We start from the raw sequence: 115,343 nt of genomic DNA on the forward strand, positions 1-115,343 counted from the left end.
GCTGGTGTGCAGCATGGTTTCGGGATTGTCCTCCAGTGAAAACTGGAAGCGCGTTCCGTACTTGGCGGCCATCCGCAGGAAGTAGCGCGCCACGTCGTAGCCGATGTAGGCCTCGTCGCGCGGCAGGGTGGAGAACCGGTCGTAGAACTTGTGCCGGAATTCCCGAACGCGGGGGTCGAGCGGATCGATGAAGATGCTGCTGCTGATGTGTACGTTGGTACCCTGCACGTAGGCCGGATTCAGTCTTTCGAAATCGGCCCACTGCGGCAGACCGTAGACCGCTACGTTATCGCCACGCTCCGCCACGGTCGCCTGGTAGGTTTGCCGGAGGAAGTTGGAAACGAAGGATTCGTCCTGGTAGACCGGCACCATGAACACCGTGCGCCGTCCGCGCAGGTAGGGGGTAAGGTCCGGAAACGTGCTGCCGATGATCAGTTCTTCCAGCGGCTCCACCTCGTTGTCGCCGGTGAGGAGGCGGTATTCATCCTGAAAGTAAGCCAGCCTGCCCTGGTCCCCCTCCTTGGCCACCAGCACGATACGGTCGGCCCCCTGGGTGCGGAAGGCATGACCTAGTAACTGCCGTAGGTGGGTCTCCAGGGTAGGATTCACCTGGATGTAGTTGGTATTTTTTTCGCTGACGCCGGTGGCGGCGCTGTAGGGCGAGATCAACACTTTCTCCTGTCCGCGGACGGCCTCGGCCACCAGCGTGACGTTTTCCTTCAGGTAGGGTCCGATGATGAGTTGCGAGCGCTGGTATTCCGGGGATTGCAGAATGGACTGCACCTTGCGCGGATTGGCGCGGCTGTCCTGGACGCGGGCGTCAAAGGCGATTTTGCCCTTCTGGATCTCCTCCAGGGCCAGTTCGGCACCACTGTAAAAGTGCAGGGCCCAGAGGCTGTTGGGGTCAATCTTGTTGGCCTCCTCGCCGTAGCGGTCCGACAGGAACGGCAGTACGAAATCAACGCCATAGCCGGTCAGCAGACGGGAACCGTTGCGGCCGGTGCCGGTCTGGGTGACGGGCGGCAGGCCCGGGGCGGCCGGGGCAGCGGCGGCCGGTGGCACGTAGGCGTGGCTACCGTCTTCGGCAATCGGGGGCGTGGTTTGGCGGTCCGCCCACTGAATGGTGTCCATGGGCTGGGTGGGGGCGTTCACCTCGATGTAGGTGCCCGTTTCCTCGTCGAAGACCCGGCGACTCTGCACGGGATCCAGCACTTCTCCGTCGCGCGGCGGACGGGTGTCCGTAGTAGGACGCGTAGAGTCTACCGGGCGGAAGAGTTCGCAGGAAGAGGTGACCGTCGTCAGCAGTAGCGCCAGAAGGCAGTAATACAGGGGGCTACTCCCACTCGATGGTAGCCGGCGGCTTGGTACTGATGTCATAAACGACGCGGTTAATTCCTTTTACATTATTGATGATGGAACTGGAGACGGCGGCCAGAAAATCGTAGGGCAGGTGGCTCCATTCGGCCGTCATTCCATCGGTAGAGGTTACGGCCCGTAACGCGACAGCCTGCTCATAAGTGCGCTCGTCGCCCATTACGCCGACGGATTGCACGGGCAGTAAAATAGTGCCGGCTTGCCATACCTGATCGTAAAGCCCGTACTCGCGCATTTTGTTGATGTAGATCGCGTCGGCCTCCTGTAGCAGGCGCACCTTTTCGGGGGTGATATCGCCGAGGATGCGAATGGCCAGCCCCGGCCCGGGAAAGGGGTGGCGGCCGATCAGGTGGCGGGGCATGCCCAATTCCGAACCTACGCGGCGTACCTCGTCCTTGAACAGGTTGCGGAGCGGCTCGACAATCTTGAGGCCCATTTTCTCGGGCAGCCCCCCTACGTTGTGATGGCTTTTGATGGTGACCGAGGGCCCGTGTACGCTGACGCTCTCAATGACGTCCGGGTAAATGGTACCCTGCGCCAAATACTTGATGTTGGTAAGCTTCTTGGCCTCGCGCTCGAAGACCTCGATGAACACCCGTCCGATGGCCTTGCGCTTTTTCTCGGGGTCCGACTCTCCGGCCAGGGCCGTGTAGAATTCCTGCTTGGCATCGATGGCCGTCACATTCAGGCCCATCCCTTCGTAGCTGCGTTCGACCTCCTCAAATTCCCCCTTGCGGAGCAATCCGTTGTCGATGAAGAAGCAGAACAGCCGGTTGCCAATGGCCCGGTGGAGCAGCATCGCCGCTACCGAGCTGTCGACGCCTCCACTCAGTCCCAGCAGCACGCGGTCGTCGCCGATTTTTTCCTGCAGTTCCTCCACCGTTTGCTCGATGAAGTGGGCCGGCGTCCAATCTCCGGTACAACCGGCGATGTTGATGACGAAGTTCTCCAGCAGCTGCTTGCCATCGAGGCTGTGGTACACCTCCGGGTGAAACTGAATGCAGTATACCGGATGGGCGAAGCGGTCGCCGCTGCCGAAGGCGGCTACTTCCACGTCGGCCGTGGAGGCCAGCAGTTCAAAGCCTCCCGGGAGGTCCTGGATCGTATCCCCGTGGGACATCCAGACCTGGGACCCCGTTTCAATGCCTTCGAAGAGGGCACTGGACCCGCGCACGCGCCCAAGATTAGCCTTGCCGTACTCCCGCTTCAGGCTCCGGCTCACGGTGCCCCCGTAGTGGTTGGCGATGTACTGGGCACCGTAGCAGATTCCCAGGACGGGCAGTTTGCCGACGATCTTTTCGAGTTCCGGATGCAGGGCCCGTTCCTCGCGGACGCTGAACGGACTGCCGCTCAGGATGACGGCGCGGTAGCTGTCGTCGAGGTCGGGAATCTTGTTGAAGGGGACGATTTCGCTGTAAACGTTCAACTCCCGAATGCGGCGGGCAATGAGCTGAGTATACTGGCTGCCGAAGTCGAGAATAAGCACCTTTTCCGTCATGGCGCAAATATAGCGCAAAGGGCTTTGGGCGGGGCCGCGGGTGCCGTGAACTTTGGCAGGCGCGGAGAATATCCGGGGCGAGGCCGGCCTACATATTGCACTGGCAGTTTTCCAGGCACTCGATGATGAGGCTTACGTCGCGCTCCTTGAGGGAGTACATGACCGAGCGGCCGTCACGCTTGGCGCTCAGGATGCCCTTGAGTTTCATCGTTTGCAGGTGGTGGCTGACCAGCGACTGCTCGGATTCCAGGGCGTCGGTAATGCTGGTCACGCTGAGGCGGGGGTGCTGTTCGAGCAGATGGACGATCCCCAGTCGCAGGGGGTGGGCTACCGTTTTGAGAATGAAAGCGATGCGCTCCAGTTTCTCGGCTTCCTGTGGATTCAGTACGGTAGGCTTGATCTGTTTCATGCTGGGGCAGTGGTTCTTGCAGTACAATACAAGCCTGGGCCCGATTGGGTTGTATGGCGGGGAAGGGGGCCGCCGTGCACCACCCGCCGGTTCGTGGTATGATGGTGCACGGCAATCCCGGTCACCGGATTACGAGATATCCATGCCTTCAAAGACTTCCATTACCTCGCGGACGTGGTCGGCGCTGGTGTTGAGGAGGTCCATTTCGGCCTCGTTGAGCTTCAGTTCGATGATGTCGACGATGCCTTCCTTACCCAGCTTCACGGGGACGCCGAGGAAAATGTCCGACATACCGTACTCGCCGTTCAGGTTGGCGCAGCAGGGGAAGATGCGGTTCTCGTCGCGGATGATGCTGGCCACCATCTGGGCGGCGGCGGCACCGGGTGCGTACCAGGCCGAGGTACCCATAAGCTTGACCAGCTCTCCCCCACCCTTCTTGGTGCGGTCGACGATGGCGTCGAGTTCTTCCTCGGAGATCATTTCCGTGACGGGAATACCGCTTACGGTGGTGTAGCGGGGCAGCGGCACCATCGTATCGCCGTGGCCGCCGAGCAGCATGGCCTGGATGTCCTTCGGGCTCACGTCGAGGGCGGTAGCCAGGAAGGCGCGGTAGCGTGCCGTATCCAGGATGCCGGCCATGCCGAAGACGCGGTTGCTGGGCAGACCGCTGGCCTTGAAGGCGGCGTGGGTCATTACGTCGAGTGGGTTGGACACGACAATGATGATGGGATTCTTGGAGTGCTCCATGATCGACCGGGTCACCATGGTCACGATCTTGGCGTTGGTCGAGATCAGGTCGTCGCGGCTCATCCCGGGCTTGCGGGGGATGCCGGCCGTGATGACTACAATATCGCTGTCGGCCGTATCGGCGTAGTTCTCGGTACCGGTCAGTCGGGTGCTGTAGTTGTCGATGCTGGCCTGCTGCCAGGAGTCGAGAGCCTTGCCCCGGGCCATGTCGCCCTTGATGTCGAGTACGACTACTTCCCGGACGAGGTCCTGGTGGGCCAGTACGTTGGCTACGGTGGCACCTACATTTCCGGCGCCGACTACGGTTACTTTACTCATTAGTTACTTACGTTTTTTGTTCCGCCCCTGCTCACCAATAGGTTTGGACGGCGAATTATGTTTAAGGCTTGGGCGAAAGTAGCCAAATTTCGCCTTACCGCCCCAAATGGCGTCACAGTGACGGAAAGGCCGGCGTACTCGGGCTACATTTACGTCCAAACCCTTAACGCCCCTCCATGCTTGCACGGTTACTTCCGGTATTTCTTTTCTTCATCGCGGCCCTCGTCTCCGCCCCGGCCACCGCGCAGGAGGTGATACGCGGCTGCGCTACCAATGGTCGCTCCGCCTGGATCGATGCCTACCAGGCCGGTCACATAAAGCCTATTCCCAAGTCTCTGGACGTCAAATTCGTCCCCGTGCACCTTACCCTGGTCGGCGACGACAACGGCGCTGGATACGCCGACCCCCTCACGGTACTGCAGAGCTTTGAGTTGCTCAACGAGGACTTTGCCAAGATCAACGTGCGGTTCTATATCGATAACGATATCGACTACCTCAACAGCACCCTTTACTACGACCACGACTTCTCCACCGGGGCCGACCTGATGTCCAACTTCAACCGGCCAAATACGGTCAACAGCTACATCGTCGGCAACCCCGCCGGGGCCTGCGGGTACTACAGCGGGCGCGGTGACGGCATCGCCCTCGGCATCAACTGCATCAGTCCGGGTGAACGCACCTGGAGCCACGAGGTGGGCCACTTCTTCGGGCTGCCCCACACCTTTTACGGCTGGGAAAGCAAAGACAAGATTTCCAACGTCGACGCTTTCGACAAGCCCGCCCCCACCACCCTCAACTTCAACGGCCGCACCGTGGAAGTGGAACGCGTGGACGGCAGCAACTGCGAGGACGCGGCCGATGGATTCTGCGACACCGCCCCCGACTACCTGCCCGAGCGGTGGCGGTGCAATTCCCTAGGCATCTACCCCGATAGCCTGCTGGACCCCGATTCTACCCGCTTTGCCGTATCGGCCGAGAATATCATGAGCTACGCCTACGATGGCTGCGTGGAGTCCTTCTCCCCCTCCCAGATCACGGCCATGAATACCAATTTGGGCGGGCGCGTCGGTCTGGAAAGCCGCACCACCCCCACCTTCACCGCGGCCCGCGCCGAAGACGTGACCCTCCTGAGCCCCGCGCAGAACGAGACGGTGCAGTTCTCCGACAGCATGCAGCTGGTCTGGAACAGCGTGCCGAACGCCGATTTCTACCTCGTGCAATTGCACATCAGCCAAAACTTCAACGGTTCGGTGTTCACCTCCTTCTTCACTTCCGACACCTCGGCGGTGGTTACCGATATCCTTAACCCCAATACGCGGTACTACTGGCGGGTACGGCCCGTGAACCGCTACGACGTGAGCGGCTCCTTCAGCGACATACAGCGCTTCCGCAACGGGGCTTACACTACCGCTACGGTGGACCCCGAACTGGACGCGGGCATCACCATTTCCCCCAACCCCGCTTCCGCACAGGGACAACTAACCGTCCGGGGCACGGGTATAAAATCGGGTGGAGAACTTACCCTGCAACTCATCGACCCCTCCGGCCGGATCATTGCCGACCAACCCCGCCGCCGGGTGGGCGATCACTTCACCGCGTCATTACCCGTCGCCGGATTGCCGGCAGGCTTGTACTTCGTCCGCCTGCGCCTTGATGACCGACTGGTGACCCGGCGTATCGTCATCACCCCCTAAAGGTGATCAGTATGGTAGTCTGAGAGCTTATCGCCCCACCACCGTCATCTCCTCAATCAGGTGGGGTGCTCCGCCCAGTTTGTCGATCAGGAAGAGTACATACCGGATATCGACCATGATGTTGCGGCAGATGCTGGGATCGTAATACACGTCCGACATCGTACTTTGCCAGGTCCGGTCGAAATTCAGTCCCACCAACTGTCCCTTCGCGTTGAGGGCCGGACTCCCGCTGTTGCCGCCGGTGGTGTGGTTGGAGCCGAGAACGCAGACCGGCATCTTGCCGTCCGCCGTTGCATAAGGGCCATAATCCCGGGCCTCGTACAACTCCAGCAACCGCGCCGGCAAGTCAAACTCGTAATCGCCCGGTTGGTACTTGGCGATCACGCCATCGAGGTAGGTCAGGTAGTCAAAGGTTTCGCCTTCCAGGCCGGTGAACCCTTCGTACTTGCCGTAGCTGACCCGCAGGGTGCTGTTGGCGTCCGGGTACAGGTTGCGCTCGGGGAAGAAGCGCAGCAGGCCGTCCATGTACTGGCGTTGAAGGCCGTTGATCCGTTCAGCATAGGCGTTGTAGGGATCAATAATGTGGGCTTCGTTGTAGCCGTTCATCAAACGGACGAACTGGAAAGCCCGGTCCCCCCGCACGCTCTCCAGAAAGGCATCCGGGTCGGTACGCAGCAGATCGGTGAGCCGCTCGCCGCGCGTCAGGTAACTGTGGTCGAATAAATCGTTGATGAGGGCATCGTATGAGGCGGCAAAGGCCAGCTGGTCCTCTACGAACACCGAGCGGTGATCGGCCGGCACATTGGTATAGTAGGCATTGAGCAGGGCCCTGGCCACCTCCCGGTCCACTTCTGGACTGTACCCCTTGTAGAACCCCTCCAGGTATTCCAATAGCGCGGGCACCCGTTCCCGGAAGGCCTCGGGGCCGTTACTGTCGGCCCGGCGGATTTCTGCGGCCAGTACGTTCGCGATGCGGAAGAGGTCTACGTTGTAGTTGATCTCCCCCAGATACGCCCGCGTCACTTCCAGGGGTTCCCGTTCCCGGTAGAGGGCTTCGAGTTGCGGCAGCAAGTTTCCGTACTGTTGCTGGGCGGTCGGCTTTCCGGCCAGGCGCTGCAGGAATTCCCGTTCAAAGGCCTGTCGTTCGCTTACGGCGCGTACGGCTTCCACGCCCTGGCTTTCCCCCCGCCACTTCTTCCAGGCGTTGGCGATGCGGGCCTGCTTGCTGGCGTAGTCGATTTTGATCTGGGGGTTGGCCCGCATTGCACTATCGATCACCGCCAGACTCCGGTCACGCATCCCGATGCGGATGGGGTTGATGACCTCCGTACGCTGCTGCATGGCCGCCGCGGGAAGATAGCTGTCGGTGGTGCCGGGAAAGCCGAAGATCATGGAAAAGTCTCCGGGCTGGGTGCCGGCCAGACTGATCTCCAGATGCTGCCGGGGCACCAGCGGAACGTTTTCCGGCGCGTACTCGGCCGGGGTGCCGTCCGGGGCCGTGTAGATGCGGAACAGACTGAAATCACCCGTGTGCCGCGGCCATTCCCAGTTGTCGGTATCGGCTCCGAATTTACCAATGGACGATGGGGGTGCCCCCACCAGCCGGATGTCGCGGTAAGTTTTGGTCACGAAGGCAAAGTACCGGTTTCCCTCATAAAAGGGCTTGACAAGCACCTCTTCAAATTCCCCTAGCGAGAGGCCCGATTTGTAATTGGCGGTGTTTTCCTGGACTATCCGCGCCCGCTCCTTTTCGGTGGCGTCTTCCGCCACGCCAGCCAGGATTTGGTCGGTGACGTCTTCGATGCGATCGATAAAGGTTACGAACAGTCCCTTATTGGGCAACTCCTCGGCGAGGTTCATCGCCCAGAAACCGTCTTCGAGGTAGTTGTGCTCCAGGGTAGAGTGGTCCTGAATGGCACCGTACCCGCAGTGGTGATTCGTGAGCACGAGGCCGCGGTCGCTGATTACCTCTCCGGTGCAAAATCCGCCGAAATGCACGATGGCGTCCTTGAGGCTGCCGCGGTTGATGCTGTAAATATCCTCGGCGGTAATTTCCATTCCCATCGCCTGCATTTCCTCCTCGTTGAGGTTTTCCAGCAGGAGGGGGAGCCACATGCCACCCCCGGCGCGGAGGGTGCAGGCAGACAGTACGAGCAGTAAGGCAAAAAGAATTCGGTTGGGCATGGTTGGGGCTTATAAATGGGTAAACGCGGCAGTTATCTTTTGGTATAGGGTACGGGCGTGCCCTTCTTCCGCTTCGTGACTCCAGCCGGCAATGTGGGGCGTAAGCACAGTGCGGTCGCTTCGACGGAGGTACTGGTACGCTTCGGGCAATTCATCCGGGGAGAGTCTGACGAAACTCTGCTCTTCATACTCGTTGACGTCGAGGGCGGCGCCCAGTACGCGTCCTGCTTCCATGGCGTTTACCAGGTCGACGGTATTGACCAGCAGTCCACGGGCGGTATTGATCAGATAGACGGGTTTAGCGAAGGCGGCAAACCACTCGCGGTTGGCATAGTAGTGGTTGCCTTCCAGGAATATGTGCAGGCTAACGACGTCGGCCTCCCGCTGCAGGGTTTCCAGGCTCACGGCCTCGGCGAACTCATCACCGTAGTCGGTCCGGTATTTGTCGTGCGTGATTACCCGGCATCCGAATCCGCTCAGCCGGCGCGCCGTCATCTGCCCCATGTTGCCGTAGCCCACCAGGCCTACCGTCAGAAACTGGAGTTCCGTACCGACGTTACCGCGGCGTACCCACTCTCCGGCCCGCACCTGTCGGTCGGCCCGACCCAGGTGGTTGAGCAGCATCAGCAGCATCCCTACGGTGTGTTCCGCGACCGTGTGTTTGCTGCCTTCAGGACTGTTGAATACCTGAATGCCCTTCTTCCTGGCGTACTCTAGATCGATGTGATCGGTGCCCACGCCCCAGCGCGCCACGAATTTGAGGCGGGGTCCGGCGGCGTCCAGCAGTTCCCGGTCGATATTGAAGCGCGACCGGATCATCAGTCCGTCGTAATCCGGCAACAATTGCAGCACGCGGGCGCGGTCGCAGGCGCTGTGAACGGCAACGGTGTGTCCGTCCGCCTCCAGTTGCTCGCGCAGAAAGGGATGCGCGTCGGGGTCCAAAAAGATAACGTTCATGGTCGCAAGGTACTATGGCTCCCCAGCCCCGACCAACTACTCACCGACGTAGATGCGGTGTACCCGACTGCCGATGTTGGTCAGTATCTCGTAGGGGATGGTCTGTGCGGCCCGGGCCAGTAACTCGATGGGGTGGTCCGGGGAAAAGATCTCGACTTCGCTGCCTACGGTAACTCCGGGAATGTCCGTAACATCCACGGTACACATGTCCATGCAGATGCTGCCGATAGTGGGGGCCAGCAGTTGGTTGATGCGGACGGCGAACCTCCCCTCCCCCGCCAAACGCGGCAGCCCGTCGGCGTACCCGATGCTGATCACCGCGATGCGCCGGTCATCCTCGATGTGGCCGCGCCGACCGTACCCGATGGTTTGTCCGGCGGGCCGGTCGCACAGGGCGGTCACGGTGGTGGTCAGCGAAAGGGCGGGTTGGAGGTGCATACGCAGGCTGTCGTCGCCCAGGCCGTAAAGACCGATGCCCAGCCTGACCATATCGTAGGCCGCTTCGGGGAAGCGGGAAATACCATTGCTGTTCAGGGCATGTCGTTGCACCGGCGCGCCGCCGCCCTCGAGGTATGATTCATACAGGCGGTCAAAGGTTGCCAGTTGCTGCCGCGTAAACGAATCGTGGAGCGGATCCTCGCTGGCCGCGAGGTGGGTAAAAATGCTCGCCACGGCGGCCGCGGCCATTCCCTTGTCTGCGGCATACAGATCGTGAAACTCCTCGGGCTGAAAGCCCAGACGGCCCATACCCGTGTCCAACTCAATGTGAACGCGCAAATTCAGATTGTTCGCCCAGCGCAACTGTTCCGCGCGGTGCACGACTGGCTCCAGGTCATACTGCACGAGCAACGGGAAGCTATAGGCCTCGGCGTTGAGCACCATGATCGGGAGCTTTATGCCGCCGAGGCGCAACTCGCGCCCTTCCTCGGGATAGGCCACCGCGAGGTAGTCGGCACCCAGGTCCTCCAGGGTACGCGCCACCGGCAGGGCACCACTGCCGTAGGCCGATGCCTTAGCCATCACTACCACGCGACAGTGGTCGGGCAACTTGCCCCGGTAGGTCCGGTAGTTGTGCCGCAGGGCCGTCAGGTCAATCTTCAGCGTAGTGCGGTGGAGTTGCCGGCTGAGCATGGTGGCTACCTGATCCAGGCCTTCGTAACTGGCGCCCTTTACCAGTACGGTCTGCCCGCTAAAATCAAGTTCTCCAATGGCTTCAACCAGACTGGTGAGGTCCTCGTAGAATACCGCTCCGGGGAAGTCGGAGAAAATCCGGCGGTTGGCGGTTCCTACCAGTAGCAGTCGCTTTATGCGGTCCCGCAACAATGAGTTCAGTTTGATGTCCAGATCGGGCATGTCCTGCACCGTGCCCAGGATCAGGGTGAGGGAGTCGAAGGGATCGAGTGTCTCGGCAAAGGATATTGCCGCGGCCAGCGCTCCGTAGTCGTTGCTGTAACTGTCGTTAATGACCGGTCCGCCGTCTCTGCCCTGCCGCTGTTCCAGCCGGTTGGTCAGGGGTACGAACCCACCCGCAATTCCGTTTATCGTCGGCGTATCGATGCCGAGCAGGTGGGCGGCGGCGGCGGCGGAGCGGGCGTTTTCCAGATAGACCGCCGGCAGATCCGGAAACCGGACATTCAGGGCCTCATTCCCTACTACCATATCCGCACCGCCCTCACCCTGCCAGGGGATTACCTTGCCCTGCTCAACGATATCGGCGGCGCGGTGCGGCAGCTCTCCCCTGCCCGGCAATATCAACCAGTCAACTTCCCGAAACAAGCTGAGCTTTTCCCGTTCCAACTCGGCCTGGGAAGAGAAATTACCCAGGTGAGCGGTCCCGATATTGGTCAGGATGCCATGGGTAGGCAGTAGAATGTGCCGCAGTTGCTCCATATCCCCGGGCCGGCTAATGCCTACCTCAAATACGCCGATCTCGTGGTGATCCCGCAATTGCCATACGGATAGCGGTACCCCCAGCAGGGAGTTGTATGACCTTGGACTGCTACAAACCTTGTACCGCGTAGCCAGCAATTCAGCGAGCCAATTCTTGACGATCGTCTTTCCGTTGCTGCCCGTGATGGCAATCAGGGGCAGGTCGAATTGGCGGCGGTGCAGGGCAGCAAGTTGTCGTAGGGTTGCCGCCGGATCGTCGACCAGGTTGACCGTCGGCGGGGATTGTCTGATGGCCCCAACAGCCCGCGCGATCGCCTCCCGGTGGCGGAAGAACTGCTGGCGTTGGGCAACAAAATGCCGCACCCCCAGGCGGATCAGGGCCGGTATGAACTCGTGGCCGTCCCGCCGCTGTCCGGGTAGCGCGAAGAACAGCACCTTCTCGGGATCGCCTACCAACCGGCTGTCGATCACCAAATCATAGGAGTGATACTGTCGGTAGAGCCTGGCAATCGGGTAAGGAAAGTCAGCTTCGTGGTTCATCAGTCGCTAAAGATCGTAATTTTGCCGCTATGCAGGTTCCCAAGATTCGCCAGTCCGTCGAGCAATTCAAGGTATGGATGCCCACGGACGAGGCCCAGGAATACCTCCCCCTCTGGGAGACCCAACAAAACTGGCAGACCCACTTCGACGTCGAAGCCCGTGATTTGGCGGACAGCTACGACGCCGCCCTGGATAGCAAGACCAACCGCCGGCACTACCGTCGCGGGGGTTACGATCCAAAACGGAGTATGCTGGCCATCATGGAATGGGAGCCGGATTTCGTCCGCGACGCTTTCCGCGACCTTTTCAGCGAAGATCGCGACCTGGAGGGGCGTATCCAGCGCTTCGTCTTCTACGTCAATGAGTTGTTTAACCGCTACCGCGACGCCAAACCGAAGGCCCGGATCCCGACGCATTATCACGACGACGATTACAATATGGCCTCTATTTACCTGATGGGCCAGTACCCCGCCACCTACGCCCCTTACAGCACTCCCCTGTTGCAGCAAGTGTGTCAGAAGCTGGGCGCCAAAGACGTACCGCCCGCGGCCGACTTCCCCCGGTACACCAAATTGCTGAGCACACTTCGTCCGTTTCTGGAGAAGGACGAGGAACTGATGGCGACTTACGCGGATACCCTCCGCCCCGTAGATTATACGGGGGAAAGCGCCTTGCTGATGTATTGGTTCTTCAAATTCGTGACGGAGCACCAGTCTGCTGAATAGCGTCCGATACCGAAAGGTGTTATCATCCCATTCGGCGACCGATGATAGTGCCCAAGGCGGAACTTATCCAAGGGTGCCTAGGCGGCGGCCCGTTGCAGTTTGCGGACGAGATCAATATCGGCCGGTGTAGTGAACAGCCCTTCGCCCTGACGGTCGTCGGTCACCTCCAACTGCATGGTAGCGGCAAGTTCGCGGGCCAGTTTGCCCAGCTCCAGGGCGTAAGGGATACTGTATCCCTGGGCGGCGTAATGATCTACGATGCCCACCCGGATACACTCGAGCGGATCGTGACGGAGCAGCAGTTCCCGCACCCGGTGGTTTCGATTGAAGGGTATATTCCGGTCGGTGAGCTGCTCACGTAGCTCCTCCATCGTGATTTTGACGACGTTCTCCACGCGGTAGTGGTTCCAGTAGTCGCCGGAACCCGTACGGCGTACGTAAGCATTGTAGTGACGCTCTTCAGCGGCCATTTGGCAGCTCAGGCGGGTCATGGCGCGGGTTTGCTCCAGCAGCTGCAGGGTCTGATCGGCAGTGAGCTGGACGTGGTCCGGGTACACTTCGGCTTCCTTGCTCAGCTTCGTCGCGATGGCTTGCTTGACCTTTGATTTAGTGTTCAGGGCTACCAGGCGGGCCAGTTCCAGGTTGAAGTAGTACTCGTGCACTACGTCCGTTTTGGTGTTGGTGGAGCGGGCATAATCCTGCATACCCACCGGTTTCCGGATCCCGTCGGCGAATTGGTATACGTCACGGATCCAGCTGCGGACATTGGCCTGATAGTGATGATCGGCCAGCCCTAGCGCGCGGTGCAATTCGCTCGCTTTGACTACCCGGGTGCCCTTCTTGCTGATTCTGATGGTAAGGTCCATGTTTGAAACCTGCTGATGATGCAACAAATCTAAGACCTGTTGGAATAAGAAACAAGTTTAAAACAAAATATTTGTAATTAATTTGTGCACTGGAATGCGTAAACCGGATTTTATCAACGCCTTAGCTATAAATATCAACAATTTGATTCCATTTCCCAGGTTGTGCCACCTCCAATCCGGGGATTACCCAACAAATACATCAGGCGAAAGCGCCCTATCTTTGTAAAAAACACAGTGACATGTTGCGATCCGGATTAAAACTGCTCATCGTGCTGGTAATCGGTCTGGTAGCCTACAACTACTTCTACGGCACGCCGCAGGAGCGCAGGCAGAGCCGGGAACTGGTGGGCAAAGCACGTGATTTGGGTCAGGATGCTTGGGACTTGCTGCAAGGCGAGCGGGAAAAGATGCGCGCGGGTAAATACGACGATGCGCTGGATAAGCTTGAACGGCTGTACACTGACTTAAGCCAGGTGGCCCGGGATGGCAACGATTCCCGTTTGCTCGACCGCCTTTCGGAACTCACCGAGCGCCGGGAGTCCCTGGAATCGCTGGTAGATCGCAAGGAAGAACTCAGCGCCGCCGATCGCCGGAAACTGGATGAGCTTACCGCCGACACGGAAGTCCTGATGAATGAAATGGAAGCGAAAAGCGGATCGCGCGCCCCTTACTAGGGACCGTAAGATCATTCACATCGACATGGACGCCTTTTTCGCGAGCGTGGAGCAGCGCGATAATCCGGATCTGCGCGGCAAACCGATCGCGGTGGGCGGCAGTAAGCTTCGGGGCGTGGTAGCCGCGGCCAGCTATGAGGCACGGGTATTTGGCGTCCGCTCAGCCATGCCCAGCGTGACCGCCCGAAGGCTGTGCCCGCAGTTGATCTTTGTAAAATCGAATTTCGATAAGTACCGGGAAGTCTCGGATCAGATACGGGATATCTTCTATTCCTACACCGACCTGGTGGAACCCCTCAGTCTGGACGAAGCCTACCTTGACGTTACGGAATCCAAGCGCGGTCCGGTATCAGCTACCCTCATCGCGCAGGCGATCCGGCAGGAGATCTACGCGACCACCCAATTGACGGCCTCGGCGGGGGTGAGTTTCAACAAATTCCTGGCGAAGGTGGCCAGCGACATCAATAAACCCAACGGCATGAAGGTCATCATGCCCGAAGAAGCCCCCGCCTTCCTGGCGGATCTTCCCGTGGAAGATTTTCACGGCATCGGGAAGGTGACGGCCGCCCGAATGCATAAAATGGGCTACCGCACCGGTGGTGACCTGCGGCAACTTTCGGAAATGGAGATGGCCCAGCGCTTCGGCAAAGTCGGCCGACACTACTACCGCATAGTCCGCGCGCTGGACGACCGCCCCGTGAACCCGAACCGCAACCGCAAAAGCGTAGGGGCGGAGCGTACCTATGCTGACGACATCAGTTCGCCGGCGGTCATGAAAGAAAAGCTGGACTGGCTGGTGCAAAAGGTATTCAGCTACCTCGTGGAACGCGATAATTTCGGTCGGACAGTCACCCTGAAAATGAAGAGCCCCGAGTTCGTCATCCACACCAGAAGCCGCAGCTTCAGTGGCGAGATCCGGAAACTGCAGGACCTGAAGGAAATCGCCCGCCATTTGCTCGACGAAAACGTGGAGGAGGTCCCGGTAGTCCGCCTGCTCGGCATCAGCGTGAGCAATCTTGAGCGGGAAGCCGGCGATGCAGTGCAGCTACTGTTACCTTTTGAGGAGGAGTAAGGTTGTTGAGTTAATGGGTAACTGAGTTGTTGTTTTTGCTGCCGCGTATTGATTTGCTACCGCGCGTTTTTCGCTGCCCCACTTGCTGTTGCACTTTCTTAGGCTGCCGCGCTTCTCCTTGCTAGCACCGCCGCTCTCTAATTTGGTCATCGCGCCATCCCTTTCTGTATCGATGACGCTGGCTGACGGCCCAGTTCTTGATTGCGGTTGATCTGTTAGGTGGGGTTACCGACAAGCAGTGGCCCGTAGTTGATAACTGTCAGTCAAATCGAACGCCGTGCGAAGCAAGGCGCCATGAGCAACACCTAATAACTCAGTGTCTCAACATCTGCCCACTATCCATTCATCTTCTGAAACATCAAAATGCCCCAGTCCAGACAGCCGTCTTCGGCCAGGCGGATGAAGTTCTTGTAAGTTTTAATACGTTCGTTGACGAAGCGTTCGCTGCTCTGCTCGATCAGCTTTTCCTTATTGGCCTCGAGGGTGTAGAGGACTTTGGTGTAGTGGTGTACCAGTTGATCGGAGAGTTCCACGCTGTATATCTGTTGCAGGAATCCGCGTTTGGCGTCGCTGCCGTACTGTTCTTCCGTGATCAGTTCCTCCAGGGGAAGCTTTTTGATCAGTTTTTCGGAATCCGGGTCGTCGCAGGTTTCGCTGCGCATCAAGGCGCTGATGATGAGGCGTCCTTCGGGTTTTAGTACCCGGTGGATGGCGCGAAAGGTTTCCCGTTTCTTGCCGGTCAGGCTGAAGGCATCCTGGGCGATCACGAAATCAAAGTAATCGGGTTCGTAGGGCATATACTCCACGAAGCCTTTGGCGACTTTCACTTTTTTGCTCAATTCCAGCTCCTCGATCTTCCGCTCGTTGTATTCGTTCTGCTTTTCGTCGTCGTTGAGGCACCAGACCTTGCATTTGTATTTCTCGGCGATGTACCGGGCGGCGCCACCGAATCCGGACTGCACCACCAGGATCTTGGAGGCGCGCTTGATCCGCGGCAGCAGCTTGAGCATTCGCTCCGTGGTCTTCCGGTTCGCCTCGTACAGGCTCAGGCTTTTGGGCCGGTAGATACCAATGTGTAAATCGTCCCCGCCCCAAACATTGTGGTAAATGTGCTGACCTTTCTTTTCTTCGACGAACAGTGGATTGGGGTTGTTGGACATAGGTATCGTTTACCAATTCCAACGTAGCAACACGAGTCTTGTTCGCAATTTGCTTACCATATACGCCGCGGCGTTCGGTCAGTCGCGCCTGGTCAGTTCCTGTTGCCAGCCCCGCACCTCTCCCAGTCGGAAACGAACGGGAAAGCGGGTAGCCTCCTCGATGTCTAGTTCCAGCCGGCAGAAGAACGCCAGATAGGGTCGTGCCGCCGCAAAATCGAAGGCAGCCGGGGCGGCGGGGCGTTCTGCTTGAATATAGGGGGCGCGCCCGCGGGTGCCGCCCAAAGTCACGGGCAGCCAGGCAGGGTGGCTGGGTCGGAATGGCACGTCGGATACCACCTTTAACGGCTGGTATTTGATGAACGTGGCACCTGCGTCCGCGCCCACCCGAAGTTGTGCGGGCAGGGAAATCGTAAACAGGAACAGCAAGGCCGTGAGCGGAATACGCATTACTTTTTCTTGTTCTGCTTGTAGTCGCGGAATACGAAATCGCCGAGCCCCTGGAGGCCGCTGTAGTAGGCCTTGCCACCGTTGGTCTCGGTAAAACTCTGTACGAACTGCACGAGGTAAGGGTCGCGCGCGATCATGAAAGTGGTGACGGGGATGCTGATCTTGCGCAGGCGGGCGGCGAGGTTGAGCGTGCGGTTGACGATGGTACGGTCGAGGCCCATGCTGTTCTTGATGTAGCGTTTGCCGCGCTTGATGCAGGTAGGCTTCCCATCGGTAATCATGAAGATCTGCTTATTGGGGTTACGACGGCGGCGGAGGATATCCATGGCCAGCTCCAGTCCGGCCACCGTGTTGGTGTGGTAGGGCCCCACCTGGAGGTAGGGCAGGTCCTTGATCTCGACGGGCCAGGCGTCGTTGCCGAAGACGATGATGTCAAGGGTGTCTTTCGGGAAGCGGGTGGTTATGTACTCGCTCAGCGCCATGGCCACCTTTTTAGCGGGGGTGATGCGGTCTTCGCCATAGAGGATCATCGAGTGGCTGATGTCGATCATGAGCACGGTCGACATCTGGGCCTGGTAGTGGGTTTCGTATACTTCAAGGTCGCTGGTGGTGAGCTTGAAGTCGTCGATGCCGTTGTTGATCTGCGCGTTGCGGAGGCTTTCGCTGACCGCCATTTTGTCGAGCGGGTCGCCGAACTCAAAGGGCCGCCGCTCGCTGGTGGTTTCATCGCCACGGCCGCTGTAGCGCGTGCTGTGGTTGCCGCGCTTGGTTTTCTTGATCTCGCCGAAAATGTCCTTTAGCGCTTTCTGGCGCAGTTCGCCTTCCATCTTGGCGGTGGGCACGTACCCGGGGGAGCCGGGTCCGTTGCCGGGTTCGATGTAATTCTTGTCGATCAGTTCCTGGATAAAATCGCCGATGCCGTACTGGTCGTCGGTGAGCTCGTACTGCCGGTCCAGGTTCGTGAGCCACTGCAGGGCCTCGCCTACGTTGCCGGAGGTGTGGGTGAGGAGCTCCTGGAAGAGTTTGAGCAGCTTTTCGAAGGGGGTTTCGTCGTTCTGCCCGGGGATGTAGTTTGAGAATTTCCAGCCTATCATATAGGGCAAACAGGTGGTTTGGGGGATGGTTTTGGCGGGGGGTGAGGTAGCGGTTGGACGGTTTAAGCGGTTGGACGGTGGGGGGACCGTCCAACGGACCAAGCGTTGGACGGTGCAAAAATTAACACGACTCCACAAATAGTAGAGTGAAGGGCCCTTGATTGCAGCCATGTATCACTCCAATATCATCTACCACGTCTACAATCAGAGTAACAACTTTGAGCTACTATTTCGAAACGACGAAAACTATCAGTATTTCTTACGAAAGGTAAGACGACACCTGTGCCCCTACGCCGATATATTCTGCTACTGCCTGATGCCGGATCATTTTCATATCCTGCTTAAGCCCAAGGAGATTGGCTGCGCTGAAAGTCGCTCCAGCCGCTATTTCCGCCACGACGAGAATGGTAAAGGCCCTGTGTATCAGCAAAACCTTTCGAATGCTTTCAAAACTTTACTTAGCAGTTATTGCCAGGCTGTAAACAAAAGGTCGGGCCGGCGTGGATCCTTATTCAAAGCAAAAACTAAGGCAAAACCCGGGTACTGCGATTTTTACCCCGACTCACATTCTCTGGAGGGCGACGAGCCATACACACTCTTCATACCCTATTTAAAAACTTGTTTTAACTACATCCACGACAATCCAGCAAAAGCTAAACTGGTTGATTTTCCCGAAGAGTGGCCCTATTCGTCGGCCCTGGACTATTTGGGCCATCGCGATACAGGTATCTGCAATTTTGCCCTGTCAAAAAAGCTATTAGGCATCGAGCGATGTAAGTCAAATCAGGGACCGTCCAACGGGTAGACCGTTGGACGGTGGGCACCCCGTCCAACGCCTTAAACCGTCCAACCGCTAATCCCTACCCCAGCAACCCCACCAGCCCCTCCTCCCCAGCCGTTTCGGGCCAGACGCAAGCCACCCCACGCCGCAGTAGCTCCGCGCCCGTACTCGGGCCCATGGCCAGCACCCTCGCACCCGGCGAAAGGGGATAACTATCCAGGTAGGCGGCTACGTTGAGCGGACTGGTAAAAATGTAGGTCGCGGCCTCAATCGCCGCAGCCGGCGGAGCCGGCTGGTTGTCGTAGCAGACCGCGTCGAGCACCGTCAGCCGATCGGCAAGGGCGCTTTGTACGCTGAGCCGCGATTGCCGGGCACGGGGAAAAAAGACCCGCCGCCCCTCCGCCACCGCCAGGAAATGCTCCGCGGTGCGATCGGGATGGCCGTCACCGCAGAAATCGACGCGCAGGGATCGGCGCAACAGCGCCGCCGCCGTACTGCCACCGATGGCGGCCAGGCGAACCCGCTCCGTCGGAATCGGACCGGCAAACTGCACGGCGCGGGAACTGTAAAAGAACCACCAGTCACAGGGTCCAGGAAGCTCAAACGGTACGGCCGAAAATCGCAGCAGCGACTGGGCGTGAATCGTCTCGCCCACCTCATCGGCCCACTTCCTCAGGGGGCTATCGGGTTTAAGGTCACGACTGATGAATATCATATTTATTCCTGCTCGCTAGCATCATCTTCCTCAAGTTCTCCGAGGAAGTAAACGTCCTGGGCCACCAATTTACCCTTGTCGCTGTGGGCCAGGGTAAATTCCACGGGGTCGCCTTCCAGCAGATCTTCGAAGCGGACGTTCTTTACGTTGGTATGGTGGAAAAAGAGGTTGTTGGGCGGATAGGTTATGAAACCGTACCCCCCCTTCAGGCTGAAGATCTGGCTCTCCATCACCTCACCGATCTCACCGTCGACGGGGTCTTCCAGCACCAGGCTCGCACTCGGCTTTTCCTCCACCCCGTTGCTCTCTTTCTTTTTCTCCGTTACGAACAGACTGTCCACTACCCGGCGCTCGGCATCATTCTTGGGGTGGTCGATCAGTTCCGACATGGCCAAAGGATAGCTGGCCTCGCGCAGCAAATCCTGGCTGGTGCGGGTCACCATGCCGCTGCCGCTATCCGTGGTGAATTCAAAGTCCCAACCGATGACCATGACTCGCGAACCGAGCGAATTCAGCTTGCGCACCAGCGGCACGTAATCGCCGTCGCTGGCGATCAGCACCACCACGTCAAACTTGCGCAGGGCCGTCTGCTCGTAAGCCTCCAATGCAAACCATACATCGATGCCCTTTTCGTGCCGGCGGCCGTGACTGGACCGTAAGGGGGAGTAGTGGGTGGTCACGCCACTCGACATCAGGATGTCGTCGAAGACTCGGTCGTAGTAAAGCGCGCTGCCCCGCTGCTGGGCCTCGGTGGCGTTAAGGCGGCCGCGGAAGTAGTGGCTGTCCACGATCTTGCAGCGGCTGAGCGGCACGCCCTCCTCTTCGGACACACGGGCCTCAATAAAGTGGTGGAGACCGGTTATGCTCAGCCGGCGGCGCTGGGGGTGGTCGTAGTTGTAGTAGTTGCTGACGTGGAGGAAATAGTTTCCGTCGTAAAAGACGCCTATTTTGGTAAGTTCGGGCATATCTATCGTATCGCTTATTTGTCCCCGCGATCCTATGGTGGCCGCGGACGTAAAAACAAAAGCCCCATCCACGGATCGTGAACGGGGCTTGTTGTGTAGTGAGCCCCCAGGGGCTCGAACCCTGGACCCCCTCATTAAAAGTGAGGTGCTCTAGCCAACTGAGCTAGGGGCTCTGGAGGAAGCTTTATTTCTAAAGCGACGCAAAGGTAATAACGCCTGCCTAACTTTACCAAGCAGCGGGCGAAATTCTTCGCGTTTTCCTACTTCCGGATGCCGAGCTTGCCGATGAGCGAGCGGTATCCTTCAAGATCCTTGCGCTTGAGGTAATTGAGCATCTTGCCCCGGCTACCAACGAGCGAGAGCAGCGCCTTGCGGCTGCTGTGATCTTTCGGATGCTCGCGCAGGTGGTCGGAAAGCGCCTTGATGCGGAAAGTGAAAAGGGCGATCTGGCCCTCGGTGGATCCGGTGTTTTGCGCGGAGCCGCCGTATTCGGTGAAGATTTCGTCCATCTTCTCCTGGGTAAGGTAAACTGGCATAGTATTGAGCCTTTAGTAAATAGCCTCCTGAAGCGGCGACTAATCAGTTAAAGCGAAAAATTTCGGCCCGCAAAGGTAAGGATTATTTCCTTGCGGAACTAATCGCGCAACGCTTCCCCTTACTTTAGCGTTGCAAACCCAGCCCGCGTCAACACTACCAACACCCCCATGAAACACCTGAACACCCTGCTCCTTGTTGCCCTGCTTTGCACCTGCGCCCGCGCCCAGACCTACCTCAGCGTGGAGCGGCAGGACTCTGTGACGACCCGCCTGATCGAAATGGTGATCCCCATCGACGCGACGTACGACGTGGTCAATTATAAAGTGCGCTACCGGACCACGGACGCTTTTGGCCGGCCCGACACCGCCAGCGGGCTCCTGAGCATCCCCTACGACCGCGGCCTGCGCTTCCCCATTACCGCATACATGCACGGTACCGCCGCCAGCCGTGAGGCCGTCCCCAGTCGCCCGGGCGTACAGGAACGCCTGGTCGTCAACGCCATTGCTACGAATGGTTACATCACCGTTGCCCCGGACTACATCGGGCTGGGCGACAGCGACGGATTTCACCCTTACGTACACGCGGAAAGCGAGGCGAGCGCCGGCAGGGACCTCCTATTGGCGGCCCGGGAATGGCTGAGCGATAGCGGCATACCCCACAACGATCAGGTGTTCGTGACCGGCTACAGCCAGGGTGGCCACGCGGCGCAGGCCCTCCAGCGCAACCTGCAAGAAATGCCGGCGGGCGACGATCTGACGGTAACCGCGGGGGCCCACCTCTCCGGCCCCTACAGCATCAGCGACGTGATGCGCCGGGCTACGCTGGCCGAAAGTGCTTCCATCTTTCCAGTATTCATCGTGGGCACTTACCTGAGTTATGACAAGATCTATGGGCTGTACCAAAGCCTCGACCAGCTCTTCGTGCCCCCCTATCTCGAGGTCATTCTCAGCTACGAAGAAGAGGAAACCGATTTGGAAACCTTCAATGCCGACCTGGTACAGCTGCTGCAGGAGCGCGGTGAAACGGTGGCGGATGTATTCCAGGACTCCATCCGGACGCAACTGGAAGAAGACGACCCCGACAGCCGCATCATCCAGGCGCTGCGGGCCAACGACACCTACCGCTGGGCTCCGGAAGCCCCTACCCTGCTTTTTTACTGCACGGAAGACGAGCAGGTACCCTTTGAGAATGCCATCCTGGCCGACAGCGTGATGACTGAACTCGGCTCCACCAGCGTGGTGCTGGAAAGTGGCGGCCCGCGCGGCCACGGTCAGTGCGTTTTGCCCTCGGTGGAGGCTACCCTGGCCTTCTTCGAGCAATTCGCCCGCCGGGAACCCGCCACCAGCATCGGACGCCCGGTCGAACTTCCGGCATTTGGCGTGAGCCCGAACCCCGTCCGGCCCGGCGGCCAACTGCAGCTCAGCGGACTGCCGGCAGACGGTTGCACCTATGAGATGTACGACGCCGGCGGTCGGATGCTGCAGCGGGGCAATGTGCCGGTCGATGGCTCCATTCCCTTGCTCGCCTCGGATCGTCGGGGGCTCTTTCTCCTCCGCGTAACGCTGCCGACGGGCGATTTTGCCGTGCGCAGGGTGGTGGTTCGGTAGACATCGCGTTTATTTAGCCTCATGAATATACAGATACGCCAGGGTACCGCCCGTGACCTTCCCGCCGTACACGGACTGGTTGGTGAATTGGCCCGCTTTGAGCGCGCTGCGTCCAGCTTTACCGCCACGATCGAGGAATACGAAGAGGATTTCCGCGAAGGCTTCTTCGAGGTTATCGTAGCCGAGGACATGGCCACGCGTACGGTAGTGGGAATGGCGCTCTACAACTACGTCTACAGCACCTGGAAAGGGCGCATGCTGTACCTGGAGGACTTCGTGGTAACTCCCGACTACCGGCGGTTCGGCATCGGGCAACGCCTGTGGGACGTGCTGAAGGAAAGGGGGCGCGAACGCGGGTGCAAGCTTATGAAATGGCAGGTCCTGGACTGGAACGAGGGCGCTATCCGGTTCTACAAGGCCCAGGAAGCCGAGATCGAGACGGAGTGGTACAATGGCAAGTTGGTACTTTAGTTATCGCGCCGCAGCAGGGTGTCGGCTACTACACGTAGGTTTTCCTTCCACACGGGATCGCCCTTGACGGCATCCAGGTGGGCGTAAGCCTCCGTCTGAAAATTGTCCCGCATCTCACTCACCAACTTGGGGATATCGCGCAGGCGCATGAGTTCGGTCACGCGGGCCACCTTGGGGGCGGGATCCTCCGGGGAGTGGCTGAACCACTCGATCATCTCCTCCCGTTCTGCTGGCGCAAGTCCCTCCACCGCCTTGATGTAGAGGAAGGTTTTTTTGTTGCGGATGATGTCGTTGCCGGTGAGTTTGCCGGTGCGGGCCCCGTCTCCGAAAGTATCCAGGAGGTCGTCGTGCAGTTGAAACGCCAGTCCGGTGAGCCGGCCAAAGGCATAAAGGTGATCCGCATCCGCGCGGTCGGCCCCGGCGGCGAGCGCGCCCATTTCGAGGGCACCGCCCAGCAATACCGCCGTTTTCAGTTCGATCATTTTGAGGTACTCCTCAATCGTAACGTCGTTGCGCCGCTCGAAGTCGACGTCGTACTGCTGGCCTTCGCAGACGCCGGTAGCTACCCGGTTAAATGTTTTCATTAGTTCCGGCAGCCGCTCGGGGAAGGGAAGCCGGGTAAGCAGGTCGTAAGACTTGATCAACATCAGGTCGCCGCTCAGAATAGCCGTATTGACGTCCCACTTCTCGTGGACCGTCGGCTGCCCGCGCCGCAGCGGGCTGTCGTCCATAACGTCATCGTGCAGCAGCGTAAAATTGTGGAACACCTCCACGGCCAGGGCGACCGGCAGACCGGCCGGGCTTTCTGCCCCGTCGCCGAACATCCGTGCGGCCAGCAGGGCCAGCAGGGGGCGTACGCGTTTGCCCCCGATAGCCAGGATATATTCGATGGGTTCGTAGAGTCCGCGCGGCTCCGTGGCCAAGATGCAATGCTCCAGGTTCTTCAGGAAAAGTCGGTTGAGCTCCTGGATTTGGCTCAGTTCGCGAAACGGCATGCAGCGGGGTCATTGGTCACGGGACAAACATACGGATTCGGCCCCACCCCCCGCACTGCGCCACCGCCTGAACTTAGCTGGCCGCCATGCGTCCTATGGAAGAATCCCTGATCCTCTACAACCTACCCCATGCTAGACCTGATCATCATCGGCGGCGGACCGTCCGGTATAAACGTTGGCATCAGCGCCCGGCGCGCCGGGCTCAATTACCGCATCATCGAAAAGGGGGTGATCGCCAACAGCCTCTATCACTTCCCGGTGAATATGACTTTCTTCAGCACCTCGCTGAAACTGGAAATACAGGATACACCCTTCATCAGCCACCAGGACAAACCCACCCGCTCCGAGGCGCTGGAATACTACCGCCGGCTGGTGCAAAGCTTCAACCTCAATTTGAACCTGTACGAAACGGTGGACCGTATGGAACCCACTGAGGGTGGCTACCGCGTATTTACCGACAAAGCCGAATACACCGCCCATAACGTGGTGGTGGCTACCGGTTTCTACGACACGCCCCGGTACATGAACATTCCGGGCGAGGACCTGCCCAAGGTGCGTCACTACTACGACGATCCCCACGTATATATAGGACAGGATGTGCTGGTGGTAGGCGCGGCCAACTCGGCCTGCGACGCGGCGCTGGAGTGCTGGCGAAAAGGTGCCAACGTCACGATGGCGATCCGGGGGGATGGCATCTACGACCGCGTCAAGTACTGGATCAAGCCCGACATCGAGAACCGCATCAAGGAGGGCAGCATCAAAGCGTACTTCAACACCACTACCGAGGAGATACGGGAGCACGAGGTAGTGCTGGGCACCCCGGACGGCCCCCTCACGCTGCCCAACGACTTCGTGCTGGCCATGACCGGCTACCAGCCGAACTACGCCCTGTTCGAGCGGCTCGGACTTCCCATCCAGGAAAACGAAAGCTGCAAGCCGGTTTTCGACCCCAACACCCTCGAAACCAGTTTACCCGGGGTCTACATGGCGGGAGTGGCGTGCGCCGGGTTGGAGACGAGCAAACTATTTATTGAGAATACCCGCGACCACGGTCGGATCATCGTGGACGAAATATTGAAACACGCCGCTGCCGCAGCCAACTGAGTGGTACGGTGAGTTGGAATTAAGCATTACGTATGTCAAACAAGCATTATGAAATCCTGGTCGTCGGGGCCGGGTCGGCCGGGCAGTCCGTAGCCGTCGCCGCCGCCAAGGCCGGGAAGACGGTCGCCATTGCGGAGGGAAGGGCCTACGGAGGCACCTGCCCCCTGCGCGGGTGTGACCCCAAACTCGTCCTGCACGCCGCCGCGGAGACGATGTACCGGCTGCACCGGCTGAGCGGCAAGGGATTCACGCGTGCTCCGGGCTTCGCCTGGGAAGACCTGATGAACTGGAAGCGCAGTTTCACCGAACCCATTCCGGAAAAGAGTCGGCAGCGCATGCGGGAGAGCGGGGTCGAGGTGTACCAGGATTACGCAAGCTTTGTCGACGAGCATACTTTGAAGATCGGAGGCACGACCGTACGGGCGGATACCATCATACTGGCTACAGGCATGCGTCCGGCCCCACTCGACATTCCGGGGAGTGAGCACCTGCTAACGAGCGACGATTTTCTGGACATGCCGGACCTGTCGGCCGAAATGGTGATCGTGGGCGGCGGGTATATCGGCACCGAAATAGCCCACATCAGTCAGGCATTGGGATGCCAGGTCACGGTGGTGGCGACGGGCCCCACGCCCCTGGAGAAGTTTGACGATGACCTCGCCGACCTGCTCCGCCAAGCGGATGAAGACCGTGGTATGCGCTATCACTTAAACAGCCGCGTAGTGGCCGTAAAACAAGCCGAGGACCGTTTTGCCGTAGAGATCGAGGACGCCGGTGGCCAGCGAACTACGGTCAGAACCGACAGGGTAATCCACTGCGCGGGCCGGATCGCCAATACGGAGCGGCTGAACCTGGAGGGGGCCGGTATTGAAACCGATGAAAAGGGGCGCATCAAGGTGGACCGCCGCTTGCGTACCAACTTGTCCCACGTATACGCACTGGGCGATTGCGCCGGCACCGGACTGCCCTTGACTCCGGTGGCCAGTCATGCCTCCGCGGTACTTAACGACAACCTGTTTTTCGAGGGGGATCGCGATCTAGACTACTATCCTATTCCAACGGTGGCGTTCGCCCTTCCCGGTATGGCCGCCGTAGGCATGACGGCCGAAGAAGTGGAAGGTTCCGGCCGCAATATCAGCACCCATTTTAGGGTCAATACCGATTGGTTCCACCCGCGGCACCTCAATGCCTCGGTTTCCGCCTTTAAAGTGTTCGTGGACGACGACAAAGGGGTCGTGGTAGGCGCCCACCTGTTGGGTCCCGACGCAACGGAACTTATTAACCTGCTATACGTAGCTATCCGCCAGAAGATCCTGATCCAGGATTTGCAACATATGATCTTCGCTTATCCGACGGCGGCTTCTATGGTGCAGTCGATGGTCAAGGCGTAGGGGTTAGAATTTGACGGTGGAGATATGTCTTATTGGCAGACGTCGGACGTCTGCCAAAATTACAGGCTTGATAGCTAGCGAAACCAAGCTTTTAAATTATGACAAAGTGGCAGACGTCGGACGTCTGCCACTCTGACACCTCCCGCTTCTCGTCATCTCCCTTTTCCCACCACCCATTACCTTCGCAGCATGACCAATCCCGAGATCGCCAGCCACTTTCGCGAACTGGGCAAGCTCATGGAGCTGCACGGCGACAACCCCTTCAAGATCCGCTCCTACACCAATGCCTACAACAAACTGCGGAAGGTCGAGCGCAACCTGGCTACGATGAGCCCGGAAGAATTGCAGGAGCTCGAAGGGGTGGGCAAAGCGATCGCCGACAAGATCCACGAGTTGGCCACCACCGGCACAATGGAAACCCTCGAAAAGTGGCGCGCCCAGACTCCTGAGGGCGTCCGGGAAATGCTTCACATCAGTGGCTTCGGACCGAAAAAGGTCAAAGCGGTCTGGGACGGCCTAGGCGTCACCACCGTCGGCCAGCTTCTTTACGCGATCAACGAGAACCGGCTAGTCGAACTCAAAGGCTTCGGGCTCAAGACCCAGGAAACCCTCAAGCACAAACTTGAGTTCCTGCAAAAAAGCCGCGGCCGCTTCCTTTACCGCACCATTGCCCTGGCGAGCGAGGCCCTTTTGGAACAACTAAGGGAACTGCACCCCACCGAACGTTTCGAGCCTACCGGGGCCCTGCGGCGCGGCTGCCCTACCCTCTCCGGCATTGAACTGTTGACGACCCTGGCACCCGCGCTTGTCGCCAAAATTCCCGGCCTGAATGTGAACGAAATTGACGAGGAGCGCACGCAGGGCGCGATCGATGACCTCCCCTTTACCTTCTACCACTGTGCGCCGGAGAACTTTGGCAGCAAGCAATTTCGGTACACCGGAAGCAAGGAATTTTTGCGGGCCTTCGTTGAGCGGTTTCCGGAGACTGACTTCTCGGGCTTGCCGACGGAGGACGCCGTTTTTGCGCGGGCGCAGGTGCAGTGGATAGCCCCCGAATTGCGCGAGGAAGCGTGGTTCCTGAATCCAGCCCAGGCCGCATCGCCAAGCAGCGAACTGGTAACCGAACAAGACATCCGCGGGGTGGTCCACGTCCACACCACCTACAGCGACGGCATACATTCCCTGCGGCAAATGGCCGAAGCGGCGCGCGACAAGGGTTACGAATACATCCTCATCACCGACCACTCGCAGGCGGCCTTTTACGCCAACGGACTGAAGCCCGATCGCGTCAGGGAGCAGTGGCGGGAAATCGACGACCTGAACCGGGACCTTGCACCATTCCGAATCATCAAAGGCACCGAATGCGATATCCTATCGGACGGAAGCCTGGACTACGACGAAGAGTTACTGGCTGGCTTTGAGGTAGTTATCGCCTCCATTCACAGCAACCTGAATATGGACAAGGAACGCGCCACCCAGCGACTGCTCACCGCGATCCGCCACCCCAGCACTACCATTCTGGGACACCCTACCGGCCGCCTGCTGCTCAGCCGGGAAGGCTACCCTATCGATCACGCCCGGGTGATTGACGCCTGCGCGGAGCACGGCGTAGCCATCGAACTGAACGCCAACCCTTACCGCCTGGACCTCGACTGGTCCTGGTTGCCCTACGCTCGCGAGCGCGGCGTACCCATCAGCATCAATCCCGACGCTCACAGCACGGGGGGCATCGATGACATCCGGTGGGGCGTGGTAGCGGCGCGCAAGGGGGGTCTTACCCCGGAGCAGTGCCTGAACGCCGGAAGCGCCGAAAATCTCCTGCGTTTTGCCGGCTGCAGTACAACCAAATCTTAGATAAGCGAGTCTCGGCAAATCCCTTTTTATATATTTGCGGCCCGGTAGTTGTCCCGACAATTTCCGATTTCAATCAATCGCTCTGGCAGCGTTAAGTCGCCGGTAAAGGTTATTCGGAGAGCATTAGGCAAACGTGTATTTTTTTCTCTATCCCGGTTCATTTTCCAAACTATGTTTTGGACAAGTACCCGGGACCCAATCAACCAATTCTTACTAATCAAACCACAGTATGAAGTCATTTAAACTAATTGTGTGGGTGCTCCTCCTGGGGAGTGTCAGCGCCCTGCACGCGCAGCAAATCACCGGAACGGTGGTGGATGAGTCCGGAATGGGCCTCATCGGTGCTACCGTGCTGGTCACCGGAACGTCCACCGGTACCGTTACCGACATCGACGGTAACTTCTCGCTCGCCGTGCCCCCGGTCGCCAACTCTCTGACCATCTCCTACACCGGCTTCTCCAGCCAGGTCGTAGACCTGTTGGAAGGACAGACCGACTACCAGATCATCCTTACCGAGGACGGCATCGGCCTCGACGAGGTTCTCGTTATCGGTTACTCCCCCGTTAAGCGGAAGGACCTGGTCGGCTCCGTATCCTCCATCAGCGCTGAGGACATCGACGTGCAGGCCGGATCTACCGTTCAGTCTGCCCTCCGCAACGCCGCCGGCGTAGTGGTCCAGCAGAGCAGCGGTGCCCCCGGTGCCGGCTACAACATCCGCGTCCGGGGTTCTACTTCCATCACCGCCTCCAACGAGCCCCTCTTCGTCGTTGACGGAGTACCGGTCATCTCTGGAGACTTCGCCCAGACGGGCATCGGTGGACAGGGAACCAACGCCCTGGCCGACATCAACCCTTCGGACATCGAATCGATGGAAATCCTGAAGGACGCGTCCACCACGGCCATCTACGGTAGCCGGGCTGCCAACGGTGTTGTCCTGATTACCACCAAGTCGGGTAAGGCCGGCAAGACCAAGTTCGACATCAACAGTTCTTACGGCTTCAACGAGCCCATCAAGCTGATCGAGGTCGTTGACAACAAAGGCTACACCGACTACATCGAGGAGCGTTACGGAACGCGGAACATCAGCGCACTGAGCTCCGGCCTGGATACCAGCGTGTACAACAACTGGCAGGATCTGATCTACGACCGCAACCCCATCGTAAGCACCGACGTATCGATGTCGGGTGGCGACGCCAAGACCAAGTTCTACACGGCCCTCAGCTACGACGACAACCAGGGCGCCCTGAACGGCACCCGGTTCCGCCGCTACAGCACCCGTCTGAACCTGAGCCACAACCCCACCGACAAGATGGTCACCACCTTCAACCTGGGGTACACGAACAGCAACAACAAGCTGATCCAAAACGACAACAACATTTACGGAGCCACCTCTTCGGCCATCCTGCTGCCCCCCACCGTCCCCATCCGCAACGCTGATGGCACCTTCGGATCGGTCTTCGGCCTGGAGAACCCCATCGCGGCTACCACCGAGTACCAGAACCGCCTGATCACCAACCGCCTTATCGGAAACGTTGCGGCTACCTACTACCTGCTCAACGAGCTGTCGTTCACCGCCAAACTCGGTGCCGACATTGCCAGTCTCCGTGAGAAGGTATTCGAGCCCAGCACCCTGCAGTCGAGTGCCAATGGCCAGATCGCCGAAGGTTCGACGACCAACACCCGTCTGATCAACGAATACACCATGAACTACAACGGTTCCTTCGGAACCACCCAGTTCACGGCCGTTGCCGGTGCCATCTTCCAGCGCGACGACATCGTTCGCAACTACTTCGTGACCAACGACGTACCTACCAACAACTTCCCCAGCGCCGACGCCGCCGCCAACCCGGCCTCCGTTACCGGCGACCTGTCCGGCGACGTGCTGCACAGCTACATTGCCAACGTCAACTTCAACTTCGGCAGCAGCCTGTACCTGTCCGGTTCGGTGCGCGCTGACGGATCCAGCCGCTTCATCAACGACCGTTGGGGCATCTTCCCCGGCCTCGCTGCCGGTTACAACTTCGCCAACGGCGGAAACCTCGGCAACATCGACCTGCTGAAACTGCGCGCCAGCTTCGGCCTGACCGGTAACAACAACATCGGCAACTTCACCACCCGCCAGCTCTACGCCGGCGGCGCTACCTACCTCGATGCCCCGGGTATCGTGCCCTCGCAGATCGGTAACCCCGACCTGATCTGGGAAAGCACCGCGCAGTTTGACATCGGCGTTGACGCCGGTTTCCTTAACAACCGCATCGGAGCCACCTTCGACTTCTACGTCAAGAACACCTCCGACCTGATCCTGAACCGCCCCATCCCGACGACCTCCGGTTTCTCGGTAGTCCCCCAGAACATTGGCGACATGCGTAACGTCGGTGTTGAGGCTTCGCTAACCTTCGTGAACGTACAAGAAACGGACTTCGACTGGACCACCACCCTCTTTGGTGCCGTCAACAAGAACGAAGTGCTGTCTCTCTACGAGGACCAGCCGCAGGACTTCGGCTTCGCTACCCGCCTGGCCGTTGGTGAGCCCATCGGCAGCTTCTTTGGCTACGAGACCGACGGTATCTTCCAGAACCAGGCCGAGATCGACGCCGTCAACGCCCTGAACGACGACCGCGACTACCAGACTGGTGTTGCCCCCGGCGACATCCGCTTTGTTGACCAGAACGGCGACGGCATCATCAACGACGACGACCGCACCTTCATCGGTAACGCCCTGCCCGACTTCACCGGCGGTGTAGACAACAAGCTGAACTACAAAAACTTCGGCCTGTCGTTCTTCTTCCAGTTCAACCTGGGCAACGAGGTGTACAACAATAACCTCGCCTTCGCCGAAGGCCTGAACAGCGTTTTCGCCCCCACCGTACGGGCTTACGAAAACGCCTGGCGTGAGGAAGGAGACGGCAACGTCTTCCCCCGCATCACCGGCGGATCCGGCGCCAGCAACAACCGCCAGGACAGCGACCGCTTCGTCGAAGACGGATCGTTCGTGCGCCTGAAGACCGCCACCTTCTCTTACAACCTGCCGAGCAGCGTTCTCGACGCCATCAACTTCCGCGCCCTGCGCCTCTACGTTCGTGGCACGAACCTGATCACTTGGACCGATTACAGCTGGTTTGACCCCGAGGTTAACTCCTTCGGTGACTCCAACGTAGCCCTCGGTACCGACTTCCTGACCTCCCCCGTGGGACGTACGGTAGAATTTGGCATCAACATCGGGCTCTAGTCTTTCACTCCAAGAAACTCAAATTACAATTATGTTAAAGCAATATAACAGCCTCATCTGGCTGGTCTTCCTGGTCGGGTTCACCTCGTGTGACTACTTCGATATGGATGCCATCGACCCCATTGACGCCGTGCCCGCAGAGGCCGCCATCACCGACGCCACTTCGGCCCGTGCCGCCCGCGCCGGTGTATACGACGCCCTGCAGGACAATAGCTTCGACCGCCACCTGGCCGGATACCAGTACTACAGCGACGAAGCCGACTGGACCGGCACCTTCCCTACCCGCGAAGAGTTCGACATCTACAGTGTACAGACCGGCAACTCCACCCTGGCCGGCATGTTCTCCTCCCACTATTACACGATCAACGTAGCGAATAACATCCTCGAGATCCTGCCCAGTGTGGAAGATCCTACCCTGACCGATGAAGCTTTCCGCAACAGCATCCTGGCCGAAGCCCGCTTCGGTCGCGCTTTCGCCTACCTCGAGCTCGTTCTCGGTTGGGGTGATGTACCCCTCATCCTCACCCCCACCCGGGGCGTGGGCGAGGAACTGAACGTCCCCAAGGACCCCGCTTCGGCCGTGTACGCCCAGATCATTTCCGACCTGGAGTTCGCCGCTGCCAACCTGCAGGATGACATTACCCTCGGCATGACCAAGGCCGCCGCCAACGCGCTGCTGGCTCGCGTCGCTCTGTACCAGGAACGCTGGCAGGACGCCATTGACTACGCTACCCTGGCCATCGGTGAAGATTACGACCTGACCAGCATCCCCTACATGGAGGACGAAATCTGGTTCCTGAAGTACAGCTCCACCGACGGCAACAGCCTCGCCTTCTTCTACGCTCCCTCCGCCCTGAATGGCCGCCTCAGCATTTCGCCCTCCAGCGAGCTGATCAACGCCTTTGAGGAAGGTGACCTGCGGAAAGACGCCACGATCGATACCCTTGACGGCACTTTCTATGGTGTCAAGTACGACGATTTCAACGCTTCCTCCGGTTCACAGACCGACCCCATCCGCTTCATCCGCGGAGCGGAGATGGTACTCATCATTTCCGAGGCTTCGGCCCGCCTGGGAGACTTCGAAACCGCCACCGAAATGATCAATATGGTGCGTAACCGTGCCGGTCTGGACGACATCGAACTCAACGCCGAGAACTTCGAGGACGCCATCCTGCAGGAGCGCTTCGTAGAACTGGCCCTGGAAAGCGGCCACCGCCTCTGGGACGTTCGCCGTATGGGTCGCGCCCTGGAGATCTTCGGCCCCGGCGGCTACGATCCCTGCGACGACGTATGGCCCCTGCCCCAGCGGGAAATTGACCGTAACCCTGCCCTGGAGCAAAACGGTTGCTGCAACTGCTAGGCCGTTAAGCCTAATATTGGATCAACGCCCCGCTTCGGTTTCGAAGCGGGGCGTTGTATATTGGATCATACGGTTTACCTTATGCGTCATCTTCACTTGCGACAAGTTTTCTTGGTAGTCATTCTGGTTTGCCTACTGATCGACATCACCGCAGGGATCACCTGTGCCAATATTTCCGGTGGTAGAGGCGGTGGATACACCCTGGGCTTCACGCTTACCCCATGGCTGTGGGCGCCTTCCCTTCTGGGGGTCGTTTGGTTTATCCTTCGCCGGACGGGCAGTCGTTTATAGGGCGCGGACGCGGGTGCCGGGGACTGTGGTAACCCAATGGCCGGCAAAATTGTACTACGTTTGCACTGCCTAACGCCCTTCCCCATGATAACCGTCATTTCCGGAACCAACCGTCCCGAAAGCCGAACACTGCTGTTTGCCGAGTACTTCGTCGAGGTGTTGCGGGAGATGGGGCAGTCGCCACGCTTGCTGGACATGGCCGATATCCACCACGGGTACCTGCAGGAGGAAATGTACCAGGGTAAGCCCGGGGATCCCGACCTGCACAAGCTGCAGCGCGAATACATTCAACCCACCAGAAAATTTGCCGTCTTCGTGCCCGAATACAACGGCAGCTATCCGGGTGTCCTGAAACTTTTCCTGGACGGCATCTCCGTTCTGGACTATGCCGGCAATTTCAGCGGCAAACACGTCGCCCTGATCGGGGTAGCCTCCGGGCGCGCCGGCAACCTGCGGGGTATGGACCACCTGGCCGACGTTTTCGCGCATATGGGGGCCTGGGTATTGCCCAACCGCCTTCCCATCTCCGGGATCGAGAATCTGCTGACGGGGGACGAGCTGACCGACGCCGACACGAAAAACGCACTTCGGCTTCACGCTGAACAACTAATTGCCGCCTAGAACCGTAATCCTAGAGGAAGCACAACATATATGTCAAAGAATTTACTGATTGTCGAGTCTCCCGCGAAAGCGAAGACTATTGAAAAGATCTTAGGAAAGGATTATACCGTAAAATCATCATTCGGCCACGTACGTGATCTGGATAAAGGTGACGGAGCCGTGGACGTTTCCCGCAATTTTGCCACCAAGTACGTTGTCTCCCCGGAGAAGCGTAAAGTGGTCAAGGAACTGAAGGCAGCCGTGAGCAAGGTCGATACCGTTTGGCTCGCGACCGACGAAGACCGCGAAGGAGAGGCCATCAGCTGGCACCTTTGCGAAGTGCTCAAGCTACCGGTCGACTCTACCAAACGGATCGTGTTCCGCGAGATCACCCCGCCGGCCATCAAAGCCGCCATCAACAACCCCCGTACGGTCGACGTGAACCTGGTCAATGCCCAACAGGCGCGCCGCGTGCTCGACCGCCTGGTTGGCTACGAGCTCTCCGGTGTACTGTGGAAGAAAGTGAAATTCGGCCTCAGCGCCGGACGCGTGCAGTCCGTTACCGTAAAGCTCGTCGTAGAACGGGAGCGGGAGATCATGAACTTCGAGTCGACACCCTTCTTCCGGGTCAACGCCATCTTCACCGTGCGCAACGAGCAAGGAAAAGAAGTTGAACTTAAAGCCGATTCTCCCGATCGATTCGACGATCGGGAAAGCGCCGAAGCTTTCCTGAAGCGCTGCGTAGGTGCCGAATTCAGCATCAGCGACATCGAGGTAAAGCCCGCTAAACGGAAACCGGCACCCCCCTTCACCACCTCCACCCTGCAACAGGAAGCCAGCCGCAAGCTCTACATGAACGTGGAGCGGACGATGCGCACCGCGCAGCGACTGTACGAAGCCGGTCTGATCACCTACATGCGTACCGACAGCATCAGCCTTTCGGAAACCGCCCTGCAGGCAATCGAGAGTGAGGTGACCAAGGAGTACGGCGCCAAGTACAGCAAGGTCCGTCGCTTCAAAAGCAAGAAAAAGGACGCCCAGGAAGCGCACGAAGCGATTCGCCCAAGCTACGTCGACCGCCATACCATTCGGCAGGGCGACCGCGACGAGCAGCGGCTCTACGAGCTGATCTGGAAGCGAACCATGGCCTCCCAGATGGCCGACGCCGAGCTGGAAAAGACCACCGTCCACATTGCCATCGACAAGGCCCCCGATGCACGCCTGCGTGCCCAGGGTGAGGTCCTGAAGTTCGACGGATTCCTCAAGCTCTACATCGAAAGCAACGACGACGATGAAGAGGACGAAACCACTGAAGGCATCCTCCCCCCGCTGTCGAAAGGCCAGATACTGCCACTCCGCGAAATGACGGCCACGCAGCGTTTCACCCGGCCGCCCGTCCGCTACACGGAAGCCAGCCTGGTCAAGAAACTTGAAGAACTGGGAATTGGTCGTCCCTCTACCTACGCCCCTACCGTTTCCAAGATCATGGACCCCAAAAGGGGGTACGTCACCCGCGAAAACCGGGACGGTGAGGAACGGTCTTTCGACGTACTTACCCTGAAGGAGGGTAGCATCAGCCACGAACAGAAAACCGAGATCACCGGCACGGTAAAGAACCGTCTTTTCGCCAGCGACATCGGGATGGCAGTCAGCGACTTCCTAGACGAGCATTTTCAGGACGTGATGACCTACCAGTTCACCGCTGAGATCGAGGACAAGTTCGACGAAGTGGCGGAAGGCCTGGTCACCTGGACCCAGATGCTGGAAGATTTCTACCACCCCTTCCACGAGAACGTGGAGGAAACCACCGAAAGCGCGGACCGCGTCACCGGAGAACGGATCCTCGGCAACGACCCCGCCACCGGCAAGACCGTTCTGGTACGCCTCAGTCGCAACGGCCCCGTGGTGCAGTTGGGTGCCCCGGACGAACTGGTACCAGAAGAAAAGCCCCGCTACGCCAACCTGCCCAGCGGCGTGAGCATGGAGGAGATCGAACTAGAGGCCGCCCTGCCCCTCTTTGACCTGCCGAAGGTTCTCGGTGAGATCGATGGTCGGGAAACCGCCGTCGGCATCGGCCGCTTCGGGCCTTACATCCGTTGGGGGGAAGACTTCATCAGTCTGCCCAAAGGCGATGACCCCCACTCGACCACCCTCAGCGACGCCAAGGCGCTGGTGGCGGCAAAGAAAAAGGCCGACGAGCCGGTAATGACTTACAAAGGACTGCCCGTCACCCAGGGCGAAGGCCGCTTCGGTCCCTTCCTGAAATGGAACGGGATGTTCGTCAACATACCCAAGCGCTACGACCCCGACAACCTCAGCACGGAAGATATGACCGAGCTCATCCAGGCCAAGGAAGAAAAGGAAGCCAATCGGTATATTCAGCGGTTCGAGGAAGATAAAATCGACATCGAGCAGGGCCGCTGGGGACCCTTCATCCGCTTCAAGAAGAAGTCACTGAAGCTGCCCACCGTCGACGGCAAGAAGATGAGCCGCGAACAGGCCGCCGAACTTTCGCTCGACGAGGTGAAGAAGATCATCGAGGAGCAAGTGCCGAATGCTTTCAAGAGCAAGGCCAAGAAACCCGCCGCGAAGAAGAAAGCCCCCGCAAAACGGAAAGCGGCCGCGGCCAAAAAGAAGTAACCACCTTATGACCCGGGGGCGCAGGTCCCCGGGCAACAATACCCGCCATGGCAGAGGACAACAAGAAAACACCGCAGAACCAGTTGAGCATCGACCTTCCCGAGGACATCGCCGAAGGCGTATACTCTAACCTGGCCATCATCACCCATTCCAGTTCGGAGTTCGTCGTGGACTTCGTGCGCATCGTGCCCAACGCCCCGAAAGCGAAGGTGAAAAGCAGGGTCATCCTAACGCCTGAGCACGCCAAACGATTGCTGGCCGCCCTGGCGGATAATGTCCAGAAGTACGAACGGCAGTTCGGCGTCATCAACAACAGCAGCGGTGGCAACGGTCCGCAGTTTCCACCTACCTCCTTCACGCCCACCGCACAGGCGTAAATAGGAGAAATTATCGGGTAGAACTTTTTGCGCTCTGTCCGGTAGTTGTATATTTGCAGCCGCTTAGCTTTACAGGGTCGATTAGCTCAGTTGGTTTAGAGCGTTGCATTGACATTGCAGAGGTCACTGGTTCGAATCCAGTATCGACCACCCATAAGAAGAGTTCGGGATGTGGCGCAGCCCGGTAGCGCACACGCCTGGGGGGCGTGGGGCCGCTGGTTCGAATCCAGTCATCCCGACACCACGTGAGAAGGTCAGCTTGCTTAGCAAGTTGGCCTTTTCTCATTTTACCCTGTACGTAATGAGCTGTGGATCAAGCGGCTACCGATATTTCGCTGTCTTCCGTCGTCCCAAGGACTGGAACGGAAGCGGGGAAAGTGTCCTTTTCTGCCCCATCACCCCTACCCTATCTTTGGATTACCAATCACCCAGGATACCGACATATTCCATAACCGCGTCATCGCTTGCTTCGCGCCGGCGCCCTTGCTAATCCCGAAAACCAACGGTACCATGGTAGAAGATGAATTGATTTGAACCACTACCCCCGACTGGTGGCATTAAACCGAGAATTGAAGAAGGTATCGTCGGCCGGTATCTTTTCCGGTGCTTTTTGCCACAAAATGTGTCGTATCTTGTGCGGGTATGAATGAGCATTTGAACCCTACCGCCGCTCACCTATCCCCCGAGGACGGGGCCATGGAGCGTGCCCTTCGGCCCGACAGCCTAAGTGAATTCAGCGGTCAGCCGAAGATCGTCCAGAACCTGAAGGTATTCATCCAGGCAGCCGTGCAGCGGGGCGACTCTCTCGACCACGTCTTGCTGCACGGGCCTCCCGGTCTCGGCAAGACTACCCTCAGCCACATCATCGCCAACGAACTGGGGGCGGAATTGAAGCTCACCAGCGGCCCGGTACTCGAGAAACCCGGCGACCTGGCTGGCTTGCTGACCAACCTGAACGAGGGCGATGTGCTCTTCATTGATGAGATTCACCGCCTGAATAACGTAGTGGAAGAGTATCTCTACTCGGCTATGGAGGATTACCGCATTGACATCATGATCGACAGCGGCCCCAATGCCCGGTCGGTCCAGATATCCCTGAACCCCTTCACGCTGGTGGGCGCCACCACCCGTATGGGCCTGCTCACCGCACCGATGCGCGCCCGTTTCGGCATCAACTGCCTGCTGGATTACTACGACGTGGCTACGCTCGTGTCGATCATCAAGCGATCCTGCGAGATCCTCCACGTCCCCATCACCGACGAAGGGGCCCAGGAGATTGGCCGCCGCAGCCGGGGTACGCCGCGGATCGCCAACGCCCTGCTGCGACGCATCCGCGACTTTGCTCAGGTCAAGGGCAACGGCACCATTGATAAGGAGATCGCCGACTACGGCCTGGCGGCGCTCAACGTCGACGAGGGCGGACTGGACGAAATGGACAACAAGATCCTGGACGCCATCATCCACAAATTCAAGGGCGGCCCGGTAGGACTGTCCACCATCGCTACCGCTGTCGGTGAGGAGACCGGCACCATTGAGGAGGTTCATGAGCCTTTCCTGATTATGGAAGGTTACCTGATGCGCACGCCCCGGGGGCGGCAGGCAACCGAAAAGGCCTACTACCATATCGGAGCTACCCCGCCGGGTACGGCGAATACGCTTTTCGAATTTTAGGGCCCTTCCGGCGCTCTTTATTCTTCCTCTGAAAGTACCTGGGCGGCGGCTTTCACCGTGTCCACTACCTTCTGCACTTCGTGCTCCGCGGTGTCGACCGCCTGATCGATCCGCTCGGTAGCCTTACTAAGCAGCGAAGGTGCGGCGGTACGTTCTTTCCGGGGTACGTGGACCTCGCCGGCCAACACCTGGCTCAAAGCCGCGAAATTGGCGACGTGATCGCCCGGGGGGGCAGACTTCATCGACTTGCGGTCGGCCTTGGCCTGCTTTTTACCCGCTTTGATGGCTTCCGCGGCGGCCTTCAGTTTGGCTTCCTCTTCGGGTGAGAGATTGCGGTCCTGCATGGAGGCGGCAATCTTGGCCTTGGCTGCCGCTTTGGCCTGGCGCTCGGCGGCCTTGCGTGCTTCTTTTTCCGCCCGCTGCTTGTCCTTTTCCATTCGGGCTTCCAGCATGGTCTGGGTCTTGACCATATCGGCGAGCTTCTCATTCTTGCTGGCGATACGGCTCTCGATCATGACAATCTTGGCCTGCCGGATCTGGGCCTCAAGCTGCCCGTCAGTACGCTCGATGCGCCGACGCTCGAATTTCAGGTCTTCCTCATCGCGTCCGATGCTCTTGCGCATCCGTTCCATGGCCTTCATCAGTCCCTGGTAGCGCGCTTCGTTGCGACCGATGGCACCGCCGCCGGCCGCTTTGTCACCGCTTCCCTGGCCGCGTTTCTCCTTCACCGTCTTGAAGGCCGCGTCGATACGTCCGTAGATGGCGTCACGGTCCTCCTTGGTGAATTTGACGCCGTGGAATTTGCGCTGCACGTCCCGCAGTTCCTGGAACACCTTGTTGAGATGGGTTCCTTCTTCGATGCGGGTCTCCAGTCCCTCCAGCAATTTGGCGAATTTCTCCTTTTGCTTGGCGGATTCCGCTTCGTATTGGGCATTGACCGCCTGCCGCAGTTCTTTGAGGCGCGCAAAGACGGCGTCGGAGCGCTTGCGCAGTTCGTTCCCCTGTTCACGCATGAGGGTTTTGTCCTGGAGCTGTCCCTGCACCTTCTGCCAGAAAGCCTTGGCCTGGTTCCAGAGTTCACCGCTGTAGGCACCCGCGCGCTCGATCCGGTCTTCTATTTCGGCCAGTTCGCTGCGGTAGTTCTGGGCGAGTTTTTCGCTCAGAACGTGAAAATGCCATTCGGTCTGGGCGCGCAGGATCATGTCGGTCTGCTCGGCGCGGAGGTCGTCCGGTAGCAGGGACTCGGACACGCTCAGTTCGCGGGCGATCACCCGGTCGGGTTCCGGTAATTCGGCCTCATCCCCCTTTCTCCACTTTTCCATGAAGGCGGTGTACACCTCGTCGGTCACCACTTTTTCGGGGAAGGTTTCGATGCGTACGATGTTATCGGTCACTTGGAGCTCGATGGTGATCAGTACGCGTTTTTCCTGGGCGTCACGCCCCCAGACGGCAATTCGGTTTCGCATGGCGATGGTCTGTCGTAGTCGGCGGGTCCGCGGGTGCGGTGATCCTGAAAGCCGAGCTATCTGCAATGGTTCATGTCAGCAACAACGCTAACTTACAAATTGTGTGGCGGTCAGGCGGTGATGCGCTGACCGATGAGGTTATTCTCGAGAAGGTATTCGGCGATCTGGACGGCGTTGGTCGCGGCCCCTTTGCGGAGGTTATCGGCCACGATCCACAGGTTGAGTCCGTTTTCGATGCTTTCGTCGCGCCGTATGCGGCCAACGAATACTTCGTCGCGGTGCTTAGCCAGCAGGGGCATGGGATAAATGTTGGACCGGGGGTCATCCTGGACCACCACTCCGGGCACCTGGGCAAGCAACTCCCTGACCTTCTCGACGGTGAAGGGGTGCTCGAATTCGACGTTGACGCTTTCGCTGTGGCCACCGTGAACGGGCACGCGAACGGCGGTGGCCGTGACGGCAAGTTTCGGCTCACCGAGGATCTTGCGGGTCTCGTGTACCAGTTTCATTTCCTCTTTCGTGTAGTCGTTATCGAGGAATACGTCGCAGTGCGGAATGCAGTTTTCGTAGATGGGATAGTGGTAGGCGGGATCTTCGCTCTTGCCCCCGTCGCGCTCGGCTTCGTACTGGCGCACGGCCTTTACGCCGGTACCCGTGAAGGATTGGTAGGTGGAGATTACCAAACGCTTGATCTTGAACGCCCGGTGCAGGGGGGCCAGGGCCACGACCATCTGGATGGTCGAGCAGTTGGGGTTGGCGATGATGAGGTCATTGGCGGTGAGCTCGTCGGCGTTCACTTCCGGAACCACGAGCTTTTTATCGGGATCCATCCGCCAGGCGCTGCTGTTGTCGATGACAACCGTACCAACGGCGGCGAATTTGGGGGCCCATTCCAGGCTGGTCGAACCGCCGGCCGAAAAAATGGCCACGTCGCAGCGGGCGTCCACGGCATCCTGCAGGGACACCACCGTATACGACTTGCCGCGGTACTCAATCTGTTTGCCAACGGACCGCTCCGAGGCTACGGGCAGCAGCTCGGTAATCGGGAAGTCGTGCTCCTTCAGCACTTCAAACATCACGCCACCGACGAGGCCGGTGGCACCAACTACGGCAACCTTCATCCTGGATTATTTTGGGGAGGTCGAAGATAAGGTATATAGCCGGGAGCCACGGCTCACCGGGATTGGCACGGCACCTGCGTACGCGCCCTAGAGCTTGTTGCCTTCACCGGGGAAGGCCACCTTGGGTTCGAAGGCGAGGGCCTCCTCCTCGGTCATATAACCGTAGGCGATGATGATGACGGTGTCGCCGACCTGGCAGCGACGGGCCGCAGCGCCGTTGAGGCAAATGATGCCGGAGCCCTCTTCGCCGCGGATGGTGTAGGTTTCGATGCGCTCCCCGTTGTTGTTGTTGACGATCTGCACCTTTTCTCCCTCGATGATGCCGGCTGCGTCGAGCAGTTGACCGTCGATGGTGATGCTGCCTACGTAGTTGAGGTTGGCCTCGGTAACGGTAGCGCGGTGAATCTTTCCTTTAAAGCGTTGAATCAGCATAATCGGTTGGGGTGGTTGGGCTAAAAGCGGTGCCGGCATACAAACGCGCCGGTCGTACTAAGGGTTGGCGGTAATGGCAATGCGGTTGTCTATGAGTCGGACGGCACCGACCCGCACGGCGGTAGCGACCACCAGTTCGCGCACGGGCTCACCGTCCTGATAAGGCAGTAGCGTATCGCCGTCTACCACTTCGACATATTCGGGTTCGAGCAGGGGTACCGCCTGCATTCCTTTTATGGCCAGCCGCTCAAGTTCGCGGGCGGGCCAGTGCGAGCGCAACCCGGCGGCCACGGCCGAAAGGTGGCGGTTGATCTTGGCGGCCGCCCGTCGCTCCTCAACATTGAGGCGCCGATTGCGGGAACTCATGGCCAGTCCGTCGGCTTCCCGAACCGTAGGAACGCCCGTGACGCTCACCTGCAGACCCAGCAGGTCGACCATGCGGCGGACCACGGCGACCTGTTGATAGTCTTTCTGCCCCATGTACAGTACGTGTGGCCGGACGATGTCGAGCAGGCGGCTTACCACCTGGACCACTCCGGCGAAGTGTCCGGGCCGGCTGGCGCCCTCCATGCGCGTGGTCAGGCGACCAAAGTCGAGATGCGCCACGGGATTGTCCTGCAGGCCGGCGGGGTACACGTCATCCACCGTCGGGAGGTAGAGGTAATGGCAGCCATACTCGCGCAGCAGTTGGATATCGGCATCCGGGGTGCGGGGGTAGGCGGCCAGATCCTGACCGTCGTTGAACTGCGTAGGATTTACGAAGATACTGGCCACCGTTACCGCCTGCTCGGCGGCGCTGTGCCGCACCAGGGCGGCGTGTCCCGCGTGGAGTGCTCCCATGGTGGGGACGAAGCCGATGGTCCGGTTGGCGGCGCGTTCGGCGGCGAGCGCGGTGGTCAGCTCGGATGCGGTGGAGAAAATTTTCAAGTACCGTTCGGATTGGGCCGGCGGCGGGGCCGCTAATGGGCGGCGAAGATAGGGGGTGTCGGCAATATTTTGTAACTTTGCCAGCCTTGGGGCCGTGCGAGGGCTCCCGTGCCGGAGCGCAATGGCGGTCGGGCTCGTCAATAACCTGAAACGCGATCATAAGATATGAGCAAAACTAAGGTGCTGATTGTAACCCAGGAAATGGATCCCTACACGGAGCTGACTGAGATAGCCACTACCGTCCGGGCCCTGGCCCCCTACCTCCAGAAAAACCAGATGGAAATCCGCGTGCTGATGCCACGCTACGGCACCATCAACGAACGCCGCCACCGGCTGCACGAGGTCGTCCGCCTTTCCGGCATGAACATCATCGTCGACGATGACGATTACCCCCTGATCATCAAGGTGGCCTCCCTGCCCGACAAGGGCGTGCGGATGCAGGTCTACTTCCTCGACAACGAAGACTTCTTCAAGCGGAAGTTCGTCCACGTCGACAAGGCCGGCAACCCCTTTGAAGACAACGCCGACCGCGCGGTCTTCTTCAGCAAGGGAGTGATCGAGACCGTCCGCAAGTTCGGTTGGCCGCCCGACATCATCCACGTCCACGGCTGGATGACGAGCCTGATCCCCTTCTACCTGCGTACCGCCTACAAGAACGAACCACTGTTCAAGAACAGCAAGATCGTCTACAGCCTCTATCAGAGCGGTCCGGAGAACCACATCACCGACGACTTCGCCATGAAAGCCAGCATCAACGCCCTGAGCGAAGATGACCTGGCACCGTACCTCGAAGACGGCAAGCCTGCCCTCCACCGCGGTGCCATCAAGTACAGCGACGCCGTTATTCGCGGCAGCGAAGAGATTGACGACAGCCTCTCCGAGGCCCTGGCCAAGGCCGACATCCCCGTACTAAACGTGCAGGGCGATGAAGCGCCCAAGGCCAGCATCGAGTTCTACAAGGAACTGCTGGCGGCCGAAGTCGAGAAGTAACCAACCCTTCCGACCCTCGGTGCCTCTCTACTGAAAAACGACGAGTCCTTTTCCTGCATCCGGAAAAGGGCTCGTTTACTTTTCACCGCCCGTTCCCCTGCCGCCCGACGGCTTCCCTTTTCCCCTAGATTACACCAGATGAAAGTTGTTTTCGCCTTAGTTCTTATTTCCCTGTTGTACGCCTGTACGGACCCCATAACGGTCGGTTCCGAACTGCTCGACAGCGACCGGGCCAGCGTAGGTGAGCGTACCGACCTTCCCTTTACTACCCGCGTGGTCCGGGAAGACAGTCTGCTTTCCTATAACGGCACCAGCGTACAGTTCAACGACGAGCGGGCCGTCCCGACACCGGGCGCCTTCACTTTCGGCCAGATCGAGGAACCCACCTTCGGTACCACCCGGCACAGCGTCTACCTGACGCCCCGCCTGCCGCGCAATGCCAGTGGGCTGCCCATCGTGCCGCAATTTGCCAGCTTGCTTAATGTGACTATCGATTCCGTGGTCGTCATCCTACCCATCGATACGGTGCGGGCTTTTTACGGATCGGGGCGCACCTTCCCCTACCAAGCCTTCGAGATCAGCGAGCCGATCGGGTTCCTTTCCGACTACTACACGGACGACTCCTTCCCCACCGAGGGTACAAACCTGGGCTACGACGGATCCTTCACGGCCACGAAGGAGGCCACTCTGGTGCGGGATACCTCGATCACCAGTCCGGCCGTCGAGCGGGCCCACGTACGGGTGCGGCTTTCCGATGACTTCGCCGCCCGCATCGACGCCCTGCCGGCGGAGAGCTACACGACGGATTCCACCTTCCGCGACGACTTCGCGGGCATTTACCTGACGCCCGACGGTCCCAGCCAGGCCCTTGTCACCCTGGCGGCCGCCGAACCCGCGAACCAGACGCCCTACAGTGGCTTCAACTTCTACTTCCAGGACTCCACGGGACAACCGGCCTTCTACCGCATGGGCTTCCTGCTGGCGCTCCCCAATAACGACTACGATTACTCCGGCTCACTCGTGGAACCTTTGCTGGAGCCCGGCCCCGACAACGAGATGGTCGCCGTGGCCGGCCAGGGCGGCGTAATGACCGAGATCAACCTTGAGGATATTGGCTCCCTGGAAAACCGCGTCATCAACCGCGCGGTGCTGGAAATCCCCGTCGCCAATGTAGAGGGGGTTTCCTATTCGGACTATCCCCTGCCCACGCGTCTGGAGCTGTTTTACCGCGCCAGCCAGGATGGGCCGCTGCTCTTTATCGAGGATCGCGTGGAACTGGTCCGTACACGGGCCAGCAACGCCAACGTCAATTTCTTCCTGGGCGGTGGTCTTGAGACCGAGGACAATGTGCGACTGTATTCGCCGGCCTTTTCGATCCATATGCAGCGGATTATCGACGGTGAAGTCCCACCCCGGCTCTATCTTCGCGTTACTCCACTGGAGACCAATGAAATCCGGGCCGCCCGTGCCTTGCTCAACGGTCCCGCCGCCGGCGTAAATCCCGCCCGAATCCGGGTGACCTTCACCGACCTGGATTGAGCCCGGGCAACTTATACCGGCCCGGTTCGTTAGTAAGCATGGAACTTTATTGAGTGTAAGGTCCATTGACATCCGTAACACCCCGGGATTATCCCCTGATATGCGCGCTTTTTTGTTTCCGCTCCTTTGGATGCCGAATGCAATACCACCCACCTACCCCGCGCGCACCCATCCCAAAAACATCTTAAACTGCTTTACCTATGTGTGGAATTGTAGGCTACATCGGCCATCGTCAAGCTGATGCCCTTATAATTAAGGGACTGGAACGTCTGGAATACCGGGGCTACGACAGCGCCGGCATCGCGATCCTGAACGGCGAGCTTTCGATCTGGAAGAAGAAAGGGAAGGTCTCAGCCCTGCGCAAGGAAATAGCCAAGAACAATACTACCGGTACGGTAGGAATCGGACACACCCGCTGGGCCACTCACGGAGAACCCAACGACGTCAATGCCCACCCCCATACCGGCGGCAACCGTCGGCTGGCCCTGGTCCACAACGGAATCATAGAGAACTACGCGGTACTAAAGAACGCCCTCATCGCCGAAGGCCACACCTTCGAGAGCGAGACGGATACGGAAGTATTGGTCCACCTCATTGAAGAGATCCAGGACGAAGGCGATCTGCCGCTGGAAGAAGCCGTCCGCCTCGCCCTCGTGCGCGTGGAAGGCGCCTACGCCATAGCCGTGGTTGACAGCCGCAATCCGGAAGTCCTGGTAGGTGCCCGCAAAGCCAGTCCGCTGGTAGTGGGCATCGGTGAAGGCGAGTTCTTCATCGGCTCCGATGCGTCGCCCTTCCTCGACAGCACCCGCCGGGTGGTCTACCTGGACGACAACCAGATCGCCACCATCACCCTGCAGGAAGGTCTGAAAATCAAGAACACCGAGAACGAAGCCCAGCCCCCCTTCATCCAGGAGCTGGACATGCAGATCGAGGCCCTCGAAAAGAACGGCTACGATCACTTTATGCTCAAGGAGATCCACGAGCAGCCCACTACGATCTACGATGCCATGCGCGGACGGATCAGCAGCAAGGAAAACCGGGTCACACTCCGCGGCCTGGAGGAATACGCTAACCGCTTCGTGCGGGCCAATCGCATCATCATCGTGGCCTGCGGCACCAGTTACCACTCCGGGCTAATCGGGGAATACCTGATCGAGGACCTGGCCCGCATCCCCGTCGAGGTGGAGTACGCCAGCGAATTTCGCTACCGGAACCCCATTCTCAACGAGCGCGACATCGTAATTGCCCTTAGCCAAAGCGGGGAAACGGCCGATACCCTGGCCGCCCTCGAGCTTGCCAAAAGCAAGGGTGCCATGATCTACGGTATCGTCAATTCCGTAGGCAGCAGCATCGCCCGTCTCACCGACGCCGGAAGCTACATTCACGCCGGCCCGGAGATCGGAGTGGCAAGTACGAAAGCCTTTACCGGTCAGGTGACGGTATTGACCCTGCTGGCCCTTAGCATGGCCCAGAAACTGAGCACGATCAGCAGCACCACCTTCCATACGCTTACCGCGGAACTGGAAAGGATCCCCGAAAAGGTGAAGGAGTGCCTGCAAGCCGACGAGCACATCCGCTACATCGCCAAGGAGATCAAGCACCACCACAACGCCCTATACCTGGGCCGGGGCTACAACTTCCCCGTCGCCCTCGAAGGCGCGCTGAAACTCAAGGAGATCAGCTACATTCACGCCGAAGGCTACCCCGCCGCCGAAATGAAGCACGGCCCCATCGCCCTCATCGATGAAACCATGCCGGTCATCGTTACGGCCACCAACCGGTCGGCCTACGAGAAGATCATCAGCAATGTGCAGGAAGTACTGGCCCGCAAAGGGGTGGTGATTGCCGTCGTACCGAAGGGTGAGACCGCCATCAGTTCGATGGCCCACCACGTGATCGAAATTCCCAATACAGAAGAACAGCTGTCTCCCCTGCTGTCCGTCATTCCCCTTCAACTACTGAGTTACCACATCGCCGTGGAACTGGGACGCAACGTCGACCAGCCCCGCAACCTCGCCAAGTCGGTAACCGTCGAATAAACCCGCGCATCCGGCCCGCGTATCAACTAACAAAAACCCCCGTATGGATTGGGATATCGAATATAATACCAGCAACGCAGAACTGATCTACAGCGAGTACGGTCGAACCGTCCAGGAGCTCCTTCAGAAAGCGAACGAGATCGAGAGCGACGAAGACCGGCAGGCCTACGTCGAGCGGGTCATCAAGCTCATGCTCCAGATGCAGCCCAGCGTCAAGCAGCAGGAGAACTACCAGGAACGGCTGTGGAAGCACGCCTTCCGGATCGCCGGCGGCAAACTGAACGTGACCGTACCGGAAGGAATCAACGCTACCCCGGATCCCGAAGGCGTCACCCCCGAACCCCTCCCCTATCCCGACAGCCACAAGCGCATGCTTCACTACGGGAAGAACGTACTGGCCCTCATCGACAAGGGCAAGGCCATGGAAGACGGCCCCGAACGCGACCTGGTAACTTACACGGCAGCCTACTACATGAAGGTGGCCCTAACCGACTGGCGCGACGGCAAGTTTTTCAATGAGGACATGATTCGCAAGGACCTTTACGAGCTAAGCGACAAAACCCTGGTACTGCCCAAGGATGCCAAGATTGGTGAGCCCAGCAGCAACCAACCTTCCCAGGATACCGGCACACGCCGCAAGAAGAAAAAGAAGAAAGGCGGCGGTGGCGGCGGAGGCGGCGGCGGCGGCAACCGCAGTCGCAATTCCGGCAACCGCAGCCGCGGACGCCGGCGGCGCTAGAACCTAAAAAGCCCCGTTACGTGATCGTAACGGGGCTTTTTTAATGCTGTAACTTCAGCGGGCGGCGGAGAATAACGCGCGGACCGGTTTAGCCGAGGCGATTGACGTGCTCGGCCAGACCGGACTTCAGGTTATTGGCCTTGTTCTGGTGCCAGAGATTGCGCTTGGCCAGACGGTCGATCATGCTGAACAACTGCGGCAGTTGCTTTTCAGCTTCCGTGCGGTCCTCGAGATCCCGGAGCTTGCGGATGGCCGACCGGGTAGATTTCTTGTAGTAGCGGTTGTGGAGGCGCTTGCGCTCGTCCTGACGAATCCGCTTCTTGGCTGATTTATGATGTGCCATGGATAGATATTTTAGTCTTGGTTACGCTCCGCCGCGAGGATAGAGCTGAATTAGTCCGCAAAAGTACGACCAATTCCCTAGTTTACCAACTGTAGCTGATCCGAAAATTAATGCTTCTGCCCGGAGCATCGGCGAAGTACCGCTGCCGGTCCAGGTAATCGCGGTAGGCCTGATCCAGGAGGTTCTCGACTTCCAGTTCAAGGTTAAGGGGATTGCCGCCGAGGGTCAGGGTCTTCGCTAGTCCCGTTCCGATCAGGGCGTAGCCCGGTGGCGGGGGCAGAATATCCTGTTGGGGCTCGATGCGGTCCTGTCGCGCTACTACCAGGGCGGTAGCGGAAAGGGTAAGGTCGTTTGTCAGAGTATAGGTGAGGGCACTGCGCCAGTTCAGGGGAGGCATGTATACGAGTGGCAGCCCGTCCGATCGATTGTACCCCTGAACCACTGCCAGGCCACTCTCCAGATCGAAATCGGCCACATGCGCCAGCACGGCCAGTTGGCCGCCCCAGAGTTCGGCGTCCACGCCCCGGTAGGTGAAAACGGGGAAAGCCCCCCGGACGGTCAGTCGGAATTCCTGACCGGGCTCCAGGTTAATGAAGTTGTCGACGCGCTGGTAAAAGAGCCCGCCGGATACGGAAAGTGCACCGTTGCGGCTACCGTAACTCAGGTCCAGTGACCCCTTGAGCGATTGCTCCGGAACCAGGCTGCGGTCGCCTTCCTCGATGCCACTCACACCCTGGTGGAGTCCCTGGCTGTAGAGTTCATTGATCTGGGGGGCCCGCTGTCGGAAGGTGATCTCGCTTTCGCCACTGAGCCGGCTGTTCACCCGCAGGCTGGCACCCGCGCTCGCGCCCAAAGTATTGTAGTGGTGGCGGTACCGGACGACGCGCCGCGGGAGGTCGCGGCTGATGGTGAGGGCCTCGTAAAACTGGTGGTCCAGGCGCAGGCCGAAGTGATAGCGGAACTTTTCGGGCTTGTGGTGGAACGTCAGGTAGCCCCCCACCCGGTTGGCCAGGTAGTCGGGAATCAGGGGCAGTATGCCGGTGCCTGGCTGGTTGGTGTTGTCGACATTTTCCAGCTGGACGCCCGCCTCGAGCGACCGAAAAGCACCGAGTTTACGCTGGTGACCGGCCTCCAGGAGATGGCTGTACTGCAGGAGTTTCAGTGCCGCCTGGCCGTCGTCGCCCCGGCGTACGTCGAATTCCTTGCGGTTGTCGAGCTGCCCACCGTACTGCACGGTATACGAGGTTCGGTCGGTTGGAGTGAAGATGAGTTCGCCCTTTAGCAGGTGATGACTAACCCGCTGCCGCGGGGAAGCAAAATCGTAGCTGAAGCCACTTTCCGTATAGAAGGGTCTTTCCCGGCCGATGGCTTCCTGCAAGTCGCTCAGGTTGCCGACGTGGGAGCCGCGCAGGACACCGATCTCAGCGTTGAACAGGCTATAGTAGCCACGCGCCGTAAGTTTCGGGCTGATGAACTTGGCTGCCTGCAGGGCGAAGTCACCTTCCCGTTGTCCGGTATTGGTGAGGTAGTAGTCGGGGGCCCTGCGGTCTCCGCTCATCTTGAGGCTCCCGCTGAGTCGGTAAGCGACGAAGGCCGTGTCCGTGAGCCGGGCATTCAGGGTATGGCCCCATCCGTTGGAGTGCAGGCCGTAGGCCACTTTACCGCCCGGGGAGGTACGTTCGGTCAGGGGGGCCGGCTCGATGAGCACCGTAGGCCCCAGCGTACTGCCGGCGTAGCGCAGCGCATCCACGCCTTTGACAACACGCACGTAGGCCGCTACCCAGGGGTCGATTTCCGGAGCGTGGTCGTTGCCCCACTGCTGCCCCGCCTGGGGCACACCGTTGTTCTGGATGCTCAGCCGGTTGCCGTACAGTCCTTCAAAGACGGGTTTGTTCGCCGCCGTTCCCGTACGCAGGCTACTGACGCCCGTGATGCGTTCCAGGACCAAACCAAGCTGCTGGTCGGCCTCCCGGTCGAGCCGCTCCTCGTACGCCACCCCGGCACCGGTGGAAGTTACCGTGACGGTCTCGGTATAATTGTCGTGGTGGTGCAGGTATACGTTGAAGGAGGTGTCCTGCCGCAGATCGAAGGTCACCACCTTGGGATCGCAACCAATGTGGCTGAAGCGCAGCGTAAGGGGGCCCGGGCAGCGCGCCGTCAGTTCGAAGCGGCCGTCGGCATCGGCCTGCACGCCCTCCCCGCTTTCCACGGCATATACGCTCGCGAAGGCCAGTTCCTCACGGCCGTGCTCGTCGAGCATTTTTCCCGAGACGCTCAGGTTACAGTCCTGGGCGCGAACGCAGGTGCAAAGCCCCAGTAGCAGGGCGCCGGCTAAGAGGGTTCCGCGGTTCATTATCCTAATTTCCGATCGATACCGGGAAGGTGACCTCGATATCGGTCTCTCCTCCGGCTGCGGAGGGGTTGGAAATGGTGGCCGAACTTCCCTTGGTGGGCAGGTGGCGAAGGATAATCTTGAGGGTGCCACTGGAGAACCCGCCGGTCTCCACTTCGGTCAGGACGCCCAGGGGATTGCCGTCGCCGTCCGAATCACGGTACCGGATGGTGGTCTCCAGCCCCGCACTGGGAATGTAGAAGAATTGGTGGTCGGCGGCCTCGTTGATGACCTCGGCGGTGATGTCCTGGGGATTGCTGGAATCCGACAAGTTGGCCACGATAAGGGTACCGTCGTAGAGCGTATTGACGGCCAGGGAGCCGGTTACGTTGACCAGCGCGGGTTCGGCGCCGTCGCCGTCCGGGTCGCTGAAGGTCATGGTGACCTCTTCACTGCCGCCGCCGACGGGCTTGAGCTGGTAGATGACGTCGGTAATCACTTCCTCCTCGTTCTCGATCACGGGGTCTTCCTTGCTTCCACAGGCGGAACAGACGAACAGGAAAAACAGAAGGGCAATGGGCAGGAAACGGGTCATGGGTAATGCTGAGGTTATTGGGTTAGCAACGCGTAAGAAGCGTGGCGGTTGGCGCAAAGGTAAAAGAGCCCCGACTGCAGTAGCAGCCGGGGCTCGAAATGGTCATGTCTGTTGCGGAACCCGGTCGTGACTCGGTCCCTGCTTCAGATAGGTTTAATTCTGTGCGAGGCGGTCCATGACCTCTCCCAATTCGCGGATGATCTGCTCACCGGCGGGGTCCTCTACTAGGGCGGTCATGATGTAGTTGCGGTCGGCGTCCTGCACCAGGGCGCAGTCGGCGTGGTAGACGCTCCAGGAGCCCGACTTGCGGTACACCTTGGCGCGGGGGGCAACGCGATCGAGAGTATTGACGAACTTGTGGTGCAGCTCGGGGTCAACGAGGTAGCTCATCATTTTTTCGCTGCTCTCGGGGCTTACCAGACGACCGTTGGCCAGCAGGTAGAAGTAGCGGCAGATCTGGTCCGTGGTAGCGGCGTGGCTGATGCCCTTCATCGGATCGGGGTAGCGGCGACCGCCGGCGGCGTAGCGCTTGCCTACCCAAAGTCCGCCTCCGTTCTTGGGATCGTAGAGTTCGTGACGCGGATCGCGCATGGTGCGCTCGATGTGCTCGAAGGACACGCGGTCGATCATGCGGGTAGTGGCTGCGTTGTTGGATTTGGCGATCATAAGGCGCATATCGGCTTTGATCTCGGGGGTTTCCTTCAGTTCGCCCCGTTCGATGGCATCGTGGGCAGCGGCCAGTACGGCGATCTTGGGCAGGCTGGCGGCGTACATCATGTGCTTGCCGTTCAGGGTGGCGAAGCGGGGGTTGGTCTCGTCGCGCAGGTCTACCAGGCCGACGGAAAGTTTCTTGCTGCGGTAAAGCTTGGCCCAGACCGGGTTAGCCAGGATGGCGGCTTTAAGCTGGGATTCGAAGGTCTTGTCCTCGTAGTCGCGCAGTCGGTAGGAGGGAGCGAGGACTTCTTCGGTAATTTCGGGAAGAACGGGTGTTTCGGCAGTGACTTTTTCTTCGGTAGGCGTCTCAAGGTTAACCGGAACGAAAAAAGCATTGGCAGCCGTAAAATCTCCGTTGAGGTAACTGGTTAGGTCCAGATCGGTACTGCTCATGAAGAAGGCGGCAGCTACGGAGAGGAAAAGGAAGAAAGGTTTCTTAAGCATAAGGATAGACTTGCACGTTAAACAGGGTCCGGACCACCGGAGGGTGGTACCGTGATAAGGCTGTAGTCTGGTGTTGCTTGGCTGGAAAGTCGCGAAAAATCAAGCCGGCGACTCGGCTGAACTGGGGCCGCCCCGTGGGGCGTCGGATTGAATACAATACAAAGGTAGACAGGGTTGCTGAGCATTCCAACTGAAATGCGGCAAATCGGCCGTTTAACAGAACCTTAACGGCCGTGCGCCGGCTCTAGTACGACCGGACCGAAACTTTTGTTGCCCAGACCGTTAGAACGGTTCCCTTAAAATTCAGATGTCTGGTGGAAGACGATCTCCGGGTGGTTATCCTTGGCCATTTGCAGCGTCCAGGCACTCTCCGCGAGATAGACCATCCGCCCCTCTTTGTCCAGGGCTATTTGCTGCCGCCGGCGTTCGGCGAATGCATCCAGTGCTTTCTGATCGGCGCTGCTTACCCAAAGGGCCTTGTGCAGGTTAATGGGCTCGTAGATTACGGTGGCACCGTACTCGTGTTCCAGACGGTACTGTATGACGTCGAACTGCAGGGCACCGACGGTCCCGATGATCTGCGCGTTGTCTACCCCGCGGGTGAACAGCTGGGCCACGCCCTCGTCCATCAACTGATCGATTCCCTTGGCCAGTTGCTTTGATTTCATCGGGTCGCCATTGACCACGCGGCGGAACTGCTCGGGACTGAAGCTTGGAATGCCCTTAAAGTGCAGTTCCTCACCCTCGGTGAGCGTGTCTCCAATCTTGAAGTTCCCGGAGTCGTACAAGCCCACAACGTCGCCCGCGTAGGCGGCATCGATAACCTCCTTGCGGTCGGCCATGAAACTGGTCGGGTTGGCAAACTTCAGTTTGCGCCCTTGCCGGACGTGCAGGTAGTTCGTATTCCGCTCGAAAGTGCCGGAACAGATGCGCAGGAAGGCGATCCGGTCGCGGTGGCGGGGGTCCATATTGGCGTGGATCTTGAAGACGAAGCCGGCAAACTGCTCTTCATTGGGTTCCACCTGCCGCTCTTCCGTCGGACGGGGCAGCGGCGGTGGCGCGATGCGCACGAAGCAATCCAGCAGTTCCTTCACGCCGAAGTTGTTAACCGCCGATCCGAAGAAAACGGGACTGACGCCGCCCCGCAGGTACACCTCCCGGTCGAAGGCCGGATAGACGCCCCGAATCATTTCTACTTCCTCGCGCAGCTCGTCGGCGGCGTCCTGCCCGATCAGGCGTACCAGCCCCGGGTCTTCCAAGTCCGTGAATTCAATGGTCTCTTCTGGCCGCCCCTGCTTGTTGTCGGGTCGGAAGAGCACGATCCGCTCCTCGAAGAGGTTGTACACTCCCTGAAAGCGGTCGCCCATGCCGATGGGCCAACTCAGGGGAACCACCTTAAGGAAGAGCTTCTGTTCCACTTCGTCGAGCAGGTCGAAGGCCTCCTTGCCCGGCCGGTCCATCTTGTTGATGAAGACGATGACCGGTGTCTTGCGCATGCGGCAGACCTCCACCAGCTTTTCCGTCTGCTCCTCAACCCCTTTGGCTACGTCGATCACGACGATCACGCTGTCCACGGCGGTAAGGGTGCGGTAGGTATCCTCGGCAAAGTCCTTGTGACCGGGCGTATCCAGAATATTGATCTTCTTGCCGGCGTAATCGAAGGCCATCACGGATGTAGCCACGGAGATGCCCCGCTGCCGCTCGATCTCCATGAAGTCCGAGGTGGTGCTCTTCTTGATCTTGTTGCTCTTGACGGCACCGGCTTCCTGAATGGCGCCGCCGAAGAGCAGCAGCTTCTCGGTCAGCGTCGTCTTACCGGCGTCGGGGTGAGCCACGATGCCGAAGGTGCGGCGTTTGGCAATTTCTGAATTTTGCTTGGTCATAATCGGCCGCAAAGATATATCTTTGCCGGCCAATCGCCATCCTAGCTCAGTTGGTAGAGCAATTCATTCGTAATGAATAGGTCGTCGGTTCGAGTCCGATGGATGGCTCCCACAAAAAAGTCCCGCTCTCCGTGTTGAGAGCGGGACTTTTTTTGTTCCGGCGGGTAGGGCTTACTGCTTTTTCTGGTTGTTGCCCGGCGTCACGCCACCGGCCACCTGGTTCTTTGGATTGGTGGTCGCGGTGGAGAAAGCCGCCTTGTACTCGTTGTCGGTGTACTTGGGATCTACCAGGGTATCGCCGGCCATGCGGATGGAATCGGCCCGGCGGGCGTAATTGGTGGTCCCGGTGGTGACGCCACCCTGGCGCGCCGACTGTTCTTCGTATTCAATATCTCCGTCGCCGTCCTGGTCGTCGTCCTCATAGTCCGGCGACGTTTCGATGGTCTCCTGCGGGTCGATCTCACCTTCCCGGGTAGACGAATTTCCACAGGCCGTAAAGAAGGGGACCGCGCCGAGGAACAGGATCAAGGTATGCAAAAAGGTCTTCATGGGTAGATAATTTTGGTAGGGTTATAGGTCGGTCGTTTGGTTTCCTACGTCGTAGCGAAAAATGGCGTTGAGCGGCTCCGTATCGTCGGGTAACTCGTCGCGATCCAGGTTATAGACCCGCGCGCCGGACTGGAAGGCCCGCACGGCGGCGAGGTTGTACAGTTCGGTGGCGTTCTTGTCTTCGTCGTGCATGATTTTCACGCCGTTGTTCTCTGGCGTGTACTCCCCGTAGGCGTAAGCATTTCGGTCCATCCACAGGGCCGCGACGCGACCGTTGACGGCGGCAGGTACGATCTGCTGGATGTCGGTGCTGGCTTCATCGGCCGCCTGGTTATCGCCGTACAATTTGCGGTCCCGTTCCTTTTGGGCGTCGAAGTGATTCGCCACCGCAGCCCACGCTTTTTCATGGATCAGGCCGGGATTGTCCTCTTCCAGATTACCGGCCGCGAAGTCTTCGGTGTACAGGTGAGCGTAGGTGTTGGCTTCCTGGTAAATAGGAATGAGTTCTTCCACGCCGCCCAGGACCAGTGGGGCGTTATCGTCGCAGAGGTAGTCGCTGATGCCCTTGTCGACCCGGTCCAGATACGTCTTCACATCCTCCACATCGTTACTGGGATCACCGCCCCGACCGAAATAAACCTGGTTGTTGCTGCCGCGTCCGCCTTCCGCACCGCCCGCACGCGAGAGGTTATTTTCGGGGTCGTCCTGCAACAGGGCGGCATCCATGTTCTGAGGCACCAGGCCCTGGAGGTCCACCTCACTGATGGAGTATTCGGTGCCGGTGTAAAGCTTTACCGCCCCTTTGCTCAGGGCGAGGAAGTGGAAACGGTTCTGCTCGCCGACGATGGGGATGAGCGGGCGGAGGTAAAATTCTTCCGATACGTAAATCATGGGCTCAAAATCGATCGGGCAGGCGTAGTGCTCGAATCTGTCTTTGGCCACGAAGACCGCCAGGCCCTCGCTTTGGTTCTTCCAAAAATCCGGGTTGTCCCCCAGGGTGTGCGCTTGCTTCAGAAATGCCTCCGCCTCGGCGTGGGCAAGGTCGTACCGCTTCTCCAGTTTCTGGGTGGCCGTCTGCAATGCGTTCTTGTACCGGATCCGGTCCTCTTCCTCCTTGCCGACCCGGTAGGTCGGAATATAAATGCTGACGGAGTAAGGGTTGCGCGCGGCGGCGAGAGAATCAAATTGCGTTCGGGTGATCATAGCTGATAAAGGTTAAAGTTCAAGGATAGGTTGCGGGTGGTGAAAAGGGATGCTCGGTCAGGTAGTGCGCCTCCGCCCCCGGAAGACCAGAAAAAGGATAAGCCCGAAAAAGATGACCCCACAGATGATGACCAACCCGTAGGTATTGAAAAAATTATCACCTGGGGGGGCGTCCACGTTGGAGGAACTGTAGGGGCTTTCGCCCTCCGGCTGGGCCAGGAGCGTGGCCGTGGTCAGCATTGCAGAAAACAGCAGAAAGAACAGGCGTTGAAAATTCAGGTGCATAGCGGATTTGTGAAGATGTGAAAGGCCGCGAACGGGCATCCCCGAACGCGGCCTTAGTAACAATTCGTGGAACTTCTAGGCCCTTCTGAACAGTCCGGAAACCAGGCTGATCACGAGCAGGACGAGGAAGATGTAGAACAGGATCTTGGCAATGCCAGCAGCTGCGCCGGCGAAACCACCGAACCCGAGAAGTGCCGCGACAATGGCGATCACAAAGAAGATAAGGGCATAACGTAACATGATGTGTTGTTTTGGTTAAGGTTACCGAAAGCGCCCCGGGTACCAAGCTGTGGCTGTTCGCTTTCTTTATCAGTACAACCGGATTTGGAAAGACCATGTTCGGTACGCATTTAATTTGCCACCACCAACTAATGCCGGTTTTTTCTCGTTGATCGCGTATGCCCCAAACCGAACACCAGCTCATCTTTCAGAACGTCCAGAGCGACCACCTGAGGCAATGGTTTGCTGAGACCCTGGCCGCCTACCCCGAGCTCCTTCCCCACCCCATATACCTGCGAAAAGTAGCCATGCGCTACAGCACCATGCGCGCCCAGCCCGTAATCAACTGGGGCTTTTTCCGGCGGGCGCACCGGCACTACCGGGTGGATTTCAGCAACCACCTCGAAGTGACCGTCCACGTCAAGGTGCGCGAACTGCCGCGGGAAGTAGTGGTCGGCTGGTTCGCCCACGAGCTCGGCCATATCGTCGACTACCTCGACCGGCCTTGGCGGGGCATGATCGCCTTTGGGTTGGGTTACGCCCTCTGGTCCAGGTACATGCGTGAGGCCGAAAAGCGTGCCGACTCTATTGCGGTCGACCACGGTTTCGGAGCCGAGGTCCTGGCCACCAAACGCTACCTCATCAACCACGCTACCCTGCCGAAGCACTACAAGAAACGGCTGCGCAAGTATTACCTCTCCGCCGACGAGATTGAGGCCCTCATCACCGCCTACGAGGAGGAAGGAGAGATGCCGGACATCGTAGAAATTTAGGACAAAACATCGTCCGGGGCGCGGCCGCAGGTACCGCGGGCGAACACGGCCGCCGGGCGGGGTGGTTCAGCATTAACTCCAACTCCCCCGCTATGTCCGTTCACTCCATCGACCAACAGTACCGCAACTGGCTGGTCAAAGCTCCCCTCGGCCTGGTCCTCACCGGACTCGGTGCCAGCCTCATCAGCGACGCCGCGATCACGCGGTACTCCGGCGCGCCTACCCTGCGCTGGGTGGGCTACGGCACGCTGGCGCTGACGGTCTTCAACAGTGGCCTCTGCATACTGGCCGACGCCGCGAAGCACCGCGCCCACTACGAGCGACTCCGGGAGTAGATTACCGGCTCTCGGCCGGTCGCGGTATATTGGACAATCAAAACCAAAGTGAATGTCTGCCCTCTACCGCTGCTGTTGTCTTTTTATCGCCCTTGGATTGCTTCCGGTCACCCGCACGGCGACCTGCGTCCGCGCCCAACAGAACCTCGACTATCAGGTCCCGCCCCGCGAGATCCTGGAGTTGGTGGACGTGCCGCTGGCCCCCACCGTACTCATGGACGATGAGCACGCACACATGGTACTCCTGTATCGGGATGCCTATTCCACGATCGAGGACCTCTCGGAGACGGAATTGCGCCTCGGCGGCCTGCGGATCGATCCGACCACCAATATCGGAAGCCGCACTACTTACTATAACGACGTGAAGGTGCGGGCCGTAAACGCAGCACCCGGCACGGAAGCGGGTTTGCAGGGGCTGCCGGAAAGCCCCCGTCTGGCCAACTTCACCTGGTCGCCCGACCAGCAAATGATCGCCATGACTCATACGGCCGAAGAAGGCGTGGAAGTGTGGGTCGCCGACCTGGCCACTGCCACGGTCCGCCGGCTCACCGGTCCCAGCGTGAACGCCAACCTGCGCGACGTGATCAACTGGGACGAGGACGGCCGATCGCTGCTCGTCAAGATGCTACCCGACGACCGCCAACCCCTGATCGACGCGAACCGCTCGGTGCCCACCGGGCCTACCATTTCCGTAGCCGACGGGGAAAAGGCGCAGAACCGTACTTACCAGGACCTGCTGAGCAATCCGAACGACGAATACAACTTCGAACAGTTGGCCCGCTCGGTCATCCATCGGGTCACGCTCGACGGTAAGTCGACGGAGTTTCTACCGGCGGCTATGTACGACGGCATCACCTTCAGCCCGGACGGATCGTACGTGCTGGTGGAAAGCATCGAGCGTCCGTTTTCCTACATCGTACCCTACTACCGCTTTCCCACCACCACTACCGTCTATACCCGCGGCGGTCAGCCGGTGCAGACCGTAGCCGAACTACCCCTCATCGAGGTGATGCCCCAGGGCTTCATGGCCACCACCACGGAACGCCGGAGCATTCAGTGGCGTGCGGACCGCCCCGCTACCCTGGTCTATGTACAGGCCCTCGACGGTGGCGACCCGGAGCAGGAAGCCGAGTACCGCGACGCGATTTATCAGCTGGAGGCCCCCTTCGCCGGCGAGGGCCGGCCACTGCTCAAAGTGGTGAACCGCTACGCCGGAATCGAATGGGGCGACGAGGAAACCGCCGTGGCCTACGACCGCTGGTTCGACACCCGCAACCGTAAGGTATACGTATTCAACCCCTCCGATGCCGACCAGCCGGCCCGCGTGCTGTTCGACTTGAATTACCAGGACCGCTACAGTGATCCCGGCGACTTCGTGACCACCCGCAACGACTACGGCAGCGAAGTGCTGGCGTTGGACGGTGAAGAAGCGTACCTGATCGGCGACGGCTTCACGGCTGCCGGGCAATTCCCCTTCCTGCACGCCATCGACCTTTCCACCGGGGAGGTCGAAGACCTGTATACCTCCACCTACACCGACCGGCTGGAGGACCTGCAGGAGTACGATCCGGAAAGCGACCGGCTGCTGGTGCGGCTGGAATCGCCCACCGACTACCCCAACTACTACTTCCGCGACCTGGAGGAGGACGAACTTACCCAGCTGACCAGTTTTCCCAATCCTTTTCAAAGCCTGCAGCAGGTGCACAAAGAGGTGATCACTTACCGCCGCGACGACGGGCTGGAACTTACTGGTACGCTCTACCTTCCCGAAAACTACGATACCACCTCCGGGGACAAGCTGCCGCTGATCCTGTGGGCGTATCCACGCGAGTTCAAGGACAAGGCCAGCGCGGCCCAGACCACCTCGAACCCCAATGAATTTACGTATCCGTACTACGGATCACCGGTTTACTGGGTGACGCGCGGTTACGCCGTACTTGACGACGCCGCCTTCCCGATCGTCGGGGAGGGGGAGGAAGAGCCGAACGACTCCTTCCGCTCCCAACTCGTGGCCAATGCCAAGGCGGCCATCGACGCGGTGGACCGGATGGGCTACGTTGACCGGGACCGCGTAGCGGTGGGCGGACACAGCTACGGTGCCTTCATGGTGGCCAACCTGCTCAGTCACAGCGACCTGTTCGCCGCCGGGATCGCCCGCAGCGGTGCGTACAACCGCACGCTGACCCCCTTCGGGTTTCAGAGCGAGCAGCGTAACTACTGGGAAGCCCCGGAAGTATACTACACCATGTCGCCCTTCATGCACGCCGATAAAATGAAGACTCCGCTCCTGCTGATCCACGGAGAGGCCGACAACAATTCGGGCACCTACCCCCTGCAGAGCGAGCGCTACTTCAATGCGCTGAAGGGACTGGGCGCCACGGTACGGCTCGTCATGCTGCCTAAGGAAAGCCACGGCTACCGGGCCAAGGAAAGCATCCTCCACCTGCTCTGGGAGCAGGACCAGTGGCTGGAAAAGCACGTCAAGAACAAGGAGCCGATGCGCCGGTAACGGCCTACCGGCCTAACCACTTGGCACGGCGGGCGACCGCCTCCGCCGACGCGTCCGGGAGCAGTCCGCTGCGGTAATCCGGAGCGGGGGCGGCTACAAATTCTCCGGTCTTGTTCTGACCCAACTGCAGGAAACTGATGGGATAGGTTTGACCGATCCGGAGACCGGCAACGGCCGCCTCCCATTCGGACCGGGTCCGGACGGGGGTGCCATCGACCGCGCTAATCATACTTCCCTGATCCACGCCCGCGGCGTACAGGGGGTTGGTTGCGTACACCGGTCCGGCCACGAGTAGCCCCTCCTCATCCTCCTGCAACTGCAGATTGAAGAAGCCCGCGCTATCGGGGCGGGCCTGCACTACCTCGATTCCATAGGGTTGCAGCAGTCGGCCGTAATCGGGAAGTTTGCTGCCGTGGATGTGCTCCTCAAACCACCGGGCCGCCCAGGCGGGATCGGAGGCCACTTCACCCAGGGCCAGCTGGATGTCACGGATATGGTAGGGAATCTCCGGTTTGCCGTAGCGCTGCCACATCAGGCGCATGAGTTCATCGAGGGTGTGACCCCGCTGCCGCAACTCGAGATCGAGGGCCAGGCCCAATACGGCTCCGTAGGTATAATAGCTGATGAATGTGTTGGCGAAATTATCGGGGTCGTTGGCCGTGGCAGCGTCGACGAAAGGGGCCAGCCGGCTCATTTGAGCGGGTCCGCGGTAGCTCCGGCCCGGTGAATGGACCACGTAGTTGAGTTGCGCGGCCAGGTTGGCGGCGTAGTCTGCCGGGTTGAAGATTCCGGCGCGCACCAGGGCCAGATCGTCGTAATAACTGGTGAAGCCTTCCGCGAACCAGAGTTCCGAGCTCATATTGACGTGGTCGAAGCTGAAGGGTTCCAGACTGGCCGGTCGGATCCGTTCCACGTTCCAGCTGTGGAAAAATTCGTGACTCACCGTACCGATGAGGCGTTGCTGATTGCCTTCGAGGTTCACCGGGGCGGAGCAGATCGTGGAGTTGCGGTGCTCCATTCCGTCGCCCCCGATCCAGGGGTTGTAGGAACAGAGAAAGACGTAGCGGCCGTAATCGAAGGCCGGCAGCTCACCGAACACCCGTTGCTGGGCATGCACTACGCTATCAACCCAGGCCACGTAGTGATCAAAGGTATCGCGGCTGGCTTCTCCTATCAGGGCTACCTCTATGGTATCTACCCGCTCGCCGCTGCTTACCGTAAACTCCCTGCGCTGCAGGGTACCGACCATCGTGGGTGAATCGTAGAAATAGTAATAATTCGGTGCTGCAAAGCGGCGGTTACCGAGATCTACCAACTGAGTGGCTACTTCCCATTCCGGGCGCTGGTCCGGGGGGAGTTGCAGCAGGATGGGCCGGTCGTTCAGGGCTTCCCCGTAGAGAAAACTGGCCGGCATATTCAGGTGCAATTTGCGATCGTCGATCCCGGAGTACGTACCGTCGCCGTAATTCGCGAACAGGGTGTACCGCAGGGTTACGCTGCCGCCGTGGCCGGTTATGGCCCAGGTGTTGGGATCTACGCGATCTACCCGCACGGTCCGCGCCGGGCCGGAGGTGGGAGCACCTTCAGCCTCCAGGGAATATACGTTCCGGGCAAAGTTGTGCTGCGCGTAGCGTCCCGGACTGGACTGGGGCATTTTGACGTAGAACACTCCGTCCGGCACGGCGGGAAATTCGACCGTGATGCCCAGTTCGTGCTGTTGTACCCGACTTAGATCTAGCGTGTACACGATCGTTCCCGGATGATCGGCCACCCAGGAAAGCTGGGCGGAGAGTGGTAGTGAGAGGAAAAGGAAAAACAAAAGTGGCCAGGGCATACGGGGTTCAGCTTAGGGTGGACAAGTCACGGACGAACGGGCGGTAACCCAGGGCGTGGGCTTTGGGCAGAAAATCACGTGCCGCCTGCGCGTCGGCGAAAGTACCGAGAATGACCTTATGCACCCCATCCATTTGCGCTACGATAACCGGTAGTTGAAATTGATCTTCGAGCCTGGCCACCAACTGCAGGGCGTTGGTCGATTCGGCGAAGGCGCTGACCTGGAGGCCAAAGCCGGTGCGCGGCGGTGGCTCAGCCTTTACGCGGAACACCGGCCGGGCCGGGGCCGGGGATGGCGTCGATCGCTCGGCCAGTCGCATCGCTTCCGCCACCGCGCGCTCGGCGTTCACGCGGCCGTAGCCGAAACGGGGACTGTATCCGAGGGCATTGTATTCTCCCGCCCCTCCGATCTTATCGGCCGTCCGCTCCAGGATCGACTTGACTTCGGCGGCGGTCAGGTTGGGATTGGCCGCCAGCATCAGCGCGCACACCCCGGCCACGAGGGGCGTAGCCCCCGAGGTACCTCCGAAGTGCTTGTGGTAAGGCCCCCGGTCACGACCGTCGACGTAGTACCTTTTCTCCGGGGGGAGTTGCGGGTTGCCGGGATCCCAACTGGCGCGGGCGGCCAGTAAGGGCCAGCCACCATCGCTGGGGGCCACGACGCTGAGTCCGGATCCCCGATTGGAGTAGCCGGGATGAGTATCATTGCTGGTGGAAGCGCCCACCGCGATCACTCCCGGCAATTCGCAGTAGTAATTCAGGTATCCTTTTCCTTCGTTACCGGCCGCAAACAGCACGACGCAGCCTTTGCCCTTGCGCCCCTGGGAAACCGCCCGACTGACGGCGCGCGCATGATAAGTGCCCGGCCGGAATCGCGGGTCGACAGTGCCCCAGGAGCAGGAGATCACGTCGGCCCCGTTTCGGATACAGTGGTCGAACATGCGCTCGGTCAGGTAGGCCGAATAGGTAAGGCCATGCAGGGGCATAAGCCGCGATTCCGGAGCCACTCCAACGATCCCGGTGCCGTTAGCGGCAGCCACGGCCACGCTGGCACAGGGAGTGCCGTGGGTGCCGTAGGCTACCCCGGTGGGCAGGGTGGCCGCTCCGCTGGATACGGTGAGTGGTGCGACCGCCTTGCCCCGAAGGTCGGGGTGGTCCAGGTCAAAGCCGTTGTCGATGATCGCCACCGTTATCCGGGCAGAGCCGAGGCTCCCGAGTCGCTTCCAGGCGGCCTGTACCCGGGCGTCGGCGCCCCGCTTCGTCGGAAAGTCGGGCACGCCGGGCACGAAACCGGGGTTGGACAGCGACCATTGCTGGTCGAAAAGCCCGTCGCGGGGCTCGGAGAAGTATTGATCGAGGGGAACATCCAGGTCGGGAACCGCGGTGCGGACCATGGCCAGTTTTTCCAGTTCCCGCGCGACGTGGAGCGGGTTGCGGCTGCGCTGGGTCACCGCCAGCAGGACCGTCCCGTCGGGCCGCCTTTCCCGCACTTCCAGGTGGTACAGATTGAAAAGGGCCTGGCTTTCCGCCTCTCCCACGCCCGGGGCCAGGGTGCAGTAGATCATCCCCGTGGGGATGACCGGCCGATTGTCTTTCTCGGCGAAGTACACATGAGTGCCCACCTCCACCTCGTCTTGCTGTCGCAGGGAATCCAGGGTATCCTCCACATCGTCGCCCTCGTCCAGGCTTACCACCTCAAACCCGCCCAGATCGGAGAGCAGGGGCTTTCCGCCACCAGTCGGTGTTTGCGGGGTGACGGCTTTCAGTCCGACGAGTTGCCGGCTTTTGCGCAGCGCCAGGGGGCCCCGCGTAGTGGAAATGCGGTATTGACTCATGAAGGAAAGGTACAGCGGCCGGACCGGAGGGGAAGGTGAAATTGTGAGGGTTTACGGGAGGGGAATAGGAATAAAGGTGGTGCCGCAAGCGGGTGCCGGACAAAAATACCGGCGGCTGGCAGCGACGGAGCGGTAGAAACCGTTTACCTTACGGTAATTCCGGCGCTCATCCGCGACCAACGTATGAGGGCCTTTTACCCGTCAGCTTTTTATGGATTATTCAATTTGCCTGGAGAACGACGAAGAACGGTTCGTAGCCGCCCTGCTCCGGGGTGACCGCGAAGCGCAACGCGTCCTTTACGAAACGCACTACAGCGCCCTCATGTCCATCTGTCAACGCTACACCGGTACGGAAGACGAAGCCATGGATCTGCTGCACGAGAGTTTCATCAAGATCTTCGGGAAAATAGGCCGCTACGAAAGCGGTACGGCCCTGCTGGCCTGGATGCGTCGCATCACGGTCAATACGGCCATCGATCATTACCGTCGGAGTGTCCGGCGGCGTACGGAAGACATCGAGCGGGCCTACCAGGTGAGTTCGGATCTGCCGGACGTGATCAGCCAGTGTTCCGCGAAGGAGATATTGGTTGCCGTCCAGCAACTGCCGCCTACCTACCGCACCATATTTAACCTGTACGTGATTGAAGGGCACAGCCATAAAGAGATTGCCGAACGATTGAATATTACTGATTCCACCTCGCGTTCCAACCTGGTAAAAGCGAGAAGTAAGCTCCAGAAGGCGCTTACTGCCCCAGGCCGCTAGTAATGAAACAAGAAAAACACCCACTTGACGAACTGATCCGCCAGCGGATCACCAACCTTCCCCCCGGCCCCGCCCGGGGCTGGGAAGGGCTGGAGCGCCGTTTGGATGCCCTGGAAACTTCCGATCAGGCTATAGTCGAAAAGTTAGGTTCCCTGGCCCCGGCCGCGCCCCCCGGCAGTTGGTCGGCCTTCGAGCAAAAACTCACCGCTGCGGAAGCGGCCACCGCCGCCGCCGTCGACGAGGCGGTAGCCACGGTACTCAAACAGGCCGGCCCGCCCCCCGTATCTGGCTGGGCCCAACTCGCCGCACGCCTGGAACTCATCGGCCAGCGCCGCGAGATGGTGGTCTGTCTCAAGATCTCCGAAGCCGCCCTGTTGCTCAGTATGCTGTTACTAGCCCTGCGGTTCGGCGATACCACCGCACCCAGCCCGCCCATCGCCGCGTCAAATACCGCCGGCGGTTTCCCCATCGCTCAGGATGCCGTGCCACCCACCGCAACGGATGATGCCACCGTAACAAGCAATAAGCAGGCTGCTGCACTCCCGAACAACACCCAAAGCCTGCGGGCCAGAACCGGCCGACCGGCCAGTAGCCTCCCCACGGCGGTGCACATCCCCCGTTCGGATCGGGAACTTGCGCTTCCCTCTCCCCGTTTGCTCACCCGGGCGGTCAATACCGTGCCCACCAACAGCTATGGCGTCAAACGGAAACAGCCGCGTATCTACGCCCCGCTACACTATGACGGACTGTTCACCGGCGAGCCGGTGCAGTACTTCCTGAACGCCTTCGTCTCACCGCTCGACCTAAACCAAGTCATCACGCAGTCCAACCCGCAACTCGGTATCGAAGGCCAGAGCAAACTGTCTACCGGTTACAGCATAGGCACACTCATCGATGTGGCCCAGGCCAAGAACGCCATCCAGGTCGGTTTCATTTACGGCTACCGCTCGTACGTGCCGGCCGAGATCCTCAATATCGAACAGGATTCCCTGCTGACCCCCCAGGATGAGAATATCCGCTACGGTCGACTGACTTACCGCACGCTTTCCCTGCCCCTCAATTACGAACGCGAGCTCGCCGCTAACGACAAATGGCGGTTATCCGGCGGCATTGGCATGGCCATGAACGTCATTCTGAGTTCGGAATTCCAACTCGCCGACAACTACACCAAGGATGACCTGGAACGCGTGATCGATCACTTCGTAGCCAACCACCAATCCAGCACGGATGGCCGGGCCTCCAGCGGACGGCGGAACATCCTCTATCCCGAGGTAGGTTACCTACAGGGTGGATCGATCTTCGACAACAGCAGTCTCTACGTGAGCGGCAACCTGCGCATCGAGCGCCTGCTCAATGACCGCTGGAGCCTGTACTTCTCCCCCACCGTCACCCGACTGTTCACGGTCAGCGATACCGACGGCGGTAAGGGTCCCCTGGAAGACCGTATCCACAATACCATGCTGCGGCTGGGTACCCGTATTCGCCTGACCGACAAGTAGCCTCGGATCGTTAATCTTATCTTAGCGCGGCAACCACTGCCCGATACGCTAACGTTTTCCGTTCATGATCCGACTGTTTATCCTGGGGGCTATGCTCCTGTCCCTCACTGCTTTTGCTCAGGAGCGCGCCCCGCTTCCCACCACCGACGCGGAAGCCCGCGCACTGGCGGCAACCATTGAAGCGGATGACCTTCGCCGGCACCTCACCATCCTCAGTGCCGACGATATGGAGGGCCGCGAAACCGGTGAACCCGGCCAAAAGCGGGCCGCCGCCTATCTGGCCGAGCAGATCGCGAAGCTCGGCCTCCCGGCCATCGGCGAAGACAACGGGTACTACCAGACCATCAAGTTCAGTCGCCAGAAGTGGGACACCATCGCCATGAGCGTCGACGGCCGCGAACTGCGGCACCTCTGGGAATTCTATAGCGCACCCAGCCGAAACACCGACCGAGAGGATCAGTCCATCAGCGAGATCACCTTTCTCGGCTACGGCATCGACCATGAGCGGTACAACGACTATGCCGGTCACGATCTGGCCGGTAAAACAATCATGATCTTCGCCGGTGAACCCCGGGGCCGCGACGGCAATTTCCTGATTACGGGCACCAAAGATCCCAGCGCCTTCAGCCTGGACGACGGAGCCAAACTGCGGGCAGCCCGCGAACACGGTGTCGAAACGGTCATCGTTATTGACCCCACCTTCAAGAATAATGTACAGGAGGTACGCCGGGAAACCCTCGACGGCCGCCTGAAAATGACGGATCGCACCGAATCGGAGCGGCAAGAGGCCAACAACATTTACATCACGCCCGACCTCGCCCGTACCCTGCTGGGGAAGGAATACCGTAAGGTGGTGCGCGCCCGCAAGCGTGCGGAAAAAACCGGTCGGTTCCGCCCCGTAGTTGTCCCAACCGACATTCGCCTGGTGCAGGACAAGGAGACCCGCGAACTGATCGGTGAGAACGTGCTCGGTTACCTGGAGGGCAGTGACCCGGAGCTGGCCGACGAAGTAATCGTAGTAAGTGCCCACTACGATCACATCGGCAAGCGGGGCGACGCCATCTTCAACGGGGCGGACGATAACGGATCCGGTAGCAGTACCGTACTGGAAATTGCCGAAGCCTTCACCGAGGCGGCCCGGTCCGGAAAAGGGCCCCGGCGCAGCGTGCTGTTCCTGTGGGTGAGCGGCGAAGAAAAGGGACTGCTCGGATCAGAATACTACGCCAGCCACCCCATCTTCCCACTGGCTAATACCGTGGCCGACATCAACGTCGACATGGTCGGGCGCATCGACCCCGCCCACGAAGGAAATCCCAACTACATCTACGTCATCGGCAGCGACCGGCTGAGTACCGAACTCCACAACATCAATGAGGCCGTCAACCGAGACTTCACGCAGCTGGAGCTGGACTACACGTACAATGCCAAGGACGATCCCAACAACTTTTACGAACGGTCAGACCACTACAACTTCGCCGAACGCGGGATACCGAGCGTCTTTTTCTTCAACGGCACCCACGCCGACTACCACCGGGATACGGACACGGTAGACAAGATCAATTTCGACAAGATGGTCCGTATAGGTCAGCTGATCTTCTACAACGCCTGGCAATTGGCCAACCAGGATAAGCGTATCGAGGTAGACGTCAAATAGGCTTCGCTAACGACCGAATAGGCTGGACCAAAACGACTCGCCCGTTTCCTGATTGTAGGAAACGGTAGCCACAGTAAAGGCCAAAACGGCAAGGATGATCCCGTACAGGAACACGTTGTAGCAAATGCGGAGGTAGGTGTACTTTTTGGCCAGCACCACGCCCAGGTAGTAAAGGTCACGTGTCATGGTGGAGTAAAGGAAGTCCTCGTCGCGGATCATCTCCATCATACCGTAGTGGAAGTCCTCCAGCTTCATGTTGTAGAAGTTGCCGAAGAACAGCAGGTTGCTGCGCCGCGCCTTGATGTCTTCCAGGCTGCTGTTGCCCTCCGTCACCTTCGGGCGGGTGGCCTGAATGGCGTAGAACAGCGAGAACAGGCACACGCCGACCAGCACGATGGTGGGCAGGGTGAGGTGCGGGTTACTGTCCAGTTTGGGGAAGAGGTTGGCCGCGGAAATGCTCAGGATGATGGCGTTGACCGAGAGCATAATATTGGCCTTGTTGTCGGCGATGCTGCTCAGGTTTACGTGGGTACGGTAGGTGGCCCGGTACATGGTCTCCACCCCCCGGCCGGGCTTGAGGTCGCTTTCCGGCGGACCGGCTTCGGCTCGCTCTTTGAGCTTCTTCTTCTTTTTGCGTTTGACCTTTTCCAGTTCGTCGAGGCTGGCCGGCGTCTGGTCCGGGAAGAGGGCCTTCTTGCGTTTGTACAGTTGTTTAACGTGCTTGCTCTTGCGCTGCCCGAAAAGCTCGCGCGCCGCCTCGGTGTGGTACTCGTGGCGCAGCATGAATTCCAGTTCAAAATCGATCCATTCCTGGTCCGACATGACCATCTGCCGCGTCAGAGCAAACTCCTGCCGCACGCGGCCGCAGCGGTCCCAGTAGCTCAGGTCGCCCAGGTGGCTGAGGTCGGCATCGGCCACGATCTCTTCCAGAAAATTGCGCGGGTGCTGCGGCATGCGCGTGGCCATGATGGCCCCGCGGACGGCCGAGATCAGTTCTTTGTCATCAATGCCGCGTTCGCGCAAGAACTCCTCGGCGTTCTCGGCGCTGCGGACTTCGTGATTTTCCCAACCCTCATTGTAACCGGTATCGTGGAACCAGGACGCCAGCCGGATGATGAGTAATTCTCGCTCGCTGAGCTCGTAACTCTGCGCCAGTTCCAGGGCTGCTTCGACGACGGCGACGGTATGCTGGAAATTGTGGTAGACATACTCGGGGTCGATGTGCTCCCGGATGTAATCCTCCACGTAACTTTCCACCTCGTGCAGTAGCTCGGTTGTCTCGATTGCTGGGTCCATTACAGTAAAGATAACCCCGATGCGGGTTTGCGCGTTTTATAGTTGAATCCACGACGTGTTCCCCGACATGAACCTACAGCCTTACCGACGCTTTTTCAGCCGCAACCGTTTCTGGGCCCGTCTGGGCGGCCTGGCCCGCGCCACGGGCACGAAATCCATCTACACCGCCCTCCTCCTTTACTACGCCTACGAACGAAAGGAAACCCCGAAGTGGGCCAAACGGGTGGTGCTCGGTGCGCTGGGTTACCTGCTAATGCCGTTGGACGCTATACCCGATTTGACGCCGATCCTGGGATACACCGACGACGTGAGCGTGCTGGCGGCCGGGCTGGCCACCGTGGCGGCCTACGTCAACGAAGAGGTACGCGACCGGGCCAAGGACAAACTCGCCGAGTGGTTCCCGGAGGCACGCACTGAGGACGTCCGCGAAATTGACGAGCGCCTGTAAGCCCCCCGGCTGCAAGTTGCCACGCCTTACCTTTGTCAACATCCTAAACACAACTCAATGACCGGTCCCAACAACCGATTTGCCACCGCCCTGATGAAAGCCCTGGAAAAGAAGAACCTGGAGGGCTTCGACTACCTGGAATTCAAGCAATCGGTCGGCCGACTCACCGAGATCGGTATGGACCTCGATACGGCCATTAATTCGGCCTTCATCACCGGTTCCTCGGTGGGCCTGACCAAGGAGAAGCTTGTCAAGACCGCCAAATACTATTCCGAAGTGCTGCAGGACGAAAAAGCCCAGTTCATGCGCAGCCTGGAAAAGCACCTGGTCGACAACGTCGAAGGCAAGGCCAAGCAGACCGGTGAGTTAAAGAAAAAGATCGCCAACTGGGAGTCCAAGATCGAAGAACTCCAGCAGCAGATCGCCGCAGCCAAGGCCCAAATCGAGGCGGCCGACTCCCAAATCACCGCGGCCCGCACCAAGGCCGAGGAGAACCAGAAGGGATTCGACGAAGCCCTGGAGGTCATCACCAAAACAATCCAACAGGACGTGGCCGATATTAACCGGGTCCTTTCCTAAACTTTCCCTGCATGTCCTTACCGAGCCCCCCCACAAAAAAGTCATTTTGGCAGCGCCCCGAGGGCGTTACCGGGCTCATATTCCTGTTTGCGATCGCGGCAGCCCTGGGGTTCATCTTCACCACCTTTTCGGGGGTCATACTGCCGTTCCTCTCCACCACCATCGGCATCGTCGTCGCGGCGGTGACCCTGCTGGCCGTGGTCTTCGCCATCGCCGACCCCCGCACGCGCACCCTCTTCGGCTACCTGTACAAGAGCGCCATGCGTAAGGTGACCGGGATATTCGTTAACATCGACCCCATCGGTATCCTCAAGACCTACGTTGAGGAACTCGAGCGAAACCTGCAGGAAATGCGCAAGCAGATCGGCAAGATCCGGGGGCAAATGCGGCACCTGACCACCCTGATGGAAACCAACGAAACGGAGGTCAAGAAACAGCTCAAACTTGCCGCCCTCGCCAAGGAGAAAGGCAAAAACCAGCAAATGATCCTCAGCAGCCGACGCGCCGCCCGGCTGCGGGAATCGAATCAGAAGTACCAGGTGCTGCTCACCAAAATGGAGATCCTGAACCGGGTCCTCAACCGCATGCACCAGAACAGCGAGGTGTTGCTTGAAGACACCCGCGACCAGGTAGACCTGCGCATTCAGGAGCGCAAGGCCATTCGCGCCAGCCACGGCGCCATGCAGTCGGCCATGAGCGTCATCAACGGCGATCCCGACCAGCGCGCCATGTTCGACCAGGCCATGGAGGCCATCGCCGAGGACGTGGCCAACAAGGTGGGCGAAATGGAACGGATGATGGAGCTCAGCACCAGTTTTATGGACAGCGTGGATCTGCAGAACGGCGTTTTCGCCGACGAGGGATTGCGCATGCTCGAGGAATGGGAAAAGAAAAGTGAGCTCCTCCTCAGCGAAGGGCACATTGAATTCGACCTGGACCGCAAGCCAGGCACTACCGAGGCGGCTGCTCCCGAGCAGGACAAGCTCGACCTTGATGACCTGAAGCGGCGGCCCGACCCACAGACGCGGGGTACCGGCGGCGAGACCGGCTACGATCAGTTCTTTACCTGAGCCTTACCAACCCGCCCCGTACTGCTCCACCAGAATGTTGTCGTAAGCGTCGGCCTGCTCAAACAGGTATTCGAACCTGGGCAGGGCCGTATCCACCGATAGGTAGCGGTCGTAGATCAGCAGTGAGAGGATAATGTCGCGTCCGTAAGTCGAAAAGCTCAGTTGCCGCATCCGCGCGTTTTCCCGCAGCAGGTATTCGAACAGCGCGGCGGAAGGCGGTTCGGGCAGTTGACACAGGTAGGCGTCGCCGGTCACCAGTCCACTATCTTCGTGGTACGCTACCTGTATGCTGGCGCTCCCCTGCCGGATATGCCAGAGGTTCGGCCCCCGCCGGGCGAGGCGTGGATCGTGGCCCGCTACGCGGATGATCTCCTCGATGGTGGCGTTAACGCCCGTAGGCGCCACGTCTTCCACCATGGAGGGAAGGGTAAGCTGGGCGGCGCAGTGCGGACAACGCCCGCTCGACGGCCGGTCGGTTTCGAAGGTGATGTTCTGGCAACTGAAGCAGCGGCTGCCCGGACTACCCTCCCCTTCCAGGAACGCTTCGAGAATGGCCAGCAGGAGCGGCGAGGGCAGACTCAGGCTCCTTTCCTCGGATTCCGGATCATCCTGCATATTGATGCCCACCAATTCCCCCTTCGCGGTGTAAAGACCGCTTCCGGCCAGCGTGTTGCCCGCGCGACCGCTGTGTACCAAGTAGGGTATGCCGTTGCGCAACCGTTCCTGCTCCATGATCCAGCCGGTGGCCGAACGGCGGGCTTCCCCGAAGAACTGTCCGATGGCCTTAACTTCGGTACCTACCTCCGGCAGGGTGGCAGCGATGGACAAGGGTGCCGTTTCCAGCGGGGCGTTGAGCCGCAGAAAGGCCAGATCGTAGTAGGGGTCGAGGTAGATTACCCGGGCGAGTTGTTCTTCCACTCCCTCTCGGCCGACAACCACGGAAGCATTCTCGCGCACCACGTGCTCATTGGTAACGATGAGGTCGGGGCCCGGCAAATAGGTGCCGGTACCGGTACTGAAGGGGGTGGCCACCTGGAAAACGTGCATCGGTGCGGGGGAGGTTTGCCCCCGAAGGTAAGCCGGATGCCCCTTCCCGGCTCATTTCGGGTTCGGAATTACTGCCGATCGGTGATTCTATTCCCATCTTTGTGGCGTGGAAGCACCTCTACCCTATTACCGTCGCGTTTCCGGTGAGCAGCTGCAGTTGAGCCAGACCCTGCAACGGCGCTACGACCGCCTCGCAATCGTGCGTTTGCTGGTCTTCTTCGCCGTGGTGGCGCTGCTGATCCTGGCGTGGTCGGGTGGTGTGTGGTGGGGCCTGACAGTCACCCTTGTCGCCGTAACAGCCCTGACCTGGGGCGTACGGGCGCACCTGCGCATCGGGAAGCGGGCGGACGGCGCGCGGGTGCAACACGAACTCGCGGAAGCCGAAATCCGTGGCTTACACCACGATTTCCGGGACCGCCCCGACGGTGCGCAATATTCTGACGCCACCCACCCCTACGCGACCGACCTCGACCTGTTCGGTCCTTATTCCCTTTACCAATTCCTGAACCGGACGGTCACCGCCGTCGGTTCCCGTCGGCTGGCCGATCAACTGCTCAAGCCCGCGCCGGTGGAAGTGGCCGATGCCCGGCGACGAGAAGCCCTCGCCCTGGTGCCGGATCCGGATTGGTGCCTGGAATGGCGGCAGCACGGCGCAGACCTGCACGACAAGGATGCCTACGCCGCCCGCCTCCTGGAATGGGTAGAACGCCCCCCGGTGGTTACCGGCCGCTTTGCCCATCTCATGCGCTGGGCGGCCGTACCGCTGTCGCTGACCGGTCTGTGGTTCTGCTTCACCCAGGAGCCTTGGCAATTGGGACTGTTGTTCTTCGTCCCAGCCTTCCTGCTGCTGCGCAGGTTGTCGGAACCCGCCGCCATCGAACACGCCTACACCGCCAGTGCCGGTCGCGCGCTGGCGGGCTACGCACGGCTCCTGGCCCACTTGGAGGACCGCTACCGGCCCGAATCGCCCGAGGCCGCGCCGGCCATTACCCGGTTGGGGTACTACGTCAGTCAGCTCGACGTACGCCACAACCCCTTCGTATTTGTGCTGGAGATCACCGGACTCTGGAGCCTGCACTGGCTCTACCGTCTGGATCGTTGGCGGACGGCCCACCGGCACGACCTTCCCCGGTGGCTGGAAGAGCTGGCCGAGGTCGATGCCCGGGTTTCCTGGGCGACGCTGCGCTTCAACCGGCCGGAGTGGACCGAGGCGGAATTTACCGAGGAGCCCATTCTGGAGGGGGAGGCCCTGGGCCACCCCCTACTGGCGCCGGAGGTGCGGGTCACCAATGATATTCGCCTGCAGACCGACGGACACATCCACCTGGTTACCGGGAGCAATATGGCGGGCAAATCCACCTGGCTGCGCACCGTAGGCCTGAACCTCGTGTTGGCCCGCGCCGGAGGCCCCGTCTGCGCGCGGCACCTGCGCACCGCCGCCCTGCAGGTATGGACCTCCATGCGGACGCACGACGACCTGAGCGAAAGCACTTCCAGCTTCTATGCCGAACTTAAGCGCCTGAAGGCGATTATTGAAGCAGTGAGCGACCCGGAGCAACAGGTCTTGTTCCTGCTGGACGAGATCCTGAAGGGCACAAACAGCCGCGACCGCCACACCGGAGCGCGGGCCCTGATCCGTCAACTCATCCGGGAGCGGGGGGCCGGCATCATCGCCACCCACGACCTGGAGCTGGCGGCCCTGGAAAACGAGGACGGACCCGCCGGCCACCGGGTAGAGAATTACGCCATGGAGGTGCAGACCCGGGATGGGGAGCTGACCTTCGACTACAAACTGCACCGGGGGGTGAGCCGAAGTTTCAACGCCACCGCACTGATGGCCCGCATGGGCATACAGATCGACCCCGAAGACATCAAACTGACCCACGATTAAACAACACCCATGAGTAAAGGAAAAATTCTCGTCGCCGGCGGCACCGGATACATTGGTAGCCACACCGTGGTGGACCTGTTAGAAAATGGATTTGAGGTGGTGAGCGCCGACAATTACCACAACAGCAAGGCCAGCGTACTAGACGGCATAGAGGCCATCACCGGGGTACGGGTGGTAAACCATACCGTTGACCTGGCGGACCCCATTGCCACAGCGCAGCTGTTCGAAAAGCACGCCTTCGACGGCGCAATACACTTCGCCGCCTACAAATCGGTGGGCGAGAGTGTCGACCGTCCCCTGGCTTACTACCGTAACAACCTAAACAGCCTCCTGAACGTCATCGATGGATTGCGGCGGCAGAAGAAAGGCAACCTGGTTTTTTCCTCCAGCTGCTCCGTCTACGGCAACGCCGACGAACTGCCCGTGACGGAAAATACCCCGCGCAAACAGGCGGAGAGCCCCTACGCGCGCACCAAGCAAATGGGTGAGGACATCCTGTACGACGTATGCGCCAAACACCCCGAATTCGCGGCGGTGCTGCTGCGCTACTTCAACCCGGCCGGCGCCCATCCCAGCGGCAAGATCGGTGAGGACGCGGCCAACACCGCCAGTAACCTGGTACCGGTAATCACCGAAGTCGGTGCCGGAAAGCGGGAGAAACTGACCGTCTTCGGCAACGACTACGATACCCGCGACGGAAGTTGCGTACGCGACTACATCCACGTGTCCGACCTCGCCCACGCCCACACCCTCGCCCTAGAATACCTCATGTCTGGCCGCCAGACCGAAAACCCCGCCCTGTTCAACCTGGGCATCGGGGAGGGACTGACAGTGCTCGAAGCCATCAACGCCTTTGAAAAGGTTAGCGGCAAGTCGCTTAACTACGAGATCGGCCCGCGCCGGCCCGGGGACGTCGTAGCGGTATACGCCGACCGCAGCAAGGCCACCGAACTGCTGGGTTGGGAACCGAAATACGGCGTGGAAGACATCATGCGCACGGCCTGGGCCTGGGAAGAAAAGCGCTAGGCATGTACCTGCGGCTACTCGGAACGGCCACCTCGCAGGGGGTACCCGTCATCGGTTGTCATTGCGCGGCCTGCGACTCCCCCGACCCGCGCGACAAGCGGCAGCGAACCAGTGCGGTGCTTTGCGCCGGTGAGGCGCGGCTTAACATCGACGCCGGCCCGGACTTCCGACACCAGATGCTGGATGCGGGTATCGAGCGCCTGGACGCCATCCTGCTCACTCACGAGCACAACGACCACACGGCCGGGATCGACGACGTGCGCCCCTTCTGCTTCATGCAGCAGATGGATATGCCGGTGTACTGCCTTGACCGCGTGGCACGGGAACTGCGCGAACGCTTTGCCTACGCCTTTACCAACTACCCCGGCGTGCCGAAGCTGGACGTGCGGACGGTGAATTTTGGAGACCGGATTGAATTCGGTGGCCGGCCCGTCGAGTTGCTCCGCGTCAACCACGGGAAACTGCCGATCCTGGGTTTTCGGGTGGGGGGACTGGCTTACCTGACCGACGTCAAGACGCTGCCCCCCGAAACGTTGGCCCGTTTGGCGGACCTGGATACCCTGGTCATCTCCTGCCTCAACCACCACGGTACGCACAGTCATCTGTCGCTGGAGGAGACCCTGGCCTACGTGGACCAGTTGCGGCCGCGGCGTGCGGTATTGTTCCACCTGAGCCACCGCCTCGGTCCCCACGCCGAGTTCAGCGCTTCGCTGCCGCCGGGCGTTGAGGTGGGCTACGATGGCATGCAACTGCCCGTTTGAGGAGATTATCCGTCCCGGATGCGTTAACCACCCGTTAAAGCGGCCGCCTGGCCCCGCAATGGTCGTCGGCTTACCGTTCTCCGGTCACCAAGCGTTTACCTTTGTCGCCTGCATGAAACTTACCGTCTATCCCATCATCTTTTGCCTTTGGGCCCTCTTCGGAACGGCCTTCGGTCAGACCCGCCCGGTTCAGGCCGAGCGGGAGGTGGTGAGTATTGACCACGCCAATGAGCTGCTGCTGCTCCGCCAGGGCAGCGTGCAACGGTTGATCGGGGAGGTGGAACTGAGCCAGGACAGCATTTTCATGTACTGCGACAGCGCCGAACTGGTGCGGGAGGTCCAGCTCTACGCCTACGACAACGTGACCATTCAGCAGGGGGACAGCATCGCTGCATTCTCCGAATTCCTGGATTACAATGCCGAAACCTTGCTGGCGAAACTGCGGACCGACGTCGTGCTGAAGCGCGGAGAAACGGAACTGTTTACCGACGAACTGGAATACGACCTGTCCACCAAACTGGCTACCTACCATACGGGGGGCCGCGTCACTAATGGAACCACCGAGTTAAGCAGCACCCACGCCTATTATTACGCCGATGCGCGTAACGTCTACTTTCGCGACAGTGTGGTGGTGGTCGACGACCGATTCGAGATGCGGGCCGATACCCTGCGCTACGACCTGGGAAATGAGATCGTATACTTTCTCGGCCCCACGGTGATTCGCAGCGATACGCACACCATTTACTGCGAGGCGGGCTATTACGACGTGGCGCTGGACCAGGCCGTCTTTCGGAAAAACGCCCAGTACCGGAGCGGCGACCGGTTGGCCGCGGCGGATTCTATCCGCTACCTGGGCCGGGATGAACTCTACGTTCTGCAGGGTGACGCTTACGTGGCCGAAGGAGAATTCCAGCGCGCCACCGCCGACCGCATCAACTACTTCCGTGCCCGCGACCGCTACCAGCTGGAGGGGAACGCCATGGTGGTTGATTCCGCTCAGACCATTCGTGGCGACACCATCGACTACAACGCCGCCACCGAGTCCTACGCCGTGAGCGGGGGCAGGCCAGAAGTATCCAATCCACCCATGCTTATGGTGGCCGACCGGATGTACTCCGACGACGAGACCGGTCTGGGCCGCGCGTCCGGGAACATCATCTGGCGCGACACTTCGGCCGACTTGCGCATTGAGGCGGAACAGGCGGACTACCGTCGGGAAACGGGTTACCTGAAAGCCTACGGAGGGCGTAGCGGGCGAGCATTGCTTACCTCGGTGCTGGACCAGGATACGCTGTACATGGCTGCGGACACGCTGCTGTCCGTCCGGTCCACAGAGACCGACGCGGCGGGCGATACCATCCGCTATCTTTCGGCCTATCACGACGTTCGCATTCTCAAGACCGACCTTCAGGCGGTGGCCGACTCCCTGGGCTTCAATACCGTGGACTCAGTACTCACGCTGTACCAGAACCCTATCCTCTGGCAAGACACCAGTCAGCTCACCGCCGACACCATCGATCTATACCTGAAAAACGACCAACCCGACCGCGTACTCCTCCGGCGTAACGCCATGGTAATAACCTCGCCGGACCTGGTTTTCTTCAATCAGGTGAAGGGTAAGGAAATCGTTGCGCATTTCGACAGCAGTCAGCTAAAGCGCACCGAAGTGAAGGGCAATGCGGAGGCCATCTACTACGCCCAGGATGAAAGCGGGGGGTATATCGGGGTCAACAAGACCGCCTGCAGCGCGATGGTGCTGTTCTTTCGCGAAGGGGGCGTGCAGCGGATCAAGTTTCTAAGTGCCCCTTCCGGTCGGCTCGATCCCATGGATGCGGTGGACCACCAGGGCATGCGCCTCGATGGCTTCCGGTGGGAGGCGGAGCGGAAGCCCCTTACCCTGGACGATCTGTTCATCACCCGCCGGAGCATTCCTCCGGATGTCTTGCTCGTGGCTCCCAATGCGGACTGATTACTTTTGCGGTATGGTGAGAATGACGATCCTGCTGTTGGTCGCCCTGGCCCAGTCTGTGGTGGCCCAGACCGATTATACCCTGCGGGCGGCGCAGGCCGAACTGGAGTCCGGTGACTACCGCCGGGCGGTGGAGATACTGGACAGCCTGGAACCGGGCGGCATCGTCAGTCCAGAATTCTATCTGGCCCTCGGCAACGCACGCTTTGAGACCGGGCAGACGGGCAAAGCCATTCTTGCCTACGAAAGGGGGTTGCGGCTCCGACCGGGCAACCTTGACCTCAACAACAACCTGCGCTACGTCCGTGAGGAAGCCGGCATCACCGCTCCCGAGCTCCCGGAGTTTGCCTTACTGCGATGGTGGCGGCTGTTCGGTGCCTGGCTGGGTATGACAGGTGCCTACCTGGCAGCCGTGTCCTGTTGGTGGCTGGCGGTGGCCGGCGTGATCTGGTGGTACCTGCACCGGCGGGAAATGGAAGAGAAGCGCCGTTTCGCCCTTTTGCCCACGGCCCTGTTACTGGCCCTGCTCAGCGGCGGTTTTTTTCTGCTTGCCGAGAGCCGCTACGCCGCCCTGCATCAATCGGACGAAGCCATCCTGGTAACTGATGCCACCCTGCGCGTCTCACCTACCCTAGACGGGTCAGTAGAGGCCGAACTAGGTCAGGGCCACAAACTTTACATCGTAGATCATGTCAACAGCTTTGTCAAGGTACAGCTCCCCAACGGCCGACAGGGTTACGTAGCCGTCACCGACATCGAGGTAATCTAGAAGCTGGCCGAAGTGATCAGGTTGATCTGGTCGCGCCCACCGGTAGCGAAGAACTGGTTCATATAGCCAACTTCAAAACGCAAGCCGGGCCGGGCCACGTAGCCCAGTCCTCCGTAAAGTCGGTTGCGATCGAAAGGTCGGTTCTCCGTGGTCACAAAAATTTCGTTGTAGGCGGAGAGGTACCAGGTCTTAGGCCCCATCTCCTGGCCGCTGAGGGGCAGGTTGAAAGCAAGAAAGTACCGGAAACGAAATCCGAAGTCCTGGTTCTCTACAAACCGTTCCTCAAAGCGATACCGGTGCTGTACGCTGACCGGCCCCAATTGTTGGCGCGTAATGATCTGCTGGTAAATCCGATGCTCATTGACCTCCACCTTGTCGAGGGCGGGATCCACGTAGTTCTGACTGTTGATGTAGCCGTAGCCCAGCAGCACGTTCAGGTTGTCGGTGACGTCATAGCCTACACCGGTGCGCAGGAGCAGTTGTTCCAGGTCACCGATGGCGTTGTAGTTTCGGTACTGTACCTCGTGGTGGAGATTCCAGCGATCGCCAAGGTCTTTGTTGCCGAAGTAGATGATCCAGTTTCCCAGTTCACTGTCCTGGGCGGCAAGGCGGGGGACGGAAAGGAGTAGGCACGCAACGAAGGCGATAAGTAGTTTGGGCAAAACCGGACATTTTAGTGGCCGCAAAGGTAGACACCCCAGGGAATAATCCGGTCCTACACCTTCTCGATGTCGTACCGATCTAGTCCGAGATTCTCAATAATGGTGATCAGCTTCTCGGCGTACCGCTTGTCGGTAGCGTAGCCGCATGCCTTCAGCCCGTGCGCCCATTTGCGGTAATCGATCCCGTAACCGTGGAGGCGGGCGTAGCGGGTGGTGTTGAGCAGGATGCTGTGTTCGCGGAAAGATTCGGCTACCGAATCGAAAACCCGGAACATATCGTAGCGGGTATCGTCACCGTAATTACGGCAGGTGCAGCCCAGGCATTTGGTGCGGCATTTAATTCCGAAGTGATTGTTGGAATTAACGGCCAACTTGCTGTCTCCGGCATTGCTTTCCAGCAACGCCTGAGCCAGGGTGATGCTGGCCGGGATACCGTATTCCAGCATTTCCCGCCGTGCCGCCGGGGCGTGGCGGCGGATGTAGTCACTGACTCGCTTGCGCTTGGCGGCAATTACGGACCGTGGAAGCCCCTTTCGCTCACCGTAGTCGGGACTAAGCACCAACGTAAGGTTACTGATGTGCGGCGCTGGATCGTCGGTTGGGGCCAGGCTGTTGAAGTCGTCAAAGGTGGTTGACGTTTCGGGCCGATCATCGATGTGGTCCACCTCCTCCACGCGTACGGACTCGGAAAAGACGCGCCGACCCAGGCTCATAAACCATTCGCCTACCCCGGCCTCAGTGATCCTGCCCTCCGAAACTTGCTGGACGGGCTCATGGATATCGACCTGTACGACCAGTCCGCGACTGATGCAGAGGTAAAGGATGATCAGCAACAGCACGATCTCGAAGCCATAGTCCAGGGCCTGGTCAAGAAAACGGCGAATACGTTGGCCGGTTGGGGAACGGTGGGGAACAGAATCGGGGGCAGGCATCCGGAAATATTTTAGGGTTTGGCGGTATCGGTTAAGTATGGAACCTGCTGCAGCGGGGCCGTAGCCTATGCCAAAGATAGTGCACTGGCGGGAATTATCAAACAAATTGTTTTATAATTTGACTCTACGGCAACTTCTAAACCATGGAATCGCTTACCCCGTCGTTTTTCCTTAGTGTTAACTTTACACTACCTTCGCGACGGTCAATTACAATGTCATGATACTTGTTGCGGATTCTGGTTCCACGAAAGCAGACTGGGTGCTGATCGATGAAGACGGTAAAAACGTCTACGTCAACACCCGAGGATTTAACCCCGTGGTCCACCCCCTGGACCTCCTGCACAACGAGGTCCAGAAACTATCGCAAGACCTGCTGCCCAACGCCGCGGTGACGGCCGTCCATTATTACGGAGCCGGATGCTGGGACTTCCGCCGCAAGAAGGTCATTTCCGATTGCATCCACCAGGTTTGGCCCGCCGCCAAGGTAGAGGTGATGCACGATCTGCTAGGCGCAGCGCGGGCCACCTGCGGCGACGAACCAGGGATTTCCTGCATTCTGGGTACGGGCAGCAACACCTGTCTTTACGACGGGACGGAGGTGATCGACAACGTGACCAACCTGGGCTTTATGCTCGGTGACGAGGGCAGTGGCTCCCATCTGGGCAAGGCCTTCCTGCGGTCGTACTTCTACCGGGAGCTCGACGACGAACTGAACGCGGCATTCGAGAACTACACGACGGCCGATCGGATGACCGTGCTGAACAACGTCTATGAATCCGATATGCCGAACACTTACCTGGCCGGCTTCACCCGGTTTATGGGCGAGCACCAGCACCACCCGCTGATTCAGAAGATCGTATTCGAGAGCTTCGCCGAATTTCTGGACCGCCACGTGCGCAAGTACAAGGGTCACCTGGAAGTACCCGTCCACTTCATCGGCAGCATCGCCTTCCACTTCAAGACGATCCTAATGGCCGCGCTGCACGAGCGTGACCTGATCGCCGGCCGCTTTGTACACAAACCCATCGAAGCCCTCGCCGATTACCACTCCGGGAAGTAGCCATATATGGAAAGAAAGGATATTCGCCGCATTGCCGTATTCACTTCGGGCGGAGACGCACCGGGAATGAATGCTGCTCTCCGGGCAGTTGTGCGTACCGCCGCCTGGAATAAATTACACGTCTACGGCATCGAGCGTGGGTTCGAAGGCATGATCGACGGCCACTTCCAGCGCCTGGAGCGCCGGGACGTAGCCAACATTATCCAGCGCGGGGGCACCATGCTCCGCACGGCCCGCTCCAAGCGTTTCATGACGCCGGAAGGTCGCCGCGCCGCCTACGACCACCTCAAGGCATATGATATTGACGCCTGTATCGCCATCGGCGGAAATGGAACCTTCACGGGTGCCAAGATCTTCAGCGAAGAGTACAAAATACCCTTCATCGGCATCCCGGGCACCATCGACAACGACCTCTACGGTACCGACTACACGATCGGCTTCGACACGGCCGTAAATACCGCCATCGATGCGGTAGACAAGATCCGCGATACGGCCGACAGCCACAACCGCCTTTTCTTCGTGGAAGTCATGGGGCGCAACTCCGGCTACATCGCCCTGTACACCGCCATCGGCTCCGGCGCCAGCAGCGTACTCATTCCGGAGTCGGAAACCGACCTTGAGGACCTGAAATCTGTGCTGCGCAAGAACAAGGCCCGTGGAAAGCTCTTCAGTGTGGTCATTGTAGCCGAAGGGCACCCCATGGGCGGGGCCACCGGCATCGCCGAGAAAATCCAGCACGAACTGGCCAGCATGGAGCCAAAGGTTACCGTCATCGGCCACCTGCAGCGCGGCGGCGCGCCCACCGCCGCCGACCGGCTACTTGCCAGTCGCCTTGGATTTGCTGCCGTGGAACTGCTTATGGAGGGCGCCGAAAACATCGCCGTAGGTATTGTCAACGGGGAAGTAACCAGCATGCCCTTCGACGACGCGATCAATAAGCAAAAGATCCCCAGCGACGAACTGATCCGCATGGCCAGTATCCTCGCCATCTGATCCACCGTTCGGGAGTGAAGGTCAGGGAAGCGATTGCGTGACTTAACGTACAGTTTACACCCTGTTATGAACTTGGGCCGTGGAAATCGACTTCCACACCCACCCCAGTCTCCCTCAGTATGGATGCATCTTTTATCATTATGTGGACCGGCTTTATCCTGGCCGGCTACGCCGTTGTGGGCAATGACTCCATACAAACACTGGGAACATTCTTATCCTCCAACGAGGACAAGGCCTGGTATGTCCTGTGGGCATTCGCCGGCACAATTCTTGCCATAACTCTGGTGATGGGCTGGTCATCTTACGACGGCGATGTAAGCTACGGCCGCCTTGAAGGCTACGCCTACGTGGAAGATATGGGGTGGCCCTACCTCCTTCCCCCGCTGGTTCTGATGCTGTTGACCCGAACGGGTATCCCGGTTTCGACATCCTTTCTGATCCTCACCTTCTTCAAGCCGAAGGGACTGGTGGACATGACCATGAAGTCCATCCTGGGGTACGCCCTGGCCTTCTGTGTCGCCATCATCGTTTGGCAACTGGTTACGACCTGGTTGGACAAGCGCTTCATGGACAACGAGATATCGGACCGGGAAAATAAACTCTGGACCGGCCTGCAGTGGGCATCGACGGGTTTCCTGTGGGGGCAGTGGCTCATCCAGGACTTCGCCAACATTTTCGTTTACCTGCCCCGCTCGCTCAGCGTCGCCGAGATCGCTGTTTCACTGGTGATTCTGCTGGTGATGCTGGCGTTCATCTTCTACAGCAAGGGCGGAAACATCCAAAAGATCGTCAAGGCCAAAACCAATACGACCGACATCCGCTCGGCCACGATCATCGACTTTTTCTACGGTATAATCCTGCTGTTTTTCAAGGAATTTAGCAACGTTCCCATGTCCACTACCTGGGTCTTCCTGGGCCTGTTGGCCGGACGGGAGATCGCGATCCGATACCGCCTGGAACTCGACGCCGAGCCCAGCGACCGCGACCGTGCTCGGGTATCCTACATCATGGGGGTAGTGATGAACATTCTAATCCTGGCGCTCATCGGCTATGTGGTTTACCTCCGCGACGACATCAACAACTTCGTGATCGTGATCATGGCCCTCGCCATGGTGGCGCGTGCGGCCCTGGCCTACTTCGAAACCATTCCCGGACGAAAGAACCTGATGGCGGCCTTCCGAAACATTTTCACCGACCTGGGGAAGGTGACCTTCGGTCTGGTGGTGAGTATCGTCCTGGTATACGTTATGCGTTACCTGACCACCGGCAGCTTCATCGAAAATATCGGATAAAACCGTTCGCCTACCGGATCAGCCCGATAAGGCTGCGGTAATCGTCGAAGGGTGACGTGTCGTCCTTCATGGCCAGCAACGCATCGTGCTCCAGATCGAGGTACAAATCCTCCAGGTCGGCGATCGTTTCCTTGCACCTGATCTCGAGTACACCCTGCCCCAGCTGCTCCCACCGCCATTCATGGGTGGCCAGGATCTTCTGCACCGTTTCCCGCTGGATTACTGCGTGATCCTCATCCACCGGGACAGTTTCGGCACCTGAAAAGGCCAGTTCGTTGCGGGAAAGCATCAGTGCATCGCGAAGGATGTAGTAAGCGGTGTGTACTCTCCCGCTGCCCTGTTGCCGCAGGAATTCCGCGTACAGGGCCAACTGGATGTCTCCACCGTTGCGCAGCAAATTGCGGAAGGTTGTCTTGCCCCGCCACTTCAGGTCTACGACCGCCGCTTCCGGTACGCCGTCGGTACCGGTACGTTCGAGTACCAGATCGGCCCGGCCCCTCACCACCTGTCCGTCGAGATTCGCGAGTTGCCCTTCCAGTTCCTGCTCCGAGCCGCGCACCGTCCACCCGCTTTGCTGGATGTAGTTCACCAGCGTCCAGGCGGACTTCCGCATGGTCAGCAAGAACTGCACCCGATCGGGTTCCTGACCGTACTCCAGCAGCACCGCCCCCTGTTGCCGCAGCAGCCGGTCGGCATTATCGTCTACCCAGGCTTCCACCTGTGCGCGGGTTACCCGACCATCCGTCTGACTTACTTCCTCGAGCAACTGCTCGATGAACAGGTGTCCGAGATTGCCCCTTAGCCGGTTTTCGCTCGCAATGGAGAGGATGGGTGTGCCCCGCAGGCCCAACTGGTGGCGGAAAACCCACTTATGCGGATAAAACAGCAGGTCGTCGATGGAAGACGGGGTCTCCCGTTCCCGCGGTTGCAGGGCATCGGGACGTGAAATCACCACCTGCGCTTCGGGGGGGTCCAGCGGCCGGACGGGCACCGGCTGGAAACCGGGCAAGCGCAAATCCGATAGCAGTCCGCTGGGCTGCCCCGCTTCGTCGATATCGACCGTAATCCGGGCCAGATCTTCGGCTGAAAAGGCTGCTTCAAGATCGCCCATCAGAGCGTGCGGTTCTACTTCGGTACCGTCCACCCGCCGGGGAATGCATAAGAGCAATTGACGCCGCGGCGTAAGGGCCGGACGTAGATTTTGCCACAGCTGAAGCTGATTGCGCTGCTCCGGACTGCTGACCTGGCAGCAGCCGTGCGGGGAGCCGGCGCGGAGGAATTCAATCTCCGGCGGATAGTAGTTGCTGAAGAAGTAGCTGGGGTCGGTTTCCACGAAGTCCCACCAGATAAGTCGTTCCAGCTCATCCTGACCGCTGTCTGGCAATTGGGCGACGGACGCGGGTGCAAAGGCGGCCGGCAAGGCGCCCTGTTCCGTGGGTTGGAATTGAGTGGGCGCAGGCTGGTAGATCGTCCGCACCAGCCGTTCCACATCGAGGTAACTCAGCTCTGTTTCCGGCTGCGCGTCGAGGAGCTCGGTAGCCCGTTCGGCCTGGGCGGAAAGGACGATCAGTCCGCTCTGTTCCTTGTCTTCGTCGAAGGCCTCCAGGGCCCAGTTGCGCAGGAATACGAAAAGGCTGCGCACCTCGCTCTTGGGTGCCTTGCCGTCGCGGGGGTACCGCCGCCTACGGAACCAGAATTCATATTGCTCCCGCGCGCGCCGGCGACGGGCGGCCGGGTACTTGCGCTCTTCCATTTCACGGAAGGATTGCTCCACGGCAAAATTCCAGCGGGCACCGAAAAGTCCGGGCGTATCCGCCAGGTGCTCGGCCAGCCGCTGACCGAGCCTGCGGTCCAGGGGCTTGGTGACCAGACTGACAAATTCCATGATGCGCTGCACCTCAACAGGCTCCCATAGGAAGGCGGTAACGAGTTTGAGCACTTGCAGACTGGGGCGGGCCAGGCTCGTCGACGGGACACCCATACTCGGAAGTCCCTCCATCAGCAGGGCGGTATCCAGGGTCTGGTTGCGCACAGTCATCAGTACGCCGGGCCGCCAGTTGTCGTTGTCGCGCACCATTCGTGCCAGGTAGGCGGCGATGTGGGTCTCACGCTCGGCGCGGATCACGATCAGGCTCCCGTCTCCGCGCAGGGCACGCGTGCCGGATTCCTCCCGCCCGGATAGCAGGCCACCCAGTTTCTCCTGCCAGGCTCCCAAATCGCCGGAAGGAGCCGGTTCCGGGGTGGAATTGATGAACTGCACCTTGTCGCCGGCTGTCGCCAGGGCCTCCAGCAGGCGCCTAAGGCCCGGTGGCAGCAGATCTAAGGGTTCGTGCACCCGGAGGTCCAAAGCGGGGTGACGGCGGTCGTGGAGGGCCGCCAGCAACGCGTTGAGCCGATCCGCCAGTCCCGGCAGCAGTTGGAAAGACTGTTCCGCTTCCAGCAGCAGGTGCTCCAGTTCGTGTAAGACGGTAATTCGTGCCGGGGTACCGGTGGACAGGGGGGCGGCCAGGCGATAGCCCGCTTCGAGTAATTCATCGCGCCGCTCCAGCAGGTCCTCCGCCGTGGCCAGGGGGTCTGCGGCAAAGGAGGCGGCGTAGAAGGGAGTCTCCGTAGCCTTGCTGAGGTGGTGTTCAATCAGTTGCCGGTACTGCTCGGTGCGCAGGGCTTCCCGGTTGGTGGGGTTACGCGAAAGGGCATGGAAATGCTCGAGGTAGCGGACCAACCCCGGGTAATCGAGATACAATTCGCCGGCCGCGGTAGCCGGAGGTTCCGGCAGCAGGGGGGAGGAGAAAGTGAGTCCTAGGTAAATCTTGATCATGGGCGCCGGTAAAATACGCAAGCCCCACCGGCTTAGCCGCCCATTTCGGCGCGCATCCGGGTCAACTGGGTTTCCCAGAGCGCCTTCTGGTCTTCCACCTCGTCGTCGTCGGCGAAATCCGTCACGTAGACGATGGTCTCGCCCGTAACGGGACTTTTGGTGATGTTGAATTCGAGGTACTCGTCCTCGTCGTCGGCGTCTTCCCAGGCAAAACGGACCATATCAGCCTCGCTGTCCTCGATCAACTCCGCGGCCTCGGGAGAGCCGCTCCAGACGAAGGTGTAGGTGCTGTCGTTGATATCCACTTCATCGCAAAACCACCGGGTCAGGCAGGCCGGATCGGTGAGAAACTGGTAGACAATATTCGGGGAGGCACGAAAGATAAACTCCGAAGTAAACTTAACACGTTCCATATCAGGCGGTTGGCGGTAGTGGTGGCGGGCAAATAAGGTAAATTAAGCGAGACTACCAAAAGTTTATGGCCTCCCAACCTATTGTTTCTTTGCAGTGTTAATTACTCGTTGTGCGCTAATCACCCTCCCGGGCCTTGATTTCCAACTATATACCCCGTAATTTTGCGGCCACTTTCAGAAAACGTCCCCTAAATGAGACAGCTTAAGATAACGAAGTCGATCACCAATCGCGAGAGTCAGTCGCTCGAAAAGTACCTACAGGAAATTGGTAAAGTAGACCTGCTGACCCCCGAGGAGGAAGTTGACCTCGCCAAGCGGATCAAACAGGGTGACCAGATCGCGCTGGAAAAGCTGACCAAAGCCAACCTTCGCTTCGTAGTATCCGTAGCCAAGCAGTACCAGAACCAGGGCCTCAGCCTCTCGGACCTCATCAACGAAGGCAACCTCGGCCTCATCAAGGCCGCCCAGCGCTTCGACGAAACCCGTGGTTTCAAGTTCATTTCCTACGCCGTCTGGTGGATTCGCCAGTCTATCCTCCAGGCCCTCGCCGAGCAGAGCCGCATCGTGCGCCTTCCCCTCAACAAGGTGGGCAGCCTTAATAAAATCAACAAGGCCTTCAGCCAGCTGGAGCAGACCTTCGAGCGCGAGCCGAGCAGCGAAGAACTGGCCGAGCAACTCGAGATCAACGCCGACGAAGTGGAAACCACCCTCGGCGTCGCCGCCCGTCACGTCAGCATGGATGCCCCCTTCGTGGAAGGTGAAGACAACAGCCTGCTCGACGTACTGGCCAATACCGCTACCCCCGGTACCGACTCGGCGCTTGAGTACAAGGAATCCCTGCGCCGGGAAATCGACCGCAGCCTCGGCACCCTTACCGAACGGCAGTGCGACGTAATCAAGCTTTACTACGGCATCGGCGTCGAGCACCCCATGAGCCTTGAAGACATTGGCGAAAAGTTCGGTCTCACCCGTGAGCGCGTCCGCCAGATCAAGGACAAGGCCATCAACAAGCTTCGCGGCGCCAACCGCAGCAAGTTGCTCAAGAATTATCTGGGAAATTAAGTTAGTCTTTCGCCGTTTTCCGGCTTCAGTAGGGCCTCTTCGATCGATCGGGGAGGCCCTACTCTATTGAACCCCTCCCTATGCAACGTCGCAAACTTTCCCTGCAGGAACTCGGCCGACTGACCCCTGCCCAGTACACGGGGTCCGAAAAGCTGCCCGTCGTGCTGGTCCTCGACGATATCCGCTCGGCCAATAACGTCGGCAGTCTTTTTCGCACGGCCGACGGCTTCGCCCTGCAGCACGTCTACCTCTGCGGCATCACCGCTACCCCGCCCCACCGCGATATCCTCAAGACCGCCCTCGGTGCCACGGCAACCGTAGCCTGGTCCTACCACGAAGATTGCGCAGGCCTCGTTCGCCAACTCGCGGCCGGCGGCGCGCAGGTGCAATGCCTGGAACAGACCGAAAACAGTACCCCCCTGCACCGTTTCCAGGCAGCGCCGCCGCTTCCCCTGGCCCTGGTGGTCGGCAACGAGGTAAGCGGTGTGCACCAGGAAGTGATTGACGCCGCCCACGGTACCATAGAGATCGAACAGTACGGAACCAAACATAGCCTGAACGTCGCGGTAAGCGCCGGAATGGCCGTCTGGGAGCTCAGCCGACAGTTGCGCCACGGGAAGGGTTGATTTCGGTAGTGTAACGACTGGTTTGGTCGCTACAATTATAATGGAGCGTTCCGCTATCTTTCGCCGGTGGGGATGCCGAAACACCTCCCCCCTTCACGTCCTTACACTAAAACTACAGCCCATGCAACCCTTTCACCTTGCCGCACCGGTAGACGACCTGGAGGCCGCCCGTCACTTCTACGGCACCGTACTCGGCTGCCCGGAGGGCCGCACGGACAGCGAATGGATCGACTTCAATTTCTTCGGGCACCAATTGGTAGCCCACCTGGCCCCCAAGAAGGAGCAGCCCGATCACCGCAATGAGGTGGACGGCAAGCACGTGCCCGTCCCGCACTACGGGGTGGTATTGGAATGGGAGCAATTCGAAGCCTTCGCCCAGCGTCTGCGCGACCACGGCGTTAAGTTCGAGATTGAGCCCCACGTGCGCTTCGTCGGTCAACCCGGAGAGCAGAACACCATGTTTTTCTATGACCCGGCCGGCAATGCCCTGGAATTCAAGGCCTTCAAGGATATTTCCCGACTGTTCGCCAAGGAGCTTAACGGCTAGATCTTCCTGGGGGGGAGCGAACTATTCCGTGTAGTCTTCAATCCCGCCAGGAGTATGAAGCCGGACAGACGCCCGGTCTGCAGTCTCGACGCGACCAATCACCCGGGCTTCGATGCCGAAAGCGGCGGCAATGTCGATCACGGTTTGCGCGTCGCGCTCGCCCACGTAGGCTTCCAGCCGGTGGCCCATGTTGAACACCTGATACATTTCTCGCCACGCCGTACCGCTTTCCTGGCGGATCAAGTCGAACAGGGGCGGAACGGGAAAGAGCTGGTCCTTGACTATCCGTATATCGTCGTCGATGAATTTGACCACCTTAGTCTGGGCTCCTCCGGTGCAGTGAATAAGCCCGCTGAGGCCAGGGCCAACTTCCGCCAGCAGTCGCTTCAGTACCGGCAGGTAGGTGCGGGTGGGGCTGAGCACCAATTTGCCAACGGTGGTTTCCACCCCGGATACGGTGATCTTGTCCGTAAGTGAGCGGCTACCCGTGTACACCACCTCGCGCGGCACTTCGGGATCAAAGCTCTCGGGGTACTTTTCGGCGTAGCCGTGGTGGAATACGTCGTGGCGGGCGCTGGTCAGACCGTTACTACCCATACCTCCGTTGTATTCGTCCTCGTAACTCGCCTGCCCGTAGCTGGCCAATCCGACAATCACGTTGCCGGGGCGTATGTCGTTTACGATTACTTCGTCGCGGCGCAATCGTGCGAAAGTGGTGTACCCCACGTCAATGGTCCGCACGATGTCGCCAACGTCGGCCGTCTCCCCTCCGGTAAGGTGCAGTCCGACACCCTGATCGGCCATCCGATCGGCAAACTTCTGGGCGCCCTGGATGATGGTCTTCAGCACTTCACCCGGGATCCGGTTCTTGTTGCGGCCAATGGTAGAGGAAATGAGAATGTTGTCCACGGCACCCACGCAGCCCATATCGTCGAGGTTCATCACCAGGCTGTCCTGCACGATCCCTTCCCAAACGCTCAGGTCACCTGTTTCCCGCCAGTAGAGATAGGCCAGGCTGGTCTTGGTGCCGGCCGTGTCGGCGTGCATGACGTTGCAGTACTCCGGGTCACCCCCCGCAATGTCGGGCAGTACCTTGCAAAAGGCTTTCGGGTAGAGGCCCTTGTCCAGGCCCTGAATGGCGTCGTGAACTTCGGACTTGGTGGCGCTGACGCCGCGTTTTTCGTACTTCGTGGACATGCCGCAAAGGTAGCCAATTTTGCCGCCGGGACGCGCCCACGCCCGCGGGTACGGTCACTGATGGGCTGCTCGTTCGCCTCCTTAAGCATTGGACCTGGCGGACTAGGCTGGCTCGATATGGATCAGGACCTGTTCGATGCTCGGAAAATCGGCCTGCAGACGATCCTTGAGCCGGTGGGCCAGGTCATGCCCCTGGGTTACAGTAAGATCCCCGTTGACCAGGGCATGCAGGTCAATGTAGTAGCGCATCCCCGACTTTCGGACGTAGCACTTCTCGGTACCGAGGATGCCCTCCACGGTGAGGGCTGAGGTCCGCACTTCTTCAATGAAGTCATCATAAACGTGCTCGTCCATGATCTCCCCCAGGGCCGGCCGGAAGATCAGGTAAGCGTTGTACAGAATGATGCCGGAAGCTAGTAGGGCGGCCCAGTCGTCGGCGCTTTCGTAGCCCGGCCCGCCCAGCAACGCGATAGTGATACCGATGAAGGCGGTGACGGAGGTAATGGCGTCGCTGCGGTGGTGCCAGGCATCGGCGGCCAGGGAGGAGCTATCCGTTTGCCGACTGCGGCGAATCACGACACGGTAGGAAGCTTCTTTCCAGAGTATGATGCCCCCCAGCACCAGGAGCGTCCAGCTTTCGGGAACCGCATGGGGTGTACTGATGTACTCGATGCTTTCGTAGGCAATCACCGTTGCCGAGAAGACCAGGAAGGCCACCACGCCGAAGGTGATCAGGGGCTCAATTTTTCCGTGGCCGTAGGGGTGGTTATCGTCGGCCGGTCGCTGGGCGTACCGCAGCCCGAGCAGCACCAGCAAGGAGGAAAAGATGTCGGTAGTGGACTCAATCGCGTCGGCGATCAGGGCGTAGGAATTGCCCAGGATACCCGCTACCGCCTTGATGATGGCCAGCCCGGTATTACCGGCGATGCTGAAATAGCTCGTCTGGATGGCTACCTTATCCTTGTCCATAGTTCCAAACATACGCCGGGCGGCGACTACCGGACCTGCCGGAGGCTGTTGCAGGCGAGAAGCGTGAGGGTGAGAAGTAGTCCGGGAAAGAAGGCCAGCCACCAGGCATCCGGTTCGACGCGGGATTGCTGCAGGATACTGCCCCAGGTGACCTGGTCAGCCGGTACGCCGATGCCCAGGAAACTAAGCATGGCCTCGGCGAGGATGCTCGTTCCCACCATGAAAGCGGCTACCACCACTACCGGGCCGATGGCGTTGGGCAGGGCGTGGCGGAATAGCAGGCGTAGTTCCCCCACCCCACCGACCCGGGCGGCGGCGATGTAGGGAAGTTCCCGGATACGCAGGAGTTCGGCACGCAGAAAACGGGCTACCGGCGTCCATCCCAGCACCCCGATGGTCAGCACCACCACCCAAAGCGAAGCACGGTCCACGTAGGAAAGCAACGCGATCAGCAGCACCAGACCGGGGATGCTGACGGTGATTTCCAGCAGCACTACCACAATACTGTCGATCGGCAGCCCCACCGGCGTCCGCAACCAGGGTACCCACCGGGCAATACCACGCAGCAGCAGGTACCAGAAACTCCAGGCTGCGACCAGGGTCAGCCCCAGCAACAACCAGAATATCCATCCCCCGGCGAGGGCAAAAAGAGTGGTGGCTCCGTAGAACAGGCCGGTAACGAGGCCCATCAGCAGGGCAATAGCTCCCCCGCGGTGCAGCCGCATGCCGTCGTTGCCGAAGTATCCCGCCAGGGAACCCAGGGGGAGACCCAGCAGCAGGGAGATGAGCACGCTACCTATACCTACCCAAACGGCTACCCGCGTGCCGCTCACAATTCCCGCCGCAGTGTCACGGCCGAGCCGGTCGGTTCCCAACCAGTGCCATCCCCGGCCCCCGGTAGCCCGCGAGAGGGGCGGCAAATATCCCGGCTGCGAGAGATCGAGCGAGGATGCCCGGAAGGGGATCGGTGGCCAGACCGCCCAGTCGACCGGAACCTCTGACCACGCTTCCCGCTGCGGGGTACCGTCCAATACCGGGAAATACAGCTCTCCGTCCACCTGCGCTACCAGGGGTTTGTCTCCGGCAATAAAATCGGCCCCTAGGGCGATCGCCACCAGAAAGAACAGGAAACCGTATGCCCACCGCGTCTGCTTCATCGCGGCGGCAATTTACCCAGCCGGATGCGGGGGTCCAGCAAGGCGTAACCGATATCAGCCAGCAGCAGCCCCAGTATGGTTAGCACACCGTTGACCAGCACCACGGCGGTAACCACCGGCCAGTCGCGGGCCGTGGCGGCATCGTACAGCAGCTGCCCCATACCCGGAAGATTGAAAATTTGCTCAATGAGCACGCTCCCCGCCAGCAGCCCCGGCAGAAGTCCACCAAGCAGGGTCACCAGGGGGAAGGCGGCATTGCGGAAAACGTGACGCCACAGCACCTGCGACCCCGCCAGACCCTTCATACGGGCGGTCCTCACGTAGGGCTGCGCCAGTTCGATCAGGGCGGACGCGCGCAGGTGCCGGGAAACGTAAGCGAGGCTGGGATAAGTGAGACAGAATACCGGCAGAATGAGGTGGGAAGCGCGGATTTGCAGGGCATCCCACCAACCCGCATCCGGCGGGACCTCCCCGAAGCCCATGGTGGGGAACCACCCCATCCCGTAGGCAGGCGTGGTCAGGTAATTGGCCAGGAGCGTAGCAATCCAGAAGGAAGGAAGTCCGAAAGCCAGAAAAGTGAGCGCAGTGGCCCAACGGTCAAAACGGGAATGGTAGTAATAAGCCATATACAGGCCGAGCGGAATGGCCAGCAGGTACACCAGCACCAAAGCCAGCCCGTTCAGGAGCACCGTTCTGGGCAGGGCCGTAGCGATCTTTTGCGCTACCGGGCGACGGTCGGCGTAGGAGACGCCCAACTCGCCACGCAACAGGTTCATGAGGTAGCGGTGATAGCGATTCTCCGTGCCGTGCCAGTATACCCTTGGCAGGAGGAGGTCGCGACGGTCGGCTCCGTCGACCATGTCACGGTAGGCCGTCTGCAGCGATTGGGCGGCGGGGCCCGGGGGCAGCGTAGCGAGTTGTTGCCGGAGGTAAGCGGGGTCGGAGCGCACCAGGAGCCGGCGGGCCACGGTTTGTACTTCCGGCTCTTCCGCCAGCCGGGCCGCCATCAGCGCCCGGTAGAATTGCTGTACGCGGGGCCAGTTGCCAAATTGCAGGGCCAGTTCACGTACCGCCCCGCGGCGGTCGGCCTGAACGATACGGTGCAGGGTATCGGGCAGGGCGGCATTCGTAATCGTCAGGTAAAAGGGCGGAAGGTCGTAATCCAGCTGCTCGGCCAACCGCTGGTAACTCCGCTCGTAGGCCACCAGGTTCTCACCGGAAGTACGCACCCCTTCGGCAACCATGCGCTGCTGCACCGGATCGCCCGGGGTCATCCAGGTTAGCACGAAGCTGACCAGGCTGAGCAACAGGATACCCAGAGGAAGGTACAGTAGTTTACGAAAGCCGTACCCCAGCAATTGGTTATTCGGACGCGTCAGGGTTGGGTGATAAGAAGTTAACTATGAGCAAAATATGCCTATTCATTGTTGGAGAAATAGTATGCAATCCCTAGCACTATTCCCACTGCAGCTCGTCGTCTTTCCGGGCGAGACCCTCAATTTACACATTTTTGAACCTCGGTACCGTCAACTGGTAGCCGATATTGAGGAAGAAGGGCTCCCGTTTGGCGTTCCCACCGTCATCGAAAGCCGGCTGCGGCCCATCGCTACCGAGGTGACCCTCGTGGAGGTGGCCAACCGCTATCCCGGTGGGGAAAGCGATATACGGACCAAAGGGGGGCGAGTCTTTCACGTAGACCGATTTTATCGGGAATACCCGGGTAAACCGTATCCCGGCGGCGAGGTCAGTTATCTGCCCGTCGACGAGAACGAAGAGGAGGAGCTCAATCAGAAGATTGTACAACTGCTCCGCGAAATCTACAGCAAATTGCGCATAGAGCGGGAGATAAAGTCGGTCGCCGAAGGTTTTCGGACCTACGAGGTCGGACATCACGTCGGCTTCACCCTCGAGCAGGAATACCTGTTCCTGACACTACGTGATGCCGCCGAACGACAGCGATTTCTGCTCGGTCACCTGCAACAGGTACGACCCAAAGTCGGCGACCCGCTGGGCATTCGGGCACGGGCGGAACTCAACGGGCACTTTCAGGACCTGAAGCCCCCGGATTTTTAATCCAGGGTGATGGCTGCGGCAATGCGGTCGCGCAATTCCTCCATGCGATCCTCGCTCACCGAGACCGTTTTCCCGAAGCGGAAATCACCTTCCGACGATACGGGCACCAGGTGAACGTGAACGTGGGGCACTTCGAGCCCCAGTACCCCGTTGGCCACACGCTTGCACTCCACGGCTCGCTGCAGGCCGGCGGCGACGCGTTTGGTAAACAGGGTAAGGCCAGTGAGTTCCTCGTCGCTCAGGTCGTAATAGTAGTCCACCTCCCGCTTGGGAACGCAGAGGGTGTGGCCCTCAACCATGGGTCGCACGTCGAGAAAGGCGATAAACTGATCATTCTCGGCCACGATGTAGCCCGGCAGGTCCCGGTTGATGATGCGTGTGAAGATGGAGGCCATATCAGATGGAGATGTTCACGATTTCGAACTGCATCGTACCATTGGGCGTGTTGACCGTGGCAATGTCGCCGACGGCTTTCCCCAAAAGGCCCTGTCCGATCGGGCTGTTGACCGAGATCTTCTTAGCTTTCAGATTGGCTTCGCTTTCGGCCACCAGTTCATAAACCATGGTGGCTTTGTTGGCTACGTTACGGATGGTCACCTTGCTCATGACCGTGACCTTGCTGGTGTCCAGCTGGCTGGAGTCGAGAACCCGGGCGTTGGCCATAACCTTTTCCAGTTCGTTGATCTTCATCTCCAGCAGTCCCTGGGCATCCTTGGCGGCGTCGTATTCGGCGTTTTCCGACAAGTCACCCTTTTCGCGGGCTTCGGCGATGGCGCGGGCAACATTGGCCCGACCGGTGGTTTTCAGTTCTTCGAGCTCGGCGCGGAGGCGGTCGTAGCCCTCCTGCGACAGATAGTGTGTTCCTGCCATGATAGGAATATTTTCGCCGAAGCAGTCAATTCCACCCTTCCCGTTTCGGGATCGGTAGAAGCCTGCCTGACGTTGGTGATGCCGCCCGCCGGAATCCTTGGCCGGTCGGCTAAAAGAAGCGACGTTCCTACGGAAGTAAGAACGTCTGCCAATACATATAAGGCAAATATAGGGAAAATAAGAAATAGCAACGCTTTTAGGCGCGCTGAATCGGTAGGTATCGCTAGAAAGAAAGGCTCAATCCGACGTTGTGGGTACCCTGATAAATTCGGGTGCTTCGGTAGGCGTAGTCGACGGTAAATCGGCGGCTCACGTCGCCTCGGGCGAAGGGAACGCGGATACTGGCTCCGGCGCTGATGCCGTCGTAGATGGGCGACTGGTCGGCGGAGGTGCTGGTCGATTCGTTAGCGGCGCTCAAGTCCACCCGATACCCTACCCTGGCCAGGAACTGTTCGCGGAAGGCATACTCCAAACCGGCCCCTACCTGATCCCGACTGAAGGAGTTGGCGGTGAAGTTGCCCACCAGGGTCACCCGCTGGTTCTCGACCTGCGTCAGGAAATCGTAGCTGGCACCGATGTTGAGCATGGAGGGCATTTCGAAGCCCGCGGCGCGCTGGGCGTAGGTAAGTTTGTAATCGGCCGACTGATCCGGATTGTCGGCGGCGGTGGCCAGGCCCTGACCCCCGTACGCCATACGGGAACCGACGTTGCGCAGGCTAAGCCCGAATTTGAATTCTTCCGCTGCCCCAGTGACGTACTGGACACCCGCGTCGATGGCAAAGCCGAAGGAGTTCACGTCACTGGTCGACTCGCTCACGCCCCGCAGGGTCAGGCCCACGGATACCTTGTTTTCGAACTGGTGGCTGTAGGTGAGCCCCACATTGATGAAGCTCAGGTTCATCAACGCTCCCGTACCCTCGGGCTGCTCGGTGGTCGTAATGGGAATATCCCCGAAGTCCAGGCTCATGACGCTGAACCCAAAGCCCCCGTTCTCCCCTACCCGGCTGGTGACACCGATGGCCTGCATGGAAATGTCGGTTCCCTGCAGGTAATTGGCGTACCCCAGCATGACCTGGGTGCCGGCGAAGCGGCTGACTCCGGCCGGATTGATGCGCATGGCCTCTACCCCCGTCACGTACGAAGTACCCAGGGAATGCAGTCCGGCGGATGGTGCCCAGGGGTTCATGAGCAACTGCGCCGCTCCGGCTTCTCCCTGCCGGTCGGGGTTACCGGCAAAGGCCGCCAGGGAAAGCAGGCTAGACAAGAACAGCAGGTAAATTTTCTTCATGGTTCGCTGTTTGATCCGGAGGGTCAGCCGGGTGTAGGTTTGGGTTACAGTCCGGAGGGGTCGAACTGCCGCTGAACACCAAAGAACTTCAGGGTACGTTCCCCGAGCCCAGGGGCATCGACGTGAATGAGGTAAACCCCGCTGGCGACGGGAATGCCCTTTTGGTTGCGCAGGTCCCACTCCAGGGCGGGCGTGATCTGCCGGAAACCCACCGGCCGGCCATTACCGCGCAGCATTGCCTGCGATTCGTCGCGGTCGTACTGGCGGATGAACTTTCCGTCCAGGGAGTAAATCGTCACCGTAGCCTTGGCGGGCAGGTTCGTGATCTTCACATTGGTCTCGAACTGACTGTCTTCGTAGATGCTGAATCCGTAGTAGGGGTTCGGCACCACGTTGATCATGTCGAGGGCCCGGTTGGTGAGCGCGGCGTCCAGTTCCGTATTGGCCTGCTTCCCATCGATGGTAAAGCGATAGGTAGGATACCCGTTGCTTTCCGGTACGCCTTCGGCATATTCAAAAGCACTGTTGACCCGCAATTTGATGGTCACGTCCTCGGGTATGATGCCGTCGGCGTAAGACTTCAGGTTCACGCCACCCGCCAGCAGCGGAAAGCCCGCCCAGGTAATATCCTGCAGGGCGCGCACCTTGGCGGTGGAGTTCGGACTGTTCCGCGGGAAAAGACGGTTGTACAGGCGCACGCCGCCGTCGTAGGGTTGATCCGTAACGTAGAAATAGTGCTGCCCGCCGGCCGGGAAATCGTAGATGCTCAGGCCGTTGATGGGCGACTTCTCGAAAATGGTATTGGACGGATTAAAGATCATATCATCACCGTTACTCTCGGCCACGAAAACATCCCCGAGGCGGCGCCCGTCGTAGGTGCTGTTCTCCCCCCAGAATATTTCGAGGCGCTGCCCGGTTTCCACGTCCACGGCGTAACCGGGAAACCAGCCCATACCCGTAGCGAACTGCGGGTCGATATCGGTATCCACTGCCGGCAAGCCGTCCGGACCGGCCTCGCGACTCACGCTCGGAGCATCCCGGGTGTCGAACATACGCCGGTCGTCTTCATCCTTCATGCGCTGCCCGCGGTAGGCGGCGTCCTTGTAGAAGTAGCTGCTGGTTTCGATGACCGGGCAGCGGCTCCACAGGGATTTGTCCGAAGTCAGGACGATGTTGACATTATTAAGGTCCTGGAGCGACTGTCCGCGTACCACCCCGTCATTAAGGCGGAATTCAGACAGGTAGACCGGAGAGAGAAAGGGGATTCCCCCATCATTTTCCTGGTGATCGAGCAGGCGGTAGGGCACGATACCGGGAAATATGTCGGATAAGCCACGATCCTTGTCCAGGTCGTAGTACCGATCCTGGAAATCATCCGTTCCGACGTAGTCGAACAGGGCTTGATCGAATTCCACGTTGTTAAATCCGAGGGAAAGGTTATCGGGAATGAAGAGCAACCAGCGGTCGGCCTCCGTGCTGTCGTAATCCAGGGATCCGCCGATAGCGCCGTTGCGTCCAGCCCCGGTGGTTCCGGGTTCAGGAACGTCACCGATGCGCACGGAGAAACCGAATTCACCGATGATCTGCTCGTTGTTCGAGTCGATGGGCCGCTCGCTCACCACCGTCGGTACTCCGCAGTCGTTTAGGCAGCGTAGGGTCCACCGCACTGGTGCGGTTAGGCGGTCGTCACTCATATTGTTGTCCACGAAGGTCAGTTCGTACTCTCCGTCCTTCACGTCCAGCGGGTTGGCGACGAACACGTCGATGGGTCCGGCACCACGGTCGTAGGTGAGCTCCCCATCGAAGGGTTGACCGGCGGCGATGGCCGCCTCGATTTCGGCTACGGTTTCGTCGGTCAAATCCAGGAAGTTGCCGTTGTTGCCTTTACCACTCAGTCGGGTGACGCTGGCCTCGTCGCCGTAATCGGCGCGCAGGTCACGGTCCAGGATCGGGCGCGGAATGGCGGTATAGAAAGCGTTACCCGTCAGCGCGTCGCCGATGTTGCGGCTGGAGGCGATGTACTGGGTGGGCTGCCCGGGACTGTCCGGATCGAAGGGATCGTATTCCTCGTAGTTGTTGTAGGCGTAGGCCACTACCGTGAAGTAGTACCTACGGTGATTGATCAGGCGGGTATCGTTGCCGCTGGCGAAGGCATCCTGGGTGATGCTGATGCTGTGGCGGATGCCCTCGTCCTGTCCCGCCACGCGGAGCTCGGGAACGAAGTAAGTCTGACCAAGAGGATTGCGGTCCTCTTCCTCGGAACTGATGCCCGTCCAGTTGAACAGTCGGGTCACCCCGTTGTCAAGGTCGTAGGTGGCGATTTCCCGCACCCGGTCCGGGTCTCCGATGTCGGCGAGGGTCACGTCGGGACCGGCAAACTGGAAAATGCGGTACCCCTCGAAGCGGTACAGGCTATCGGCTCCGGCGGGGATACCGAGACCTTCTTCCTGGTAGCCCTCCATGAAGTTGTTGCTCACCGGGCTGTTGGAAAAGAGCATCACCACCTCACGGTCGAGCTCCAGCAGGTCTACGTCGGGCGCATCCGGCCCATCGAGCAGGTCAAAGCAGTTATCAAAGAGCGACTGCGCCAGGTCGTCCGCTTGCTGCAGGCGCTGGATGGAGGGGGCGGGGTAGGTTTGGTCCGGCACCCACACCACGCCGATGATGAGTTCGTTCACGGCCCCCGGCTGGAGGGTGAAGGGACCCGAGGCCTGGATGGTACGGCGGTCGCCGAAGGGCAGGTCTTCGGTGGTCATGTTCCAGCCGCGGACGTTCGGCGGGTCCGGGAAGGCGTAGCGAGTGGCCGGTGCACCGCCCTCGTCGTAGCCATCGCCGGCACTTTGCAGTAACGCGCCGTTACGCCAGCGGCCCTGCAGGTAGTTGTAGTACTCTTCGGCAGTGCTTGGGTCCGTGGTGGCGGGGGGAGGCCCGCCCACTCCGGCGTTGTTGTAGTAGACGAAAGAACTCATGCCGAGTTCCCGTTCCCCGATCTGGTTACCGTTGATGTCGTAGATCGGAGCGCGCGGCCCGCGGAAGTAATCCACGCCCAGAATGGGAATTTCGTCGCAGTAGGTTTCCACCCCGCCATCGCAGGTACAGCCCTGCGCACCGTCCAGTTCATCCTCATTGTAGACGTAGGCCAGGGAGCGGGTGGTATCGCTGCCGATATAATCGTCGGTGGCGCAACCTAGGTCGGGATCCACCCACATGGCGAAATAGGTATCCAGAATATCCTCCTGCGCCCGATTGATGAGCTTGTAGCGCTGGAAGGTCATGTTGTTGATATCGTCGGAAGTCGTGTAGGCGAAAGCCTGCACCTGTACTTCCATTTGAATCTGCAGGGGGGTATTCGATTGGCGGTGGGTATTGCCGGCGTCGTTATAGATCCAGAAGGTCATTTCCTCCGGGAACTGGGGGGTTTCCCCACAGCCGCGGATCTCGATGATGGGGTAATCCCCCAGGGTGGGATCGTAAAGGCCGTCGAGGTCCTCATCCCAGAAACCGGCCAGGCCGCCCCCCTCGTTCGGATTCGGGAGCTGGAAACCGTTCACTTCGGCGAAGTAGGGATTGCCCACCGAAGGCCAGCCCAAAATATCCCGAGGAATATCGTCCGGATCCAGGGGCAGGGCATCGTTATCCAGGGCCTGCTGGTAGGCGGTCCGCAACTGACGGATACTTTCCCCCTTGACGGTAAAGAAGCGGTCCCAGCGCTCGCAGGTGTCGCGCTGGATGGTACCCTGCGGCGTGAGGGGCCCGGGATAGTAGTCGAACTGCCCGGAACTGCGCCCGTAATCCTGGGCAGCCACCTTCAGTCCGCCCCCCGGATCGCGGCCGCCCAGCCAGACGGCACCGGCAAAAATGGAACTTACCTCGGGTACGCCGGGAGGGGGTTTGGGCACGATGTACCGCCCGTTGTCGCCGTCCCACCAGACGTCGCCCCCGGTGGTAAGGCGGGCCCGCACGTTGTTGATCTCCATGTCCGTCTGCCGGGTGGCATTGTCGCAGGCTTCCCGGAAATCGATGCGCTCCTGCTCGGAACGCGACGGCCGACTACCCTGCCGATCGCCGGGTCCCTTGGCGGCGGAAACCGGCTGAGGCACTGCCAGTACCGCGGAAAGCAGGACAGCCACTAGGAGGGAGGATAGGCGCATGTTCGGGAAGGTTGTTGGGGTTAGGGCGGTCGGGGTGGGGATCATATACCAAAGCGAATGCCCACGTACATCCGGCGGGGAAGACTGAAAAAATCCGAGTTGAGGACCCGCCACTGGTAGCTGTCCAGGTAGGACTCCACCGGGCGCGTACCGCCGCGCAGGCTTTCCACCTGGTCGCGGCCGAAACTGCTCTGCAAAAAGCCGGGATCGTCCGGTGATCCCGTGGCCGAGTATACGCCGATGATGTTGCGGCGGTCCAGGATGTTGCTTACCCGGAAATACACGTTCACACCCCCGCTTCCGGCCACCTGGAAGTTCTTTTCAATCTGGCCGTTCAGCGTGAAATTCCACGGATTACGGCTGCCGTTGATGGCGCCGCGGGTGCCACTGCCCCCGAGTTCGGAAGGGATGAACGTAGCGGTGTAGGGCCGGCCGGATACCGTTACGCCCTGCAGGTTGATGCCAGAATTATCGAGCCACCGCGGAGTACCGTTGCGGCTGTCGAAGCGGTAGTCGACCACCAGGTTGAAACGGTGGCGCTCGTCAAAACTTAAAGGGAACAGGGTGCGCAGGTTACCGCGGTTGGTCAGACCCCGCTGACTGGTTGAATTTGATCCGGTGCCATCGGCGAATTGCAGGGTGTAGTTAGCATTGACGGTCACGTTGCTCGTCCGTCGCAGGTCGTAGGTAAAGCTGAACCCCTTAACGGTACCGAAATCCTGGTTGTCGTAGGTGGTATACTGGTTCACCAGCGGAACCGGGAAGTAGGTCCGCAACTGGATCATGTCGCGCAACTCCTTGTAGTAAGCCGCCAGGGTAATCGCCGAAGCGTTGCTGAGTTTGGTTTTGAAACCTACCTCGTAGTCGATGGTCCGCTCCGGGCGCAGCGCCGGATTGTTAAATGGAGCATTGGGCGAACCGGGTCGTTCCACGAAGTAGTAGTAATCGAGGGCGGTAGCCAGCGTATTACTTGCAGGTCGTTGCACCAGCACGTCGTAGTGGGCAAAGAAGTTAGCCTCCCCGGAAATGGGAAAAGAGAAGGCCAGGCGGGGCATCAGATTGAACTGCACCTCGTAGTCCTCGAAGGAGGTTGCCGTGGTGAAGTCCTCCGACTTAATGAAGTTGTTAGATTGCTGGGCGGCGGGGTTGGCGTAGCGGGGAAAAACGAGGCCGGTGCGAATACCCTCGATTTCCTGCGGACCGTTCGTGGGCGTACCGTCGGCCCGGAACCAGTTGTCGTTGAAGCGGTAGGCACGCACGTCGGTCCCCCCCTCCTCGGTGGTGTAGACCACGTAGTCGCTGCCGATGTTGCCCGGCCGTTCTCCACCGAAATTGGCATGAAAGTCCTCGGCCCCAATGATCTCATACAGGCTGTACGGGTCCTTGAGCACCTTGGTGTTGGCGTCGTAGCGGTCGGCGCGCACCCCGATCCGGAAGATCATGCTGTTGATGGTAAACTTGTCCTGCAGATAGGCCGAAGCGTAAATGGGCCGGTTCGGGGCAACGGTGAACCTACGGTCGCCCGTGACCGGGTCGATAGCGAAGAAGTCGTCAAAGGTGCCCTCCACCTCATTGCCTAGATAATCGTAGCCGATATAATCCACGAGCTGGGCAAAAGTGAGTTCCTGGGCGCTGAACTGATCCAGGGAAAGCTGGTCGGGCGAAAGCCCGTCGATGTTGACGTACTGATCCAGCGGGATGCCGAGGTCTTCCCGGATGCGGCGATAGAAGGTGCCGGCGTCGGCTTCGATGGTGGGCGCCACCACGTTCGCTGGCCCCTGGTAGCTGAAGAACCCTTCCCCCAGGGAAACATCGATGGTATTGATCACGCGGTTGGCGGTGTCGACGGCATTGAGGTGGCGGTTGATGAGTTGCCGGCCGGCGGTCCATAGTCCGCTCGGACTCAGGCTATACTGGCGGTTGACGCGCTGCTCGTACACCACGCCGAACTGGATGCTGTGCCGGCTCTTGTCCGAATCTCCGGGCACCAGCTCAAAGTTGGCGTTGGCGTTGAAGGTGTAGGTATCGTTGTCCTGACGGAAAAAGGAGTTGTAAACCGTACCCACGTTGGCGTGAAAGCCCCAGCTGTCGCGGTAGAGCGTCTGGGTCCTGCCGTTCACCGAGGCAAAGCGGTCCAGGGTGGGAATGGGAAGGCCTTCCGGGGTAAGCTGCGCAATGCCCAGCACCCCGTAAGTGGCCGTCGTGAAACTCTGGTCGCCACCGTAGCCGAGGAAGTTGTTGTAGTTGGACAAGATGGGGTTGGCCGAGGTAGTGGGGTCGAAACGCCGCAATACCTCGCGGTAATCGGCCTGGAATGCCCCGATCGGGGAACCGGTTTCGTCGAGCTCAAGTCCGAACACCGGGATATAGTCGATGTCAAAGCGCCCTACGTAACCGTAATCGAAGAAGCGATCCTGGTGCACGGGGTCCGCCACACTGAACTGGTTGTTCTCGACGCCCAGCAGGAGGGTATAACTGGCGTTCTGGACCACGCTGGTATTGTTCCCGCGCTCGCCGGCCACACCTGAGCCGCCCAGGCGGTGGCGGAAGCGGAAGTTGCCCCGATAGTCGGCCCTTTCGGAGGTAGGATTCCGCGAGGCGTTATACGTGCGCCAGGTATTGCCGAAAGACTCGCTGGGCGTGAATTGGTCGTTGAAGTTGCCGTAGTACCCAGACAACGAAACATCGATGGCGTCGCTCAGGCGCGCGTCCAGCTTGCCGTTCAGGTTGAGGTTGGCGGCGGACTCGAAGGGGCGGGTCCGAAGGGCATCCACGTCCTTGTCGGTGAGGAAATCAGCGGCCACGAAGGGTAGTCCGCCGCGCAGGATGACCGGATTGGCCTCCAGATCAGCGATAATGTCCTCCCGGGCGCGATAGACTGGTACGGCACTGGGATCGTCGTCCCGCTGGTAGGTATACCGACCGCTCAGTCGGAAGCCCAGAATGGCCCGGTCGGTACCGCGCTTGATGAGCGGTCCGGATACAGCCACGCCCACCAGACTGTTGCCGTAGTTGTCCAGTCCCTCACTGGTCTCCGCCTCGGCGTTTACATTGAATTCGGTACTGGGCCCCTTGGTGGTCACCGAGATGATGCCCCCGGTCACGTCGCCATAGCGCGCTTCCAGGCCACCGGTGATTACCTGCAGTTGTTCGATTTCGGATTCGGGAAGCAGGCTCCCGCGCACGCGCACGCCATCCACGTAGTAGTCGGTGGCATTTGACCGCGACCCACGGATGGTGATGGCAGAACCCTCGTCGGCGGAGGCGGCCCCGGCCGTGATCGAGGCCAGTTGGTTGATGTTCCGGGTGGGCAGGCGCTGGATCTCGCTGGCGGTGATCGTCTGTCCGGAGGTGGTATTGTCCACCTCGATCAGGGGTACCTCGTAATCGGTGACCACTACTACTTCCAAGTTGACGCCGCCCTCATTGCTCACTTCAACGTCGGCCGTGTTGGTGCGTCCGGGCAGGACTGGAATCCCGGCCAGCTTGGTCGGTGGATATCCTGTATAGTTGACCTCGATGTCGTAGGTGCCGGGGTCGATGTTGGAAAAGAAGTAGTTGCCGCTCAGGTCCGTCGTAGTACCCTGAAAGAAACTTCCGTCCTTGAACAGGGAAACGGCCGCAAAGGCCAGCGGCTCCCCTCCCCCACCGGTATCCGTCACTTTCCCCGACAATGCGGTTTGGGCAGTGGCGACCAGCGCGAACAGCAGGAAGCAGGTGAGGAGTAAGGGTCTTTTCATATACTAGCGTTTGCCGGGGCGGACGGCCGCGTCGCAACGGTCTCCACAAAAGTGCAAAACTGCCGGCGAATATTCGTTAAGCGTAAGGACCGGGTACCACGAACGACAAATTTTGCCCCCGGCCCGCCCGGCACCCGCCCCCAAGCCATTATCAATATCGTGTGAAGCTCCCTTCCACCCGGCAGTGCAGTCTCGCAACACTGGCGCAACACGATGTTCAGATTTAGACTGCGAACGAAAACGGTCACGCCAATTTGCAATCAATTTTAAATTAATCGGTTATGCATTAAACTTTTTCCGTATGTGTGGTGTTATATTAGTGTATTTTGATTTGAAAACAAGCGGACATATCAGGGAGCAACTGCCCTGGGTACCGCAACTAAAAACATGACCATAATGAGAAACCTTATTCTTTCCTCTACTTCCATCACCGGAACCAACGTAACCAACACTAAAGGCGAAAGCCTCGGAGAAATTAAAGACCTGATGATCGATACCGAAAACGGTACCGTGAATTACGCTGTACTCTCCTTCGGCGGCTTCCTGGGCCTTGGCGACAAATACTTTGCCATCCCGTTCGAAGCCTTCACCATCAATACCGTCACGGAGAAGTTCGTGCTCAATGTATCGAAGGATCGCCTGGAGAATGCACCCGGATTTGACAAGAACAACTGGCCCAAGTCCAGTGATCACCAATACTGGGATAGCCTCCACAAGCACTACGGCGTAGAGCGTCGCTCCTACGCACGAGAAACACAGATGGCCTGATTAGACCTTCTGTAGAACAGACACTATAAACCCTGTAAGCCCGCAACAGCCCCGCGCTGTGGTGGGCTTTTTTTTTATTTGACCCGCTTGCCGTGCTTCATTACGAAGTCGACTCCCTGCAGCAGGTCGATGTGGCGCAGTACATCCCCCTCCACGGCGATGATGTCGGCGTATTTACCTTCCGATACCGTACCGTAGTCCGCATCCACGCCCATCATTTTGGCGGGCCAGTAGGTAGCGGCCTTGATGGTATAAATGGCCGGAAAGTCAAATTCATTCGTCCACACGTCCAGCTCGTTCCAGGTGCTCTGGCAGTGGAACTTCATCGGGATGCCCGAGTCGGTACCAACCATTAGCACTACCCCGGCATCCTTGAGCTGATTGACCTTGCGTTCCAGCGTGGGCTGGCGGATGGGGGTCAACTGGAAGTAAGGCAATTGACCGGGGTGCTGCAAACTTGCCTCGATGTCGGCAATGATTTCCGGGGTGAGCCCCTCGTGCCAGCAGTCGCTGTCGAGTTTCTCGGGGTTGTCGCGTGTGTACTCATAGTTGTACAGCCCTTCGACGGTGGGGGTCCAGTACAGGGGACCCAGGTTCATCTGGGCGGTGCGCTCCCGGATCATTTCCATTACGTCCTCGGGGTACTCCGGCGCGGAGCTCAGGCCGGTATGCTCAAAGCAGTCTACTCCCGCTTCGAGACCGAGCCGGATCTCCTCCGGCCGGTGAGCGTGAGCAACTACCGGTAAGCCCCGAAGGTGGGCTTCGTCCACCAGCGCCATAAATGCATCCCGCGGGATCTGGTCCTGGTCCACGACCTTGATGCAGTCCACCCCAGCGTCGGCCAGTTCGCGCACCTTGCTGCGGGCCTCGGCTACCGTCTGTATGCCCCAGCGGAAGGCTTCGGTACCCGGATAGGGCTGCGCCTGCAGGAACGGCCCGCTCATGTACATGGTGGGGCCCTCGAGTTCTCCGGCGTTGATGCGGTCGCGCACGCTGAGGCTTTCCTCCAGAGGGCCGCCCAGGTCACGCGCACTGGTCACCCCGGCCATGAGCAACTGCCGGGCACCGGCGGGCATGATGATCTCGGCCAGTTGCGGGGGGTACACGGTATCCCAGTGAGCGTAGTCGGAGTGACCGTTGATCATCAGGTGCACGTGCATATCCCACAGTCCGGGCAGCACGCTCATCCCCTCGGTAGAGATCACCTCGGCACCTTCCGGCACCTCCAGTTGGCCTTCGGTACCGACGGCCTTGATCCGGTCGCCCTCCACCAGGATGACGCTGTTGTAGATGGGCGTACCGCCGAATCCGTCGATCAGGGTGCCGCCCACGAGGGCTTTTACCGTTTGGGCGCGGACGCAGGTGCAAAGGAAACAGGCAACAGCCAGGGTAAGTAGGTAGCGCATGGGCACGATTCGCAGGTTAAGGATACACGCGGTGGTTTCCGCGCGGCAACGAACATACTCATTGCGCCGGAAAGCAAATAGAATAGCCATCGTACCGGTCCGATAATCAACAACCAATTGTGCGGGAATCCGTTACACCACAAAGCCAACGCCATGTTCGGATTATTCAAAAAGGACCCCGTCAAGAAGCTCGAAAAAGAGTACACCCAACTCCTCGAGGAAGCTATGCAACTGCAGCGTGGCGGCGACATCAAGGGGTACGCCGCCAAATCGGCCGAGGCCGAGAAGGTGATGGATCAGATCGTGGCGCTGCGGGACAAAAAACCCGAATAGTTCCGCCTTGGCCCACCACAAACAACACCTGCCCGTCAAGACCTGCGCCGTCTGCGGTCGGCCATTCACGTGGCGCAAGAAGTGGGAACGGGTCTGGCCATCGGTACGCTACTGTTCCGAGCGATGCCGCCGGCAGCGGAACACTGTCCGGGACAGCAACGAGTAAACTATGTACGAGCGCCCACACGAAATCGAGCGTCCCATCGACGACAGCCAGGACAACTTTGCGTTTCACCCCAAGAACATCTACCTGTCGCTGCTGCTCTTCAGCCTCATTATGCTCTTTCTGGCGCTGACGGCCGCCTTCGTTTATACGCGCGTCCAGAGCGACCTCCCGCCCATCCGCCTTCCCTTGCTGTTTCTCGCCAATACCCTGATCCTGTTGGGGAGCAGCTATACCATGGTGAGCGCCAAGCGTGCCTATCTCGCCGACGACACCGAGCGCTACCAGCGGATGCTGTGGTACACCCTCTACCTGTCGCTCTTCTTCATGGTCATGCAGGCCCTGGCCTGGTACCAGCTCTTTAGTCAGCAGATTTACGTCAACAGTGATAACTCGGCCGGCTACCTGTACGTCATTTCCGCCCTTCACTTCGCGCACGTTATTGGTGGACTTCCCTTCCTGGGCATTTTTCTCTACCGGGCCCGAAAGTATATGCGCGAACCAGTCAGCGTGCTGGTATACTTCAGCGATCCGGATAAGCGGTTGAATCTCCGCTTGTTAACGATCTACTGGCACTTTCTCGATGCGCTGTGGATTTACCTCGTGGTCTTCTTTTTGATCAACCAGTTACTCTGGGAGATGCTGTAGACTTATGTAATAGAACACTTTTATTACATAAAATAAAAAGTGTTACCGCATATAATATCCCCGATTTGGGCAAAAATGCAATGACCTGATTATCAGTAGATTGTATTTTTGGCACGGTTGTTGATAACTACCAGTGCGATAAGTTGTCGGAAACTACCGACGTGTAAGATACACCTTCACTTTCTTTGATGGCTACATTATGACACATTGAACGACACAACATTTGCAAGCCCTTGAACCCTTTTGAAGCATCCAACGACACCTCGTTGGATGCTTTTTTTTATTTGGCTTCGCCGCTCCACCGCAGGTAGGCTTTCAGAAAATCCTCGATATCACCGTTGAGTACGGCATCGGTCTGGCTGGTTTGCCAGTTCGTGCGGTGGTCCTTCACCCTGCGGTCGTCGAGGACATAACTCCGGATCTGGCTGCCCCATTCGTTAGAGGTCTTACCGGCTTCGATCTCGTCTTTGGCAACACGCTGCGCTTCCAATTCCCGCTCGTACAGTCGGCTGCGGAGCATATTTAGTGCGCGTTCCCGGTTTTGGTGCTGGCTCCGCTCCTCCTGGCACTCCACCACGATGCCGGTGGGTTCGTGGGTGACCCGTACGGCGGATTCCGTTTTGTTGACGTGCTGCCCGCCAGCGCCGGAAGCCCGGAAGGTGTCCCACCGAATGTCAGCCGGATTGATCTCCACTTCGATGCTGTCGTCGACCCGGGGGTGGACGAACACGGAGGCGAAACTGGTCTGCCGTTTGCCCTGGGCGTTGAAGGGGGAGATGCGAACCAAGCGGTGAACGCCATTTTCGCCCTTCATCATGCCATAGGCAAACTCGCCGATAATCTCCAGGGTGGCGGATTTGATGCCCGCCACGTCGCCCGGTGTCTCGCTGGCCAGACTGACCTTGTAATTGGCGTATTTCTCGGCGTACATGGTGTACATCCGCATCAGCATCTCGGCCCAGTCGTTGCTTTCGGTGCCGCCGGCGCCGGCGTTGATCTCCAGGATGCAGCCCAGTTCGTCTTCCGGCCGGTTGAGGGTAGCGCGGAATTCGGCGTCGTCGAGGACGGCCACGGTTTCCGCGTACTTGTGATCTACCTCTTCTTCGGTGCCCTCTCCTTCGCGCAGAAACTCCTGCAGGATTTCCAACTCATCTACCCGGTCGGCCACCTTCCGGTACTGGGCTACCCAGTTTTTGTGGCTTTGCAGCTCCTTCATCACCGCTTCGGCCTGCTTGGAGTCGTTCCAGAAGCTGGGGTCCAGGCTGCGCTGGGTGAGGTCTTCGATCTTGAAGTTCCGCGTTTCCACATCGAGGTAACCCCGCAGGAGGGCAAGGCGAGACTGCAGCTCTTTGAGTTGATCGTTGGTCATGGCGGTGGCGGACGTCTAAGGGAGGGTAGGTGGCGGGCGCAAGGAAGCCCGGCCCGCGCTAGGCAGACCGGGCTTCCGGTTTCCGAAGAAAGGGACTTACTTGTCCTTCATGTAATCGTCCAGCTTGTCCTTGTGGATCATCACCTCCTTGTAGGAGTAGCTGCCGGTTTCGGGATTCTTGATGGACTGGACTACCTTGACGAAGTCGCGGCCGCTGCCGGCGTTGGCAGCGCGCTTACCTACGCGGGAGTTCTTTGATACCTTAGCCATAGTTGGTGTTTATTTTAATCAACAAACGACCCCGCAGGGCGGCTGGTTGAACGGATTATTACTTGATTTCCCGGTGCACCGTCATGCGGCGCAGGTTGGGATTGTACTTTTTGAGCTCGAGGCGGCCCGGAGAGTTCTTCCGGTTCTTTTGGGTAACGTAGCGGCTGGTGCCGGGTACGCTGGTCTCCTTCTGCTCGGTGCACTCCAGAATGATCTGGTTGCGGTTGCCTTTACTTTTCTTAGCCATGGTGGATGTGGATTAGAGCTTTACGCCGGTTTCTATTCCCTTGTTTTCCAACTTCTTAACGTAAGCGTAGACACCGAGTTTATTGATGGTACGCATAGCGCTGGTGGAAACCCGCAGGGTCACGAACTTGTCGAGCTCGGGAACGAAGAAGCGTTTCTTCTGGATATTGGGCACGAAACGACGCTTGGTCTTCCGGTTAGAGTGGGAGACGTTGTTGCCGCTGATCGGCTTCTTTCCCGTGAGTTTGCAAACTTTAGACATTGCGGTATGGCGTTGCTGTCAGAAAAACCCGCACCTGTGGGGTGGGGAAAAAAAAAGCAGACCGCAGCCTGCTCAAAATGTGATGGTGACCGCGTCAGGATTCGAACCTGAAACCTCTTGATTCGTAGTCAAGTGCTCTATCCAGTTGAGCTACGCAGCCAGCTGCCCCTTTTCGAAGCGGTCGCAAAGGTAAGAACACTTTTTAATTGTGGCAAGTGTAGGTCAAATAATTTTGTCCGATCACGTTGGCTATTTTCGTTCCTCAAGGTACCACGCCAATAGTCCGCCCACCGCATCGATGCCCGTGTGCAGCAGGATCAGCGGCCAAAGGCTTCCAGTGCGGTAAAAGAAGAAGCCGAAGAGCAGGGCCATGGCCACGATCTTCACCACCGCCTGGGTGCCCTGGTAAAAGTGAGCTACCCCGAAGGAAAAGGCCGGAAAGAGGAGAGTAACGGCCACGGCCCAGGGATCGGTTCCGAGTACCTCCTGCAGGTAGGTGATCATGAAGCCGCGGTAGACGATCTCCTCCCCCACCCCGGCACACAGGCACAGGAAAAGGAAATTCAGGTATTGCGATCCGTTGGCGGGCAAAAACCCCAGTTCCCGGAACCGGAGGTGGGTTTCCCGCTGCCGCTCCGCACTGCCAGCCTCCGCATAGAGATCCAGGCCGTACAGCAAAAGGAATGCCAGCAGAATACCGACGGCCACCGGGTCGTAAGGATGGGCACCCCACCCCAGCCCCAGCTCCGTTAAGGGCCGGCCGGCAAAGTGCCACACTACCAGTACCGCTACCGCCAGGCTCAACAACAACATACCGTTGGCGTAATACATCCGCACCTTGAGGTCGGCCGGCCAGGAGCGGGCCTGCCCATCCGACCGCCGGCGCGCGGTGAAGAACAGTACGCCGGGCAGGAGCACGCCGAGCAGCAGGAAGAGTAGGTCGAGGGCGAAAGACACGGCGCAAAATACGTACCCGGCCTACCTTTACTGCCTTTTGCGCCCCCCTAAAGCGTATCCCGCCTTGCAGTCCGCCGTCTTGTTCAATTTCTTTGCCTTTCGCACCGGGGTATGGCTCCCGAAAGCCTACTTCGTGGGCCTGGACGCCAACGGCCGGCCCCGGGTAGTGCACCAGACCGCCACACCGGAACTGCTCGCCACCTATAGCGTTGCTCCGGACCCGCCACTCCTGCGCGCACTGCACCTGACGGCCGAACTCCGCGAAAGGGCCATCGCCGAACACCACCGCAGGGGCAGCAAGTCGCGCCCCACCCTCGCCGGCCTGGTGGCCCCGCAAGCCAGGGAAAGACCCGACGTGCTGCGCTACATCCACGCCCGCACCGCGGAACTGCTCGAGATCTGCCGGTGCCACGGATACGGCATTACGGTAAACCTGGATACCCGCGCCGCGCCGCCCGCCTACATGGTACACCCTGATGATACCCTCTGGATGCCCCGACTGTCCTTCCGGCTGACGGACGATGGCCTGGAATACCGGCTGCGGCTGCTGGCACCCAATGGGACCGTCCACCTGGTCCGGCACCTGGATCCCCGCATTATTACCAACCGCCCCGCCCCGGGCTGGGTACTGTCTGGCCGGCGGCTGTTGCGGATCGCCGGCATGCACGGCAACGGACTGCGCCCCTTCCTGACCCGCGATGCGGTCCATATTCCCTCCAAGGAGGTTGGGAAGTATATCCGTGAATTCATGACCCGCGCCGCCCGCCGTCACTCCCTGGAGGTGGAGGGAATGGCGTACGAAGAACTCGACCGGCCGAGGGGCCTGCACATGACGGCGGTGCCCCACCCATTTGACGGGTACTACCTGCTGCACGTCGGTATATACTACTCCGATTATTGCTTCCCGCTGGGGGATCCGGAGTCGCTGGCCGTAGACTTTCGTGACCGACCCCCTTTCCGCTTGCGGCGGATTCTCCGGGACCCGTGTGCGGAGGCGGAACTTCTGCGTCCTCTGTACGAACTGGGCCTCGAAGAGGTTGGGGAAGGCCGGGCACTGAGTTGCCGTCCGGAACCGGGAGAGTATGAGAACGTCGACTGGCTGCTGCAGCACCGGAAAAGTCTGCTGGAACGCGGGGTAGAGGTCACGCTGCCCGAAGTGGAGGGCCGAACCTTTTCTCCGGGCCGGGGGCAGCTGGAAATCAGCGCTACGGCCGGTGGTGATTGGCTGGACGTGCGCGGCGAAGTGATGGCCGACGGTCACGCCATCCCGTTCGTCAAACTCGTGAAAAACCTGCAGCGGGGGGAACGCAAATACCCGCTGCCCGACGGCACCTGGTTCCTGATCCCGGAAGACTGGTTCGCCCGCTACGGTCCGGGCTTGTCTTTTGCACGCCTGGAAAGCGGATCGGTAAAGCTTAAACGCAGCCATGCGCCTTTGCTCTCGGCTATGGGACTGGAGCCGGACGCGCTGCCAGCCGCAGGGGAAACACCCGACGATTTCGTGCTGCCGACGGGCCTCCGGGCAGTCTTGCGCCCGTACCAACTGGAGGGTGTCCGGTGGCTGGTGCGGCACTACCACCAGCGGCTGGGTGCCTGCCTGGCCGACGATATGGGGCTGGGGAAGACCCTGCAGACCATCGCCACCCTGCTGTACGCCAAGGAACGGGTGGAAGCGGTAGATTCAGCACCCGCCCCGGCACCGGACCTCTTCAGCGGACCGGCGGATGACGAGGAATTCCTGCGCCCCCTGCGCGCCCTCGTCGTACTACCGGCCTCGCTGGTGTACAACTGGAGCAACGAACTGGAAAAATTTGCGCCGAGTCTGACCGTCCTGGCCCACGTAGGCACGAAACGGAGTCGTGACCCGCGGATACTGCGGCGGTACGACGTGCTGCTGACCACCTACCAGACGGCCCAGCGCGACGCCTCCCTGCTGGGGGAGCTTGATCTGGAGTACATCATCCTTGACGAAAGCCAGCAGATCAAAAACCGCAAGAGCAAAGTATTCCGGGCCCTGAATGGGCTGCCGGCCCGTCACCGGATCAGTCTGTCGGGAACACCGATCGAGAATTCGCTTTCGGACCTGTGGTCACAGATGCAGTTTATAAATCCCGGCCTCTTGCGGAGTTTCGCCTTTTTCCGGCGGTCATTCATTCAGCCCATTGAGCAGCACGACGACGAGGCCAAGAAGGAGCAACTGCGGGAACTGGTGGCACCGTATCTCCTCCGGCGCACCAAGGACGAAGTTGCCCCCGAGCTTCCGGAGCTGGAAACCCAGGTGTTCTACTGCGAGATGACGCCGGCCCAGGCCGCGGCCTACGAACGCGAACGTTCGGCCGCCCGCAACGCTCTGCTGGGCCTGCCCACGGACACCGGCGGCGGGGACTACAAGTTACGGGTGATCCAGGCCCTCACCCGTCTGCGACAGATCGCCAACCACCCCCGCATCGCCGATGCGGATTACGGAAAGGGCAGCGGAAAATTTACCGAGGTGGCCGGGCAGATGGACACCATCCGACGGGCGGGCCACAAGGTGCTCGTCTTCAGCAGTATGGTCCGCCACCTGCACCTCTACCGCGCGCAACTGGAAGCGGACGGACAGCCCTACGCGTGGATTACGGGAGACGTACCCACCGATAAGCGGGCCCGGGAGGTACAGCGGTTCCAGGAGGACCCCGCCGTCCGGACCTTCTTCATCAGTCTGCGCGCCGGCGGTACGGGACTGAACCTGACGGCGGCGGACTACGTGTTCCTGCTCGACCCCTGGTGGAACCCCACAGTTGAGGACCAGGCCATCGCCCGGGCCCACCGGATTGGGCGGCAGGGCAATGTGTTTGCCCGCAAATTCCTCACGCAAGGTACCCTGGAGGAGAAGATATTCCGCCTTCAGCAGCGCAAGAAGCGACTGGCTACGGAGATCATCGGCGGGAGCGAGGGGCTGCAGCTCGACCCCGGCGAGATCGACTACCTGCTGGGGTGACGATCGGGCACCGCGCACGGGCTTCCCTTGACCCATTGCCGGTAATTCCTACCTTGTGGGGATGAACCCCAACCGTGCGCCCGTGGACGAAGAACTGGAGATCGACGATCCGCCGATCCTGGGAAACTGGAGGAATATGTACCTGGTGGTCCTGATCCTTCACGTGCTACTCATAATTGCCTTCTACCTCATCTCACGTACCTACACGTACTAGGTCCGCGCGATTCGATGTTTAAACTTCACTTATGAGTACCCTCGACTGGCTCGTGATGATCGGCACCCTGGCCGGTATTGTATTGTACGGCGTCTACAAAACCCGACAGGTGGACAACGTGCAGAGCTACCTGCTCGGCGACCGCGATCTGAAGTGGTGGACTATCGGGCTGTCGGTGATGGCCACGCAAGCCAGCGCGGTTACTTTTCTGAGTACCCCCGGACAGGCGTACAACGACGGACTGGGGTTTGCGCAGTTCTACTTCGGACTGCCCATCGCGATGGTGGTGCTGTGCATCTTCGTCCTGCCCATCTACTACCGGCTTAAGGTCTACACCGCCTATGAGTACCTCGAGGGGCGATTCGACCTGCGGGTGAGGACGCTGACGGCCATTCTCTTTCTGATCCAACGGGGATTGGCAGCAGGAATCACGATTTACGCGCCCGCCATCGTACTGTCGGCTATCCTGGGCTGGTCGCTCAGCGTGACCATCTCCGTCATCGGCGTGGTGGTAATCTTCTATACGGTTATCGGCGGCACCAAGGCCGTGTCGGTCACCCAGAAACAGCAGATGATCGTTATCCTGCTGGGCATGTTCATCGCCGGGGCGGTGGTGGTGATGAAACTACCGCAGGGTCTGAGTTTCGGTGACGCCATCGGCGTGGCGGGCCACTTGGGAAAACTTCAGGTGGTGGACCTTGAGTTCGACCTGAACGACCGCTATAATATATGGTCGGCCCTCCTGGGCGGCACCTTCCTGTTCCTGTCCTATTTCGGTACGGACCAGTCGCAGGTACAGCGTTATCTCTCCGGTAAGAGCCTCACCGAGAGTCGGCTCGGTCTTCTCTTCAACGGCATTTTCAAGGTACCGATGCAGTTCCTTGTGTTGCTCGTCGGCGTTCTCGTTTTCATTTTCTTCCTTTTTCAGGCCCCGCCGGTGCACTTCAATACCGCCAACCTGGTCAAGTTGCGCGCTTCCCCCTACGCGGGCCAACTGGTAGACCTGGAAGCGCGGAATCAGGAAGTACAGCAGCGCAATGAGGCGGCTACCCTGACCATGGTAGAGGCCCTGCGCCTGGACGACGAAGCCCGTATCGAAACGGCCCGCCAGCAGGTGGAGGCTACCCTTGAGGAGCGCGCCGAGATTGCCGCTTCGGTCGATGATCTGATTGGACAGCTGGACGTGGAGCTCATCACCGAGGACCGCGACTACGTCTTCATCACCTTCATCACGGAATACCTGCCCGTGGGGTTGGTGGGCCTCCTGTTGGCGGTCATCTTCTCGGCGGCGATGTCGAGTACCAGCTCCGAACTAAACGCCCTGGCCACCACCAGCGTCGTGGATATTTACCGCCGGTCGATCGTCACCGACCGCGACGACGATCATTACCTGAAGGCCAGCAAATGGTTTACCGTCATCTGGGGGGGCGTAGCCCTGTCGTTCGCGGCGGTGGCCAACCTGTTTGACAACCTTATCCAGGCGGTAAACATCATCGGCTCGCTCTTCTACGGGGTCATCCTGGGTGTTTTTGTGGTGGCCTTCTTTTTCAAGCACGTAGGCGGAAAAGCCGTTTTTAAAGCGGCCTTGATCGGACAGGCCTTCGTGACCTTGACCTTTGCGGCCACCTGGCTCAACTTTACCGACCTGGCCTATCTATGGCTGAATCTCATCGGCTGCGTGCTCACCGTAGCCTTCGCCATTTGGCTGGAAAATATGCACGACTCCCCTACCTTACCTGAATCGGAAACCGACTTGATCTGAC

The 115,343-nt window shown here is 59.6% G+C and carries 98 protein-coding genes and 5 tRNA genes (1 of these 103 only partly in view); 50 read left to right on the top strand and 53 right to left on the bottom strand.

What is annotated here, in order from left to right:
* From E4021_RS04770 to mdh, 4 genes are all read right to left on the bottom strand, one after another.
* Window positions 1–1,377, bottom strand: the 5' portion of a protein-coding gene (locus E4021_RS04770; RefSeq protein WP_136456858.1) for an ABC transporter substrate-binding protein. The gene continues 132 nt to the left of window position 1, outside the view; only the first 1,377 of its 1,509 coding nucleotides appear in the window; it begins with the start codon at window positions 1,375–1,377; the stop codon falls past the left edge of the window.
* The gene (gene guaA, locus E4021_RS04775; protein WP_136456860.1) at window positions 1,334–2,872 is read right to left on the bottom strand and encodes a glutamine-hydrolyzing GMP synthase; all 1,539 of its coding nucleotides are present in this window, start codon (window positions 2,870–2,872) and stop codon (window positions 1,334–1,336) included. Before guaA ends, E4021_RS04770 begins: the two co-directional genes overlap by 44 nt.
* 88 nt (window positions 2,873–2,960) lie before the next feature.
* Window positions 2,961–3,281, bottom strand: coding sequence for an ArsR/SmtB family transcription factor (locus tag E4021_RS04780; protein ID WP_099104931.1), 321 nt, complete (start codon window positions 3,279–3,281; stop codon window positions 2,961–2,963).
* 129 nt (window positions 3,282–3,410) lie between these two features.
* Window positions 3,411–4,346: a malate dehydrogenase gene (gene mdh / locus E4021_RS04785; protein WP_136456862.1), complete on the bottom strand. Its 936-nt coding sequence runs from the start codon at window positions 4,344–4,346 to the stop codon at window positions 3,411–3,413.
* A 176-nt stretch (window positions 4,347–4,522) separates the two neighbouring features.
* Between mdh and E4021_RS04790 the strand changes: the two genes are divergently transcribed.
* Window positions 4,523–6,040 carry a T9SS type A sorting domain-containing protein gene (locus E4021_RS04790; RefSeq protein ID WP_136456864.1) on the top strand — a complete coding sequence of 506 codons (1,518 nt, stop codon included), beginning with the start codon at window positions 4,523–4,525 and terminating at the stop codon, window positions 6,038–6,040.
* Between the two features lie 27 nt (window positions 6,041–6,067).
* Here E4021_RS04790 and E4021_RS04795 read toward each other — a convergent pair whose 3' ends face one another.
* The 3 genes from E4021_RS04795 to alr are packed head-to-tail and all read right to left on the bottom strand — an operon-like array spanning window position 6,068 to window position 11,611.
* Window positions 6,068–8,224 carry a S46 family peptidase gene (locus E4021_RS04795; RefSeq protein ID WP_136456866.1) on the bottom strand — a complete coding sequence of 719 codons (2,157 nt, stop codon included), beginning with the start codon at window positions 8,222–8,224 and terminating at the stop codon, window positions 6,068–6,070.
* Window positions 8,225–8,233: 9 nt separating this feature from the next.
* Complete coding sequence (locus E4021_RS04800) at window positions 8,234–9,181, bottom strand: NAD(P)-dependent oxidoreductase (RefSeq protein ID WP_136456868.1); 948 nt, start codon at window positions 9,179–9,181, stop codon at window positions 8,234–8,236.
* A gap of 36 nt (window positions 9,182–9,217) precedes the next feature.
* A complete protein-coding gene (gene alr / locus E4021_RS04805; protein ID WP_136456870.1) occupies window positions 9,218–11,611 on the bottom strand; it encodes an alanine racemase in 2,394 nt (797 codons plus the stop codon).
* Window positions 11,612–11,640: 29 nt separating this feature from the next.
* Between alr and E4021_RS04810 the strand changes: the two genes are divergently transcribed.
* Window positions 11,641–12,336, top strand: a complete 696-nt coding sequence (locus tag E4021_RS04810) for a hypothetical protein (RefSeq protein WP_136456872.1) — start codon at window positions 11,641–11,643, stop codon at window positions 12,334–12,336.
* Between the two features lie 77 nt (window positions 12,337–12,413).
* Here the strand turns inward: E4021_RS04810 and E4021_RS04815 are convergent, their stop codons facing one another.
* Complete coding sequence (locus E4021_RS04815) at window positions 12,414–13,202, bottom strand: hypothetical protein (RefSeq protein WP_136456874.1); 789 nt, start codon at window positions 13,200–13,202, stop codon at window positions 12,414–12,416.
* A gap of 239 nt (window positions 13,203–13,441) precedes the next feature.
* Between E4021_RS04815 and E4021_RS04820 the strand changes: the two genes are divergently transcribed.
* Both E4021_RS04820 and dinB read left to right on the top strand, forming a co-directional pair.
* Window positions 13,442–13,876: a hypothetical protein gene (locus E4021_RS04820; protein ID WP_136456876.1), complete on the top strand. Its 435-nt coding sequence runs from the start codon at window positions 13,442–13,444 to the stop codon at window positions 13,874–13,876.
* Window positions 13,836–14,948: a DNA polymerase IV gene (gene dinB, locus E4021_RS04825; RefSeq protein WP_136456878.1), complete on the top strand. Its 1,113-nt coding sequence runs from the start codon at window positions 13,836–13,838 to the stop codon at window positions 14,946–14,948. Before E4021_RS04820 ends, dinB begins: the two co-directional genes overlap by 41 nt.
* 335 nt (window positions 14,949–15,283) lie before the next feature.
* Here dinB and E4021_RS04830 read toward each other — a convergent pair whose 3' ends face one another.
* The 7 genes from E4021_RS04830 to rpsO all read right to left on the bottom strand — a co-directional run bounded on the left by E4021_RS04830 (window position 15,284) and on the right by rpsO (window position 20,646).
* Window positions 15,284–16,108, bottom strand: a complete 825-nt coding sequence (locus E4021_RS04830) for a methyltransferase domain-containing protein (protein ID WP_136456880.1) — start codon at window positions 16,106–16,108, stop codon at window positions 15,284–15,286.
* Window positions 16,109–16,186: 78 nt separating this feature from the next.
* Window positions 16,187–16,555, bottom strand: a complete 369-nt coding sequence (locus E4021_RS04835) for a hypothetical protein (protein ID WP_136456882.1) — start codon at window positions 16,553–16,555, stop codon at window positions 16,187–16,189.
* Window positions 16,555–17,649 (bottom strand): vWA domain-containing protein, encoded by a 1,095-nt coding sequence (locus tag E4021_RS04840; RefSeq protein ID WP_136457286.1) that lies wholly within the window; start codon window positions 17,647–17,649, stop codon window positions 16,555–16,557. Before E4021_RS04840 ends, E4021_RS04835 begins: the two co-directional genes overlap by 1 nt.
* A gap of 860 nt (window positions 17,650–18,509) precedes the next feature.
* Complete coding sequence (locus E4021_RS04845; RefSeq protein ID WP_136456884.1) at window positions 18,510–19,145, bottom strand: uroporphyrinogen-III synthase; 636 nt, start codon at window positions 19,143–19,145, stop codon at window positions 18,510–18,512.
* Window positions 19,146–19,147: 2 nt separating this feature from the next.
* On the bottom strand, window positions 19,148–20,110 hold the full coding sequence (locus tag E4021_RS04850) for an NYN domain-containing protein (RefSeq protein ID WP_136456886.1): 963 nt from the start codon (window positions 20,108–20,110) through the stop codon (window positions 19,148–19,150).
* Between the two features lie 99 nt (window positions 20,111–20,209).
* A tRNA-Lys gene (locus tag E4021_RS04855) sits at window positions 20,210–20,283 on the bottom strand.
* A gap of 87 nt (window positions 20,284–20,370) precedes the next feature.
* Window positions 20,371–20,646: a 30S ribosomal protein S15 gene (gene rpsO / locus E4021_RS04860; protein ID WP_136456888.1), complete on the bottom strand. Its 276-nt coding sequence runs from the start codon at window positions 20,644–20,646 to the stop codon at window positions 20,371–20,373.
* 168 nt (window positions 20,647–20,814) lie between these two features.
* On the opposite strand from rpsO, the gene E4021_RS04865 reads away from it, so the two are divergent.
* Entirely contained in the window at window positions 20,815–22,254 is a 1,440-nt protein-coding gene (locus E4021_RS04865) for a T9SS type A sorting domain-containing protein (protein ID WP_136456890.1), read from the top strand.
* A 21-nt stretch (window positions 22,255–22,275) separates the two neighbouring features.
* Complete coding sequence (locus E4021_RS04870) at window positions 22,276–22,725, top strand: GNAT family N-acetyltransferase (protein WP_136456892.1); 450 nt, start codon at window positions 22,276–22,278, stop codon at window positions 22,723–22,725.
* Here the strand turns inward: E4021_RS04870 and E4021_RS04875 are convergent.
* A complete protein-coding gene (locus E4021_RS04875) occupies window positions 22,722–23,720 on the bottom strand; it encodes a polyprenyl synthetase family protein (RefSeq protein WP_136456894.1) in 999 nt (332 codons plus the stop codon). The genes E4021_RS04870 and E4021_RS04875 overlap by 4 nt on opposite strands.
* Window positions 23,721–23,849: 129 nt before the next feature.
* Here E4021_RS04875 and E4021_RS04880 point away from each other — a divergent pair, with 129 nt between their 5' ends.
* From E4021_RS04880 to ruvB, 11 genes are all read left to right on the top strand, one after another.
* Window positions 23,850–24,824, top strand: coding sequence for a YpdA family putative bacillithiol disulfide reductase (locus E4021_RS04880; protein WP_136456896.1), 975 nt, complete (start codon window positions 23,850–23,852; stop codon window positions 24,822–24,824).
* 32 nt (window positions 24,825–24,856) lie between these two features.
* Window positions 24,857–26,215 (top strand): dihydrolipoyl dehydrogenase family protein, encoded by a 1,359-nt coding sequence (locus E4021_RS04885; RefSeq protein WP_136456898.1) that lies wholly within the window; start codon window positions 24,857–24,859, stop codon window positions 26,213–26,215.
* A 189-nt stretch (window positions 26,216–26,404) separates the two neighbouring features.
* Complete coding sequence (locus E4021_RS04890; RefSeq protein ID WP_136456900.1) at window positions 26,405–28,069, top strand: DNA polymerase/3'-5' exonuclease PolX; 1,665 nt, start codon at window positions 26,405–26,407, stop codon at window positions 28,067–28,069.
* Window positions 28,070–28,298: 229 nt separating this feature from the next.
* The gene (locus E4021_RS04895; RefSeq protein WP_136456902.1) at window positions 28,299–31,298 is read left to right on the top strand and encodes a SusC/RagA family TonB-linked outer membrane protein; all 3,000 of its coding nucleotides are present in this window, start codon (window positions 28,299–28,301) and stop codon (window positions 31,296–31,298) included.
* 31 nt (window positions 31,299–31,329) lie between these two features.
* On the top strand, window positions 31,330–32,658 hold the full coding sequence (locus tag E4021_RS04900) for a RagB/SusD family nutrient uptake outer membrane protein (protein WP_136456904.1): 1,329 nt from the start codon (window positions 31,330–31,332) through the stop codon (window positions 32,656–32,658).
* Between the two features lie 375 nt (window positions 32,659–33,033).
* Window positions 33,034–33,570: an NADPH-dependent FMN reductase gene (locus E4021_RS04905; RefSeq protein WP_168797467.1), complete on the top strand. Its 537-nt coding sequence runs from the start codon at window positions 33,034–33,036 to the stop codon at window positions 33,568–33,570.
* Window positions 33,571–33,600: 30 nt separating this feature from the next.
* A complete protein-coding gene (gene topA / locus E4021_RS04910; RefSeq protein ID WP_136456908.1) occupies window positions 33,601–36,189 on the top strand; it encodes a type I DNA topoisomerase in 2,589 nt (862 codons plus the stop codon).
* Window positions 36,190–36,236: 47 nt separating this feature from the next.
* Window positions 36,237–36,566, top strand: coding sequence for a DUF3467 domain-containing protein (locus tag E4021_RS04915; protein WP_136456910.1), 330 nt, complete (start codon window positions 36,237–36,239; stop codon window positions 36,564–36,566).
* Between the two features lie 75 nt (window positions 36,567–36,641).
* Window positions 36,642–36,716: transfer RNA gene (locus tag E4021_RS04920), tRNA-Val, on the top strand.
* A 15-nt stretch (window positions 36,717–36,731) separates the two neighbouring features.
* A tRNA-Pro gene (locus E4021_RS04925) sits at window positions 36,732–36,805 on the top strand.
* Between the two features lie 403 nt (window positions 36,806–37,208).
* A complete protein-coding gene (gene ruvB, locus E4021_RS04930) occupies window positions 37,209–38,237 on the top strand; it encodes a Holliday junction branch migration DNA helicase RuvB (protein ID WP_136456912.1) in 1,029 nt (342 codons plus the stop codon).
* A 17-nt stretch (window positions 38,238–38,254) separates the two neighbouring features.
* Here the strand turns inward: ruvB and E4021_RS04935 are convergent, their stop codons facing one another.
* The 4 genes from E4021_RS04935 to panC all read right to left on the bottom strand — a co-directional run bounded on the left by E4021_RS04935 (window position 38,255) and on the right by panC (window position 42,183).
* The gene (locus E4021_RS04935) at window positions 38,255–39,703 is read right to left on the bottom strand and encodes a coiled-coil domain-containing protein (protein WP_136456914.1); all 1,449 of its coding nucleotides are present in this window, start codon (window positions 39,701–39,703) and stop codon (window positions 38,255–38,257) included.
* Window positions 39,704–39,813: 110 nt separating this feature from the next.
* Window positions 39,814–40,824 carry an aspartate-semialdehyde dehydrogenase gene (locus E4021_RS04940; protein ID WP_136456916.1) on the bottom strand — a complete coding sequence of 337 codons (1,011 nt, stop codon included), beginning with the start codon at window positions 40,822–40,824 and terminating at the stop codon, window positions 39,814–39,816.
* Between the two features lie 87 nt (window positions 40,825–40,911).
* Window positions 40,912–41,256: an aspartate 1-decarboxylase gene (panD, locus tag E4021_RS04945; protein ID WP_136456918.1), complete on the bottom strand. Its 345-nt coding sequence runs from the start codon at window positions 41,254–41,256 to the stop codon at window positions 40,912–40,914.
* A 57-nt stretch (window positions 41,257–41,313) separates the two neighbouring features.
* Entirely contained in the window at window positions 41,314–42,183 is an 870-nt protein-coding gene (panC, locus tag E4021_RS04950; protein WP_136456920.1) for a pantoate--beta-alanine ligase, read from the bottom strand.
* A gap of 165 nt (window positions 42,184–42,348) precedes the next feature.
* On the opposite strand from panC, the gene E4021_RS04955 reads away from it, so the two are divergent.
* The 4 genes from E4021_RS04955 to E4021_RS04970 all read left to right on the top strand — a co-directional run bounded on the left by E4021_RS04955 (window position 42,349) and on the right by E4021_RS04970 (window position 47,490).
* Window positions 42,349–43,173 (top strand): glycogen/starch synthase, encoded by an 825-nt coding sequence (locus tag E4021_RS04955; RefSeq protein WP_136456922.1) that lies wholly within the window; start codon window positions 42,349–42,351, stop codon window positions 43,171–43,173.
* A 138-nt stretch (window positions 43,174–43,311) separates the two neighbouring features.
* Window positions 43,312–44,712 carry a DUF4270 family protein gene (locus tag E4021_RS04960; RefSeq protein ID WP_136456924.1) on the top strand — a complete coding sequence of 467 codons (1,401 nt, stop codon included), beginning with the start codon at window positions 43,312–43,314 and terminating at the stop codon, window positions 44,710–44,712.
* Between the two features lie 200 nt (window positions 44,713–44,912).
* Window positions 44,913–46,751, top strand: coding sequence for a glutamine--fructose-6-phosphate transaminase (isomerizing) (gene glmS, locus E4021_RS04965; protein ID WP_136456926.1), 1,839 nt, complete (start codon window positions 44,913–44,915; stop codon window positions 46,749–46,751).
* Window positions 46,752–46,794: 43 nt separating this feature from the next.
* Window positions 46,795–47,490 (top strand): DUF4290 domain-containing protein, encoded by a 696-nt coding sequence (locus E4021_RS04970; RefSeq protein WP_136456928.1) that lies wholly within the window; start codon window positions 46,795–46,797, stop codon window positions 47,488–47,490.
* Window positions 47,491–47,578: 88 nt separating this feature from the next.
* Here the strand turns inward: E4021_RS04970 and rpsT are convergent, their stop codons facing one another.
* The 5 genes from rpsT to E4021_RS04995 form a co-directional block, all read right to left on the bottom strand.
* A complete protein-coding gene (gene rpsT / locus E4021_RS04975; protein WP_136456930.1) occupies window positions 47,579–47,833 on the bottom strand; it encodes a 30S ribosomal protein S20 in 255 nt (84 codons plus the stop codon).
* Window positions 47,834–47,915: 82 nt separating this feature from the next.
* Window positions 47,916–50,186, bottom strand: coding sequence for a TonB-dependent receptor (locus tag E4021_RS04980; RefSeq protein WP_136456932.1), 2,271 nt, complete (start codon window positions 50,184–50,186; stop codon window positions 47,916–47,918).
* Between the two features lie 4 nt (window positions 50,187–50,190).
* Window positions 50,191–50,760: a type 1 periplasmic binding fold superfamily protein gene (locus tag E4021_RS04985; RefSeq protein ID WP_136456934.1), complete on the bottom strand. Its 570-nt coding sequence runs from the start codon at window positions 50,758–50,760 to the stop codon at window positions 50,191–50,193.
* 153 nt (window positions 50,761–50,913) lie between these two features.
* On the bottom strand, window positions 50,914–51,918 hold the full coding sequence (locus E4021_RS04990; RefSeq protein WP_246050225.1) for a serine hydrolase: 1,005 nt from the start codon (window positions 51,916–51,918) through the stop codon (window positions 50,914–50,916).
* A 296-nt stretch (window positions 51,919–52,214) separates the two neighbouring features.
* Window positions 52,215–53,801, bottom strand: a complete 1,587-nt coding sequence (locus tag E4021_RS04995) for a peptide chain release factor 3 (RefSeq protein ID WP_211096963.1) — start codon at window positions 53,799–53,801, stop codon at window positions 52,215–52,217.
* 35 nt (window positions 53,802–53,836) lie between these two features.
* On the opposite strand from E4021_RS04995, the gene E4021_RS05000 reads away from it, so the two are divergent.
* Window positions 53,837–53,909, top strand: a tRNA-Thr gene (locus E4021_RS05000).
* Between the two features lie 63 nt (window positions 53,910–53,972).
* Here the strand turns inward: E4021_RS05000 and E4021_RS05005 are convergent.
* The 4 genes from E4021_RS05005 to E4021_RS05020 form a co-directional block, all read right to left on the bottom strand.
* Entirely contained in the window at window positions 53,973–54,350 is a 378-nt protein-coding gene (locus E4021_RS05005) for a hypothetical protein (protein WP_136456936.1), read from the bottom strand.
* Window positions 54,351–54,371: 21 nt separating this feature from the next.
* Window positions 54,372–55,553 (bottom strand): baeRF3 domain-containing protein, encoded by a 1,182-nt coding sequence (locus tag E4021_RS05010; protein WP_136456937.1) that lies wholly within the window; start codon window positions 55,551–55,553, stop codon window positions 54,372–54,374.
* A 57-nt stretch (window positions 55,554–55,610) separates the two neighbouring features.
* Window positions 55,611–55,838, bottom strand: coding sequence for a hypothetical protein (locus E4021_RS05015; protein ID WP_136456939.1), 228 nt, complete (start codon window positions 55,836–55,838; stop codon window positions 55,611–55,613).
* Between the two features lie 75 nt (window positions 55,839–55,913).
* Complete coding sequence (locus tag E4021_RS05020; protein WP_099104974.1) at window positions 55,914–56,078, bottom strand: DUF1328 domain-containing protein; 165 nt, start codon at window positions 56,076–56,078, stop codon at window positions 55,914–55,916.
* 158 nt (window positions 56,079–56,236) lie between these two features.
* On the opposite strand from E4021_RS05020, the gene E4021_RS05025 reads away from it, so the two are divergent.
* The 3 genes from E4021_RS05025 to E4021_RS05035 all read left to right on the top strand — a co-directional run bounded on the left by E4021_RS05025 (window position 56,237) and on the right by E4021_RS05035 (window position 59,674).
* Window positions 56,237–56,830: a hypothetical protein gene (locus tag E4021_RS05025; protein WP_136456941.1), complete on the top strand. Its 594-nt coding sequence runs from the start codon at window positions 56,237–56,239 to the stop codon at window positions 56,828–56,830.
* Between the two features lie 92 nt (window positions 56,831–56,922).
* Window positions 56,923–57,165: a hypothetical protein gene (locus tag E4021_RS05030; RefSeq protein ID WP_136456943.1), complete on the top strand. Its 243-nt coding sequence runs from the start codon at window positions 56,923–56,925 to the stop codon at window positions 57,163–57,165.
* 52 nt (window positions 57,166–57,217) lie between these two features.
* Complete coding sequence (locus E4021_RS05035; protein WP_136456945.1) at window positions 57,218–59,674, top strand: S9 family peptidase; 2,457 nt, start codon at window positions 57,218–57,220, stop codon at window positions 59,672–59,674.
* Between the two features lie 4 nt (window positions 59,675–59,678).
* On the opposite strand, the gene E4021_RS05040 is transcribed toward E4021_RS05035, so the two are convergent.
* Window positions 59,679–61,508, bottom strand: coding sequence for a M61 family metallopeptidase (locus E4021_RS05040; protein WP_136456947.1), 1,830 nt, complete (start codon window positions 61,506–61,508; stop codon window positions 59,679–59,681).
* Between the two features lie 7 nt (window positions 61,509–61,515).
* The gene (locus E4021_RS05045) at window positions 61,516–63,342 is read right to left on the bottom strand and encodes a S8 family serine peptidase (protein ID WP_136456949.1); all 1,827 of its coding nucleotides are present in this window, start codon (window positions 63,340–63,342) and stop codon (window positions 61,516–61,518) included.
* A 211-nt stretch (window positions 63,343–63,553) separates the two neighbouring features.
* Between E4021_RS05045 and E4021_RS05050 the strand changes: the two genes are divergently transcribed.
* From E4021_RS05050 to E4021_RS05060, 3 genes are all read left to right on the top strand, one after another.
* The gene (locus E4021_RS05050) at window positions 63,554–64,105 is read left to right on the top strand and encodes an RNA polymerase sigma factor (RefSeq protein WP_136456951.1); all 552 of its coding nucleotides are present in this window, start codon (window positions 63,554–63,556) and stop codon (window positions 64,103–64,105) included.
* 2 nt (window positions 64,106–64,107) lie between these two features.
* On the top strand, window positions 64,108–65,604 hold the full coding sequence (locus tag E4021_RS05055; protein WP_136456953.1) for a PorT family protein: 1,497 nt from the start codon (window positions 64,108–64,110) through the stop codon (window positions 65,602–65,604).
* Between the two features lie 64 nt (window positions 65,605–65,668).
* The gene (locus E4021_RS05060; protein ID WP_136456955.1) at window positions 65,669–67,258 is read left to right on the top strand and encodes a M28 family peptidase; all 1,590 of its coding nucleotides are present in this window, start codon (window positions 65,669–65,671) and stop codon (window positions 67,256–67,258) included.
* 6 nt (window positions 67,259–67,264) lie between these two features.
* On the opposite strand, the gene E4021_RS05065 is transcribed toward E4021_RS05060, so the two are convergent.
* On the bottom strand, window positions 67,265–68,554 hold the full coding sequence (locus tag E4021_RS05065) for a Pycsar system effector family protein (RefSeq protein ID WP_136456957.1): 1,290 nt from the start codon (window positions 68,552–68,554) through the stop codon (window positions 67,265–67,267).
* A gap of 67 nt (window positions 68,555–68,621) precedes the next feature.
* Between E4021_RS05065 and E4021_RS05070 the strand changes: the two genes are divergently transcribed.
* From E4021_RS05070 to E4021_RS05080, 3 genes are read left to right on the top strand one after another with little or no spacing between them, the layout of a single operon-like run.
* The gene (locus E4021_RS05070) at window positions 68,622–69,002 is read left to right on the top strand and encodes a YkvA family protein (protein ID WP_136456959.1); all 381 of its coding nucleotides are present in this window, start codon (window positions 68,622–68,624) and stop codon (window positions 69,000–69,002) included.
* 57 nt (window positions 69,003–69,059) lie between these two features.
* Window positions 69,060–69,581, top strand: coding sequence for a hypothetical protein (locus tag E4021_RS05075; RefSeq protein WP_136456961.1), 522 nt, complete (start codon window positions 69,060–69,062; stop codon window positions 69,579–69,581).
* Window positions 69,582–69,592: 11 nt separating this feature from the next.
* Complete coding sequence (locus tag E4021_RS05080) at window positions 69,593–70,651, top strand: PspA/IM30 family protein (protein WP_136456963.1); 1,059 nt, start codon at window positions 69,593–69,595, stop codon at window positions 70,649–70,651.
* A gap of 3 nt (window positions 70,652–70,654) precedes the next feature.
* On the opposite strand, the gene E4021_RS05085 is transcribed toward E4021_RS05080, so the two are convergent.
* Window positions 70,655–71,698, bottom strand: coding sequence for a trypsin-like peptidase domain-containing protein (locus tag E4021_RS05085; RefSeq protein ID WP_136456965.1), 1,044 nt, complete (start codon window positions 71,696–71,698; stop codon window positions 70,655–70,657).
* Between the two features lie 106 nt (window positions 71,699–71,804).
* On the opposite strand from E4021_RS05085, the gene E4021_RS05090 reads away from it, so the two are divergent.
* From E4021_RS05090 to E4021_RS05110, 5 genes are all read left to right on the top strand, one after another.
* Window positions 71,805–73,589, top strand: coding sequence for a MutS-related protein (locus E4021_RS05090; protein WP_136456967.1), 1,785 nt, complete (start codon window positions 71,805–71,807; stop codon window positions 73,587–73,589).
* Window positions 73,590–73,598: 9 nt separating this feature from the next.
* The gene (galE, locus tag E4021_RS05095) at window positions 73,599–74,615 is read left to right on the top strand and encodes a UDP-glucose 4-epimerase GalE (protein WP_136456969.1); all 1,017 of its coding nucleotides are present in this window, start codon (window positions 73,599–73,601) and stop codon (window positions 74,613–74,615) included.
* 2 nt (window positions 74,616–74,617) lie between these two features.
* On the top strand, window positions 74,618–75,376 hold the full coding sequence (locus tag E4021_RS05100; RefSeq protein WP_136456971.1) for an MBL fold metallo-hydrolase: 759 nt from the start codon (window positions 74,618–74,620) through the stop codon (window positions 75,374–75,376).
* Between the two features lie 112 nt (window positions 75,377–75,488).
* Window positions 75,489–77,345, top strand: a complete 1,857-nt coding sequence (locus tag E4021_RS05105; RefSeq protein WP_168797468.1) for an OstA-like protein — start codon at window positions 75,489–75,491, stop codon at window positions 77,343–77,345.
* A 13-nt stretch (window positions 77,346–77,358) separates the two neighbouring features.
* Window positions 77,359–78,114 carry an SH3 domain-containing protein gene (locus E4021_RS05110; RefSeq protein WP_136456975.1) on the top strand — a complete coding sequence of 252 codons (756 nt, stop codon included), beginning with the start codon at window positions 77,359–77,361 and terminating at the stop codon, window positions 78,112–78,114.
* Here the strand turns inward: E4021_RS05110 and E4021_RS05115 are convergent.
* Both E4021_RS05115 and E4021_RS05120 read right to left on the bottom strand, forming a co-directional pair.
* Window positions 78,111–78,776, bottom strand: coding sequence for a DUF2490 domain-containing protein (locus E4021_RS05115; protein ID WP_136456977.1), 666 nt, complete (start codon window positions 78,774–78,776; stop codon window positions 78,111–78,113). The genes E4021_RS05110 and E4021_RS05115 overlap by 4 nt on opposite strands.
* 53 nt (window positions 78,777–78,829) lie before the next feature.
* A complete protein-coding gene (locus E4021_RS05120; protein ID WP_136456979.1) occupies window positions 78,830–79,708 on the bottom strand; it encodes a glycoside hydrolase family 73 protein in 879 nt (292 codons plus the stop codon).
* A gap of 217 nt (window positions 79,709–79,925) precedes the next feature.
* On the opposite strand from E4021_RS05120, the gene E4021_RS05125 reads away from it, so the two are divergent.
* From E4021_RS05125 to E4021_RS05135, 3 genes are all read left to right on the top strand, one after another.
* Window positions 79,926–80,768: a hypothetical protein gene (locus tag E4021_RS05125; protein ID WP_136456981.1), complete on the top strand. Its 843-nt coding sequence runs from the start codon at window positions 79,926–79,928 to the stop codon at window positions 80,766–80,768.
* Between the two features lie 6 nt (window positions 80,769–80,774).
* The gene (gene pfkA, locus E4021_RS05130) at window positions 80,775–81,761 is read left to right on the top strand and encodes a 6-phosphofructokinase (protein ID WP_211096964.1); all 987 of its coding nucleotides are present in this window, start codon (window positions 80,775–80,777) and stop codon (window positions 81,759–81,761) included.
* Between the two features lie 119 nt (window positions 81,762–81,880).
* A complete protein-coding gene (locus E4021_RS05135) occupies window positions 81,881–83,053 on the top strand; it encodes a hypothetical protein (protein ID WP_168797469.1) in 1,173 nt (390 codons plus the stop codon).
* A gap of 10 nt (window positions 83,054–83,063) precedes the next feature.
* On the opposite strand, the gene E4021_RS05140 is transcribed toward E4021_RS05135, so the two are convergent.
* Together E4021_RS05140 and E4021_RS05145 are read right to left on the bottom strand one after the other, a co-directional pair.
* Entirely contained in the window at window positions 83,064–85,871 is a 2,808-nt protein-coding gene (locus E4021_RS05140) for a PD-(D/E)XK nuclease family protein (protein WP_136456983.1), read from the bottom strand.
* A gap of 32 nt (window positions 85,872–85,903) precedes the next feature.
* Window positions 85,904–86,284 (bottom strand): START-like domain-containing protein, encoded by a 381-nt coding sequence (locus tag E4021_RS05145; RefSeq protein ID WP_136456985.1) that lies wholly within the window; start codon window positions 86,282–86,284, stop codon window positions 85,904–85,906.
* 192 nt (window positions 86,285–86,476) lie between these two features.
* On the opposite strand from E4021_RS05145, the gene E4021_RS05150 reads away from it, so the two are divergent.
* From E4021_RS05150 to E4021_RS05160, 3 genes are all read left to right on the top strand, one after another.
* The gene (locus E4021_RS05150; RefSeq protein ID WP_099104997.1) at window positions 86,477–87,346 is read left to right on the top strand and encodes a sigma-70 family RNA polymerase sigma factor; all 870 of its coding nucleotides are present in this window, start codon (window positions 86,477–86,479) and stop codon (window positions 87,344–87,346) included.
* An 80-nt stretch (window positions 87,347–87,426) separates the two neighbouring features.
* Window positions 87,427–87,972 carry an RNA methyltransferase gene (locus E4021_RS05155; protein WP_136456987.1) on the top strand — a complete coding sequence of 182 codons (546 nt, stop codon included), beginning with the start codon at window positions 87,427–87,429 and terminating at the stop codon, window positions 87,970–87,972.
* A gap of 121 nt (window positions 87,973–88,093) precedes the next feature.
* The gene (locus E4021_RS05160; protein ID WP_136456989.1) at window positions 88,094–88,519 is read left to right on the top strand and encodes a VOC family protein; all 426 of its coding nucleotides are present in this window, start codon (window positions 88,094–88,096) and stop codon (window positions 88,517–88,519) included.
* 21 nt (window positions 88,520–88,540) lie between these two features.
* Here E4021_RS05160 and E4021_RS05165 read toward each other — a convergent pair whose 3' ends face one another.
* The 4 genes from E4021_RS05165 to E4021_RS05180 all read right to left on the bottom strand — a co-directional run bounded on the left by E4021_RS05165 (window position 88,541) and on the right by E4021_RS05180 (window position 93,200).
* Window positions 88,541–89,716, bottom strand: a complete 1,176-nt coding sequence (locus tag E4021_RS05165; protein WP_136456991.1) for an AIR synthase related protein — start codon at window positions 89,714–89,716, stop codon at window positions 88,541–88,543.
* A gap of 102 nt (window positions 89,717–89,818) precedes the next feature.
* Entirely contained in the window at window positions 89,819–90,685 is an 867-nt protein-coding gene (locus E4021_RS05170; RefSeq protein ID WP_136456993.1) for a cation diffusion facilitator family transporter, read from the bottom strand.
* 26 nt (window positions 90,686–90,711) lie between these two features.
* Window positions 90,712–91,842, bottom strand: coding sequence for an ABC transporter permease (locus tag E4021_RS05175; RefSeq protein ID WP_136456995.1), 1,131 nt, complete (start codon window positions 91,840–91,842; stop codon window positions 90,712–90,714).
* Window positions 91,839–93,200 carry an ABC transporter permease gene (locus tag E4021_RS05180; RefSeq protein WP_136456997.1) on the bottom strand — a complete coding sequence of 454 codons (1,362 nt, stop codon included), beginning with the start codon at window positions 93,198–93,200 and terminating at the stop codon, window positions 91,839–91,841. Before E4021_RS05180 ends, E4021_RS05175 begins: the two co-directional genes overlap by 4 nt.
* An 82-nt stretch (window positions 93,201–93,282) precedes the next feature.
* Here E4021_RS05180 and E4021_RS05185 point away from each other — a divergent pair, with 82 nt between their 5' ends.
* On the top strand, window positions 93,283–93,915 hold the full coding sequence (locus tag E4021_RS05185) for an LON peptidase substrate-binding domain-containing protein (protein WP_168797470.1): 633 nt from the start codon (window positions 93,283–93,285) through the stop codon (window positions 93,913–93,915).
* On the opposite strand, the gene E4021_RS05190 is transcribed toward E4021_RS05185, so the two are convergent.
* From E4021_RS05190 to E4021_RS05210, 5 genes are all read right to left on the bottom strand, one after another.
* The gene (locus E4021_RS05190) at window positions 93,912–94,310 is read right to left on the bottom strand and encodes an HIT family protein (RefSeq protein WP_136457001.1); all 399 of its coding nucleotides are present in this window, start codon (window positions 94,308–94,310) and stop codon (window positions 93,912–93,914) included. The genes E4021_RS05185 and E4021_RS05190 overlap by 4 nt on opposite strands.
* Window position 94,311: 1 nt before the next feature.
* Window positions 94,312–94,785, bottom strand: a complete 474-nt coding sequence (gene greA / locus E4021_RS05195; protein ID WP_136457003.1) for a transcription elongation factor GreA — start codon at window positions 94,783–94,785, stop codon at window positions 94,312–94,314.
* A 223-nt stretch (window positions 94,786–95,008) separates the two neighbouring features.
* A complete protein-coding gene (locus E4021_RS05200) occupies window positions 95,009–96,073 on the bottom strand; it encodes a PorV/PorQ family protein (RefSeq protein ID WP_136457005.1) in 1,065 nt (354 codons plus the stop codon).
* Window positions 96,074–96,117: 44 nt separating this feature from the next.
* On the bottom strand, window positions 96,118–100,224 hold the full coding sequence (locus E4021_RS05205; protein ID WP_136457007.1) for a hypothetical protein: 4,107 nt from the start codon (window positions 100,222–100,224) through the stop codon (window positions 96,118–96,120).
* Window positions 100,225–100,265: 41 nt separating this feature from the next.
* Complete coding sequence (locus E4021_RS05210) at window positions 100,266–103,964, bottom strand: TonB-dependent receptor (RefSeq protein ID WP_136457009.1); 3,699 nt, start codon at window positions 103,962–103,964, stop codon at window positions 100,266–100,268.
* A gap of 396 nt (window positions 103,965–104,360) precedes the next feature.
* On the opposite strand from E4021_RS05210, the gene E4021_RS05215 reads away from it, so the two are divergent.
* Window positions 104,361–104,732 carry a PRC-barrel domain-containing protein gene (locus E4021_RS05215; protein ID WP_136457011.1) on the top strand — a complete coding sequence of 124 codons (372 nt, stop codon included), beginning with the start codon at window positions 104,361–104,363 and terminating at the stop codon, window positions 104,730–104,732.
* Window positions 104,733–104,806: 74 nt separating this feature from the next.
* Here E4021_RS05215 and E4021_RS05220 read toward each other — a convergent pair whose 3' ends face one another.
* Complete coding sequence (locus E4021_RS05220; protein WP_136457013.1) at window positions 104,807–106,138, bottom strand: amidohydrolase family protein; 1,332 nt, start codon at window positions 106,136–106,138, stop codon at window positions 104,807–104,809.
* A 153-nt stretch (window positions 106,139–106,291) separates the two neighbouring features.
* Here E4021_RS05220 and E4021_RS05225 point away from each other — a divergent pair, with 153 nt between their 5' ends.
* From E4021_RS05225 to E4021_RS05235, 3 genes are read left to right on the top strand one after another with little or no spacing between them, the layout of a single operon-like run.
* On the top strand, window positions 106,292–106,471 hold the full coding sequence (locus E4021_RS05225; RefSeq protein ID WP_136457015.1) for a DUF6435 family protein: 180 nt from the start codon (window positions 106,292–106,294) through the stop codon (window positions 106,469–106,471).
* Window positions 106,472–106,478: 7 nt separating this feature from the next.
* Entirely contained in the window at window positions 106,479–106,637 is a 159-nt protein-coding gene (locus E4021_RS05230; protein WP_136457017.1) for a DUF2256 domain-containing protein, read from the top strand.
* 3 nt (window positions 106,638–106,640) lie between these two features.
* Window positions 106,641–107,282 carry a cytochrome c oxidase subunit 3 gene (locus E4021_RS05235; RefSeq protein WP_136457019.1) on the top strand — a complete coding sequence of 214 codons (642 nt, stop codon included), beginning with the start codon at window positions 106,641–106,643 and terminating at the stop codon, window positions 107,280–107,282.
* 280 nt (window positions 107,283–107,562) lie between these two features.
* On the opposite strand, the gene prfB is transcribed toward E4021_RS05235, so the two are convergent.
* The 6 genes from prfB to E4021_RS05265 all read right to left on the bottom strand — a co-directional run bounded on the left by prfB (window position 107,563) and on the right by E4021_RS05265 (window position 110,386).
* Window positions 107,563–108,651: a peptide chain release factor 2 gene (gene prfB / locus E4021_RS05240; protein WP_136457021.1), complete on the bottom strand. Its 1,089-nt coding sequence runs from the start codon at window positions 108,649–108,651 to the stop codon at window positions 107,563–107,565.
* A gap of 96 nt (window positions 108,652–108,747) precedes the next feature.
* Window positions 108,748–108,921, bottom strand: coding sequence for a DUF4295 family protein (locus tag E4021_RS05245; protein WP_136457023.1), 174 nt, complete (start codon window positions 108,919–108,921; stop codon window positions 108,748–108,750).
* 58 nt (window positions 108,922–108,979) lie between these two features.
* Window positions 108,980–109,168: a 50S ribosomal protein L33 gene (gene rpmG / locus E4021_RS05250; protein ID WP_136457025.1), complete on the bottom strand. Its 189-nt coding sequence runs from the start codon at window positions 109,166–109,168 to the stop codon at window positions 108,980–108,982.
* A 12-nt stretch (window positions 109,169–109,180) separates the two neighbouring features.
* A complete protein-coding gene (gene rpmB, locus E4021_RS05255; protein ID WP_099105017.1) occupies window positions 109,181–109,429 on the bottom strand; it encodes a 50S ribosomal protein L28 in 249 nt (82 codons plus the stop codon).
* 83 nt (window positions 109,430–109,512) lie between these two features.
* Window positions 109,513–109,589 (bottom strand) — tRNA-Arg (locus E4021_RS05260).
* Window positions 109,590–109,678: 89 nt separating this feature from the next.
* A complete protein-coding gene (locus E4021_RS05265) occupies window positions 109,679–110,386 on the bottom strand; it encodes a CPBP family intramembrane glutamic endopeptidase (RefSeq protein WP_136457027.1) in 708 nt (235 codons plus the stop codon).
* Window positions 110,387–110,423: 37 nt separating this feature from the next.
* Here E4021_RS05265 and E4021_RS05270 point away from each other — a divergent pair, with 37 nt between their 5' ends.
* From E4021_RS05270 to E4021_RS05275, 3 genes are all read left to right on the top strand, one after another.
* Window positions 110,424–113,366 carry a DEAD/DEAH box helicase gene (locus E4021_RS05270; RefSeq protein ID WP_136457029.1) on the top strand — a complete coding sequence of 981 codons (2,943 nt, stop codon included), beginning with the start codon at window positions 110,424–110,426 and terminating at the stop codon, window positions 113,364–113,366.
* A 61-nt stretch (window positions 113,367–113,427) separates the two neighbouring features.
* Complete coding sequence (locus E4021_RS18015; RefSeq protein WP_168797471.1) at window positions 113,428–113,580, top strand: hypothetical protein; 153 nt, start codon at window positions 113,428–113,430, stop codon at window positions 113,578–113,580.
* A gap of 31 nt (window positions 113,581–113,611) precedes the next feature.
* Window positions 113,612–115,342, top strand: coding sequence for a sodium:solute symporter (locus tag E4021_RS05275; RefSeq protein ID WP_136457031.1), 1,731 nt, complete (start codon window positions 113,612–113,614; stop codon window positions 115,340–115,342).
* The last annotated feature ends 1 nt before the right edge of the window (window position 115,343 follow it).

This window comes from Neolewinella litorea (assembly GCF_004803465.1).
Classification (GTDB): domain Bacteria; phylum Bacteroidota; class Bacteroidia; order Chitinophagales; family Saprospiraceae; genus Neolewinella; species Neolewinella litorea.

Excerpts from the sequence above, each read along its gene's own strand:
- guaA (WP_136456860.1), bottom strand. The coding sequence starts at position 2,872 with ATGACGGAAAAGGTGCTTATTCTCGACTTCGGCAGCCAGTATACTCAG.
- E4021_RS04780 (WP_099104931.1), bottom strand. The coding sequence starts at position 3,281 with ATGAAACAGATCAAGCCTACCGTACTGAATCCACAGGAAGCCGAGAAA.
- mdh (WP_136456862.1), bottom strand. The coding sequence starts at position 4,346 with ATGAGTAAAGTAACCGTAGTCGGCGCCGGAAATGTAGGTGCCACCGTA.
- E4021_RS04790 (WP_136456864.1), top strand. The coding sequence starts at position 4,523 with ATGCTTGCACGGTTACTTCCGGTATTTCTTTTCTTCATCGCGGCCCTC.
- E4021_RS04795 (WP_136456866.1), bottom strand. The coding sequence starts at position 8,224 with ATGCCCAACCGAATTCTTTTTGCCTTACTGCTCGTACTGTCTGCCTGC.
- E4021_RS04800 (WP_136456868.1), bottom strand. The coding sequence starts at position 9,181 with ATGAACGTTATCTTTTTGGACCCCGACGCGCATCCCTTTCTGCGCGAG.
- alr (WP_136456870.1), bottom strand. The coding sequence starts at position 11,611 with ATGAACCACGAAGCTGACTTTCCTTACCCGATTGCCAGGCTCTACCGA.
- E4021_RS04810 (WP_136456872.1), top strand. The coding sequence starts at position 11,641 with ATGCAGGTTCCCAAGATTCGCCAGTCCGTCGAGCAATTCAAGGTATGG.
- E4021_RS04815 (WP_136456874.1), bottom strand. The coding sequence starts at position 13,202 with ATGGACCTTACCATCAGAATCAGCAAGAAGGGCACCCGGGTAGTCAAA.
- E4021_RS04820 (WP_136456876.1), top strand. The coding sequence starts at position 13,442 with ATGTTGCGATCCGGATTAAAACTGCTCATCGTGCTGGTAATCGGTCTG.
- dinB (WP_136456878.1), top strand. The coding sequence starts at position 13,836 with ATGAAATGGAAGCGAAAAGCGGATCGCGCGCCCCTTACTAGGGACCGT.
- E4021_RS04830 (WP_136456880.1), bottom strand. The coding sequence starts at position 16,108 with ATGTCCAACAACCCCAATCCACTGTTCGTCGAAGAAAAGAAAGGTCAG.
- E4021_RS04835 (WP_136456882.1), bottom strand. The coding sequence starts at position 16,555 with ATGCGTATTCCGCTCACGGCCTTGCTGTTCCTGTTTACGATTTCCCTG.
- E4021_RS04840 (WP_136457286.1), bottom strand. The coding sequence starts at position 17,649 with ATGATAGGCTGGAAATTCTCAAACTACATCCCCGGGCAGAACGACGAA.
- E4021_RS04845 (WP_136456884.1), bottom strand. The coding sequence starts at position 19,145 with ATGATATTCATCAGTCGTGACCTTAAACCCGATAGCCCCCTGAGGAAG.
- E4021_RS04850 (WP_136456886.1), bottom strand. The coding sequence starts at position 20,110 with ATGCCCGAACTTACCAAAATAGGCGTCTTTTACGACGGAAACTATTTC.
- rpsO (WP_136456888.1), bottom strand. The coding sequence starts at position 20,646 with ATGCCAGTTTACCTTACCCAGGAGAAGATGGACGAAATCTTCACCGAA.
- E4021_RS04865 (WP_136456890.1), top strand. The coding sequence starts at position 20,815 with ATGAAACACCTGAACACCCTGCTCCTTGTTGCCCTGCTTTGCACCTGC.
- E4021_RS04870 (WP_136456892.1), top strand. The coding sequence starts at position 22,276 with ATGAATATACAGATACGCCAGGGTACCGCCCGTGACCTTCCCGCCGTA.
- E4021_RS04875 (WP_136456894.1), bottom strand. The coding sequence starts at position 23,720 with ATGCCGTTTCGCGAACTGAGCCAAATCCAGGAGCTCAACCGACTTTTC.
- E4021_RS04880 (WP_136456896.1), top strand. The coding sequence starts at position 23,850 with ATGCTAGACCTGATCATCATCGGCGGCGGACCGTCCGGTATAAACGTT.
- E4021_RS04885 (WP_136456898.1), top strand. The coding sequence starts at position 24,857 with ATGTCAAACAAGCATTATGAAATCCTGGTCGTCGGGGCCGGGTCGGCC.
- E4021_RS04890 (WP_136456900.1), top strand. The coding sequence starts at position 26,405 with ATGACCAATCCCGAGATCGCCAGCCACTTTCGCGAACTGGGCAAGCTC.
- E4021_RS04895 (WP_136456902.1), top strand. The coding sequence starts at position 28,299 with ATGAAGTCATTTAAACTAATTGTGTGGGTGCTCCTCCTGGGGAGTGTC.
- E4021_RS04900 (WP_136456904.1), top strand. The coding sequence starts at position 31,330 with ATGTTAAAGCAATATAACAGCCTCATCTGGCTGGTCTTCCTGGTCGGG.
- E4021_RS04905 (WP_168797467.1), top strand. The coding sequence starts at position 33,034 with ATGATAACCGTCATTTCCGGAACCAACCGTCCCGAAAGCCGAACACTG.
- topA (WP_136456908.1), top strand. The coding sequence starts at position 33,601 with ATGTCAAAGAATTTACTGATTGTCGAGTCTCCCGCGAAAGCGAAGACT.
- E4021_RS04915 (WP_136456910.1), top strand. The coding sequence starts at position 36,237 with ATGGCAGAGGACAACAAGAAAACACCGCAGAACCAGTTGAGCATCGAC.
- ruvB (WP_136456912.1), top strand. The coding sequence starts at position 37,209 with ATGAATGAGCATTTGAACCCTACCGCCGCTCACCTATCCCCCGAGGAC.
- E4021_RS04935 (WP_136456914.1), bottom strand. The coding sequence starts at position 39,703 with ATGCGAAACCGAATTGCCGTCTGGGGGCGTGACGCCCAGGAAAAACGC.
- E4021_RS04940 (WP_136456916.1), bottom strand. The coding sequence starts at position 40,824 with ATGAAGGTTGCCGTAGTTGGTGCCACCGGCCTCGTCGGTGGCGTGATG.
- panD (WP_136456918.1), bottom strand. The coding sequence starts at position 41,256 with ATGCTGATTCAACGCTTTAAAGGAAAGATTCACCGCGCTACCGTTACC.
- E4021_RS04955 (WP_136456922.1), top strand. The coding sequence starts at position 42,349 with ATGAGCAAAACTAAGGTGCTGATTGTAACCCAGGAAATGGATCCCTAC.
- E4021_RS04960 (WP_136456924.1), top strand. The coding sequence starts at position 43,312 with ATGAAAGTTGTTTTCGCCTTAGTTCTTATTTCCCTGTTGTACGCCTGT.
- glmS (WP_136456926.1), top strand. The coding sequence starts at position 44,913 with ATGTGTGGAATTGTAGGCTACATCGGCCATCGTCAAGCTGATGCCCTT.
- E4021_RS04970 (WP_136456928.1), top strand. The coding sequence starts at position 46,795 with ATGGATTGGGATATCGAATATAATACCAGCAACGCAGAACTGATCTAC.
- rpsT (WP_136456930.1), bottom strand. The coding sequence starts at position 47,833 with ATGGCACATCATAAATCAGCCAAGAAGCGGATTCGTCAGGACGAGCGC.
- E4021_RS04980 (WP_136456932.1), bottom strand. The coding sequence starts at position 50,186 with ATGAACCGCGGAACCCTCTTAGCCGGCGCCCTGCTACTGGGGCTTTGC.
- E4021_RS04985 (WP_136456934.1), bottom strand. The coding sequence starts at position 50,760 with ATGACCCGTTTCCTGCCCATTGCCCTTCTGTTTTTCCTGTTCGTCTGT.
- E4021_RS04990 (WP_246050225.1), bottom strand. The coding sequence starts at position 51,918 with ATGCTTAAGAAACCTTTCTTCCTTTTCCTCTCCGTAGCTGCCGCCTTC.
- E4021_RS04995 (WP_211096963.1), bottom strand. The coding sequence starts at position 53,801 with ATGACCAAGCAAAATTCAGAAATTGCCAAACGCCGCACCTTCGGCATC.
- E4021_RS05005 (WP_136456936.1), bottom strand. The coding sequence starts at position 54,350 with ATGAAGACCTTTTTGCATACCTTGATCCTGTTCCTCGGCGCGGTCCCC.
- E4021_RS05010 (WP_136456937.1), bottom strand. The coding sequence starts at position 55,553 with ATGATCACCCGAACGCAATTTGATTCTCTCGCCGCCGCGCGCAACCCT.
- E4021_RS05015 (WP_136456939.1), bottom strand. The coding sequence starts at position 55,838 with ATGCACCTGAATTTTCAACGCCTGTTCTTTCTGCTGTTTTCTGCAATG.
- E4021_RS05020 (WP_099104974.1), bottom strand. The coding sequence starts at position 56,078 with ATGTTACGTTATGCCCTTATCTTCTTTGTGATCGCCATTGTCGCGGCA.
- E4021_RS05025 (WP_136456941.1), top strand. The coding sequence starts at position 56,237 with ATGCCCCAAACCGAACACCAGCTCATCTTTCAGAACGTCCAGAGCGAC.
- E4021_RS05030 (WP_136456943.1), top strand. The coding sequence starts at position 56,923 with ATGTCCGTTCACTCCATCGACCAACAGTACCGCAACTGGCTGGTCAAA.
- E4021_RS05035 (WP_136456945.1), top strand. The coding sequence starts at position 57,218 with ATGTCTGCCCTCTACCGCTGCTGTTGTCTTTTTATCGCCCTTGGATTG.
- E4021_RS05040 (WP_136456947.1), bottom strand. The coding sequence starts at position 61,508 with ATGCCCTGGCCACTTTTGTTTTTCCTTTTCCTCTCACTACCACTCTCC.
- E4021_RS05045 (WP_136456949.1), bottom strand. The coding sequence starts at position 63,342 with ATGAGTCAATACCGCATTTCCACTACGCGGGGCCCCCTGGCGCTGCGC.
- E4021_RS05050 (WP_136456951.1), top strand. The coding sequence starts at position 63,554 with ATGGATTATTCAATTTGCCTGGAGAACGACGAAGAACGGTTCGTAGCC.
- E4021_RS05055 (WP_136456953.1), top strand. The coding sequence starts at position 64,108 with ATGAAACAAGAAAAACACCCACTTGACGAACTGATCCGCCAGCGGATC.
- E4021_RS05060 (WP_136456955.1), top strand. The coding sequence starts at position 65,669 with ATGATCCGACTGTTTATCCTGGGGGCTATGCTCCTGTCCCTCACTGCT.
- E4021_RS05065 (WP_136456957.1), bottom strand. The coding sequence starts at position 68,554 with ATGGACCCAGCAATCGAGACAACCGAGCTACTGCACGAGGTGGAAAGT.
- E4021_RS05070 (WP_136456959.1), top strand. The coding sequence starts at position 68,622 with ATGAACCTACAGCCTTACCGACGCTTTTTCAGCCGCAACCGTTTCTGG.
- E4021_RS05075 (WP_136456961.1), top strand. The coding sequence starts at position 69,060 with ATGACCGGTCCCAACAACCGATTTGCCACCGCCCTGATGAAAGCCCTG.
- E4021_RS05080 (WP_136456963.1), top strand. The coding sequence starts at position 69,593 with ATGTCCTTACCGAGCCCCCCCACAAAAAAGTCATTTTGGCAGCGCCCC.
- E4021_RS05085 (WP_136456965.1), bottom strand. The coding sequence starts at position 71,698 with ATGCACGTTTTCCAGGTGGCCACCCCCTTCAGTACCGGTACCGGCACC.
- galE (WP_136456969.1), top strand. The coding sequence starts at position 73,599 with ATGAGTAAAGGAAAAATTCTCGTCGCCGGCGGCACCGGATACATTGGT.
- E4021_RS05100 (WP_136456971.1), top strand. The coding sequence starts at position 74,618 with ATGTACCTGCGGCTACTCGGAACGGCCACCTCGCAGGGGGTACCCGTC.
- E4021_RS05105 (WP_168797468.1), top strand. The coding sequence starts at position 75,489 with ATGAAACTTACCGTCTATCCCATCATCTTTTGCCTTTGGGCCCTCTTC.
- E4021_RS05110 (WP_136456975.1), top strand. The coding sequence starts at position 77,359 with ATGGTGAGAATGACGATCCTGCTGTTGGTCGCCCTGGCCCAGTCTGTG.
- E4021_RS05120 (WP_136456979.1), bottom strand. The coding sequence starts at position 79,708 with ATGCCTGCCCCCGATTCTGTTCCCCACCGTTCCCCAACCGGCCAACGT.
- E4021_RS05125 (WP_136456981.1), top strand. The coding sequence starts at position 79,926 with ATGATACTTGTTGCGGATTCTGGTTCCACGAAAGCAGACTGGGTGCTG.
- pfkA (WP_211096964.1), top strand. The coding sequence starts at position 80,775 with ATGGAAAGAAAGGATATTCGCCGCATTGCCGTATTCACTTCGGGCGGA.
- E4021_RS05135 (WP_168797469.1), top strand. The coding sequence starts at position 81,881 with ATGGATGCATCTTTTATCATTATGTGGACCGGCTTTATCCTGGCCGGC.
- E4021_RS05140 (WP_136456983.1), bottom strand. The coding sequence starts at position 85,871 with ATGATCAAGATTTACCTAGGACTCACTTTCTCCTCCCCCCTGCTGCCG.
- E4021_RS05145 (WP_136456985.1), bottom strand. The coding sequence starts at position 86,284 with ATGGAACGTGTTAAGTTTACTTCGGAGTTTATCTTTCGTGCCTCCCCG.
- E4021_RS05150 (WP_099104997.1), top strand. The coding sequence starts at position 86,477 with ATGAGACAGCTTAAGATAACGAAGTCGATCACCAATCGCGAGAGTCAG.
- E4021_RS05155 (WP_136456987.1), top strand. The coding sequence starts at position 87,427 with ATGCAACGTCGCAAACTTTCCCTGCAGGAACTCGGCCGACTGACCCCT.
- E4021_RS05160 (WP_136456989.1), top strand. The coding sequence starts at position 88,094 with ATGCAACCCTTTCACCTTGCCGCACCGGTAGACGACCTGGAGGCCGCC.
- E4021_RS05165 (WP_136456991.1), bottom strand. The coding sequence starts at position 89,716 with ATGTCCACGAAGTACGAAAAACGCGGCGTCAGCGCCACCAAGTCCGAA.
- E4021_RS05170 (WP_136456993.1), bottom strand. The coding sequence starts at position 90,685 with ATGGACAAGGATAAGGTAGCCATCCAGACGAGCTATTTCAGCATCGCC.
- E4021_RS05175 (WP_136456995.1), bottom strand. The coding sequence starts at position 91,842 with ATGAAGCAGACGCGGTGGGCATACGGTTTCCTGTTCTTTCTGGTGGCG.
- E4021_RS05185 (WP_168797470.1), top strand. The coding sequence starts at position 93,283 with ATGCAATCCCTAGCACTATTCCCACTGCAGCTCGTCGTCTTTCCGGGC.
- E4021_RS05190 (WP_136457001.1), bottom strand. The coding sequence starts at position 94,310 with ATGGCCTCCATCTTCACACGCATCATCAACCGGGACCTGCCGGGCTAC.
- greA (WP_136457003.1), bottom strand. The coding sequence starts at position 94,785 with ATGGCAGGAACACACTATCTGTCGCAGGAGGGCTACGACCGCCTCCGC.
- E4021_RS05200 (WP_136457005.1), bottom strand. The coding sequence starts at position 96,073 with ATGAAGAAAATTTACCTGCTGTTCTTGTCTAGCCTGCTTTCCCTGGCG.
- E4021_RS05205 (WP_136457007.1), bottom strand. The coding sequence starts at position 100,224 with ATGCGCCTATCCTCCCTCCTAGTGGCTGTCCTGCTTTCCGCGGTACTG.
- E4021_RS05210 (WP_136457009.1), bottom strand. The coding sequence starts at position 103,964 with ATGAAAAGACCCTTACTCCTCACCTGCTTCCTGCTGTTCGCGCTGGTC.
- E4021_RS05215 (WP_136457011.1), top strand. The coding sequence starts at position 104,361 with ATGAGAAACCTTATTCTTTCCTCTACTTCCATCACCGGAACCAACGTA.
- E4021_RS05220 (WP_136457013.1), bottom strand. The coding sequence starts at position 106,138 with ATGCGCTACCTACTTACCCTGGCTGTTGCCTGTTTCCTTTGCACCTGC.
- E4021_RS05225 (WP_136457015.1), top strand. The coding sequence starts at position 106,292 with ATGTTCGGATTATTCAAAAAGGACCCCGTCAAGAAGCTCGAAAAAGAG.
- E4021_RS05235 (WP_136457019.1), top strand. The coding sequence starts at position 106,641 with ATGTACGAGCGCCCACACGAAATCGAGCGTCCCATCGACGACAGCCAG.
- prfB (WP_136457021.1), bottom strand. The coding sequence starts at position 108,651 with ATGACCAACGATCAACTCAAAGAGCTGCAGTCTCGCCTTGCCCTCCTG.
- E4021_RS05245 (WP_136457023.1), bottom strand. The coding sequence starts at position 108,921 with ATGGCTAAGGTATCAAAGAACTCCCGCGTAGGTAAGCGCGCTGCCAAC.
- rpmG (WP_136457025.1), bottom strand. The coding sequence starts at position 109,168 with ATGGCTAAGAAAAGTAAAGGCAACCGCAACCAGATCATTCTGGAGTGC.
- rpmB (WP_099105017.1), bottom strand. The coding sequence starts at position 109,429 with ATGTCTAAAGTTTGCAAACTCACGGGAAAGAAGCCGATCAGCGGCAAC.
- E4021_RS18015 (WP_168797471.1), top strand. The coding sequence starts at position 113,428 with ATGAACCCCAACCGTGCGCCCGTGGACGAAGAACTGGAGATCGACGAT.
- E4021_RS05275 (WP_136457031.1), top strand. The coding sequence starts at position 113,612 with ATGAGTACCCTCGACTGGCTCGTGATGATCGGCACCCTGGCCGGTATT.